This window comes from Serratia sp. CY31944, assembly GCF_052169175.1.
In the GTDB taxonomy this organism is placed as follows: Bacteria; Pseudomonadota; Gammaproteobacteria; order Enterobacterales; family Enterobacteriaceae; genus Serratia; species Serratia sarumanii.
The window spans coordinates 1-115,343 of sequence record NZ_JBJNLG010000014.1 but is presented as its reverse complement, the minus strand read 5'-3'; the positions used below and the strand labels follow the sequence as shown (position 1 = coordinate 115,343).

The following is a 115,343-nucleotide window of genomic DNA, read 5'->3' as shown; positions in this document are numbered from 1 at the left end:
CGATCCCCAGATCGCTGAACAGCAGCTGGAAACCGTCCTGATTGTCTTTGCCCAGGAAGCCGCCGACGGTGACGTCGATGCCCAAATCCTTCAACACCTTGGCGACGTTGATGCCCTTACCGGCGGCGTGCAGGCCGGCGGTTTTTACCCGGTTGACTTCCCCGCGTTCGAGCTGCGGGCAAAACCCCACCAGATCGTACGCCGGGTTCAGGGTGATCGTTGCTACTCTTCTGCTCATGCTGCGCCCTCGCCCAGTCCTTCATTAATCGCTTCGCCGATCGCCTTCAGCGCGGCTTCAGCATCTTCTCCATTGGCGGTAAAGCGCAGGTGATGCCCTTTTTTCACGCCCAGCGCCACCACCTTCATCAGGCTGCGCCCGTTGGCCGGCTTGCCGCTGCCGTCCAGGTTGGTAACGGTGATGTCACTGTTGAAACTTTTGATCACGTTGACCAGCGCCGTGCCCGGCCGTGCGTGCAGGCCGTGCTCGTTGCGGATCACGAACTCGGCGCTCAGTACGCTGCTCTCCTCGGCCACTTCGCTGGTCAGCAGCGCCAGCACCCCGGCGGCATCCGCCTTCAGCAGGCGTTCAGCTTTGTTGGCCAGCAGCAGGTCGCTGAGGTAGTTGAGCACCGCCAGCGGCTGCGCGTCGGCGACCGACACCGTCAGCAGCAGCGCCACCGGCTCGCCGTCTTCCACGAAAGCCTGCGCCGGGCGGCTGACGGTGGCCGCGCTGGCCAGGTTGCCTTCAACGCTGTCGCTCAGCCAGATGCCCTGCCCCAGGTTCAGCGGCTTGCGGGTAATGGCATCGCTGACGAATTGCGCGTTGACCGCGCCGGCCTTTTGCAGCCGGCCGGCGTTCAGCGCCTGCAGCGTCATCAGGCTGTCGGCCGCGACGTCGAGCGCAATCAGCGAAACGTCGAACTGGAATTCGGCGCTCTGCTGCTCGCCCATCAGCAGGCCGCGCAGCTCTTCCGCGGAGGTGGTTTTCGCCAGCCGCTCCGCCACGCCGTCATCGCTCAGCACGTGAGTAAGCTGGCGCAGCAGCGCCAAATGCTCGTCGGAACGGGCGGCGATGCCGATCGCCACATAGGCGGTCTGGCCTTCGCCCCAGGCGATGCCCTGCGGGAACTGGAACACCTGCACGCCGGTTTTCAGCACCAGATCGCGGGTATCGGTGGTGCCGTGCGGAATGGCGATGCCGTTGCCCAGATAGGTGGACGTCTGCAGTTCGCGCTGCAGCATGCCGTCCACGTAACCGGCGCTGACGCAGCCGGCTTCGGTCAGGGCGGCGGCCACCTGGCGGATGGCCTCCTGCTTATCGGCGGCAGCGGCGCCCAGATGAATGTCTTGCGGTGACAACTGGAACATGATTCTCCTCTCCTGCTGAATTGAATCGTTTCAGCTTCATTGAGAAAAAGGAGCGTTACCCGCTCGCCACAAGCGGCCGGATAACGCTGAAACGTTTCAAGGAGTGTGTGAGCAGCGCAAGGCGAAAGCAAGCTTTCTCCCTTTTGCCATTGCAGATTTTTGAGCTTACGCACACTTTCGCCGGCGCATTGGTCAGCGCCGGGGCAAAATGACATACTGTGCTGAAACTTTGCTGACGGAGAAAAGCATGAACGTAGTGACCGGCGTCGGGGTGATCATCGTCAACCCGCAGGGCGAGATTTTGTTGGGCAAGCGCTGCGGTTCCCACGCGCCCTTTTGGTCGATCCCCGGCGGGCATCTGGAGGCCGGTGAAACCTTCGAGCAGTGCGCCCGGCGCGAAATCGCCGAAGAGACCGGGCTGCTCATCGATCCGCCGCGCTTCGTGGGCGTCAGCAACAATCTGCAAACCTGGCGCGCCGAAGGCAAACACACGGTGTCTGTTTGCCTGCAGGTGGATCACCCCGGCGGCAGCGCCGAGTTGAAAGAACCCGAAAAGTGCGCCGAGTGGCGCTGGTGCGCGCCCGACGCCCTGCCGGAACCGCATTTCGAAGCCAGCCGCACCGCCATCCGGCTATGGCTGAGCGGCCAGCCCTATTTGCCCACGGCCTGAGCCATCGCGAACGCGTCCTGCGTTCGCTTCCCCTGCCGCTCGACCCCATCGCTATATACACCAGAATATAACGCTATTTTTTGCGATATATGCCCTTTTTTTGACTACGGATAACCCTATGGGGTTAACCCTCTTCTATATTACCCCTGCAATCGACGTGGCATTCTGACCTCCGGTCGGCGGCCTTTTGGCAAGATTTTATTTTAAATTCATAATTATAAGCGGGTTTACCATGAGCAAAAAACTGACTGGCTTTGAAAAAAAGCGCCGGTGGGGATGGCTATGGCTTTTGCTGCTGGGGATTATCCTCGGCGCGGCGCTGTTGGCCGGGACCGCCACCGTATTCCATAAAACCAGCGATACCGCCTTCTGCGTTTCCTGCCACACCATGCAACAGCCGCTGGCCGAATATCAGGGCAGCGTTCACTTCCAGAACACCAAGGGCATCCGCGCCGAGTGCGCCGACTGCCACGTGCCGCACCAGCCGATCGATTACCTGTGGACCAAAATCCGCGCGGTGAAAGACATTTACGGCGAAATGGTCGGCACCATCGATACGCCGGAAAAATACGAAGCGCACAAGCTGGCGATGGCGCAGTCGGTCTGGAAAACGCTGAAAGAGAACGACTCAGCCACCTGCCGCTCCTGCCACAGCTACGACGCCATGGACATCACCGCCCAGCGCCCCGAGGCGCGCCTGCAGCACCCGGTGGCGATCAAACAGGGCGAGACCTGCATCGATTGCCATAAGGGCGTGGCCCACATCCTGCCGGACATGAGCGGCGAAACCCAGGCCGGCGCCGCCGAGCTGGCGAAGGCCGCGGCGCTGACCGCGCCGGACGCCACCACCCTCTACACCATCGCCACCGAACCGTTCTTCCTCAGCGCGGACGACAGCCATAACGCCGGCAACCTGATGCCTTCCACCGAAGTGCAGGTGGTGAAACAGGATGGCGACAAGGTGCTGGCCACCGTGAGCGGCTGGCAGCAGGACGGCGTCAGCGAAGTGTTCTACGCCGCGCAGGGCAAACGCATCCTCAGCGTACTGCTGGGTGAAGACGCACGCCAACAGCTGAAGACCGCCTCCACCCAGACCGATGCGGAAACCGGCCTGGTCTGGCATCAGGTCTCTTTGCAGGTGTGGCTGCCGCGTAAACAGTTGATTGACGATCAGCAAAAAATCTGGCGCTACGCCGCGGACATGATGTCGGCCAACTGCACCGGCTGCCACGGGCTGACCGCGCTCGATCGCTTCAACGCCAACCAATGGATTGGCGTCATCAAAGGCATGGCGCCGCGCACCTCGCTGACGCAGGAACAGCTGCGCGTGCTGACGCAATACGTACAAAAACACGCCAGCGACATGCCACCTGCCGCACCGGCCAAGCTTTAAGGGAGAAGCGCAATGAGCAACCAACAACCGTTAACCATGAGCCGCCGCCGCTTCCTGACCGGGGCCGCCGCGCTGGCCGCCGCCCCGCTGCTGGCGGGCCTATGGCCCAAAGCGGCGCTGGCGCAGGCCATCAGCGAAGCGCTGCCGCAGTTCATCGCCTTGCGCCAGGCGCAGAAAGGCATTCTGACCGGCGCCCACTGGGGCGCGTTCGAGGCCATCGTGCAGGACGGCAAGATGGTGGGCGTGCAGCCGGTGCAGGACGATCCGTATCCGAATGAGCTGATCGCCATGGCGCCTTATCAGGTGCACGCCGAGAACCGCATCAAATACCCGATGGTGCGTAAAAGCTGGCTGGAGGGCGGCCCCGGCAGCCGCACCGAGCTGCGCGGCCGCGACGAGTGGGTGCGCGTCAGCTGGGACAAAGCGACCGAGCTGGTGTGCAATGAGATCACTCGCCTGCAAAAAGATCACGGGCCGCAGTCGATCTACGCCGGTTCCTACGGCTGGAAAAGCGTCGGCATGCTGCACAACAGCCGCACGCTGCTGCAACGCTTGATGAACCTGACCGGCGGTTTCCTCGGCTACGCCGGCGACTACTCCACCGGCGCGGCGCAGGTGATCATGTCGCACGTGGTCGGTTCGATGGAGGTCTACGAACAGCAGACCGCCTGGCCGAACGTAATTGAGAACAGCGAGCTGGTGATCCTGTGGGGCTGCAACCCGATGGTCACGCTGAAAAACAGCTGGAACGTGCCGGATCACGTCGGCCAGACCGGCTTCGAGGCGCTGAAGAAGAAAGGCACCCGGGTGATCAGCATCGATCCGGTGCACAGCGACAGCGCCAAGTTCGTCAATGCGCAGTGGATCGCCCCGCGCCCTTATACCGACGGCGCCATGCTGATCGGCATCGCCCACACGCTGCTGACCGAGAAGCTGCATAACCCGGACTTCCTGAAAACCTACACCGTCGGCTTCGACAAGTTCCAGGCCTACCTGCTGGGCGAGAGCGACGGCGTAGCGAAAACCGCCGAATGGGCGGCCGACATCAGCGGCGTCGATGCCGACACGCTGCGCCAACTGGCGCGCGAGATGGCGAAACACCGCACCATGATCATGGGCGGCTGGGGCATTCAGCGCCAGCACCACGGCGAACAGCAGCACTGGCTGCTGGTGACGGTGGCGGCGATGCTCGGCCAGATCGGCCTGCCGGGCGGCGGCTTCGGCTTCAGCTACCACTATTCCTCCGGCGGCAGCCCGACCGCCAAGGGCGGCATCATCGCCGGCATCTCCGCCGGCAACGCGCCGAAGAACTCGCCGGCGCCGATCCCGGTGGCGCGCATCGCCGAATGCCTGAGCAACCCGGGCAAAACCATCGACTTCAACGGCGCCAAGGTCACCTACCCCGAGGTGAAAATGGTATATGTGGCGGGCGGTAACACCTTCCACCAGCATCAGGACACCAATAACTTGGTCAAAGCCTGGCAGCGGCCGGACACCATCGTGGTCAACGAGCCTTACTGGACCGCCACCGCCAAGCATGCCGACATCGTGCTGCCGGCCACCACCAGCTACGAGCGCAACGATCTGGAAATGGGCGGCGACTATTCGCAGCTCTACGTGTTCCCGATGCACCAATGCGTGCCGCCGCAGCACGAGTCGCGCAGCGACTTCGACATCTTCTCGGCGATGGCGGCCAGGCTGGGCGTGCAGGAAGCCTTTACCGAGGGCAAGGATGAAACCCAGTGGCTGAAAGGCATGTACGACGACATGAAAAACCAGGCGCGCGCCGCCCGGGTGGCGCTGCCGCCGTTCGACATGTTCTGGCAATCCAACAACTACGTGCGCTTCCCGGTGCCGGAGGCCAATAAGCAGTGGGTGCGCTTCGCCGATTATCGCGACAACCCGCTGCTGAACCCGCTGGGCACGCCGTCGGGCAAGATCGAGATCTACTCCGACGCCATCGCCAAAATGCATTACGAGGATTGCCCCGGCATCCCGACCTGGATGCCGCCGCACGAGTGGTATCGCGGGCCGGAAGCGGCCAAGTATCCGCTGTCGCTCAATACCGCGCACCCGACCAACCGGCTGCACTCTCAGCTCGACAACACGCCGCTGCGCGAGAAATACGCGGTAGCGGATCGTGAAGCGATCCTGATCCACCCGCAGGACGCGCAGCCGCGCGGCATCAGCGGCGGCGATCTGGTGCGGGCGTTCAACGATCGCGGCCAGATCCTGGTGGGGGCGGTGGTCAGCGAAGACGTGCGGCCGGGCGTGGTGCGCATCAGCGAAGGCGCCTGGTTCGATCCGGCCGATCCGGCGCAGCCCGGCTCGCTGTGCAAGAACGGCAACGTCAACTGCCTGACCTTCGACATCGGCTCTTCCAGCCTGGCGCAGGGCAACTGCGGGCAGATGGCGCAGCTGCAGATCGAGAAGTATCGGGGGCCGGTATTGAAAAATACCGCGCACGCGGTGCCGCAAGGCGCCTGATCCCGCGATAAACGGGGGCGCGCAACGCGCCCCTTTTTTCCTCGTCGCCGCGCGACATATCCGCTTACCCTTCGTCGCAAGGGAGCGGTTTGCGTTTCATTTCAACGGGCGTATGATGCGCGCGACCTCCCTTTTTCGACGAATTATCAACCGCCATGCCGACTTCATCCGCAGTAACGCGACGCGCGCCCGATCTCACTTCGCTGGCCTTTTTGGCGGTGGCGTTTCTGACCGGCATCGCCGGCGCGTTGCAAACCCCGACGCTGAGCCTGTTTCTGGAAACCGAGGTCAAGGTACGGCCGGCGCTGGTCGGGTTGTTCTTTACCGGCAGCGCGGTGATCGGCATTCTGGTCAGCCAGTTTCTCGCCGGCCGTTCGGATAAACAAGGCGACCGCAAATCACTGATCTTCCTCTGCTGCATGCTGGGTGCGCTGGGGTTCACGCTGTTCGCCTGGAGCCGCAACTATTACCTGCTGCTGCTCGTCGGCGTGCTGCTCACCAGCTTCGGCTCCACCGCCAATCCGCAGATGTTTGCGCTGGCGCGCGAGCATGCCGATCGCACCGGACGCGAGGCGGTGATGTTCACCTCCATCATGCGCGCCCAGGTTTCCCTTGCCTGGGTCATTGGCCCGCCGATCGCCTTCGCGCTGGCGCTGGGCTTCGGCTTTAAGGTCATGTATCTGGCGGGCGCGGCGGCCTTTGTGCTGTGCGGCCTGCTGGTGTGGAAGCGGCTGCCTTCGATGCCGAAAACCGCGGCGACGAACGCGCCCCTGGCCGCACCGCGGCAGCATCGCCGCGATTCGCTGCTGCTGTTCGTCGCCTGCACCCTGATGTGGACCGCCAACAGCATGTACCTGATCAACATGCCGCTGTATGTGGTGCACGAGCTGCGGCTGCCGGAGCGGCTGGCCGGGATATTGATGGGTGCCGCCGCCGGGCTGGAGATCCCAATCATGCTGCTCGCCGGCATGGTGGCGAAACGCTGCGGCAAGCGTTGTTTGATGCGCGGGGCGGTGGTCGCCGGCGTGCTGTTCTATTGCGGCCTGCTGTTTATCACCGGCAGTTGGCCGCTGATTGCCCTGCAGCTGCTGAATGCGGCGTTTATCGGCGTGCTGGCGGGCATCGGCATGCTCTACTTTCAGGATTTGATGCCCGGTCAGGCCGGCACGGCCACCACGCTGTTCACCAACACCATTCGGGTAGGCTGGGTCATCGCCGGCGCCATCGCCGGTGCGGTGGCGGAAATCTGGAATTACCATGCGGTGTTTTACGCCGCGCTGGCGATGGCGGCAGGCGCGACGCTGTGTCTGTGGCGGTTGAGGGAAGCTTAAGGCGCGGTGTCCGCTTCCAGCCTGGCGAGATAAATCAGCGCCTGATCGCGGTGATCGTGGCACATGTCGCGGCTCGGCTGCAGGCTGCCGCACACCTTCGGCCGCAGCGGCGAATGAAACAGGCCACAGCGCAGCCGTTCATCCAGATGAATGCAGCGGGTATTGGCGGGCTTGCCGTTCGGCATGCCGGGGATCGGGCTGGATATTGACGGCGCGATACAGCAGGCGCCGCAGTCGCTGCGACAGTCCATCAGCGCTACTCCTGGTGGGCTGGGGAAAAGAAGCGCGACAATAGCAGCCGCGCGCGGCGGCCGCCAGCAGAATCCCTGCGTCCCGGCGATCTTTACACTCATCGCCCTGCGCCGGCCGGCTGCATCCTATGGCGAAAAAACGCCCAACAAACCTTAATTTAAAGACAAAAACGCGTGAAACGTGCAATTACCACGCTTTACATGCGCCATGCGCCCATGTACCATTGAGCTAGTACAAAAGAACCCATCCCTCAGGAGCACGCATGTCTACGGACACCATCCAGAAGCTGGCCCGCCCTTCCATCCTCGGCGGCGCGATGATCATTGCCGGAACCGCCGTTGGCGCCGGCATGTTTTCCATTCCGATCGTCACTTCCGGTGTCTGGTTCAGCGGCTCCGTCGCGCTGCTGGTGTATACCTGGGCCTGCATGTTGCTTTCCGGCCTGATGATCCTCGAAGCCACGCTGCACTACCCGAGCGGCGCCAGCTTCAACACCATGGTCAAGGATCTGCTGGGCAAAGGCTGGAACGCCGTGAACGGCCTGTCGGTGGCATTCGTGCTGTATATCCTGACCTACGCCTATATCTCCGCCGGCGGCTCGATCATCGCCCACACGCTGGAGGGCATCGTCGGCGTCAGCCAGACCACCGCCGGCCTGGTGTTCGCGCTGGTCGTGGCGTTTATCGTCTGGCTCTCCACCCGCGCGGTCGACCGCCTGAGCACCATTTTGATCGGCGGTATGGTGATCACCTTCGTGATGTCGGTGGGCGACATGTTCACCCACGTGCAGCCCGCGGTGCTGTTCAACACCGGCGATGACCAGGCCAGCTATCTGCCTTACGCCCTGGCGGCGCTGCCTTACCTGCTGACCTCATTCGGCTACCACGGCAACATTCCCGGGCTGGTGAAGTATTACCATAAGGACAGCGGCTCCGTGGTGCGCAGCCTGGTGTACGGCACCCTGCTGGCATTGGCTATCTACATCCTGTGGCAGTACGTGATCCAGGGCAATATCGCGCGCGACGCCTTTAAGCAAGTGATCGCCGAGGGCGGCAACATCGGCAGCCTGCTCAAGCAAATGGGCAACGTCTCCAGCAGCCAGACCGTCAGCCAACTGCTGAACGCCTTCTCCTATATGGCGCTGGCCAGCTCGTTCCTCGGCGTGTCGCTGGGCCTGTTCGACTACCTGGCAGACTTCTGCAAGTTCAAGGACGACGCCGTCGGACGCAGCAAGACCGCGCTGGTGACCTTTGTGCCGCCGACCCTGGCCGCGCTGCTGTTCCCGAACGGTTTCCTGTACGCCATCGGTTTCGCCGGGCTGGCGGCCACCGTCTGGGCGGTGATCGTGCCGGCGCTGATGGCGCGCGCCAGCCGCCGCCGCCACCCGCAGGCCGGTTACCGAGCACCGGGCGGCAACGGCGTGATCCTGTTCGTTATCCTGTTCGGCCTGATCAACGCCGCCGCGCATATTCTTTCGCTGTTCGGCCTGCTGCCGGTCTTCCGCTAATCCCCGACGGGAGGGCGATCGCCCTCCCTTTCCCGCACTGTTTTTACGCCGGGCTATTGCCTGAAATCGGCGGCGCGAGTACCTTGTCGCAACTTCTCTAATACTCTTCATTGCGGATGAATTGAAATGGCAAGAGCTAACGAAATTAAGCGCGGCATGGCGATCAGCTACAACGGCAAGCTGCTGCTGGTAAAAGATATCGACGTGCAGAGCCCAAGCGCCCGCGGCGCCAGCACCCTGTACAAAATGCGCTTCTCCGACGTGCGCACCGGCCTGAAAGTGGAAGAACGCTTCAAGGGCGACGATATCCTGGACACCATTTCCCTGTCGCGCCGCAAGGTGAACTTCTCGTATATCGACGGCGAAGAATACGTGTTCATGGATGACGAAGACTACACCCCGTACATCTTCAAGAAAGACCAGATCGAAGACGAGCTGCTGTTCATTCCGGAAGGCGGCCTGCCGGGCATGCAGGTGCTGACGCTGGACGGCCAGGTGCTGGCGCTGGAGCTGCCGCAGACCGTGGATATGGAAATCGTCGAGACCGCGCCGGGCATCAAAGGCGCTTCCGCCAGCGCCCGCAACAAACCGGCCACCATGGCGACCGGCCTGGTGATCCACGTGCCGGAATACCTCAGCGCCGGCGACAAAATTCGCATTCATATCGCCGAACGCCGCTACATGAGCCGCGCCGACTAGTCGCGCCAGCGGGGCCGGAACGCGGCCCCGTTTCATTTTCCGCTACGGCAACTCCGGGAAAAAACGCCGCTTGAGCGCCAGCTCGACGCCGCGCAGCTCCGCCAGCCCTTTCAACCGCCCGATGGCCGAATAGCCCGGATTGGTTTTCTTTTTCAAGTCGTCCAGCATCTGATGCCCATGATCGGGGCGCATCGGGATCGGCCGCCGATCGCCCGCCCGCTGCCGACGCAACTCTTCGGTCAGGATCGCTTCGATCACCGCCACCATGTCCACATCGCCCTGCAGGTGCGCCCCTTCATGGAAACTTTTCGGGTTCTCCTCGCGGCAGGTGGCGCGCAGGTGGGTAAAGTGAATGCGATCGCCAAAGGTTTCAATCATCCGCACCAGATCGTTGTCGGCGCGCACGCCGTAGGAACCGGTGCATAGGGTGAAGCCGTTATAGATGCTGTCGACGGTCTGCTTCAGCCATTGCATGTCTTCAATCGTGGAGACGATGCGCGGCAGGCCGAGGATCGGCCGCGGCGGATCGTCGGGGTGCACCGCCAGCCGGATGCCGACCTCTTCCGCCACCGGCACGATGGCGCGCAGAAAGACCGCCATGTTCTCGCGCAGCCGCGCCTTGTCGATGCCGTCGTACTCCGCCAACCGGCGGCGGAACTGTTCCAGCGTGTAGCCCTCTTCCGCCCCCGGCAGCCCGGCGATGATGTTGCCGGTCAGCCGGTTTTTTTCCTCCTCGCTCATGGCGGCGAAATAGGCCGCCGCCTGACTGCGCTCTTGCGGCGTATAATCGGCCTCCGCGCCGGCGCGCTGCAGGATATGCAGCTCGAACGCGGCGAAGGCGATCTGATCGAAGCGCAGCGCTTTGGAACCGTCCGGCAGCGGATAGGCCAGATCGGTGCGCGTCCAGTCGAGGATCGGCATGAAGTTGTAGCAGACGGTGTCGATGCCGCAGGCCGCCAGGTTGCGCAGCGACTGTTGATAATTGGCGATGTACCGCCGCCAGTCGCCGCTGTGGGTTTTGATCTCCTCATGCACCGGCACGCTCTCCACCACCGACCACACCAGCCCCTTTTCCGCCAACAGCGCCTGTCGCGCGCGGATCTCATCGATCGGCCAGACGTCGCCGTTCGCGATATGATGCAGCGCCGTCACCACCCCGGTCGCCCCGGCCTGACGCACGTCGTCCAAAGAGACCGGATCGTTCGGGCCATACCAACGCCATGTTTGTTCCATGTTTTGTCCTTATGCCTGTCTCGCACTGCGATGCTGTTATACCAGTTTAATTTAGATGTCAGTTACCTTTAACTTACTCTTTCGCCCTGCGCTGTCAAAACCGAACCCCTCATTGGTTGATCCACTTCACGATTCTGGCTTATTTTGGACTGACCAATTCCTTTAGCTGGCCGACATCCTTACACTGGTCGCAGTTTTTTATCGCCGGCGCCCCCCTGCCGATGTGGCAGAAAACTGGTCTGCTAACTTGGCGCAACTGGCCCGCCAGCTGTCTTACACGCTTTGGAGATGAGATGAAAACGATCGCCAACACCCCATTGCCGGGCGCCGTCCGGCAGCCGGGCTATGACCGCCGGGCTCTGCGCAGCCGCATCGTGCACCTTGGCTTCGGCGCGTTCCACCGCGCGCATCAGGCGCTGCTGACCGATCGGGTGCTGAACGCCCACGGCGGCGACTGGGGCATCTGCGAGATCAGCCTGTCCGGCGGCGTGCCGCTGTTTGAGGCGCTGCGGCAACAGGATCATCTGTACAGCGTGCTGGAGAAAGGCGCGGACGGCCATCAGGCCATCGTGATCGGCGCGGTGCATGAGAGCCTGCACCGCAAGCTGGAGGGCATCGCCGCGGTGCTGGAGAAACTGGCCGAGCCGCAGGTGGCGATCGTCTCGATGACCATCACCGAAAAAGGCTACTGTATCGAGCCCGGCAGCGGGCGATTGGATCGGCAGCATCCGGGGATCGTCGCCGATCTGGCGTGGCCGCATCAGCCGCAGACCGTGCCCGGCATTTTGGTGGAGGCGCTGCGGCTGCGGCGCGAACGCGGCCTGCCCGCCTTCTCCCTGCTCTCCTGCGACAATATTCCGGAGAACGGCCACGTGCTGCGCCGGGCGGTGCTCGATCTGGCGCAGGCGCGGGATCCGTCGCTCGCCGATTGGATCGCCACCGCCGCCACCTTCCCCTGCACCATGGTGGATCGCATCGTGCCGGCCGCCACGCCGGCCACGCTGGATGAGATTGCCGCCGCGCTGGGCGGCGTGCGCGACGACTGCGCCATCGCCTGCGAGCCCTTTATTCAATGGGTGGTGGAAGACAACTTCGCCGCCGGACGCCCGGCGTGGGAGCTGGCCGGCGCCCAGCTGGTCAGCGATGTGCTGCCGTTTGAGCACATGAAACTGCGCATGCTGAACGGCAGCCACTCGTTCCTGGCTTACCTCGGCTACCTGGGCGGCTACCGCTATATCAACGAGTGCATGGCGGATGAACACTACCGTCGCGCCGCCCTGCGGTTGATGCTGGACGAACAGGCGCCCACCCTGAGCGTTACCGGCATCAGTCTGACCGACTACGCCGCACAGCTTATCGCGCGCTTCAGCAACCCGGCGCTGCAACACCTCACCTGGCAGATCGCCATGGACGGTTCGCAGAAGCTGCCGCAGCGCCTGCTGGACGCGGTGCGCTGGCATCTGCGGCACGGCGGTGACTATAGCGGGCTGGCGCTGGGCGTGGCGGGCTGGATGCGTTACGTCGGCGGCGTCGATGACGCCGGTCAACCGATCGACATTCGCGATCCGCTGGCAGACGCGCTGCAACAGACTATTGCCGCTACGCCGGACGATCGGCGGCGCGTAACGGCGCTGCTGGCGCTGAAATCGGTGTTCGGCGAATCGCTGGCAACGCATGCGGCGTTTGCCGACGCGGTGACGCAAGCCTATTTGTCGCTGCGCGATCGCGGTGCGCGTGAAACGGTGAAGGAGTGGGTGCTGCGGTGAGAAGCCTGCAGGGCCGAGAATAACCATGCCGGCGTAACGTTACGCCGGCATGGCGGAACGACTTAACGATAAACGACCGTCATAACAGCGAGTTTCTTCTGTTGGTCTACCCACTTCATTTCGGTTGTGCCTAGATTTAGCGGAAGTTCTTTGCGTGTAGTATCAAAACCTGACAACGCTTGCTGGGCCTGATAACGCTGGCCGTTGCGGTAACATTGCGTATTCGCCTTAGAATCTGCAATATTGACCGTGCAAGGACTTTCAACGATAGAACCGACGAAGCGAATTACCCCGCCGGCCACTCCTGCATGACTCACTGCCGTCCATGAAAACAACATTCCTACGATCAAAAATAACCGAAAGGTATTCATGGCAACCTCATTTTTAGTTAAGCCAATTTAACCATAGAGGATCTTGTTAGGAATAATCGCAAGGAAAGGGACGAGATTTGATCGTTAATCGCGTCATTAACAATGTAAAAACAAGCTACTAACAAAAGTTAACCGCATCTAATACAGGGTTTTATCTAAGAATTTTCTTGTTATGAACGGTGGATTTTGTCGGTTGAAAAGCGCATGGTGACGTGCAAAATTTGCGAGATAGGGCACAAATTAAATCGCGGCGGTTTCACCGATAAGGCTGCGTAACTCATTTATTAAGCAGGTTAATTTTTGCTCCAGGAATTATTAATGACCAAAACCAATTTGATTACCGGTTTCCTCGGCAGCGGTAAAACCACCACTATCCGCCATTTGCTGGCTCATAAGCCCGAACATGAGCGCTGGGCGGTATTGGTCAATGAATTCGGCGAGATCGGCATCGACGGCGCGCTGCTGGCAGACAGCGGCGCGGTGCTCAAAGAGATCCCCGGTGGCTGCATGTGCTGCGTCAACGGCCTGCCGATGCAGGTGGGCTTGAATATGCTGTTACAGCAGGCCAAACCGGATCGGCTGCTGATCGAGCCGACCGGGCTCGGGCATCCGAAACAAATTCTATCGCTGCTGACCCAGGAGAGCTATGCCGGCTGGATCGATCTGCAGGCCACCCTGTGCCTGCTGGATGCCCGCCAGCTCAGCCAACCCCGCTACCGCGACAACGAAAACTTCCGCGATCAGCTGGCCGCGGCCGACGTTATTTTGGCCAGCAAAAGCGATACCTATCAGCCGGAAGACAGGCGGGCGCTGGAAGCCTGGAGGGCGCAAGATCCGCTGCGGCGGCCCTGTTATGCCATCGCGCAAGGCGAAGCGGATGTCGCGCTGTTGTCACTTCCGCGCACGAATCGTACAGAATTGCCGGACGCGCAGCATCATCATGGTCAGGCGAAAACGCAGGGGCTGGCGGCGCTGCGGCTGCCGGAGCATGCCCGCTGGCGGCGAGCGTTGAACGAGGGGCAAGGCTTCACCAGCTGCGGCTGGATTTTTGACGGCGACACCCAATTCGACACCGTCGGCTTTATGGAATGGGTGCGACTCGCGCCGGTAGAACGCGCCAAAGGCGCGGTGCGCATCCCCGAAGGCACATTGCTGATCAATCGTCAGGGACAGGATCTCAACATCGAAACCCGCCCGGTCGCGCCGCTCGACAGCCGAATTGAGCTTATCCACAGCGAAAATGCCGATTGGAACGCCCTGCAATCCGCCTTGTTTAAGATTCGTTTAAGTTAGACCCCGTACCGTTGCCCCCCGGTTGCCGCAGGGCGGCCGGGTTTTATTTCGTTTTCATTTTGCCAACAGGTTATGTCATGACACGCCGCAATTTACCCCTCATTATCCTCTTCAACTTACTGGGCGTTGCGCTGTTCCTGTCCTGGTTCCTGCCGGCCAATCACGGCGGCTGGTATACCCTGGACTCGGCGATCTTTTTCTTCTTTAACCGCCATCTGGCCACCGACCCGGCGTTTTTGCACCTGGTCGCCATCACCAACAACCGCGCGTTTGACGTGATTTCGCTGCTCGCCATGGGCCTGCTGTATTTGTACTTCTACCTGAAGCAGGACGCCGCCGGCCGCCGACGCCTGGTGATCACCGGCGTGGTGATGCTGCTGACCGCCGTGGTGCTGAACCAGCTTGGCCACCTGCTGCCGGTGAAGCATCCGAGCCCCACCCTGACCTTCGACAATATCTATCGCGTCAGCGAGCTGACCGGCATCCCCACCAAGGACGCTTCCAGCGACAGCTTCCCCGGCGACCACGGCATGATGCTGATTATTTTTTCCTGCTTTATGCTGCGCTATTTCGGCCGCCGCGCCTTCGCCGTCGCCCTGCTGATTACGCTGCTCTTCTCATTGCCACGCGTGATGATTGGCGCCCACTGGTTTACCGATATCGCCGTCGGCTCGCTTTCAGTGGTGCTGGTTGGCGCCAGCTGGGTGCTGATGACGCCCTGCAGCGACTGGATCGTCGATCGGTTGAATCGCCTATTGCCCGGCAAGCATCGCCCCGGCCAACCATAACTTGCGTCTATGACTCATGCCGGGAGGCGCCCGCCTCCCGGCCTTAATCCCTTCGCTGAGCGCAAAATATCGTCACCGCCCGTTAACGCTTTTGCAACCTGATTTCACGCCAGATTCATACATCGGACAATTGGCGTTTTTTATATGAAGATTTACATTATGTTACATCACAAATTCATATAAAAAAGACGGGAAAAAGGCTCGCAATCCCCTATTTGTTCCGGTAATCTCAGATGCGTTTGTGCCTGGTTTAAGTCGAATCAGTATGGAATCCGATAAAAATGTGCGTTCTCGCACGTTTTCAACGGTAACTGGTTGTCGATGCAACAGGTGCGGACTAGGCTCGTTTCGTTTGGCATTTTTCAGGTAGCGACTTTCGTCGTTAAGGACTTCAAGGGAAAACAACAACAATGGTCAAATCTCAACCGTTTCTGAGATATTTTTTGCGGGTAGTCCCTGCAATTGCCGCTGCGGTTATGCTCTCCGCATGCAGCTCGACTCACACTTCGAACTTGAATAACGCACAAACTGAGATGCGTGCAGTTAATGACAAAGACGGTCTTTTACTGCAAGCCTCTCAGGATGAATTCGAAGCGATGGTCCGCAACGTTGACGTCAAGTCAAAGATTATGGATCAGTACGCGGACTGGAAAGGCGTTCGCTACCGTTTAGGCGGTGACAGCAAGCGCGGCATCGATTGCTCGGCGTTTGTTCAACGCACCTTCCGCGAACAGTTCGGCATGGATTTACCGCGTTCTACCTATGAACAGGAAGATCTCGGCAAGAAAATCCAGCGCACCAAGCTGCGCGTCGGCGATTTGGTGCTGTTCCGCGCCGGTTCTACCGGGCGCCATGTCGGCATCTATTTAGGCAACGATCAGTTCGTTCACGCCTCCACCAGCAGTGGGGTCATGATTTCCAAGCTGACCGATAACTATTGGAATAAACGTTATCGAGAAGCGCGCCGGGTGTTGACCAACGGTTAACGGCGCAATGCCTTGAAGATCCTGAATACCAAACGAGCGATAAGCGCCGCCTACGGGCGGCGTTTTTTTTGGTTGTCTAACAGATATCATCAAGATTGCTCCCTGCCTTATCGCCATCTTTCTCCGCTTAACGCTGCCGCACGCCATTATTTTGATAAACTGTTGGCAGGAAATCGCGCCATCGAGGAAAAACTCGCCTATTATCGTCAGATGACGGCAACGGCGCCCCGGCGTTATTTAAAACGTTTCCGCTTAAAATAAGCGCATTATATTTCTGTCGGCGACGCCGCATATTTAAACAACGCCGCCGGTTGGTACGGGATAAAAAGGCAAAAATGAAAAAAAAGCCGTTGGCACAATCCATTAAATGGCTGCGCGACACCCCTGACGCCCTGTTGCAGAGGACTCGGTTATGGGCTTGAAAAGAGCTTTTGCCCGCAGCGTGTCTCACCGACAGCGCAGCCTGGCTAAAAGCGGCGTCGCCGCCCTGGTATTTTTTACGCTCTTCACCGCGGTCACGCTTTCTTTGATTAACCACCAGCGCACGCAATATCAACATAAGGTCGAAGCGCGCACGCAAAAGTTCACGCTGGGTTATATCTCGCACCTGAAGACGGTGATGCAGCAAATGATGCCGCTGCTGGCCAAGCCTTGCCTCTCAAGCCAGTCGGACATTACCTACCAGGCGGCCTTTACCAGCGGCGTGCGCACCTTCCTGTTGGTGAAAGACGGCTACGCCTATTGCTCTTCCGCCACCGGCGACATGATGTTGCCGATGAAAAATCTCTACCAGGAAATCGACTGGAATCTGCCCCTGGATCTCAAGCTGCAGCAGGGCACGCCGATCGTGCCGAACAAACCGGCGGTTGCGGTTTGGCTGCGGCATCCCGACGAAAAGGCCACCGGCATCCTCGCTACGCTGGACATCGATCTGATGCCTTATCTGCTGTTCACCTCGCACGACGAACAGGCGCCGGGCATCGCCATCGTGATGGGCAACCGCGCGCTGACCACCTTCAGCCCGAACCTGATGCCGGTCGATCAGTTGCCGAAGGGCAAGGCGGATAAACTGACGCTGCCCAATCTGCCGCTGACCATTCTGTTCTACAACGAGAAACTGACCCCCAACGACATTCGCCTGACGCTGCTGGGCAGCCTGGTGCTGTCATTGATGATCGGCGTACTCTGCTATTACATGCTGCTGCTGCGGCAAAGCCCGGAACGCGCACTGCTGCGCGGCATCAAGCGCAACGAGTTCTTTATCGAATACCAGCCGGTGTTCCACACCGACAGCAACAGCATCGGCGGGCTGGAAGCGCTGATCCGCTGGCAGCATCCGATCGAAGGCCGCATCCCGCCCGACGTCTTTATCCCCTACGCCGAAAGCAACGGGCTGATCGTGCCGCTCACCCGCCACCTGTTCAGGCTGATCGCCGAAGATGCGCCGCAGCTCGCCAAAGCGCTGCCGCGGGGAGGCAAGGTCGGGCTCAACATCTCCCCCGCCCACCTGAGCGCGCCGTCGTTCCACCAGGACGTGTATGAACTGTTGACGCAGCTGCCGGGCGATTACTTTACGCTGGTGTTTGAAATCACCGAGCGCGGCATGGTGGAAGAAGAGAGTGCGCTGGCGGAGTTTGACTGGCTGCACAAACAGGGCATCGAGATCGCGGTGGACGATTTTGGCACCGGGCACAGCGCGTTGATCTATCTTGAGCGCTTCACCATGGATTACCTGAAGATCGATCGTGGCTTCGTCAACACCATCGGCCAGGACACGGTCACCGCGCCGGTGCTGGATGCGGTGATCTCGTTGGCGAAAAAGCTGAAAATGCTGACGGTGGCCGAGGGCGTGGAAACCGCCGAGCAGATGCAGTTCCTGCAAGAACACGGCGTTAACTTCATGCAGGGCTACTACTTCAGCAAGCCGCTGAGCATCGACAATTTCGTCGCTTACTGCAATGCTCATCAGGTCTTTGATTATCAGGCAAATAAATAGTTAGTCTTTAAGCATCTTTACCCTGCGCCCGCCCGAAGAATGTTATGCTGGGCGCAGGTTGTACTTTATTCCACAGCAGGAGCTTACCGTCTGATGTCCGTGCGCATTTTCGCTGCTCTGGTGCTCTCGGCACTGAGTTTCGGTCTGCGGGCCGAAGCCCTCAACGAAAGCTACGCTTTCGCCCTTCTCGGTGAACCGAAATACGCCACCGACTTCAGCCATTTCGACTACGTCAACCCGGCGGCACCCAAAGGCGGCGACGTGCGGCTGGCGGCCATCGGCACCTACGACAACTTCAACCGCTTCGCTACCCGCGGCGTGCCCGGCGAACGTACGATGGAGCTGTACGATACGCTGTTCACCAACTCCGACGACGAACCCGGCAGCTATTATCCGCTGATTGCCGAATCGGCCCGTTTCCCGGCCGACATGCGCTGGATGGAGTTGGATATCAACGCCCGCGCCCGCTTCCAGGACGGCAGCCCGATCACCGCCGCCGACGTGGCCTTCACCTTCAATAAATTCATGACCGAAGGCGTACCGCAGTTTCGTTCCTATTACAAAGGCGTCACGGTCAAGGCCATTTCCCGGCTGACGGTGCGCATCGAGCTGCCTAAAGCCAACCGTGAGCAAATCCTCAGCCTGCTCAGCCTGCGCGTATTGCCGGAAAGCTTCTGGAAAAACCATAAGCTCAACGAACCGCTCAGCACCCCGCCGCTCGCCAGCGGCCCGTATAAAATCGCCGATTACCGCCTCGGCCAGTACATCACCTACCAGCGAGTGCGCGACTACTGGGCCGCCAACCTGCCGGTGAACCGCGGCCGCTACAACTTCGACAGCATTCGCTACGATTATTACCTGGACGATAAAGTATCGCTGGAAGCCTTCAAGGCCGGCGCTTACGATTTCCGCATCGAGCCGTCGCCCAAAAGCTGGGCCACCCAGTATCAGGGCGGCAACTTCGCGCGCAACTACATCATCAAGCAGGATGAGACCAATCAGGCGGCGCAGAATACCCGCTGGCTGGCGTTCAACCTGCAAAAACCGCTGTTCGCCGATCGTCGGGTACGGGAAGCGATCGGCCTGGCTTTCGACTTCAACTGGATGAACAAGGCGCTGTATTACAACGCCTATCAGCGCGCCGACAGCTATTTCCAAAACACCGCCTACGCCGCCCGCGGCTACCCGGACGCCGCCGAACTGGCCTTGCTGGCGCCGCTCAAAGGCCAGATACCGCCGGAGGTGTTTACCAGCATCTACCAGCCGCCCTCCTCCGACGGCAGCGGCAACGATCGGCAAAACCTGCTGAAGGCGACCCAATTGCTGAAAGAAGCCGGTTGGGTGGTCAAAAATCAAAAGCTGGTCAACGCCAAAACCGGCCAGCCGTTCACCTTCGAACTGATGCTGCTGAGCGGCAGCAACTTCCAGTACGTATTACCCTTCCGCCACAACCTGCAGCGGCTGGGCATCGAGATGCAAATTCGCGAAATTGACGCCTCGCAGTACACCCGTCGCATGCGTGAACGCGATTTCGACATGATGTCGACCGTATATATGGCGATGCCGTTCCCCAGCGCCGATCTGCAAATCCTGTGGGATTCGCAGTACATCGATTCCAGCTACAACACGGCCGGCGTCAAAGATCCGGCGGTCGACAGCCTGGTGAGGCAAATCGCCGCCCATCAGGGCGACGAAAAGGCCCTGTTGCCGCTCGGCCGCGCGCTGGATCGGGTGCTGACCTGGAACAACTACATGCTGCCGATGTGGTACTCCAACCACGATCGCTACGCCTATTGGGACAAGTTCTCCACGCCGTCGATCCGCCCGGCCTATGCGATCGGCTTCGATAACTGGTGGTACGACGTCAACAAGGCGGCGCGTTTACCGGCTCAACGGCAATAAGGAGTCGGAATGGCGGCCTATCTGATACGCAGACTGTTACTGGTGATCCCCACGCTGTGGGCGATCATCACCATCAACTTTTTTATCGTGCAAATTGCCCCCGGCGGCCCGGTCGATCAGGCCATTGCCGCCATTGAGCTGGGGCACGGCAGCGGTTTTGGCAGCGGCGGCGCAGGTGAAGGCCTGGGCCATGCCCGGGCAGGCATCGCGGCAGGAGACGGCCAATATCGCGGTTCGCGCGGCCTGGATCCCGAGGTGATCGCCGAGATCACAAAACGCTACGGCTTCGATAAACCGCTGCACGAGCGCTACTTCACCATGCTGTGGAACTATATGCGCTTCGACTTCGGCGACAGCCTGTTTCGCGGCGCTTCGGTGATGCAGCTGATCGGCCAGAGCCTGCCGGTCTCCATCACGCTGGGCCTTTGGAGCACGCTGATCATCTACCTGGTGTCGATCCCGCTCGGCATCCGCAAGGCCGTCCACAACGGCAGCGCGTTCGATACCTGGAGCAGCACGCTGATCATCATCGGCTACGCCATTCCGGCTTTCCTGTTCGCCATCCTGATGATTGTGCTGTTCGCCGGCGGCAGCTACCTGGACTGGTTCCCGCTGCGCGGCCTGGTCTCCAGCAACTTCGACACCCTCTCGTGGCCGGCGAAGATCGCCGACTACCTGTGGCACATCACGTTGCCGGTGCTGGCGACGGTGATCGGCGGCTTCGCCACCCTGACCATGCTGACCAAAAACTCGTTCCTCGACGAGATCCGCAAGCAGTACGTCACCACCGCCCGCGCCAAGGGGCTGGATGAGAAAAAGATCCTGTACCGCCACGTGTTCCGCAACGCCATGCTGCTGGTGATCGCCGGTTTTCCGGCCACCTTTATCAGCATGTTCTTCACCGGCTCGCTGCTGATTGAGGTGATGTTCTCGCTCAACGGCCTGGGGCTGCTGGGCTACGACGCCACGCTGCAGCGCGACTACCCGGTGATGTTCGGCACGCTGTATATCTTCACCCTGATCGGCCTGCTGTTGAATATCCTCAGCGATATCACCTACACCCTGGTCGATCCGCGCATTGACTTCGAGGCCCGCCAATGAGCCGCCTTAGCCCGATCAACCAGGCGCGCTGGGCGCGCTTTCGCCGCAACCGCCGCGGCTACTGGTCGCTGTGGATCTTTTTGGTGCTGTTCACCCTGAGTCTGGCCGCCGATCTGATCGCCAATGACAAACCGCTGTTGGTGCGTTATGAAGGCCGGCTGTACCTGCCGTTTATGATTAGCTACAGCGAAACCGCCTTCGGCGGCGAACTGAATACCGAAGCCGACTATCAGGATCCGTTCGTGCAGCGGCAGATCGAACGGCACGGCTGGGCGGTGTGGGCGCCGATCCGCTTCAGCTACGACACCATCAACTTCGCCACCGAAGTGCCCTTCCCCTCGCCACCTTCCCGCCACAACCTGCTGGGCACCGACAGCAACGGCGGCGACGTGCTGGCCCGGGTGCTGTACGGTTTTCGCATCTCGATGCTGTTCGGCCTGGCGCTGACGCTGTTTTCCAGCCTGATCGGCGTGTGCGTCGGCGCGACGCAAGGGTATTACGGCGGGCGTTTCGATCTGTGGGGGCAACGCTTTATCGAAGTGTGGTCGGGCATGCCGACGCTGTTTCTGATCATTCTGCTGTCGAGCATCGTCCAGCCCAATTTCTGGTGGCTGCTCGGCATCACCATCCTGTTCGGCTGGATGAGCCTGGTGGGTGTGGTGCGCGCCGAATTCCTGCGCACCCGCAATTTTGACTACATCCGCGCCGCGCGCGCCATGGGCGTGCCGGATCGCGTTATCATGTCCCGCCATATGCTGCCCAACGCCATGGTGGCGACGCTGACCTTCCTGCCGTTTATCCTGTGCGGCTCGATCACCACCCTGACGTCGCTCGATTTCCTCGGTTTCGGTCTGCCGATCGGTTCGCCGTCGCTCGGTGAGTTGCTGCTGCAAGGCAAAAACAATCTGCAGGCGCCGTGGCTCGGCATCACCGCCTTCCTGGTCTTGGCGGTGCTGCTGTCGTTATTAATCTTTATCGGCGAAGCGGTGCGCGACGCCTTTGACCCCAGCAAGGCGCATTGATATGGCCACTCCTTTGCTCGCTATTCAGGATCTCAGCATCGCCTTCCGCCAGGGCGACACCGTCACGCCGGTGGTCAACGAACTCTCGCTGCAAATCGCGCCGGCGGAAACGCTGGCGCTGGTAGGGGAATCCGGCTCCGGCAAAAGCGTCACCGCCCTGTCGATACTGCGCCTGCTGCCCGCGCCGCCGGTGGTTTACCCTGCCGGCGACATTCTGTTCAACGGCGATTCGTTGCTGCATGCGCCGGAAGCGGCGCTGCGCAAGGTGCGCGGCAATCAGATCGCGATGATCTTTCAGGAACCGATGGTGTCGCTTAACCCGCTGCACACCATCGAGAAACAGCTGGCGGAAGTGTTGATGCTGCACCGCGGCCTGCGGCGCGATGCCGCGCGCGCGGAGATCGTCGAGTGCCTGGAGCGCGTCGGCATCCGCCAGGCCAAAAGCCGGCTGCAGGATTACCCGCATCAGCTGTCCGGCGGTGAACGCCAGCGGGTGATGATCGCCATGGCGGTGTTGACCCGCCCGAAACTGCTGATCGCCGACGAACCCACCACCGCGCTCGACGTCACTATCCAGGCGCAGATCCTGACGCTGCTGCAAGAATTGAAACGAGAGATGGACATGGGGCTGCTGTTCATCACCCATAACCTGAATATCGTGCGCCGCCTGGCGGACAACGTGGCGGTGATGCGCCAGGGGCGCTGCGTGGAGCAAAACGCCCGCGCGCGGCTGTTCAGCCGGCCGCAGCATCCTTACACGCAGCAGCTGCTGGCCGCCGAAGACGTCGGTGAACCGCTGCCGTTGCCTGCCGCGGCCAACGGGCGCCCCGGCGACGAGCGGCCGCTGCTCAAGGTGGAGAATCTGCAGGTGCGTTTCCCCATTCGCCGCGGCCTGCTGCGCCGCACGGTGGATTATCACTATGCATTGAAATCATTGAGTTTCGAGCTGCGGGCCGGGGAAAGCGTGGGGCTGGTGGGAGAATCCGGCTCGGGCAAAAGCACCACCGGGCTGGCGCTGCTGCGCCTGTTGGCCTCGCAGGGCGCCATCTGGTTCGACGGCGAACCGCTGCACCCGCTCACGATGAAGCAGATGCTGCCCTACCGCAGCCGGATGCAAATCGTCTTCCAGGATCCCTATTCCGCCCTGAACCCGCGCCTGAACGTGCAGCAGATCATCGCCGAGGGGCTGGAAGTGCACCAGCAGCTTAGCGCCGAGCAGCGGGAACAGCGCGTGATCGAGGTGTTGCAGGAAGTCGGCCTGGATCCGCAGCTGCGCCACCGCTATCCCACCGAGTTTTCCGGCGGGCAGCGCCAGCGTATCGCCATCGCGCGCGCGCTGATCCTGCAGCCGCAGCTGCTGATCCTCGACGAGCCGACCTCTTCGCTGGATAAATCGGTGCAGGCGCAGATCCTGACGCTGCTGAAATCGCTGCAGCAACGCCACCGGCTGGCTTATCTGTTCATCAGCCATGACCTGCAGGTGGTGCGTTCGCTATGCCACCAGGTCATCGTGCTGCGACAGGGAGAAGTGGTTGAACAGGGAGACTGCCGGGCGATTTTCGCGGCGCCCGCCGCCGACTATACCCGTCAACTGCTGCAGTTGGCGGATTAGCGGCGAATTCAGAAGGGGTACTGCGCGCTGAGCGGTTCGGCGATCGCGGCGCCGACGTTTTTCAGGCGGCACATGGTGGCGCTCTCGTCGCTGCGCTGCACGAACAGGCAAGGCTCTCCTTCCCATTCGACAATCGCGCAGTCGACCTGAATCTCCTGCAGCGACAGATTGAGCTGTTGCATTACCTGCCAGGCCTCGGCCCCTTCATGGCTGAGCAACTTCAGCCCAATCAGGTTGTTATCTTCGTCTATTCCGTTAAACGGAATCGGTTCGACCTTCACGCCGGTGAAACCGGATAGCCAACGATAACTTTGCGGCAAGCGATGCACTACCGAAAGTTGGATACTCTCCACATGAAATCCCTAGTTTGAAAAGGTGAAACACTTTTACCTGACAGGGTTACTAAGTTATAGCCGTTGACTCCCGACTCTGCCGCGCACAAATGTTATTTAAATGTAAATTTTGCCGCAAACCATTAACCTGACCCCGTGCTTGCCGATGCCGCGCCATTTTTTGGCGCGCCGTGCGGTGTTATTTCACGGCATTTTGCGACTCAGCTCGCATTTTTGCGTTATATGTAACCCTTTCCCGCAGCGATCTCAACTCTTTTTTCTTGCAATGCGACTACTTTTCCGTCGCCATATTTTTACATTGAAGAAACATTTCACCCGCCACGTTAGCGCAGCCTCTCCTGCTAATGCCTTGATTTACAACAATCCTAATACAAACCACTCGCGCGGCGCAGCCGACAGAACGCCGCGCCTCCCGGGGAATATCGGGCGGCACGATGGCGGAGTTTTTTAACAAAAAGCACACAGATGGGAAAATGACCGATTAATTAGCAGGCATATATTTAGCAACAAATTATTCATTGCCGGTTGCACCCTGAAATGGCAGGGCGCAACCCCATGACGCTGCGGGGCGAAACGCCCCGAGTCGGGAGAACGTCAGGCTGCGCGATCGCGCGGCCGGCTGGCGTAAACGTAGAACAGCACCGCCACGATGCTGCACAGCGCCATCGAGGTGACCATTGGCCAGGCGCTTTTGCCCGGCGCCATCGACAGCACCGCCCCCACCAGCGCGCCGATGCTGAAGCGCAACGTGCCGGCCAGGGAAGACGCGGTGCCCGCCATATGCGGAAAATCATCCAGGATCACCGCCATGGCGTTGGAGGAAATCATCGCGATGCACCCCAGGTAAACCGCTACGCCGATCACCAGCGCCCAGAAGCCCAGGCCGACGGCGCTTACCGCCAGCAGCCACAGCCCCATCGCCAGCTGCACCAGCAGCCCCAGCTTGAACATCTTGACCGCGCCGAACCGCCGCACGTTGCGGCTGTTGATCAGCGTCGTCAGGAACAGGAAGACGATGTTCAGCGCAAAATAGTAGCCGAAGTGCTGCGGCGAAACGTGGTTCAGTTCGATGTAGACGAACGGCCCGGCGCTGAGGAACGAGAACATGCCAGCAAACGAGAAGGCGCTGGCCAACATGTAGCTCAGCACCCGCTTGTGGCGGAACAGCGAACCGAAGTTGCCCAGCGTGGTGCGCAGGTGGAACCGCTGACGCCGCTCTTTCGGCAGCGTCTCCTTGATGAACAAGGCCACCAGCAGTGAACCGATCAGCGCCGCGGCACCCATGGTCCAGAAGATGGCGTGCCAGCTGAACCACAGCAGCAGCGCACCGCCGATCATCGGCGCCAGCAGCGGCGCGATGGTCATCACCAGAATGACGAACGACATCATGCGCGAGAACTCATCCTTGGTGAACATGTCGCGCATCAGGGCGTTAATCACCACGCTGGCGGCGGCGGCGGCCAGACCGTGCAGGAAACGCAGCCCGATCAGCTGATCGATAGACTGCGCCATGGCGCAGGCGCAGCCGGCGATGGCAAAGATCAGCGTTCCCCACAGGATCACCGGCTTGCGGCCGATGCTGTCCGACATCGGCCCATAGAACAGCTGCCCGAAGGCAAAGCCGAGCATATAGGCGCTGAGCGTCATCTGCACGCTGCCGGACTCGACGCCAAACTGGGCGGCGATCACCGGCATACTGGGCAAGTACATGTCGATCGCCAACGGCATCAACATGGACAACAGGCCCAGAATGAAAATCAAACCGAGATGAGAGGTTCGGTTCTGTTGCACGTTCCACGACTCCTTAATCGGCCGCAATCAATGATCGGTTATCAGTCCTGCAGGTGCGGCGCACCCACGCTGGCGATCTCTTCTTCGGTCAGTGGGCGGTATTCACCCGGCGCCAGATCGTCATCCAGCACGATGGCGCCGATGCGCTCACGGTGCAACTCGATCACCCGGTTGCCGACGGCGGCGAACATCCGCTTCACCTGGTGGTAGCGCCCTTCGCTGATGGTCAGGCGCACCACGCGCTCGTCGACCTGCTCCAACGTCGCCGGCCGCGTCAGATCTTTCTCGTTGTGCAGTTGCACCCCTTCGGCGAAACGCTGCGCGGTGTCTTCCGCCAACGGGTGCTCCAGCGTGACCAAATAGGTTTTCTCGCAGTGGTGGCGCGGCGACGTGACGCGGTGCGACCACTGGCCGTCGTCGGTCATCAGCACCAGCCCGGTGGTGTCGATATCCAACCGCCCGGCGGCGTGCAGCTTGTACGCGACCGGCTCATCGAGGAAATACAGCACCGTCGGATGATCGGGATCGTCGGTGGAGCAGACGTAGCCCTGCGGTTTGTTGAGCATGAAATAGCGCGGGCCGTTCTGCTGCTGCAGCGGATTGCCGTCGAACGCCACTTCTTGCTCCGGGGTCAGTTTGATCGCCCCGCTCTTCACTACCTCACCGTCCACGGTGACGCGTTTAGCCCGAAGTTCGCGCGCGACCAGCGCACGGCTGATGCCTAACTGCTGAGATAAAAACTTGTCCAATCGCATGGGATCTGCTTTGCCTGTCGTTGTTATGATCGCATTGATCGTATTGCCAAAATATGACGCCCGCCGTTGCACCGGGTGCAAATGGCAGGTTCAGGGGGGAAATCGCGTGGGGGAACAGCGATTGCTGTCACACGAGTATAGCGGCACAACGCGTTGCCCGACAGGGGTAATTTTCACGCTTCTCGCACCGCGCGCGCGCAGAAGGCATAATAATGGAAATTTTTCGGCCGCCCGGGGCGTAAAATGTCACGCTTTCTGTGGGAACAGAGGTGACAAAACCGCTTCCCGGCGGCCCATTCCAACCTACGGCGTTCATTTATGGCCTTTACCCTACGCCCCTACCAATTGGAAGCGGTCGAAGCCACCATCAATCATTTCCGGCGGCACCCCGAACCGGCGCTGATCGTGCTGCCGACCGGCGCCGGCAAAAGCCTGGTGATCGCCGAACTGGCGAAGCGCGCCCGCGGGCGGGTGCTGGTGCTGGCCCACGTCAAGGAACTGGTGGCGCAAAACCACGCCAAATACTGCGCCTACGGCCTGGAAGCGGACATCTTCGCCGCCGGCCTGCAACAAAAAGAGAGCGCCGGCAAGGTGGTGTTCGGCAGCGTGCAGTCGGTGGCGCGCAACCTGCCTCTGTTCGACGGCGCCTTTTCGCTGCTGATCGTCGATGAATGCCACCGCATCAGCGACGACGACGACAGCCAGTACCAGCAAATCATCCAGCATTTGCAGAAAACCAACCCGCAGCTGCGGCTGCTGGGGCTGACCGCCACGCCCTATCGCCTGGGCAAGGGCTGGATTTACCAGTATCACTACCACGGCTTCACCCGCGGCGACGGCGCCAGCCTGTTTCGCGACTGCATCTACGAGCTGCCGCTGCGCTACATGATTAAGAACGGCTTCCTGGTGCCGCCTGAGCGGCTGGACATGCCGATCGTGCAGTACGATTTCAGCCGGCTGGAGGCCAGAAGCAACGGCCTGTTCAGCGAAGCGGATCTGAACCGTGAGCTGAAGCGGCAAAACCGCGTCACGCCGCATATCATCAGCCAGATTGTAGAGTACGCCCAAGATCGTAAAGGGGTGATGATCTTCGCCGCCACCGTCGAGCACGCCCGCGAGATCCACGGCCTGCTGCCGAACGGCGAGGCCGCGCTGGTCAGCGCCGAAACGCCGCCCGCCGAGCGCGATGCGCTGATCGAGGCGTTCAAACAGCAGCAGCTGCGCTATCTGGTCAACGTAGCGGTATTGACCACCGGCTTCGACGCGCCGCACGTCGATCTGATCGCTATTCTGCGCCCGACCGAGTCCGTCAGCCTGTATCAGCAGATCGTCGGCCGCGGTCTGCGGCTGGCGCCCGGCAAGGAGGATTGCCTGATCCTCGACTACGCCGGCAACCCGCACGATCTGTTCACGCCGGAGGTCGGCGTCAGCAAGCCGCACGGCGACAGCCAGCCGGTGCAGGTGTTCTGCCCGGCCTGCGGCTTCGCCAACCTGTTCTGGGGCAAGTGCACCGAGAATGGCGACATCATCGAGCACTACGGCCGCCGCTGTCAGGGCTGGCTGGAAGACGACGACGGCCACCGCGAACAGTGCGATTACCGCTTCCGGTTCAAGAGCTGCCCGCACTGCGGCGCGGAGAACGACATCGCCGCGCGCCGCTGCCATCAGTGCCAGGAGGTGCTGGTCGATCCCGATGACATGCTGAAGGCGGCGCTGAAGCTGAAAGACGCGCTGGTGCTGCGCTGCGGCGGCATGGAATTGCAGAGCGGCCGCGACGACAAGGGCGAATGGCTGAAGGCCACCTATTACGACGAGGACGGCACCAGCATCAGCGAGCGTTTCCGCCTGCAAACGCCGGCGCAGCGCAAAGCGTTCGAAATGCTGTTCCTGCGCCCGCACCAGCGCGCGCCGGGCGTGCCGTTCGCCTGGCACACCGCCGCCGACGTGCTGGCGCAACAGCAGGCGCTGCGCCATCCGGATTTCGTGGTGGCGCGCAAGCGCGGGCAGTTTTGGCAGGTGCGCGAGAAAGTGTTCGATTATCAAGGCCGTTTCCGCCGCGCCAATCAGTTGGCCTGAGCGAACGGCCCTCAATCTGGGCAGGTTTTCGTTGCCCTGCAGGCGGCTTTCCGTTAAAATGCCGCGCGCTTTACCTGGGCCTGCCCAGCGTTAAAGCGGAATTCCGAACTTGCTACTTGGGTCGCCTGTAGCAGGGTAAATTTTCTTTTAAGAGAAAAAACAATGTTCACTATCAATGCAGAAGTACGTAAAGACCAGGGTAAAGGTGCGAGCCGCCGCCTGCGTGCAGCAAACAAATTCCCAGCTATCGTTTACGGTGGCAAAGAAGCTGCAGTTTCCATCGAATTGGACCATGATTCTGTCAAGAACATGGAAGCTAAACCAGAATTCTACAGCGAAGCAGTAACTCTGGTTATCGACGGTAAAGAAACCAAAGTTAAGGTTCAGGCTGTACAGCGTCACCCGTTCAAGCCAAAACTGGCTCACATCGACTTCGTTCGCGTTTAATCGCTACGTTTTCGAACCTTTCGGGACGCCGAAATAAAGAACGCCGCAATTGCGGCGTTTTTTATTGTCTGCGATTCGGCGCGCTTACTTGCCGCTGCCGGTCCGGCGCTGCAGCTGATCGCGCAGATTCGGCGGCGTGCCTCTGATGGTCAGGGTGTCGGTGGCCGCATCCCAGAAAATGCGCTCGCCCAGCAGCATGGCGTCGAAGTTCAGGCTGATACCGCCGCCGCTGCCGGCGAATTTGGTTAGTTGGCGCAGCGTGCCGCGATCCGCCGGGAAGCTCTCTTCCAGCTCATACCCTTGCTCGCTGGAGAACTGCATGAAGTCTTTCTCGCCGACCGGCGACAGCTCCTGCGACAGCGCCTGCAGCTCAATCTCTTCGCCCGCCTGCAGCTGTTCGTTGCAGTAGCTGTACACCTGCTGGCGCACCGACTGGCGCTCGTTCTTGTCCAGCTGCGCATCGGCGCAGTAGTCGTCCACCGCCTGCAGCAGCCCACGGTTTTGCGCCTTGGCGTCCAACCCTTCGGACGCCGCCAGGAAATCCATGAAGAAGTCGGCGACCTTGCGGCCCACGCGCCCGCGCAGGAAGGTCAGGTAGCGGGTCGATTCCGGGTTGGTTTCCCATTCGGTCAGATCGATGCGCGCGACGATATCGGCGTTGTTGATGTCCAGATAGTGGGTGGTGTTGATATCCAGCTCTTCGTTGACGCGCATGCTGTTACGGCTGTTCAGCACCGCGATCAGCAGATACTCCACCGCCAGATAACGGTATTGGCCAAACAGCACCACGCCGCCTTCGGCGAACGGATACTTCGCCAGTTCGTCGCGCAGGCGGCCAGTCGCCGCGCGGCTGAAGGCCAGAAAGTCCTTATCGTCCTTGCGGCAGGTGCGCAGCGCTTCCGCCAGCTCGCTGCCTTCGTTGAACAGGCCCAAGGCCTTGCTCTTGGCGCTATAGACGCGATGCAGTTCCGTCATCATTTCTTCCACCGCCGCGTTGGTGGGAAGCAAGGAATCGCGCAGCACCACGTCCAGCGTTTGCTCGTCGCGTTTCACCAACTGGTGCAGAGCGATCTGGTCGATATCCAGACTCATGGTAAATCCTCCTGTTCTTTAGGCGCGTATTCAAACACTGAAGGCCCCGCCCTGCAATACTAAAAACCGCGGCAAACCGGAAAGGCGCTGCGAGGGGCAGCCCCGGCGCGGGCGAACAATTTCCCGAATGACAGGAGGTGATAAAAGAGCGGAAAATCACTGCCCTATACGGTAAGATAGGGCACTTTGCAGATTACTAAGCGCAATTTTATGCCACAATCATCCCGTTACAGTGACGAACACGTTGAACAACTGCTCTCAGAGCTGGTCAATGTTCTGGAAAAACACCATACCCCCACCGATCTTTCCCTGATGGTGCTGGGCAATATGGTCACTAATTTGATCAACACCAGCGTTGCCCCCGCGCAGCGGAAAACCCTGGCGAGATCGTTCGCGGAAGCCCTGCAGGCTTCTGTCCGTGAAGATAAAGCACATTAATATTGACTTATGGTGACAAACCGTCAGCGTTATCGTGAAAAAGTCTCCCAGATGATCAGCTGGGGGCACTGGTTCGCCTTATTCAACATTTTGCTCGCCCTTGGGCTGGGCAGCCGTTACCTGTTTGTCACCGACTGGCCCGCATCCCTGCTGGGCCGGGTTTATGCCTTTGTCAGCCTGCTGGGGCATTTCAGCTTTATCGTGTTCGCCGGCTATTTGCTGGTGATCTTCCCGCTCACCTTCGTGGTGATGTCGCAGCGGCTGCTGCGATTTATTTCCGCCGCGCTGGCCACCATCGGGCTCACGCTGTTGCTGGTCGACAGCGAAGTGTTCTCCCATTTCCACCTGCACCTCAATCCGGTGGTGTGGGATCTGGTGGTCAACCCGGACCAAAGCGAACTGTCGCGCGACTGGCAACTGATGTTCATCTGCGTGCCGGCGATCTTCCTGGTGGAGATGCTGTTCGCCACCTGGAGCTGGCAGAAGCTGCGCAGCCTGAACCGCCGCCGCTTCGGCAAACCGCTGGCGGCGCTGTTTATCAGCGCCTTTTTCGCGTCGCACCTGATTTACATCTGGGCCGACGCCAACTTCTATCGCCCGATCACCATGCAGCGAGCCAACCTGCCGCTCTCGTACCCGATGACCGCGCGCAAGTTCCTCGAAAAACACGGCCTGCTCGACCAGCAAGCGTATGAGCGCCGCCTGATGCAACAGGGCAATCCGGAAGCGGTGGCAGTAGAGTATCCGCTCAGCGATCTCAGCTACGGCGATAAAGGCAGCGGCTATAACCTGCTGATGATCGTGGTGGACGGCATTCGCGCCAAAGACGTGGCGCAGGACATGCCGGCGCTGACGCGCTTCGCCCAGGAAAACGTGCGTTTCAGCGATCATTACAGTTCGGGCAACCATGCCGATACCGGGCTGTTCGGCCTGTTCTACGGCATTTCCCCGACCTATCTGGACAGCGTGCTCGCCGGCCGCAAGCCGTCGGCGCTGATCGCTGCGCTCGGCGATCGGGGCTACCAGCTGGGGCTGTTCTCCTCCGATGGCTTCAACGCCAGCCTGTACCGTCAGGCGCTGTTGACCGACTTCTCGCTGCCGACGCCGGCGCCGCAAAGCGACGCGCAAACCACGCAGCAATGGCAGCGTTGGCTGGCCGATCAGGGTAGCAAAGAGCCGTGGTTCTCCTATATCAGCTTCAGCGGCGCCGAGGCTGTCGAAGGCGACAAAACCCCGGCTCCGGCCGACTTTATTCGGCGCTATCGCACCGGCGCGCAAGACGTGGACGCCCAGATAGCCCAGGTGCTGGACACCCTGAAACAGCGCGGCCTGCTGGATAAAACCGTGGTGGTGATCACCGCCGAGCACGGCGTCGAGTTCAACGACAGCGGCAAAGGCCAATGGGGCGCCGGCACCGGCTTCAACCAGGCGCAGCTGCAGGTGCCGTTGGTGATCCACTGGCCGGGCACCCCGGCGCAGACCATCAGCAAGCTGACCGGCCATAACGACGTGATGCGCACCCTGATGCAACGATTGCTGCACGTGAAGACCGCGCCGAAAGACTATTCGCAGGGCGAAGATCTGTTCACCGCCCAGCGCCGCAACGACTGGATCGCTACCGGCGATGGCAATCAGCTGGTGATCATCACGCCGACGCAGACGCTGATGCTGGACAACAGCGGCAACTATCGCGTCTACGATCAGAACGGCGATGAAATAAAAGACGAGAAACCGCAGCTTGCTCTGCTGTTGCAGGTGCTGACCGATGTAAAACGCTTTATCGCCAACTAACTGCTTAAAACTAAAGCAATCAAGAGGCGAGGCGCTTGCATTAACATCGGGAATCGGTAGTATGATTTTTCATAGCGTCGGCATGTAGCGCAGCCTGGTAGCGCACCGTCATGGGGTGTCGGGGGTCGGAGGTTCGAATCCTCTCATGCCGACCAAATTCAAAAAAACCTGCTGTTACAGCAGGTTTTTTTTCGTCTGCAAACTGAGAGGATGAGAATCTCCGAAGGAGGTTTGAGCCGAACGCAGTGAGACCACGTTGCTTTAGCAACGGCCCGCAGGGCAAGCATCGAAGATGCGCATAATCCTCTCATGCCGACCAAATTTAAGAAAACCTGCTGTTACAGCAGGTTTTTTTTCGTCCGTCGTTTACGCGGAAAGCTTGACGATCGCCGCTGGAATCCCCTGGCGCACCGCCGCACCGGTCACCCAGTCCAGCCAGGTGTTCGGCACTTCGCGCGTCGGATCGGCAAACCCCAGATCGTTGAGATTGATGCCGGCGGCAATGCGCTTATCCATCGCCAGCGGCTCGCCGTCCAGGTAGTGCTGGCTGGCGCCCATCTCCCGGTGGCCGTAGCCGTGTTCCACCGCGATCACGCCGGGCATCACACCCGCCAGCAGACTGATCTGCGCCTCCCGGCTGCCGCCCGGGGTGCTGATACTCACCCAATCACCGTGTTGAACGCCGAAACGCGCCCCGTCCGCCGGGTTCAGCGCCACCAGGTTCACCGGCTTCACGTCGTGCAGGCGCCGGATCACCGCGGTGGAGCTGCTCATCACATTGGATTTGAAGGACATCAGCCGCAGCGGCCACTGCCGCTCAGGGTAGAGTTCTTCCACCGCGCGGCCGTCCGACAAACGCGCCGGGTAGCAGGTTGGGCAGCCGCTGAAACGCTCGCCGGTAATCGCATGCCGGTGCTTAGCCACTTCCGCATTCCAGATCTGCAGCGGCTTCTCCCAGCGGTTGCCCACGCTGCCGTCGCGGCGGCCGCTGTCATGACCGGCGAAGCGGCCGCCGCGGCTGTAGATAAACGCCACGCGGCCGATCTCATCGGCGCGCAGCGTCTGCGCAAGCTGCGGCAACAAGCGATCGACGCCGCTCAGCGCCAGTTCTTCCTCCCTCACGGCCGGCACCGGCGCCTTGCCGGCAAACGCCACGTTGGCGGCGGCGCGCAGATAATAATCCTCGGCGCGGTTGAGCGGCAGCAGCCCGCCCCGGCCGTCGCCGATAGCGCGATCGCCGAACCCCGGCAGCGCCAGGCGTTTGGCGACGGCGATGCAAAACGCCTCCATGGAGATCGGCTGCCCTTGCGCCGTTTTCGCGGTCGCCGGCGTCACTATCGGCCAGCGCGCAGTGGTGGCCTTGCTGGCGACGCCGCCCCAGGGGGCGCTGAATCCCCAGCTCTCAAAGTTATGGGTGTCCGGGACGATATAGTCGGCCAATGCCGTCGTTTCGTTGATAAACGCATCGATGGCGATAAACAGCGGCAAACGCGCCGGATCTTTCAGCCGCTCTTCCGCCACGCCGCGCAACCCGGCGATACCGTACAGGGGGTTGGTCATGTTCGAGATCCAGGCTTTCAGCCCGTACGGATATCCCGCCAGCGCCGACGTCAGCAGCTCGGTCAACTGCCCGGCGACGAACGGATACCAGGGCGCCCTGGCCGGCCAGGGCGAAACGCCCGCCGCCACTTTTTCGCGGTATTCGTCGGAGGTTTCATAGGCGGCCTTGCTGCGCGCGATATTCAACCCCTTCGGTTTTACCAGGCCGGGAAACTCGACCAGGTTATAGCGCGGCCCCTCGGCGAAACCGTTGAATTTGCCGCCGCCGACGAACACCCCGCCCGCCAGGCTCAGGTTACCGATCAACACATTGAGCATCATCACCGACCAGGTATTGTAAAACCCGTTCGCCGCCATCATCCCGCCATGGGCGATCACCGCCGCCTTGCGCCCGTGGGCGGTAAAGGCCTCGGCCAGCGCCGCGATGCGCGCCACCGGTACGCCACATTCCCGGCTGTAGGCTTCCGGCGACAGCTTGTCGGCCGCCTCTTTCAGACACTGAAAGCCGCTCTTCACCGCCACCTGCGCGCCGTCGTGCAGCGTCACCGTGCGGGTTACCCACAGCTCGGCGCTGTCGCACGTCTCGGCCGCCACCAGTTCCCCCGCGCCGTTGACCACCAGCGGCGACGCCGACTCCGCGCCGTTCAGATGGGCCAGCGTCAGATGCTGCCCCGCCAACGGGTGCTCGCTCTCGGCGATCACCAGATGCGTGGCGTTGGTCCAGCTCTTCTCGCCGGCGCGTTGCATGGCGGCCTCCGACGGGATGGCGAGATAACCGGCCTGATAACGCCGATTGTCGAGGATCCAACGGATCATCGCCATCGCCAGCGCCGAGTCGGTGCCCGGCAGTATCGGGATCCAATGGCCATGATCGTCCGCCAGCGTGGTGGTCAACGGCAGCGCCGGCGCCACTACCGCGTAGCGGAATTCGCTGCGCAATCTGGCGCTGGCCAACTGCCGGGCCTGACGCTTGAACGGGTTGCCGGACTGCGCCGGCGAGGTGCCCATAAACAGCGCGAATTCGACCTGTTCCCAGTCCGGTTTCACGTGCGGGTTCTTGTCCAGATCGTTCATCAACGCGCCGGAGCCGGCGCGGTAGGCCAGCCCGCAGTAAGCGCCGTGCGCGCCGAAGTTTTTGCTGCCGAAGCTGTTCTGGGCGAAGCGTCGCAGGAAGCTGTCGCGCCCGTCATCACCGGCGTTGGTCACCAGCAGCTGGTTGGCTTTCGGCCCCAGCCCCGGCTGTCGGGCATCGATCGGCGTTTCCAGATCGCGGATCGCCCGCAGGCCGTCCACATGCCCCTCGCCGAACAGATCGCCGCCCTCCACCACTTCGGCGATCAACTGCTCGAAGCTGATGCGCTGCCACTTGCCCTCGCCGCGTTTGCCGACGCGTTTCATCGGCTCCAGCACGCGCAGCGGGCTGTAAAGCCCCTCCAGAAGCGTAGCGCCCCGCGCGCAGGCGGTGGAACGCGCGTCGAGGCCGCTCTCCCCGCCCAGCTGCGCCAACGCGTCCTGCAGCGGCAACGCAGAATCGAGGTGCCGCTCCTGAGACAGCGGATGATACGGGTTGCCGGCGATACGCAGTACCCGGTCGGTCTGCCTGTCCACCCGTATCCGCACGCCGCATTGCGTCCAGCAACCGAAGCACTGGGTCATCGAGATGGCCTGCTGCGGATTGCCTTGCCATTCCGGCATAGCCCGCCCTTCGGGCTGCAGAGAGTTGCCGTTGATGCGATCCAGAGTCACGCGCCCTGAGGTGCCGTGAATCAAGCCGTCGATCGCCCGTTTGGCGACCTCGCGATAGCTCAGGCCGAAAGCGGACAGCCCGCCGAAGGCCAGGCCCACTTTCAACCACTGACGCCGGGTGAGTTTAGCCATGTTGTTTTCTCCGCAGTAAAAACGCCTGTGCTTCACGCACCATGATCATTAACGCCAGCCACAGCCCGAAAGTGCCGACGATCGCCAGCAAGCCATCGGTACCAAGCGGCAGGCTATAGGGGGAATAAGACGCGTTGTATTTCGGGATGGTTTGCACTTCGATCAACAGCGTCCAGCGCATCAGCCAGCTCAGCCCCAGCGCGCCGGCCACCAGCAGCGGCGCGCCGCCGCGCGGCAAACGTCGATAGGCCGCCCAGGCGGCCCACGCCAGCGCCAGCCCCCACAGCGCGATCCAGCCGGCAGCATACTGGCGCGCCGTCGCCTGCGTCTGCAGCCAGTGGCGTACCGCCGCGCCGGATAGCGTATCGCCGCACACCCACAGCAGGATCGCCCCGCCGAGCGGCAGCAGCGTCAGCAGCATCCCGCGCGCCAGCGGCGCCTGCAGGCCGGGCCGTTTGCGCATCGCCAACAGCAACAGAGCCAAGAGCGCCTGCAGCGCGCTGAGGAACATCACGATCGGAAATGCGTAGCTGAACCAGATTGGGCGGGCGCGCACGACGGAAACCTCGCGCCCGGTGTACAACAGCAGGCCGATAGCCACCAGCGCGCAGGCGGGCGCGATCCCACGCAACAGCGCAACCGGTCTGCCCGTCAGCCGTGTAAATTCAATCGCGATAAACCACAGGCCGATCAGCAAGGTAAACAACGGCAAGAACAGCGCGCCCCACGGCATCCACGACCAGGGCGTCGGGTAGGCGTAAAAATGCCAGAAACGGGCGGTTTGATGCAGATCGGCGGTCAACGCCAGCGGCGCGGTGATGGCGCACGTCAGCCCGATAAACAGCGCCGCGCGCTCCAAATGTGCGGCGTTGTCTCCACCGCGCCAGCGCCACACGCAGGCCAGCAGCGCGGCGCAGGCGGCAATGCCGATAAAGAAGAAATATTGCACGGCCCACGGCAGCCAGCTCACCGCCTGCGGCTGGCTCAAAACCTCTGCGATCATCAGTTGGCGGCTCATCGTCCCTCTCCCCATAAGGCGACCTGCGCCCGCCCCGGCAGCGGCGTGACGAAGGCATCATCCAGCCCCAGATAAAACACGTGGGGCGCGGTTTGGTTCTCCGGCTTGAGGACTTTGATCTCGGCCTCGTGACGCCGCAGCAGCTTGCTCAGCGTGCTGTGCGGATCGCGCATATCGCCGATGATCCGCGCCCCGCCCACGCACGACTCCACGCATGCCGGCAGCAATCCCGCCTCCAGCCGGTGTACGCAGAAGGTGCATTTGTCCGCCGTTTGGGTGGCGTGATTGATAAAACGGGCATCGTACGGGCAGGCCTGCACGCAATAGGCGCAACCCACGCAGCGTTTGTTGTCGACCACCACGATCCCGTCCTCGCGCTGGAAGGTGGCCTGCACCGGGCACACCGGTACGCAGGGCGGGTTGTCGCAGTGGTTGCACAGCCTGGGCAGCAGCACGTTGGTCGCCACCGCTTCGCCTTCGAGACTGACCTGGTACTGGTTTACCGTGGTGCGGAACTCGCCGTGCGGCGTCTGGTTTTCAATGGCACAACTGACGGTACAGGCCTGGCACCCAACGCAGCGCCGCAGATCGATCAGCATCGCGTAGCGGCGGCTGGCATCCCCCTCGCGCCGCGTCGGCGCTAACGTCAGCCCGGCCTCCGCCACGGGGATCAGCGAAGCCCCCGCCGTCAACACGCCCAGCCGCTGCAAAAACTGCCGTTTACCGAAATCCATGCGCCTCTCCCATGCCCTGGGCATCATCCCGATCACGCTATTGATGCCCGTTAGATGAATAAACAATGTCGATGATTTACAGTGTAAAAATGACATTGGGCTCAGCTCTATTGTGGTTAACCACATACCGAACCCAACGTTGATCTAAAACAAGTGGCGGCAGGCAAATTGCCCATCAGGAGGGGCCGTGAGGGTCGTGTTATTACTGCTGTTCAGTCTCGGCTGGGGGATGGCGGCACAGGCGGGCGAGTGGTCGGTCGGCGTGCTGGCGATGCGCGGCGATGCGGCGACCGAGCGTGACTGGCAGCCGCTGATCGACAGGCTCAACGGCAGCGTCGGCGGAGAACGCTTCCGCCTGCGGCCGCTCGATCTGGCGCAGATGCGCGAAGCGGTCAATCGGGGCAGCGTGCAGTTCGTGGTCACTAATCCGGCGCAGTTTGTGCAGCTGAACAGCCACTATCATCTGCGCTGGCTGGCGTCGTTGCACGCCGCCAACGGCGATCGGGCAACGGGCAACATCATCGGCAGCGTGATTCTGGTGCGGCGCGACAGCGGCATTACGACGCCGCAGGCGCTGATGGGAAAAACGGTGGGCGCCATCGATCCGCAGGCCTTCGGCGGCTATCTGACCGGCTATAAGGCGCTCAGCGACGCCGGCATACGGCCCGAGCGCGATTTTCACCTGCGCTTTACCGGTTTCCCTGCCGACGCCCTGCTCTATCTGTTGCGCGAGCGCGCCATTCAGGCCGCCATCGTCCCGGTCTGCCTGCTGGAGAAAATGAGCAAGGAAGGCCTGATCAACCCGGCGGATTTTCGCCCGCTGCTGCAACAAGCCACGTCGGCTCCCTGCGTCACCAGCACGCCGCTTTACCCCAACTGGTCGTTCGCCGCCCTGCCCGGCCTGGATAACTCACTGGTGGATGCGGTGGCGAGAGCCTTGCTGACCGCACCGCCCCAGTCTCCCTTCCTGTGGGGCGCACCGGCCTCGACCAGCGAGGTGGAAGCGCTGCTGCGCGCCGTCAATCAGCACCCGGAACAGCGGCGGCTGTGGCTGGATATCAAGAGCTGGCTGATCCAGCATCAGACGGCCGTCGGCCTGTCGCTGGCGCTGCTGGCGCTGTTGATCGTCAACCATATCTGGATCGCGCTGCTGGTGCGCCGACGCGGGCGACAGCTGCTCCGCGCCGACGAGCAACTGCGGCGGCAGGAACGGGCGCTGGAAAACACCAGGCAGCTGAACGTGCTGGGGGAGATGGCCTCCGGCTTCGCGCACGAGCTCAACCAGCCGCTGGCGGCCATTCGCCACTATGCGCAGGGGTGCCTGATCCAACTGCGCAACACGGACGCCGGGCATCCGCTGCTGGGGCCGCTGGAAAATATCGACCGGCAGGCGCAGCGCGGCGGCGAGACGATTCATAACCTGCGCCAGTGGGTGCAGCCCACCGCGGAGGCGATAGACCAAACGCGCTGGCGCCCCACCGCGGTAAGCGAAACCGCCGAGCGGGTGTGGACGCTGCTGCGCCTGACGCAACGCTATCCCGACCTGACGTTGTTCAATAACGTGGCGCCTTCGCTGACGCTAACCCTGCCGCCGGCGCTGCTGGAACAGTTGCTGGCGAACCTGCTGCTGAATGCGGCGCAGGCCGGGGCCAATGCCGTCTGGCTTTCCGCCGCCAAGAGCGAACGGGCGATGGAGTTGCATCTGCAGGACAACGCGGGCGGCATGACAACGGCCGGGCTGGAACAGGCTTTTCGCCCCTTCAACACCACCAAGGCCGGCGGCATGGGGCTGGGGTTAGCCATTTGCCGGCGCCTTGCCCGCTATGGCGGCGGCGAAATCCGCCTGGCTAACCGCCCGGCTCCCGACAGCCGCAACGGGCTGTGCGTAACGCTGCATTTCATATTGGATAACGAGGAAAACCATGTCGCTAATTTATCTGGTGGATGATGACGTCGCCGTCACCGACGCCTGCCATTTTTTGCTGACCAGCCTCGGCCACGGCGTGCAATGCTGGAATGACAGCGCCGATTTTCTGGCGCAGGCGGACCTGTTTCAGACCGGGATCGTCTTGCTGGACATGCGGATGCCGAAGCTCGATGGTCACCAGGTTTACGGGGAGCTGCGCCGCCGCGGCAGCACGCTGGCGGTGGTGTTCCTGTCCGGCCATGGCGACGTGCCGATGGCGGTGGAGCAGATGAAGTACGGCGCGGTGGACTTCCTGCAAAAACCGATCGCCGCTGAACCGCTGATCGCCGCCCTCGAACGGGCGCAGCAGGTCTCCGCCGAGGCCTGGCAACGCCATGAAACTTGCGGCCGCTACCGCACGCTCACGCCGAAAGAACGCGACATTGCGCAGCTGGTGGTGCGGGGCATGATGAACAGGGAAATGGCTGAGCGGTTGAATATCGCCCTGCGCACCGTGGAGGTTCACCGGGCAAAAGTGATGGAGAAAATGCAGGCCGCCAGCCTGGCGGAATTGGTGATTCAGCTGCAGGATTTACCGCACACCGCGCAAGAATGAACGCATCATGCAAAATTCCGCGCCCCCTCTTGCCAACCGGTCTTCCTCAGGCCAGAATACTGTACATTAAATCAGTACTTACAGGTGAGACATGTTTGTAGAATTGGTATACGACAAACGCAACGTCGCTGGGTTACCCAACGCCGCCGAGATTATTCGCAACGAGCTGGAAAAACGCGTGCATGCACTGTTCCCGGAAGCTGACGTGCGCGTGAAGCCGATGCAGGCCAACGGCCTGAACTCCGACGCCAGCAAAAGCGATCGTGAGAAGCTGAACCGAATGTTGGAAGAGATGTTCGAAGAAGCGGATCAGTGGCTGGTCACTGATATTTGAACCCTATCTGATAGCCGGCTCGTCCACCGGCTATATTTCTGCCAGAATAAGCCACATCCCCCCCAATCCCTCAGTGATAAATGCCCTAGGTTCCAAGCTCCGTGCGGCTGATAAAACCCCGGCTATAGGTTAATACCTATACTGTTTGTTCCTGCGGCAAGTGTAAAGCTCATAACAAAAAGCCCCAGCATCGCTGCTGGGGCCTCTGTCATGGTGCCGGCTACCGGAATCGAACTGGTGACCTACTGATTACAAGTCAGTTGCTCTACCTACTGAGCTAAGCCGGCTGAATTTGGCGGAAGGACAGAGATTCGAACTCTGGGAGCTGTTACACTCGACGGTTTTCAAGACCGTTGCCTTAAACCACTCGGCCATCCTTCCAATGGGCGCTGATATTAGCGATACCGTTATGAAATGTCTATCGTTTTGATGCAAAAAAATGGCATGGGCGGCGCAGTTGCCTAAACTTCAGGCCTTAAACGCTTAAAAAATGAAAAGCCCCGCGCAAGCGAGGCTTTTTTGGTCGGCCGAAACGCGATTATTTCGGCTGAGAATCGTAGTCTGAACAGGTTTGATAGCCCTTGTTCATGACATGGCCCGTGTCGTTGTAGCTGACAAAGTACGTCTGCACCTTGCCGTCGCGCGGCGCCACCGCATAGGTGTCGCAGGTGCCCTGCGCATGGATCAGCGTAGCGGACGTCGACGGCGGACCGGCGATAGCCCGCACCTGCTGCTTGGTCATCCCTACTTTGACATCGCTGACCACCGGCTCATTGACATAACTGGCTGCACGATCATAGGTGGTGCAACCGGCAAGAATGGAAAATACCGCCGCGGTGCCGACGGCCAAAACCAACTTCTTCGTCATAGCTTGTCCTCTTGGAGTGCATTTGTTGTTCCCTAAGTCTAGAAGCGGGAAGGCTTTTCTACAAATTCCCCTTTGTCGATCGGTGCGCTTTTGCACCCTAGAGGCCATCGCCGGCGCGCCAGCAGATTCAAAAACCGAAATCGCTCAGCGCTGGAACATCGTCCGGGCGCCGGCCGAGCGGCCAATGAAAACGCCGATCCTGTTCGCGAATCGGCATGTCGTTGATGCAGGCATGGCGGTTGATCATCAGCCCCTCCTGATTGAACTCCCAGTTTTCATTGCCGAAGCTGCGATACCAGTTGCCGGAATCGTCGCGCCATTCATAGGCGAAACGCACCGCGATGCGCGCGCCGTCAAACGCCCACAGCTCCTTAATCAGCCGATACTCCAGTTCTTTCGCCCATTTGCGTTGCAAAAAGCCGACCACCGCCGCGCGACCGTCGACAAACTCCGCGCGGTTACGCCAGTGGGTATCGAAGGAATACACCTGCGATACGCGTTCGGGATCGCGACTGTTCCAGGCATCCTCCGCAAGTCGCACCTTCTCGATGGCGGATTCGCGGGTAAAAGGCGGCAATGGGGGTTTAATGCTCATGTTCATCTCCTGAGTGAAGGCATGTAGACAACTCTGTCTACACCTTTACGCTAGCGCAAGTAGACAGAGTTGTCTACAATCACTCGAAAATAGCCCCGGAGAAAATGATGACCGCCGATCTCAACGCCTTGCCCGCCCGCCAGCGCATCCTGCTGACGGCGCACGATCTGTTTTATCAAGAAGGGATCCGCGCCACCGGTATCGATCGCATCATCAAAGAATCGGGCGTGACCAAAGTGACCTTCTACCGCCACTTTCCCAGCAAGAACGATTTGATTACGGCGTTTTTGACCTATCGCCATCAGCAGTGGCTCAGCTGGTTCAGCACATCACTGGCCCGCCATGTGGCGCAGACCGGCGGGTTGCTGCCGGCGCTGGTACCCTGCCTGGCGGAATGGTTCGACGATCCGCGCTTTCGCGGCTGCGCGTTTATCAATACTGCGGTGGAGATAGCCGATCTGCTGCCGGAAAGCCTGCACATCGCCGGCCGGCATAAACGGCAGATGGCGGATGAACTGGCGCGCCACCTGCCCGCCGGGCCGCAGCAGGAACAGCGGGCGGCAATGCTGGCGATGCTGATCGACGGCGCCATCGTCAGAGTGCAGATAGAGCGGCAACCGCAGGCCGCGCTGCAGGTGCTGAATGCCGCGTTGGACATGTTGGCGCAAGGCGGGTTCGATCAGTAATTGGCCCAGATGCCCGGCGTCACCAGTTCCAGCAGGTGGGTGTCGGGATCGCGAAAATAAATGCTCTCCCCGCCGTGTTCCCAGCGCATTCGCCCCTCAATCTCCACACCGTTGGCCACCAGATGCCGTTCCCAGTGCGGCAGTTGCTCTTTCGCCACCGCCAGCCCGATATGCGCCGGCCCCACGCCATCGTGCGCGGGAATAAACCCGGTCGGATACTGCGCCCCGCGCAGCGAATCGCCCTCGATAAACAGCAACAGTACGCTCCGATCGCCGACGTTATAGGCGCGAAACCGTTCATTGGCGACCATTGCCGGCAGCTTCAGCACCTGCCGGTAAAAAGCGTCCGCGCGTTCAATGTCGCTGACGTACAGCACCGTTTCGATCACCTTATCGATCTTGAGTTCCATATCACCTCCGTTCTGTTTGCTGTACTGACAGCGTAGGCCGAACGGAGGCGATCCGAAGCGCTTCCCATGCCGACAACGGATCAATCCGTGCTTTTTACCGGCAAAAAAAACGCGGCCCGAAGGCCGCGCTGTGTCATTCACACGCTGGTGCTTAGAACTGGTAAACCAGGCCCACGGCAACCACGTTGTCGGTGTTGATGCCGGCAGCGTCGGTGAAATCGTTGTTGTCCACCAGGTTGATTTTGTAATCAACATAGGTAGACATGTTTTTGTTGAAGAAGTAGGTCGCACCCAGGTCGACGAATTTGACCAGATCTTGATCGCCGTAGTCCTTGCCGTTGCCGGCGCGGCCCAGGTTTTTACCTTTGGTCTGGTTATAGCCCACGAACGGACGCAGACCGAAGTCGAACTGGTAGTGCGCGTAGGCTTCGAAGCTCTGCGCCTTGTTGGCGTAGCCATAAACGCTGCTGTCGGAACTGCCGAAACGCGCCGCGTTGTAGGACTGGGTGAACATCACCGCCAGGTAAACGTCGTTGGCGTCATATTTCAGACCGCCGGAGTAACCTTCCGCCTTGTCGCCGCGGCCCATAATATTGCGGTACGCGCCGGCGCCGTTCTGCTCGCTGGTGCGGCGAGAGTTGAAGAAGGCGCCCGCGGCGCTGATGCCGTAGCCCATGTCATAGCTCATGGACATGCCGTAGCCTTCGCCGTTTTGGCCCAGGACGTCACGACCGTTGTTGGTCTCTTCGCCGTTGCCGTTTTTACCCTGGTACTGCAGGGCGAAGTTCAGGCCGTCAACCAGACCGAAGAAGTCGTTGTTACGGTAGGTCGCCAGGCCGCTGGAACGCTGGAACATGAACTGGTCGGCGCCGTAGGTCATACCGTCGAACTCAGGCTGCAAGTCGGTATACGCCGCGACGTCGTACAGCACGCCGGTGTTACGGCCGTAGTCGAAGGAGCCGTAGTCGCCGAATTTCAGACCGGCGAAGCCGTAACGGGTGAAGTTCTTGTTGTCCTGGTTTTCAGCGTGGTTCAGGTTCGCCTGATATTCCCACTGGCCGTACCCGGTCAGCTGATCGCTGATTTGCGTTTCGCCGCGCAGGCCAAAACGCATATAAGACTGATCGCCGTCCACGCCGTTGTTGCTGGAGAAATAGTGAAGACCGTCGACTTTACCGTACAAATCCAGTTTATTACCGTCTTTGTTGTAGATTTCCGCCGCGCCTGCTGTGCCTGCAACCAGCAGTGCGGGTACCATCAGAGAGAGTACTCGAAGTTTCATCGTTATTATCCTCGTTAATTATGTCGAGCTACGGCCACTGCCCTTTTCGAGCATTATTAGCACGACTGTGCATTACCATTCTGGTAACAAGGGTTATATTAATCCAGAAAGAAAATGATACCAAGTATCCGATAGTGTTTCAGTGTAATTAATAAAGGTTTCGAAATGTAAATACACGCGAACTTTCACAAAACCTTACAGACAAACAAAATAAAGCACTTAAAGACAAAGAATAGATTAATTGATAAAAAATCATGTAGTTATACATATCTTTAAGAAAAAAAAGCCAACCATACAATTGAGACGGGCAATAAGCACATTGTGCCAAAACGCGCCCCACACGCAGCCGCTATAATCACTTCGCTATCATCATTATTTTCATTATTACCTTCATTATCGGAAGATAATTTCTGCATTCCTTTTAACCGGCTTCTGGCCGGTTTTTTATTTCCCTCCATACTCCCCTCACAATTTCGACTCGCACAAATAGCAAGCAAATAAATAACCCAATGATATAGTTTCACTAATTTACCGCCGCACTAATTGCTAATCTTTTTCCTTATTTTAGCCTACAAATTGAGCTTGCTTTTCATTTCGTGCTTTATCTTGCCGATTATTTCCCGCCGCAGGCACAATTAGCCGCAGAGTTTCAGTTCTGGTAATCTGAAAAAAGCGCACTTTCAGCGAGTAAAATTCATGATGCCCTTTCAACCCGACGTGCTGTGGCGGCGGCTGCAAAGTTCCCCCTTCCGCGCTCGCTTCCGTTTAAATGCCAAAGACCAGGCTTATCTCGAGGGCAAGGGATTACCCCTTATCCTCAGCCATGCCCGCGATTTTATCGATCGCCGCCTGGCCGCCGCCCACCCTAAAAACGACGGCAAGCAAACGCCGATGCGTGGCCACCCGGTATTCGTCGCCCAGCACGCCACCGCCACCTGCTGCCGCGGCTGCCTGGAAAAGTGGCACGGCATACCGCAGGGCGTCGCACTGGACGAGCGGCAAAAGGACTATATTATCCAGGCTATCGCGCTGTGGCTGGTGCGCAGAGGCGGCGCCAGGGATATATCAGGCACGAATATTTTCGACCCGGATCGCGGATTGTGATAAAAACTGTCAGTAACTTTCACCATTCTTTTGACCCAAGATCCTGACGCTTACATGACAGCCACCTTGTGCAATGAACAGCAAACGCCCGGCGTTCCTCAACAGATCGCCACCCGTCTGGCCTTTTTCGTCGCCGGTCTCGGCATGGCCGCCTGGGCGCCGCTGGTCCCCTTCGCCAAAGCGCGCATCGGCATCGACGACGGCTCGCTCGGCCTGTTGCTGCTCTGTATCGGTGCCGGCTCCATGCTGGCGATGCCGCTGACCGGTTTCCTGACCGGCAAATTGGGCTGCCGCTCGGTGATTTTGATGGCGGGGCTGGGATTGTGCATCGATCTGCCGCTGCTGGCGCTGATGGACTCTCTCGGCGGCATGGCCGTGGCGCTGCTGCTGTTCGGTGCGGCGATCGGCATGATCGACGTAGCGATGAACGTTCAGGCGGTGATCGTCGAACGCGCCAGCGGCAAGGCGATGATGTCCGGCTTTCACGGTTTCTTCAGCATCGGCGGCATTGCCGGTGCCGGCGGCGTCAGCGCGCTGTTGTGGCTGGGGCTGACGCCGCTGCAATCCACCCTGCTGACCGTATTGGCGGTGATAGTGCTGCTGGCGCTCGCCAGCCGCCATCTGCTGCGTGAGAGCGGCGCCGACGACGGCGGGCCAATGTTCGTCTTGCCGCGCGGCTGGGTGATGTTCATCGGCATTCTTTGCTTCATTATGTTCCTGGCGGAAGGATCGATGCTCGACTGGAGCGCGCTGTTCCTCACCACATTGCGCGGCGTCGAACACAGCCAGGCCGGTCTGGGCTATGCGCTGTTTTCCATCACCATGACGCTCGGTCGCCTCAATGGCGATCGGGTAGTGAACTCACTGGGCCGCTACCGGGTGTTGCTGCTGGGCAGCCTGTGCGCCGCTCTCGGCCTGAGTCTGGCCATCGCCTTCAATCACGCCACCGTGTCGCTGGTCGGTTTCATGCTGGTCGGCCTGGGCGCCTCGAACGTGGTGCCGATCCTGTTCAGCGCTGCAGGCAACCAGCGCGACATGCCGGCCAATTTGGCGATCGCCTCCGTCACCACCGTCGGCTATGCCGGTATTCTGGCCGGCCCGGCGCTGATCGGCTTCATCGCTCAGTTTTCCAGCCTGACGGTGGCCTTCGCCTGCGTAGCCGCTCTGCTGTTGGCGGTGACCGCCAGCGCCAGGGCCGTCACTCGCTGATTCAGGAATGCGCAGTCACTATGCAAAATAAACAATTGACCATCAGCTCCAGCAACATTACCCGCTGCTTCCTGCTGTTTATCGTGCTGCTGACGATCGGCATCGGCCTGTATGGCTACAACTACACCAACGCCTGGCTGGCGGAAAAAAAGTACGCGCTGAACAGCATTGCCGGTTCGCTGCAAAAGCGCATCGATACCTACCGCTATATGACCTATCAGGTCTATGACAAATTTGGCAATGCGCCGGCGCAGAATGTCGATCCCGGTTTGCAGGAAACCCGCCTGCGGCCCGACGTCTATTATATCGAGAAACCGCACAAGAAAACCGACGCGGTGATCTTCGGCAGCCATGACGAGAGCACGCTGGCGATGATCGCCAACATCTCGGATTACCTGGACACCCGCTGGGGCGCCAAGACCGAAAACTACGCCATGTATTACCTCAATGGTCAGGACAACAGCCTCAGCCTGATCACCACTCAGCCGCTCAAAGAGCTGGCTTCGCGCTTTCGGGAAAGCTACCTGACCACCTCGGCGGACGAACGCCGCGCCGAGATGCTGCAGCAGGCCAATATGCTCGACGAGCGCGAGAGCTTTTCCGATCTGCGCAAGCAGCGCTTCCAGAACGCCTATTCGTTCTCGATTCGCACCACTTTCAATCAGCCAGGGCATCTGGCGACGGTGATCGCCTTCGACTTGCCGATCAACGACATCATTCCGGCCAATCTGGCCCGCGCCAATTTCCTGCTGCAGCCGGACGATGTCGATCTCGACGACAGCACCATCCCGGCGGAAACCGTCCTCGGCACCCATGCGACGATGAGCGGCGGCTGGGTGGAGTTCAGCGCCGCCCTGCCCAATGCGCCGCTGAAGGTGGTGTATCGCGTTTCGGCCATCAATCTGGCCATCGACCTGCTGCGCAACAACATCTGGCTGATCGCGGTCAACTTGCTGCTGCTGGCGCTGTCGATGCTGAGCATCTACTTTATCCGCCGCCAGTACATTCGCCCGAGCGAAAACATGGCGGTGGAACTGGAGGCCGAGCGCGCGCTGAATCAGGAAATCGTCTCCAGCCTGCCTTCCGGCCTGCTGGTCTACAGCTTCGCCAACAATGCGGTGATCGCCAGCAATAAAATCGCAGAGCACCTGTTGCCGCACCTCAGTCTGCAAAAGATCGCCCATATGGCCGAACAGCATCACGGGGTGATCCAGGCGACGGTCAACAACGAGGTGTATGAAATCCGCATCTTCCGCAGCCAGTTATCGCCGGACACCTACCTGTTCCTGATGCACGATCAGGATAAAGAGGTGATGGTGAACAAGCGGCTGCAGCAGGCACGGCGCGAATACGACAAAAACGTTCAGGCGCGCAAGCTGATGCTGCACAACCTGGGCATTGAGCTGAATCAGCCGGTACGCCAGATGCACGATCTGGTCGATCGTCTGCACGGCAGGCCGGATGAGGAACAGCAGCAGGCGCTGCTGGGCCAGCTGACGGCGGCGTCGGCTTCGGTGCTGGAATTGATCGATAACATCACCCTGCTGACCCGGCTGGAAACCCAGGACTGGCAACCCTCGCGCGAGCCGTTTAGCCCGACGGCGATGATCGACGAGTTGCTGTTGGAGGCCCTGCCCGCCCTTAATCAGAAGGGGCTGGCGCTGTTCAAGCATTTCCAGCTGGACGTCGAGCAGAACTATATCGGCGACGCCAACGCGCTGCGCAAGGTGATCTCGCTGCTGGTGCATTACGCCATTATCACTACCGCCTGCGGCAAGGTTACACTGGTTATCGACCATGAGCCCGAGCACCCTGACCGCCTGATTTTCCAAATCAACGACACCGGCTCCGGCATCTCCAACGAAGAGATCAGCAACCTCAACTATCCGTTCCTCAGCCAGACGCTGGTGGATCGCTTCAACCACGGTTCCGGCCTCACCTTCTTCCTGTGCAATCAGCTGTGCAAGAAGCTTAACGGCCAGTTGGACATTCGCAGCAAGGTGGATATCGGCACTCGCTACACCATTCGCGTCGCCATGGAGATGGAGAAAAAAGAGCCGCAGGAGCAGGAAAAACTGCTCGACGGCGTCACCGCCCTGCTGGACGTCACGTCGGATGAAGTGCGCGGCATCGTGACCCGTCTGCTGCAGGCCTACGGCGCCGACTGCCTCGTCGCCGACGATCGCGCGGTCAATCGTGATTATGACGTGCTGCTGACCGATAACCCGCAGAGAGCCGATGATTACACCCTGCTGCTGGCGACCGATGAGCCGGGTTGGCAAGCGCTGGATAAACGCTACATTCGGGTGAACTACAACCTGAACGGCGCATTAATCGACGCCGTGCTGATACTGATCGAACAGCAAATGGCCGCGCTGGAACAGGAAGAAAGCCCGCTTTCATTGAGTTCAGAAGATATCCAACTCTATGAAAAACAATTGAAATCAAGTGATTACTATGGGCTGTTTGTCGATACAGTACCCGACGATGTCAAAAAACTGTATACTGAGGCGGGCAGCAGTGATTTCAATGCGCTGTCACAAACCGCACATCGCCTGAAAGGCGTGTTTGCCATGTTAAATCTGCTTCCCGGCAAGCAGCTGTGCGAATCGTTAGAACAGCGCATCGCAGAAGGTGATGCGCCCGAGATCGAGAATAACATCAGTCAGATTGATTTTTTCGTCAGCAGACTGCTGAAGCAAGGTAGCCAACAACATGAATAACCTGAACGTAATTATTGCTGATGACCATCCTATCGTACTGTTTGGCATCCGGAAGTCACTTGAGCAAATTGAATGGGTGAATGTCGTTGGGGAGTTCGAAGACTCAACCGCACTGATCAACAATCTGTCCAAGCTGGACGCCAACGTGCTGATCACCGATCTGTCGATGCCGGGTGACAAGTATGGCGACGGCATCACGCTGATTAAGTACATCAAGCGTCACTATCCGCAGTTGTCGATCATCGTGCTGACCATGAACAACAACCCGGCGATCCTGAGCGCGGTATTGGATCTGGATATCGAAGGCATCGTGCTGAAACAAGGCGCGCCTACCGATCTGCCGAAGGCGCTGGCCGCCCTGCAGAAAGGCAAGAAGTTCACGCCGGAAAGCGTCTCTAAACTGCTGGAGAAGATCAGCGCCAGTGGCTATGGCGACAAACGCCTGTCGCCGAAAGAGAGCGAAGTGCTGCGCCTGTTCGCCGAAGGTTTCCTGGTGACCGAGATCGCCAAGAAGCTCAACCGCAGCATCAAAACCATCAGCAGCCAGAAGAAATCGGCGATGATGAAGCTGGGCGTCGAGAACGACATCGCCCTGCTCAACTACCTCTCTTCCGTCAGCATGACGCCGTTGGACAAAGACTAAAGCCTGACTCACGGCAGGTTAACGCCAAACAGGCACGGCATTCGCCGTGCCTGTTTGCTTTTCAAGCCTCGCTGCGGCTGTAGCGCACCTGCTGGCTGTAGTAAGCCAACGTCTGTTCCAGCGTCTCCAGCGTGACCGGTTTCGACAGGCAATTATCCATACCCGCCTCGAGGCAACGCTGCTTCTCTTCCGCCAGCGCGTTCGCCGTCACGCCGATCACCGGCGCGCTGAACTGCATCTGCCGTAGCGCCTGCGTCAGACGATAACCGTCCATATTCGGCATATTGACGTCGGTCAGCACAATATCGACGCGATGCTGTTTCAGCACGCCGAGCGCGTCGACGCCGTCGTTGGCGGTCACCACCTGATATCCCAGCGATCCCAGCTGATCGGACAACAGGCGACGGTTGATCGGATGATCGTCGACCACCAGCAGATGAATATCGCCGTTGTCCGCCGCGCTAGCCTTGGCGGGCACCGGCAGCTGCACCAGCGCCTCAGCCGCGCCGCTGCCGACGCCGAACAACCGGTTAAGCAAGGTCAGCGTTTCACGCGGCGTGGAGGTGCTGTGCATCCAATAGCCCGGCCGGGTTTCCTGTGATGGGCCAATATGCTCGGTGGAGAATTGGATCTGAGCCAGCAGCGGCGCATCCAGCATCAGCGGATGATCGCTGAGCAGCACCTCTCCCGCGGCGGTCTCCTGCCCGTCATAGCGCTGGATATCGGCGCCGTAGCCGCCCAGGATCGCCATCAGGTAGCTTTCCAGCCGCTGATTGCGGATATCCAGCCACAGCCGACGCCCCTGCCAGGTATCGCTGGCCTGCGGGATCGGAAACTGGGCGTTAAACAATGGAATGCGAATGCTGAACAAGCTGCCCAGGCCCGGCTCGGACTCGACGGAGACGTCGCCGTCCATCAGGTTGACCAATTTCTCGCAGATCGCCAATCCCAGGCCGGTACCCTGGAAATGACGCTGCACGCCGGTCCCCACCTGGAAGAACGGATCGAACAGGCGCGAAATCTCCTTCTCCGGGATGCCGACGCCGGTATCGCGCACGCTGAACTCCAGGTAGCTGCCGCGGGTGCAGACCTGCAGCACGATACAGCCGGTATCGGTGAACTTGATGGCGTTGTTCACCAGGTTGGAGAGCACCTGCTGCAGCCGCACCGGATCGCCGAAGATGCGCTCCGGCACGTTCTGTTCGATAAAGCAGTACAGCCCCAGACGCTTCTTGACCACCAGCGGCAAATAGTTGCCGGCGATATGGGTGATCACCTCCAGGCAGGAGAACTCGCGCGGTTCAATCTTCAACTGCTCGGACTCGATTTTGGAGAAATCGAGGATGTCGCTGATGATTTTCAGCAGCAGGCCGGAAGAGTTGTTCATCGCATTGACCAGCCGATCGACCCCTTGCGGCAACGCCTTGGTTTGCAGCAGATCAAGGTTGCCGATGATGCCGTACAGCGGCGTGCGCAGCTCATGGCTGACGGTGGCCAGGAACATCGATTTCGACTGGCTGGCCTGCTCCGCCGCCGCCGCCATCTCCTGCAGCGACTCTTCCATCTTCACGCGCGCGCTGACGTCCACCAACACGCAAATCGCCACCTCTTCGTTACGGTAGCGCGAATGGACAAAGCTGATCTGCAGGTTATTGTTGTTGCTGGTCATTACATCGACGAAATTCGCCTGCTGTTCGCAAATGATGCGCGTTATGCGATCGCGGTCTTCGTGGGTCAACAGGTTGATGTAGTTGTGCGCCAGTTCGTTACTCAGGATATTGGTGCCGTCGCTGATGCGCAGGATACAGATGCCCACCGGCGCCGAAGCGACGATCTTGCGGTTGAACTGCTCGTGCTCCTCCAGGCGAAACGCGTTGTCCTCCGCCGGCAGGAACATTTTACGCTCAAACAGCCACGCCAGCGTGAACAACACGATGGCCGACAACAGGTTCAGCAACAGCGCGTTGAGGATCAGCATTTTGAAGCGTTCCACCACGCTTTTCACCGGCAGCGCATAGACGATGCTCAGCGAAGAAGGCGGCAGCGCTTTCTTCAGGATCAGGTCGCGGTAATTGTCGACATAACCGAAGTAGGCATGCTCTTCGGGGTAGCTGTTGAGCGCAGCGGCATAGCGTTCGCCATCCGCCAGGCGCAGCACCGGCTCGTTGTTCTCATCCAGCAGCGTGACGCCGATCGGCAGGTTGCCGGCGGTAACGAAATCTTCCAGCCGAACGGTTTGCTCGATGCCCAGCAACGCTTCCAGCTTGTTGCCGATATAGAGAGGCGTCAGCACGTACAGATAACCGACGTCCGGCCGCTGCGCGCTGGGGCTGATCCAATACAGGTTGTTGTCTTTGTCGAGATTCTTGGCGTTGCGGTATTTCAGAATGCGCTCGTGCAGCAACTTCAGCATGTTTTCCCGATTGGCGCTCGCGTTGCCGCCGCCGAACTCCGCCATACACAGGCTGTCGCCGCCGATGAAGAACACCCGGTTGAGATCGTAGGCCGCCACGAAGTTCTCTTTCCAATACTGGATCAGGCCGCTCAGCGAATCGAGCGAACTGCGATAGGTGGTGCTCAGCGCGCAGTTGGACTCCGGGTACAGCGGAAAGAATTGCGGCGGGCTGCCCTTGCCGGGGATCACGCCGCTGAACATGTCCAGGCCGCTGACCGAACCGTTGAGGCGGTTTTCCGCCATATACTTGATGTCGCGAATGATGTCAGCGGAGTGACGGATGTAGCCCTGCGCCTGGTCGAAGTTGAGGTTGTACTCCTGCCGGATGTCCGATTCTTTCTGATGCAGGATATTCAGAATATAAAAGGTGGTGAGCAGCGCACCCAACGACCACAGCAAAATCGCCAGTACCCGGAACAGATAGCGGGATATCTTCAGCGTAGTTCGAAAAGAGGCTAAGTATTTCAATCGGATACCATACGAAAGTCAGTGGCGGCGCACGCTGTCGCCGGCGCAGCGGCCGGCGGCTCGGTGCGCCAATTAAACCATATAACTGAAAAAGGGCCTAGCATCGCTGCCAGACCCTTTTGTCGCAGTGCATCATGGTGCCGGCATGCCGACGCCCTTTGCTTTAAACGTTGTCGTCGTCCATCGGCTCAGCCGCGTCGTCGCCATCGTCCAGCGGCGTGGTGTCTTCTTCCACCGCTTCCGCGCCCGGCTCCAGGCTGTCCAGCTCTTCGTCTTCCACCGGCTCGGCCACGCGCTGCAGACCGACGACGTTTTCGTCTTCCGCCGTGCGGATTAGCGTCACGCCCTGGGTGTTACGGCCCACCACGCTGACTTCCGAAACGCGGGTACGCACCAGCGTGCCGGCATCGGTGATCATCATGATCTGGTCGCTGGTTTCCACCTGCACGGCGCCGACCACCTGGCCGTTACGCTCGCTCACCTTGATGGAGATAACCCCCTGGGTGGCGCGCGACTTGGTCGGGTACTCGGTCACGGCGGTACGTTTACCGAAGCCGTTTTGCGTGACGGTCAGGATGTCGCCTTCGCCGCGCGGCACGATCAGCGAGATCACGCTGTCGCCTTCGCCGAGGTTGATGCCGCGCACGCCGGTCGCGGTACGGCCCATCGAACGCACCTGCGTTTCCGGGAAGCGCACCACTTTACCGTTGGCGGAGAACAGCATCACTTCGTTGCTGCCGTCGGTCAGATCGACACCGATCAGCTCGTCACCCTCGTTGAGGTTGACGGCGATGATGCCGGCGCTGCGTGGGCGGCTGAACTCGGTCAGCGCGGTTTTCTTCACGGTACCGCTGGCGGTGGCCATGAACACGTGGCGCCCTTCTTCATACTCGCGCACCGGCAGAATGGCGGTGATACGCTCATCGGCTTCCAGCGGCAGCAGGTTGACGATTGGGCGACCGCGCGCGCCGCGGCTGGCTTCAGGCAGTTGGTACACCTTCATCCAGTACAGGCGGCCACGGCTGGAGAAGCACAGGATCGTATCGTGGGTGTTGGCCACCAGCAGACGATCGATAAAGTCTTCTTCTTTGATACGCGCCGCAGACTTGCCTTTGCCGCCGCGGCGCTGCGCTTCATAGTCGGACAGCGGCTGATACTTCACGTAGCCCTGGTGAGACAGGGTCACCACCACGTCTTCCTGATTGATCAGGTCTTCGATGTTGATGTCGGAAGTATTGGCGGTGATCTCGGTGCGGCGGCCGTCGTTGTACAGCTCTTTGACTGCCACCAGCTCTTCGCGGATCACTTCCATCAGGCGCTCTGGGCTTTCCAGGATAAAGATCAGCTCGGCGATAAAGTTGAGCAGCTCTTTATATTCGTCCAGCAGCTTCTCGTGCTCCAGGCCGGTCAGTTTCTGCAGGCGCAGATCCAGAATCGCCTGAGCCTGCTGCTCGGTCAGGTAGTACTTGCCGTCGCGGATGCCGAACTCCGGCTCCAGCCACTCAGGGCGGGCGGCGTCGTCACCGGCGCGTTCCAGCATGGCGCTGACGTTGCCCAAATCCCACGGCTGCGCCACCAGCGCGACTTTCGCTTCGGCCGGGGTCGGCGCACGGCGAATCAGCTCGATGATCGGATCGATGTTGGCCAGCGCGATAGCCAGCGCTTCCAGGATATGGGCGCGGTCGCGGGCCTTGCGCAGTTCGAAGATGGTGCGGCGGGTAACCACTTCGCGGCGGTGACGCACGAAGGCTTCGAGGATGTCTTTCAGGTTCAGCAGCTTAGGCTGGCCCTGATGCAGCGCGACCATGTTGATGCCGAAGGTGACCTGCAGTTGCGTCAGCGCATACAGGTTGTTCAGCACCACTTCGCCGACCGCGTCGCGTTTGACTTCGATCACGATGCGCATGCCGTCTTTATCGGACTCGTCGCGCAGCGCGCTGATGCCTTCCACACGCTTTTCTTTCACCAGTTCGGCGATCTTCTCGATCAGACGCGCCTTGTTCACCTGATACGGGATCTCGTGAACGATGATGGTTTCGCGCCCGGTCTTGGCGTCGGCTTCCACTTCCGCACGCGCGCGCAGGTAGACTTTGCCGCGCCCGGTGCGGTAGGCCTCTTCAATGCCGCGACGGCCGTTGATGATCGCCGCCGTCGGGAAGTCCGGCCCCGGGATGTGTTCCATCAGCCCTTCGATGCTGATGTTTTCATCGTCGATATAGGCCAGGCAGCCGTTGACGACTTCCGCCAGGTTGTGCGGCGGGATATTGGTGGCCATGCCCACGGCGATGCCCGACGAGCCGTTGACCAGCAGGTTCGGGATCTTGGTCGGCATGACGGCCGGGATCTGCTCAGTGCCATCATAGTTAGGCACGAAGTCGACGGTTTCTTTTTCCAGATCCGCCAACAGTTCGTGAGCAATCTTGGACATGCGCACTTCGGTATAACGCATCGCCGCGGCGGAGTCGCCGTCGACGGAGCCGAAGTTACCCTGACCGTCCACCAGCATGTAGCGCAGTGAAAACGGCTGAGCCATACGCACGATAGTGTCGTAAACCGCGCTGTCACCGTGCGGGTGATATTTACCGATCACGTCCCCGACGACACGGGCCGATTTCTTGTATGGTTTATTCCAGTCGTTACCCAATACGCTCATCGCGTACAGAACGCGGCGGTGAACCGGCTTCAGTCCATCACGAACATCTGGCAGCGCACGTCCGACAATAACGGACATCGCATAGTCCAGATACGAGTTTTTCAACTCGTCTTCGATGTTTACCGGTGTGATTTCTCTGGCAAGGTCGCTCATGGAGCTGCTATCCCTCTACTAATGATTCATCTGCCCGCTGCCATAGTGGCAAAGGTGTAAAACTATATCACAAAGCACGCTTTACGGGAAAATAACCGCCGCTGTTTCACGGAAATTGTGCAGATAAGTGCGCTAAAAACGCATCGGCACAGACGATGCCGCGCCGGAACATGTATAATCCGCGCAACGAGAACAAGGAGCCAGACAAGCCCATGAACGCAGAATCATCCAGCCGAGTGCAAAACGTTGACCACCAGGAAATCGCCAAGTTCGAGGCCGTCGCCTCCCGCTGGTGGGATCTGGAAGGCGAGTTCAAACCGCTGCACCGCATCAACCCGCTGCGCCTGAACTACATCATGCAACGCGCCGGCGGCATTTTTGACAAGCAGGTGCTCGACGTGGGCTGCGGCGGCGGCATTCTGGCGGAAAGCATGGCGCGCGAAGGCGCCAAGGTGACCGGGCTGGACATGGGCGCGGAGCCGCTGCAGGTCGCGCGGCTGCACGCGCTGGAAAGCGGCATGGACGTCACCTATGTGCAGGAGACGGTGGAAAGCCACGCTCAGGCCAACCCGCAACGCTACGACGTGGTCACCTGCATGGAGATGCTGGAGCACGTGCCGGATCCGGCCTCGGTGGTGCGCGCCTGCGCCCAGCTGGTGAAACCGGGCGGCCACGTGTTCTTCTCCACCATCAACCGCAACACCAAAGCCTGGCTGATGGCGGTGATCGGCGCGGAGTACGTGCTGAAGATGGTGCCGCAGGGCACCCACGATCATAAGAAGTTCATTCGCCCTTCCGAACTGATCGGCTGGGTCGACGGCACGCCGCTGCGCGAAAAGCACATGATCGGCCTGCATTACAACCCGATCACCGATCATTTCAAGCTTGGGCGCAACGTTGACGTGAACTACATGGTGCACACCCAGCACGAAGGTTAAGCGCTGTAAACCGCGCCGGCCCTGCATTACCGGGGGGCGGCGCCGTTGGCGTATTCGGAAAAATACCTAATTTCCGCGATTTCGCTCAAAATACCCGTTGTAAACAGTTTTTTAGAATATTAAAACAGATCAATATGCCGTTTTTTTCTAACGTTTAATAAAGCGCCAAACGATCGATTTTTTCAGTTTTTCAGTAAAATCTGATCGCGCTTATTGACAAGCTTGTCGCGCCAGTCACGGCGCGCACTGCGAACGGCAAGTTACATTTCACCCCCAAGTTATCCACAAATTAGGCCGGTTTTGTTCACTTGCAAACGCCGTTTTTTCTCACTATCTTGTTACCTCACCGACATACAACCCCTATATATAGTGTTTACATACTGAGCAGAGCGACTACACTTCTGCTTAGGGGCACCATACGGACAGGTAAAACACCACATGAACCAAAGTCTGCTTGTAACTAAACGCGATGGCCGTAAAGAGCGCATCAATCTCGACAAAATCCACCGGGTCATCGATTGGGCCGCAGAGGGATTACACAACGTCTCGGTTTCTCAAGTAGAGTTGCGTTCACACATTCAGTTTTATGACGGCATCAAAACCGCCGACATTCACGAAACCATCATCAAAGCCGCAGCCGATCTGATCTCCCGCGATGCGCCGGACTATCAGTACCTGGCCGCTCGCCTGGCGATCTTCCACCTGCGTAAAAAGGCTTATGGCCAGTTCGAGCCGCCGAAGCTGCACGCTCACGTGACGCGCATGGTCGAGATGGGCAAATACGATAAGCATCTGCTGGAAGACTACAGCGCTGAAGAGTTCGAGCAGATGGATTCCTTTATCGATCACTGGCGCGACATGAACTTCTCTTATGCCGCCGTCAAGCAGCTGGAAGGCAAGTATCTGGTGCAGAACCGCGTCAGCGGCGAGATCTACGAAAGCGCCCAGTTCCTGTACATGCTGGTGTCCGCCTGCCTGTTCTCCAACTACCCGCGTGAAACCCGTCTGGACTACGTCAAACGTTTCTACGACGCGATTTCCACCTTCAAGATTTCGCTGCCTACGCCGATCATGTCCGGCGTGCGCACCCCAACCCGCCAGTTCAGCTCCTGCGTGCTGATCGAGTGCGGCGACAGCCTGGATTCCATCAACGCCACCTCCAGCGCCATTGTGAAATACGTTTCGCAGCGCGCCGGCATCGGCATCAACGCCGGCCGCATCCGCGCGCTGGGCAGCCCGATCCGCGGCGGTGAAGCCTTCCATACCGGCTGTATTCCGTTCTACAAACACTTCCAGACCGCCGTCAAATCCTGCTCGCAGGGCGGCGTGCGCGGTGGCGCAGCAACGCTGTTCTACCCGATGTGGCACCTGGAAGTGGAAAGCCTGCTGGTGTTGAAAAACAACCGTGGCGTTGAAGGCAACCGCGTGCGTCACATGGACTACGGCGTGCAGCTGAACCGCCTGATGTACCAGCGTCTGATCAAGGGCGAAGACATCACCCTGTTCAGCCCGTCCGACGTGCCGGGGCTGTACGACGCGTTCTTCGCCGATCAGGACGAATTCGAACGCCTGTACACCCAGTACGAGAAAGACGACAGCATTCGCCAGAAGCGCGTGAAAGCGGTTGAGCTGTTCTCGCTGATGATGCAAGAGCGCGCCTCTACCGGCCGCATCTACATCCAGAACGTCGACCACTGCAACACCCACAGCCCGTTCGATCCGCAGATCGCGCCGGTGCGTCAGTCCAACCTGTGCCTGGAAATCGCCCTGCCGACCAAGCCGCTGGAAGACGTCAACGACGAAAACGGCGAGATCGCGCTGTGCACCCTGTCGGCCTTCAACCTGGGCGCGATCGACAGCCTGGACGATCTGGAAGAGCTGGCGACCCTGGCGGTGCGCTCACTCGACGCCCTGCTGGATTACCAGGATTATCCGATCAAGGCCGCGCACCGTGGCGCGATGGGCCGCCGCACCCTGGGCATCGGCGTCATCAACTTCGCCTATTACCTGGCGAAGAACGGCGTGCGCTACTCCGACGGCAGCGCCAACAACCTGACGCACAAAACGTTCGAAGCCATTCAGTACTACCTGCTGAAAGCCTCCAACCGCCTGGCTCAGGAACAAGGCGCTTGCCCGTGGTTCAAAGAGACTACCTATTCGCAGGGCATCCTGCCGATCGACACTTACAAGAAAGACCTGGATGCGGTCTGCAGCGAGCCGCTGCACTACGACTGGGAAACCCTGCGTAAAGAGATCCAGGAAACCGGCCTGCGCAACTCGACCCTGTCTGCGCTGATGCCATCGGAAACCTCTTCGCAGATTTCCAACGCCACCAACGGCATCGAGCCGCCGCGCGGCCACATCAGCATCAAGGCGTCGAAAGACGGCATCCTGCGCCAGGTGGTGCCGGAGTATGAGCGTCTGAAAGACAACTACGAGCTGCTGTGGGAAATGCCGAGCAACGACGGCTATCTGCAGCTGGTGGGGCTGATGCAGAAATTCATCGACCAGTCGATTTCGGCCAACACCAACTACGATCCGACCCGCTTCCCGGGCGGCAAGGTGCCGATGAAGCAGCTGTTGAAAGACCTGCTCACCACCTACAAGTTCGGCGTGAAAACGCTGTACTACCAAAATACCCGCGATGGTGCGGAAGACGCCCAGGAAGATTTGCAGCCTGCCAAGGCCGGCGATGACGACTGCGAAAGCGGCGCCTGCAAGATCTAAAGTTTGACCTAGCGGGCCGGAATTTTCCGGCCCCTTCATTTAGCCACGTTACGATGGATTCAGGCTTATGGCTTACACCACTTTTTCTCAGACCAAAAACGACCAGCTGCAAGAGCCAATGTTCTTCGGCCAGTCGGTAAACGTTGCGCGTTTCGACCAGCAAAAGCATGAAATCTTCGAAAAGCTGATCGAAAAACAGCTCTCCTTCTTCTGGCGCCCGGAAGAAGTTGACGTCTCCCGCGATCGCATCGATTACCAGGCGCTGCCGGAGCACGAGAAGCATATCTTCATCAGCAACCTGAAGTATCAGACGCTGCTGGATTCCATCCAGGGCCGCAGCCCGAACGTCGCTCTGCTGCCGCTGATCTCGATCCCTGAGCTGGAAACCTGGGTGGAAACCTGGTCATTCTCCGAGACCATCCACTCCCGTTCTTACACCCACATCATCCGCAATATCGTCAACGATCCGGCGCTGGTGTTCGACGACATCGTCACCAACGAAGAGATCAAAAAGCGCGCGAAAGACATCTCCGGCTACTACGACGATCTGATCGAGATGACCAGCTACTATCACCTGCTGGGTGAAGGCTCCCACCAGGTGAACGGTAAAACCGTCACCGTCAATCTGCGCGCGCTGAAGAAACAGCTGTACCTGTGCCTGATGAGCGTGAACGCGCTGGAAGCGATCCGCTTCTACGTCAGCTTCGCCTGCTCCTTCGCGTTCGCCGAGCGCGAACTGATGGAAGGCAACGCCAAAATCATCAAGCTGATCGCCCGCGACGAAGCGCTGCACCTGACCGGCACCCAGCACATGCTGAACCTGATGCGTTCCGGCGCCGACGATCCGGAAATGGCGGAGATCGCCGAGGAATGCCAACAGCAGTGCTACGATCTGTTCGTGCTGGCTGCCCAGCAGGAAAAAGAGTGGGCGGAATACCTGTTCCGCGACGGCTCGATGATTGGCCTGAACAAAGACATCCTGTGCCAGTATGTGGAGTACATCACCAATATCCGCATGCAGGCGGTCGGCCTCGGTCTGCCGTTCGAAACCCGCTCCAACCCGATCCCGTGGATCAACGCCTGGCTGGTGTCCGACAACGTGCAGGTGGCGCCGCAGGAAGTGGAAGTGAGCTCCTACCTGGTTGGCCAGATCGACTCGGAGATCAACGCCGACGACCTGAGCGACTTCGAACTGTAAGCGATGGCGACGCCAATCGTAACGCTGCGCTCCGCCGGCACGCAGCTCTCCTGCCCCAACAGTGAAAGCTGCCTGCTCGACGTGCTGGAGTTGCACGACGTGCAGGTGGAGTACCAATGCCGCTCCGGCTATTGCGGCGCCTGCCGCCTGAAGCTGGTGAAAGGCGAAGTGGCCTACCGCCAACAGCCGCTGGCGTTTATCAACGCCGGCGAGATCCTGCCCTGCTGCTGTATGCCGCTGACGGATATCGAGCTGGAAATGTAAAGTCGGGTGCCGGAAACCGCGCCTGGAGACCAGAAGGCGGGGTTGCCCCCGCCCTATGATTACCGCTTCACCTCACACGCCAACCTGATCAGGATAGTGATATTTTCCTGGTAGATTTTCAGCTCGCACAACGAGTCTCTTATCATCCAGATAAATAACAAAACCGTAATACATACAACGGTTAGCGAATGAAGCACATGCCTTAAGCGCATGCTTGCCTCCTTGCTGTGAAGGGGCTACCATAACGGTGTCTAGGCGTTAGGGCAGCCCCATTCTGATTGAGAGTCAGTTTGGGGCTTTCATCTATCCGCCTTGTCACACAATGCCCAAGACGAACAGTCTCAAGCACCCGCCAAAAGAGTAACAGCATTCCCTCGCCGCGAATATCCCCTATAAGATTATGATTAATCAGGGATATATAACTATCCTCAAAGTATTTCGCTTAACGCCCCTTTCCTGCCGACGCGGAAAAATAACACGCCGGGGGATCGCCAAAGGCTTTGCGAAACATGGAGATAAAATTACTCGGCGAGGCATATCCCAGCGTTTCCGCGATCTGCAGTACGGTTTCGCCGCGCAGGCGCTCAAGGACTATGGTGCAAGATCCGCAAACGCGGGGCGCGGCGGCGATACACCTTTCACGTCTGGCGTCCGAACGGCTGCAGCAAATCCGTGACGCCGGCAACTCGGCGCCATGACCGTCACTCGATAATTTCCACCACCTCCAGCCAGGCGTTTTTACCGCACGCCTGGCCCCCATTCAGCCAGCGGCGCAGCATATCCAGCGCCAGCATCGCCACCGACTCCTGCCGCAGCCGCAGGCCGTGGCGCGACGCACGATAACGCACCGTCTGGCCAATCCCGCCGCGCGGCGTATGCAGCGCAATGCTCACCTGATCGTCGCACATGGCGCTGACCGCCAACGCCAACGGCGCGCCGGTCAATTCCGCCAGCGAGCGGGCGCGCGCCAGCGTGGTTTCCAGCGTTTCGATGCAGTGCGCCGGCAGCAGTTCTCCCCCCGCCAGCGGCGCTCCTTCGCTCTGCAACTGCAGATTGATCAACCCGGCGCTGAACTGCTCGCTCAACGCCAGCTTCAGCCCTTGCTGATTCAGGCGATGTGTCAGCGTCGCCGGCAACCCGATAGTGCCTTCAAAGATGCAGTTGTCCCCCGCCACCTCGCGCACGCGCCGCCAGGCCAGTTCCATTTCCGCACGCCGGCTTTCCGGCCCGGTCAGCTTCAGCTCGATGATCGGGCTGGAGGAACGGTAACCCAGCACCACATCCGGCGGCAGCGGCATACCGTCCAGCTCGGCGGCCAGATCGCTCTCTGAGGTGCCGAAGGTGGTCAGGCGCAGGCAGAGTGGCGGCGTCGGCAAGGTGAAGCGTTGGCGTAGACGCGGCACGATCTGCTGTTCGACCATCACTTTGAATTCCGACGGCACGCCGGGGGTGAAGAACATCTGACATCGGTTCAGCTGCAGCGCGAACCCGCAGGCGGTGCCCACCGGGTTATCCAGCATTTCCGCGTTGGCCGGGATCTGCGCCTGCTTGCGGTTGGAAGGGGCCATCGGCCGCCCGCGCTCGGCGAAATAGGCTTCCATGCGCGCCAGCCAGTCGGCCCGTTCGACCAGCTCTACGCCACAGGCTTTGGCGGCGGCCAGCGCGCTGAGATCGTCGCTGGTCGGCCCCAGGCCGCCGTTGACGATCAGCACATCGGCGATATGGCTTCGTTCCTGCAGGATCTCGATCAACGCAGAGAGGCTGTCCCCGACCGTTTCCCGCCCGCTCATCGGCACTCCCTGCCGGAACAGGTAGTCCGCCAGCCAGGCGGCGTTGGTATCAATAATTTGCCCGTGCAGCACCTCATCGCCGGTGCTGAGCATCTCCACCCTTAACATTGATCTCTCCCACATTTTTTGGTCATTCCACTATAGAAGCCCGTAAATAACTTTTCACTAGCCGCCTGCGGATAATTTCAGCCATGGGCCCGTTCCTCATGTGCCATGCAGCTCGCCGCAATGTAAACATTACTGTACATCATGCGTAACGTCGGTTTGACACAAATTAGGGCTTCCACTATCCTGCCATCCTCATAAATCGTTACCTATAATTTTCAAAATCTTTCGGCTGGTAGAGAAAAAACGTGAAGAATCGCACTCTTGGCAGTGTTTTTATCGTGGCGGGCACCACCATTGGCGCCGGGATGCTGGCGATGCCGCTGGCGGCGGCCGGCGTCGGCTTCGGCGTCACGCTGGCCTTACTGGTCGGGCTGTGGCTGTTGATGTGTTACACCGCGCTGCTGCTGGTAGAGGTTTACCAGCATGAGCAAGCGGATACCGGTCTGGGCACCCTCGCCAAACGTTATCTCGGCGGCGGCGGCCAGTGGCTGACCAGCTTTAGCATGATGTTCCTGATGTACGCCCTCACCGCCGCCTATATCAGCGGCGCCGGCGAACTGCTCGCCACCAGCATCAGCCAGTGGACATCGCAGGACTTCCCAGTGTCGCTCGGCGTTCTGCTGTTCACCCTGGTGGCCGGCGGCGTGGTGTGCATCGGCACCCACTCGGTCGATTTGTTCAACCGCATCCTGTTCAGCGCCAAAGTGGTATTTCTGGTGGTGATGCTAGGCCTGATGCTGCCGAATATCCACCAAACCAACCTGATGACGCTGCCGCTGGAGCAAGGCCTGGCGCTGTCGGCCATTCCGGTGATCTTCACCTCTTTCGGCTTCCACGGCAGCGTGCCGAGCATCGTCAACTATATGGGCGGCAACATTCGCAAACTGCGCTGGGTGTTTATCATCGGCAGCGCTATCCCGCTGATGGCCTACATCTTCTGGCAGCTGGCAACGCTGGGCAGCATCAGCTCCGACACCTTCGTCGGCATTCTGGCGCAGCAGGCCGGGCTGAACGGTCTGTTGCAGGCGGTGCGCGACGCGGTGGCTTCGCCGCACGTTGAACTGGCGGTGCACCTGTTCGCCGATCTGGCGCTGGCGACCTCGTTCCTCGGCGTCGCGCTTGGGCTGTTCGATTTCCTGGCCGACCTGTTCAAACGGCAAGACAACGTGCGTGGTCGCCTGCAAACCGGCGCCATCACCTTCTTGCCGCCGCTGGCCTTTGCGCTGTTCTATCCACGCGGCTTCGTGCTGGCGTTGGGATTCGCCGCCATCGCTCTGTCGGTGCTGGCCCTGCTGTTGCCTTCACTGCTGGTGTGGAAAACGCGCCAAAAACATCAGGCACAGTATCGCGTCTGGGGCGGTACGCCGGCGCTGGCGTTGGTGTTTGTCTGCGGGGTGACGGTGATCGCCATTCAACTGGGCATCGCCAGCGGCATGCTGCCGGCGGTAGGGTAAGCGGAACAGAAAGAACAAAGGGGCCTGAAGGCCCCTTTTTCACAGCGTCAGAAGCTCAGACCCACGCCGACGTAAGGGCCATCGGCCAGCGTATTGTCGCGGCGCCCGTCTTTACCTTCCATCTGCATGTAACGGTAGCCCACGTCCACGCTCAGCGGGCGGAACTTCCAGCGCAGGCCGCCGCTGGCTTCGTTATAGGCCTTCACGCCGCTGGTGAAAGAGTCAGGGGCAAAGTAACCTTCGCCGTGCAGGCTGAAGTAGCGGTTGATCTCCCACTCCAGGCCGCCGCCCAGCGCCACCGCCCCGCCGCTCTTCCCGTCTTTCGGGCTGAGGTACAGCGCTTTGCCACCCACGGTCGCCGTCAACGGCCCCAGCGGCACGCCGAAGTTCAGCCCCACGCTGCCGACGTTACCGTCGTGGTCGCTGCGCGCCCAGTTGCCGGTCAGGCCCAGACCAGAAGAGCCGGTGCTCATGCCAACGCCCAGGTTGGTGTAGTGTTGCCCGGCTTCGCCCGACACGCTGATGGCGTTCGCCGCGCCGGTCACTAACAGCAATCCTGCCGCGCACGCGACCCAAGTCTTTTTCATCATATTTCCCTCTGGTTTGTCATCCGTACCGAATGATCGAATCAACGCATAATAATAACGTCACGAGTCTATACCAAAGCGCAATGAGTATTTAAGGGATAAAAGCGAAAAAATTCTTCAATAATCAAATAAATGTAAATATTTGCAAACAAGATTCTATATTCGTCAAGGCAATGCCAACGATAACCGAGACCTATTTGCCGTCGCTCGGCAATAGGGCTACAACTAGTAGTGGCTTTGACCAAGGTCAGGGGAAGAAGCCCCGCCAAAGGACTATGCTGATGAACGCTTAAACCGCCCGAGTCTTTACTTAACTGCACTACGATAAGGAGCAAGTGATGAGCAAGAAAGGACTGACCACCGCAGCCGGCGCCCCGGTTGTCGATAACAATAACGTGATCACCGCAGGCAAACGCGGCCCGATGCTGTTGCAGGACGTGTGGTTCCTGGAAAAATTGGCCCACTTCGACCGTGAAGTCATCCCCGAGCGCCGCATGCACGCCAAGGGATCCGGCGCTTACGGCACCTTTACCGTCACCCACGACATCACCCGCTACACCCGCGCCAAGATCTTCTCCGAGGTCGGCAAACAGACCGACATGTTCATCCGCTTCTCCACCGTCGCCGGTGAACGCGGCGCCGCCGACGCCGAACGCGACATTCGCGGCTTCGCCATGAAGTTCTATACCGAAGAAGGCAACTGGGATTTGGTGGGTAACGATACGCCGGTGTTCTACCTGCGCGATCCGCTGAAATTCCCCGATCTCAACCACGTGGTGAAACGCGATCCGCATACCAACCTGCGCAACCCGGTGTACAAATGGGACTTCTTCTCCCACCTGCCGGAGTCGCTGCACCAGCTGACCATTGACTTCAGCGATCGCGGCATTCCGAAATCCTATCGCCACATGCACGGCTTCGGCAGCCACACCTTCAGCTTTATCAATGCCGCCAACGAGCGTTTCTGGGTGAAATTCCACTTCCGCTGCCAGCAAGGCATTGAAAACCTGATGGATGAAGAAGCGGAAGCGATCATCGCCAAGGATCGCGAAAGCTCACAGCGCGATCTGTTCGACGCGATCAAACGCGGCGACTTCCCGCGCTGGAAGCTGCAAATTCAGATCATGCCGGAACACGAAGCCTCGCAGACGCCATACAACCCGTTCGATCTGACCAAGGTGTGGCCGCACGGCGACTATCCGCTGATCGACGTCGGCTATTTCGAGCTGAACCGCAACCCCGACAACTACTTCTCCGAGGTTGAGCAGGTGGCGATGAACCCCGCCAACGTGGTGCCGGGCATCAGTTTCTCGCCGGATAAAATGCTGCAGGGCCGTCTGTTCTCCTATGGCGATGCGCACCGCTATCGCCTGGGCGTCAACCACCACCAGATCCCGGTGAACGGCGCCAAATGCCCGTTCCACAACTACCATCGCGACGGCGCGATGCGCGTGGACGGCAACAGCGGCAACGGCGCCACCTACGAACCAAACAGCTTCGGCCTGTTCCAGGAGCAGCCGGACTTCAGCGAGCCGCCGCTGAGCATTGAGGGCGCGGCCGACCACTGGAATCATCGTGAAGACGACGATTACTACAGCCAGCCGCGCGCGCTGTTCAACCTGCTGAGCGCCGAAGAGCACCAGCGCATGTTCACCCGCATCGCCGGCGAACTGTCGCAGGTGCCGGAGCAAATCCAGCGCCGTCAGGTCGAGCTGTTCACCAAGGTGCACCCGGACTACGGCGCCGGCGTCGCCAAGGCGCTGGGGCTGAAATAACCCCCTGCCGTCATCCACTCAGCCGCCCTTTCGGGCGGCTTTTTTATGCCTGAGAGAGGCGCTGCGCCACCCATTGCTGCAACTGGCGGCGCGAAATCTTGATGCCGCCGTTTTTCAGCTCGTCAGGCAGCGGGAGCAGCGCCGCCGGGCGTTGGAAATTGGCCAGCTTGTCCTGCGACCAGGCGAGCAACGCCGCCAGCGACAGCGACGGATCGCCGTCGATTACCGCCACCGGCCGCTGGCCGAACTCGGCGTCCGCCGCCGGCACCACAAACGCCTGCGAGATCTGCGGGTGCGCCGCCAACACGCGTTCGATATCCTCCGGCTGCACCCCTTCGCCGCCGCTGAAAAACAGGTTGTCCAGCCGGCCCAAAATGCGCAGTTCCCCCTCGGCCATCGCGCCGCGATCGCGGGTCGCGAACCAACCCTGTTCATCCGCCAGCGGCTGCAGCTGGCCATGACGCCAGTAGCCGAGCGCCAGGCTGTCGGCGCGGATCCAGACCTCTTCGTCCACCAGTTTTACCTCGCGGCCGCTGAGCGGCAGGCCGACGCCCGGCCGCGCATCGGCGCGCTTGGCGCACACCGTGGAAGCCAGTTCAGTCAGCCCATAGCCGCACCAGCAGCGGATCCCCGCCGCTTCCGCCCGTTCGGTCAGCGCCACCGGGATCATGGCGCCACCGAGCAGCACCTCTTTCAGCGTCATGCCCGTCAGCGGTTGCGCCAGCAGCCGCCAGAGCTGTGTCGGCACCAGCGAGGCGTGCGTGCATCCCGCCAACGCCTCGGCCAGCGGATGCATCTCGCGCACCGCCAGCCGCGCCCCCGCCGCCAGCCAGCGCCAGACGATGCCCTGGCCGGAGACGTGAAACAGCGGCAGTGACAGCAGCCAGCAATCCTCGCGCTGAAAATCCATCAGCCGCAACACCCCGGCGGCGCTGGCCAGATGATTGGCGTAGCTGTGCGCCGCCGCTTTCGGCAGGCCGCTGGAGCCCGAGGTCAGCGTCAGCGTCGCCAGACGTTGCGCATCCCACATCGGCAGGTTCGGCCAGCGCGGCTCGGTCGAGGGCGGCGTCAATCGAATCACCTCTTCCGGCAGCGCCGGCAACGGATCCGGGCCGAAGGCAAAGATGATGTCCAATTCGGGTAACAGCTGTGCCAGCAGCGGCGTCGGCAAGGCAGGATTGAGCGGCAACAGGCGTGCGCCGCATTGCAGCAGCGCCAGATAGGCCAACAGCAGCGGGTAGCTGTTTTTACCGCACAGCGCCACGCCGCAGCCCGGCTCCACGCCCTGGTGCTGGAAGTCCGCCGCCAGCTCATCCACCTGGCCTTGCAACGCCAGCCAACTCAGCGGCCGCGCGCCAAGCAGCAGCGCCGTCGCCTGCGGTTGAAGGCGCGCCCAGTGCCGCCATGGCCAATCGCTTAACGGCGCCATAGGCACTCCAGCGCCGAGGCATCCAGCAGCGGCAATGCGCTACCCGGCCAAGGCCGCAGCACCTGCGCCTGCATCAACCCCAGCGTGTCCAGCCCCGGCACGGTGTCCGGCGTCAGCCAGCGGGCGATGCGCGCCAGCTGGGTTAATCCCAGGCTGGACTCGATGCTGGAACTGATCACCGCCGTCAGCCCCGCCGCATGTGCCTGCGCCACCAGCGCCTGGCAGCGCGCCAGGCTGCCGACCAGCGTCGGCTTGATCACGATGGCCGCCACGCCCGGCTCTGCCTGCACCACAAAGTCCGCCTCGCGCACGCTCTCATCCCAGGCGATGGCGATGCCGGTCGCCCGGGCGAAATCGCGCGATTCATCACGGGTCTTGCAGGGCTCTTCCAAAAAGGCGATGCGATCGCGCCACGCCGGGTTGACGTATTTGGCGAAGCCGTCGGCTTTGGCGCGGGTCCAGCTGCGGTTGGCGTCCAGCCGCAGCCGCAGATCCGGCAGCGCCTCCAGCAGCACGTTGACGATCATGCCGTCGCGCACGGCCTCATACAGCCCCACCTTCACCTTGGCAACTTTCTCGCCCGGCAAGGCGTTCAATGTCTCGAACAGCTCATCCGGATCGCCGGTACACAGCGGCGCCTTGCGGAAATCCGCCTGCGTTGGCAAGCGCTGCTCCAGCTCGGCCTGCGCGCAGCTGAGCCCAAAGGCCACCGAAGGCAGCGCGCTGTCATCCGGTTCGTTGCCCGCCAACCAGGCCTGCAGCCAGTCCAACGCGGCCTGTTCGGCCTGCGCCAGCGTTTCCCGGCTGAATTCCGGCAGCGGCGCGATCTCGCCCCAGCCTTCACGCTCGCCCTGACGCAGCTGCACCACCCATCCGTCACGCGTTTTCAACCGCTGATTGCGCAGCACCACGCCCGCCTCCATCGGCAGGCTGTAACGGTAAAGCGCCGCGCTGCGGTTTACCCCGTTCATTACGGGTTACGCTTGAATTTGCTGAAGTCCGGCTGACGCTTCTCGTTGAACGCGTTGCGCCCTTCCTGCCCTTCGTCGGTCATGTAGAACAGCATGGTGGCGTTGCCCGCCAGCTCCTGCAAACCGGCCTGGCCGTCGCAGTCGGCGTTCAGCGCCGCCTTCAGGCAGCGCAGCGCCATCGGGCTGTTCTGCAGCATTTCGCGGCACCAGCGCACCGTCTCTTTTTCCAAATCGGCCAGCGGCACCACGGTATTGACCAGCCCCATGTCCAGCGCGGCGGCGGCATCGTACTGGCGGCACAGGAACCAGATTTCGCGCGCCTTCTTCTGGCCGACGATGCGCGCCATGTAAGACGCGCCCCAGCCGCCGTCGAACGAGCCCACTTTCGGGCCGGTCTGGCCGAAGATGGCGTTATCCGCCGCGATGGTCAGATCGCACATCATGTGCAGCACGTGGCCGCCGCCGATCGAATAGCCGGCCACCATCGCCACCACCGGTTTCGGGCAGGTGCGGATCTGGCGCTGGAAGTCCAGCACGTTGAGGTGATGCACGCCGCTGTCGTCGCGATAGCCGCCGTAATCGCCGCGCACTTTCTGATCGCCGCCGGAGCAGAAGGCCTTATCGCCGGCGCCGGTCAGAATAATGACGCCGATGCCGTCGTCGTAACGGGCGTTGGCCAGCGCGTCGATCATCTCTTTAACCGTTTGCGGGCGAAACGCGTTGCGCACCTGCGGCCGGTTAATGGTGATTTTGGCGATGCCGTCGGCGGACTTGTGATACAGAATGTCTTCGAAATCGCCGGTGCAATCCTGCCAGGCGATGGCGGCATACAGCTGTTCTTCATTCGGATAAAGCATGTTCGGTTCCTTTAACCAGGGTTAACGAGAAAGGTCTGCAGCTCGGCGACGAAATCCTGCGGATTGGCCAGATGCGCGTTGTGCCCGGCCTGCGGCACGATGCGCAACGGCAACCCGGCGTCGCGCGCCAGCCGTTGAAATTTGGGGTCGTTCTCACCGCACAGCACCTGCAGCGGCACGGTCAGTTGGCGCAGCTGCGGCGCCAGATAGGGCTGCCGCCCGAGCGACGTGGCTTCGAGCATGTCGGCGATCGCCGGGCCGCTGTTGACCGAGCGCGCGGCGATCAGCGCCTGGCGGTGCACATGGCTAAGCTCTTTGAACACCGGCTGCTGATACCAGTCCGCCAGGACCTCGGCGATCGGCTCACTGCGAAAACGCGCCGCCCACAGCGCATCCTGTTCGCAGCGCCGGCGGCGCTGCTCTTCGTCCCCCAGCCCCGGGTTGCCGCCCTCGACGATCACCCCCTGCAGGCCGGCATGGCGGCCGTGGCAGGCGTGATACATGGCGATGCGCCCGCCGAGCGAGTAGCCCACCAGCCAATAGCGTTCGATATTGCGCAGCTGCAGCGTGGCGGCAATCTGCGCGCTGATGTCGTCGAAGCCGCGGCAGCTCACCGCCACGGAATCGCCGTGGCCGGGCAGATCGATGGCCAGCGACGGCCATTCCGGGCAGCGTGCGGCGATCACCCGCCATTCATTGTTGTTGCCGAGCAGGCCATGCAGCCACACCAGCCACGGGCGGTCCGCTTCGCCCTGTTGCAAAATTCGCGTCGCCAGCATCATTGCACCGCCATCTGTTGCACCAGGTATTGCAGGCTTTCGGCCCCCGCGCTCGGCGGCACCTGCAGTTCGATAAGCGTGGCGCCGCCGCGCCGCCAGCCTTGTTCAACCGCCTGTTGCAGCTGGCTCCAGTTCTCCGGCCGCGCGTAACCCAGCTGGAACATCGCCGCCGCGTGGCTGAACTCGACGTTCTGCGGCATGCAGTAAAAGCGCTGACGATCCTCTTCCGGCGTCGGCAGCAGCGAGAAAATTTGGCCGCCGTTGTTGTTGACGACGATCAGCACCGTCGGCGCCGAGCTCTGGCGCAGCAGCGCCAGCGCATTGAGGTCATACAGTGCGGAAAGGTCGCCCACCACCGCCAACGTCGGTCTGGCTGTGGCGCGCTGCACGCCGGCGGCGGTGGAGATCAGGCCGTCGATGCCGCTGGCGCCGCGATTGCTGAATACCGGGTAGGCGACGGGCAATGGCGTTAGCGCATCGATGAGCCGCACCACCAGGCTGTTGCCGAGAAACAGCTGGCCGTTCTCCGGCAGCAGCTCCGGCAGGCGGTGCGCCAGCTGCGCTTCGCCAAAGTTATCGTGCAGATGCGTGGATGCCGCCGTCAGCGCTTTATCCGCCAGCACGGCCAGCCCGGCGGCCCAAGGCTGGCGCGGCGGCGCCGGGTGCTGCGCCAACCACTGAGCCACGCCGGCGCGCAGGCGCCGCCCCCGGTGCTGGGCCGGATCGAGCCGCCCCGGCAGCTCGTCGATGACCCAATACTCTTCCGGCCGGCACTGAGCCTGCCACTGCAGCAGGCGTTTGCCGGTCAGGCTGCCGCCGAACTGCACCACCAGCTGCGCATCTTGCAGTACGCGCTGCGCCTGCGGATGAGCGAGCCACAAATCGGCGCAGGGCAGCGGTTGCCCGGTCTGCGACAGCACGTCGCCGATCAGCGGCCAGCCCAGCGTTGCGGCCCATTCGGCCACCTGCGCGCCCTCTTGCGCGCTCATGCGCCCGGCCAACACCACGCCGCGTTTCTGCCGCCAGAAGAACCAGTCCGGCTGCGGCAATGGCGCCGCATGCGTCTCGCTCTCCTGCAGCCACGGACGATCGCTCTGCCACCAGTCGCCCAGCGCGGCGGACCAATCGGCATAGTGACGTTCGTCGCCGCCGTACAGCGGCTCGGCGAACGGGCAGTTGATGTGCAAAGCGCCGTGCTGCAGGCGCGCCATCGCGCTGTCGACGCTGGAGGCCAGCCACGCGGCCGGAATATCCGGCGTAGGACGCGGCAGATCGATCGCCAGCGTCGGGTGGCTGCTGTAGAGGCCGTTTTGACGGATAGCCTGATTGGCGCCGCAGTCGATCAACTCCGGCGGCCGATCGGCGGTGAGAAACACCAGCCGCTCACCGGTCAGGCCGGCTTCGATCAACGCGGGATAAAGGTTGGCCGCCGCGGTGCCGGACGTGACGATCACCGCCACCGGCTCACGCGCCGCCTTCGCCAGCCCAAGCGCCAGATGGCCGAGCCCGCGCTCGTCAAAATGGGTATGACAGATAAACGATCGGTTAGCCGCGGCGGCCAGCGTCAGCGGCGTGGAGCGCGATCCCGGAGCGATACAAACATGCCGCACCCCATGGCGGGCCAGCGCCTCGAGCAGCACAGCCGCCCACCGGCGATTAAAAACACTTGTCGACATAGTTCGCTCACAAGTCAGTTAGCAGAGATCGTCTCCGGCGCAGCCGACGGACGCCGCGCCTGTAGTTACGCTCTGTATTATATGAGGTGTTATTTTCACGGCTTTTGCGCCAGCGCAAGAACGCCGTATATCCCTGGGTGTTTACACCAGATAATTATTTGATTTAGAACAAAAAACAAACAATAAACACACAAACACTTTACACTTGCGGCGGCGCCGGCTCAATCCGTCCATACAAAAACAAGGGAAATAGAGACGCTCCGACGGCGGCTAGCGGGAAGTATAGGCGGGATAAGGGAAAGCCAGCGGGGAAACGGCGAGATGAACAACACAGCCTGCAGAAAAGCACGAGGCGGCCTGCGCCGCCCCGATGCCGTGATTTATTTACGGGCCAGCAGCAGCCCCAGCACCAGCCCGACGGTGGCGCCGATGCCTACGCTGTGCCAGGGTTTATCCCGCACGTAGTCGTCGGTGCGGTGCACCGCTTCTTTGGCGCGCGCGTAGTAGGATTCGCCGGTGTTCGCCCAGCGCGCCTTAACCTCACTCAGCGCCTGCTCGGCGTGCGACTTGATGTCGATGTAGGCCTGATCCGCGCGATCGCCGGTGTATTGCAGCACTTCTTCCAGCGTCTCGGTCAGCATTCTCAGATCGTCATCCAGCGTAGTTTGCTCAGCATCCGTATGTCTTGCCATAGTGAGATCTCCGTGGTTGAAAAATTAAGCGTTCCTACACTATAGACAAGGATCGCAGCCTGCGGCCATCGGACTTTTACCCTAAAACACCAATTGCACCTTGGCGGCCTGGCGCTTATCGCCGGCAAACTCCAGCGCCTGCGCCAGTTGCCCGCTGGCGAACTCCGCCGACAGCAACGGCAGCGGATCGACCACGTCGTCGGCCAGCCACGCCACCGCCAGCGCAAACTCCGCCACGAAGCGGAAGGATCCGAGCAGGTTCAACTCCTTGGCGATCAACAACATCAGCGGAAAATCGGGGAAGCTGGCGCCCATGCCCACCTGCACCACGGTGCCTTTGGCGCGGGTGATCTCCAGGCAGCGCTGCAGCGACTGCGGATGCCCCGCCACTTCGAAGGCGACGTCGAAATATCCTTTGTCCTGCTGATAACCGCTAACATCGTCGTCCGCGGCATGCAGGCACCGATCGGCCCCCATTTGCCTGGCGATCGCCAGGCAGCGCGGGCTGAGATCGGCACAGACAATTTCGGCGGCGCCCAGCGCTTTCAGCGCCGCCACCAGCAGGCAGCCGATCGGACCGACGCCGGACACGAAGATCTTTTTCCCCGTCACGTCGCCGGGCTGCTTCGCCGCGTGGATCGCCACCGCCAGCGGTTCGGCGAACACCATCACCCTGTCGTCGCGATCGGCGCCGTAAGGAATGCACTGCGCGCTGTCCACCACTTTGTATTGGGTAAAGGCCCCGTCGACGTGCGGAAAATACATCGCGCTACCGAAAAAGCGCATCTCGACGCATTGATTGCTTTGCTGCGCCAGACAGTATTTGCACTGCCCACAGGGTTTGCTGGGATTGAGCGCCACCTTCTGCCCGACCGGCAGCTGCGGCGAATCGCTGGCGACCACTTCGCCGATCACCTCATGGCCCAGCACCATCGGCTGGCGCACCTGAAAATTGCCGACCCTGCCTTCCTGAAAGTAATGCAGATCCGAGCCGCAGATGCCGCCGCGGTTGATTTTCACCAGCGTTCCCTGCCCCCGGTAATCCACTTCTTGCGCAATCACCGCCACGTCGCGTTTGCCATTGACCACGCAGGACTGGGTTTGAATTTTCATCTCAACACTCCACGAAAAAAGGTTACACCGCCGCCGACATGCCGCCATCGACAAACAGCAGTTGCCCGTTGACGAAGGCGGAGGCGTCGGCGGCCAGGAACACCGCCGCGCCGATCAGCTCCTGCGGATCGCCCCAGCGTGCGGCGGGCGTGCGTTGGGTCAGCCAGGCGGTGAAGGCCGGATCGTCGGCCAGCGCCTGTGTCATCTCGGTTTTGAAGTAGCCGGGGGCGATGCCGTTGACCTGAATGTTGTAGCGCGCCAGCTCCACGCACATGCCGCGCGTCAGCATTTTCACCGCGCCCTTGGAGGCCGCATAAGGGGTAATGGTGTCCCGCCCCAGCTCGCTTTGCATCGAGCCGATGTTGACTATCTTGCCGCGCCGGCGCGGCACCATATAACGCGCCACGGTTTGCGACACGATGAAAACCGCCTTCTGGTTGACGGCGATGATGTCGTCCCAGTCTTGCTCCGGAAACTCGGTGAACGGGTGGCGGCGCTGGATGCCGGCGTTGTTGATCAAGACATCTATCGCGCCGATATCCGCTTCGATACGATCGATGGCAGCATGCACCGCCTGGGAATCGGTGACGTCGAACGCCGCCGCATCGGCGCGCAAGCCCTCTTCGCGCAGGCGATCGGCGGCGTGTCGGGCATGTTCGTCGGTGGTGGCGTTGACCAGAATATGCGCGCCTTGCTGCGCCAGGCCGCGCGCCAGCAGAAAACCGATGCCGCGCGAGGCGCCGGTGATCAAGACAATTTTGTTATCCAGTGAAAACAGGTTATTCATGGTGATTCCCGGCCATCAGGCCTCCAATCGGACAGGCCTCTATCTCAGCCGATTGTTACCGGTAAAAACGTGACGGAAATCACTGAACATCATGTTACGAAACCCTGTTACCCTTAACGTGATCACACGCAGGCGGCAAGCGGGCAAAAATCAGTTATCCAATTGAAAAATAGATATTTTCAATAGGAACGCATTCATTGTTATCGCCAAATCGATTTGTTAACATACCGCTATCCGCCCTTGCCGCGCCGCCCGTGAAGGCCACCGAATGAAACACCCCCGCGTTACGCTACAGGACATCGCGCAATTGGCCGGCGTGACCAAAATGACCGTCAGCCGCTTCCTGCGCACGCCGGAAAAAGTGGCGGCCAACACCGCCGAACGCATTGCGCAGGTCATGCGGGAGCTGAACGTCACAGATACCGATACCTCACAGGCCGGCAGAAAACCGCGCATCGGCGTGCTGATCCCCTCCTTCAACAACCAGATCTTCGCCGATCTGCTGGCCGGCATCGAATCCGTTACCCAAGCGCGGGGTTACCAAACGCTGGTGGTGAACTACGATTACAGCCCGCAGCGGGAAGAAGAGCAGATCGCACAGCTGTTGAGCTACCCGATCGCCGGGCTGATCCTCACCGACTCTGCGCATACCTTGCGCGCAGAGACCTACCTCGGCGCCGCCAAAATCCCCCTCGCGCAGGTGATGGATCTCGACGCGCCGCCGGGGCGGATTGCGGTGGGGTTTGATAATGAACAGGCGGGGTATGACATGACCGAAGCGCTGCTCGCCAGCGGCAAACGGCATATCGTTTACTTTGGCGCCATGTCGGACGCCCGCGACAATAAACGCTATCGGGGGTACTGCCGCGCCATGGCGGCTCAGGGGCAAACGCCGCGCCAGATCACGCCGCATCGGGTCTCTTCGGTTTCGATCGGCGCCGACATGCTGGCGATGGCGCGCGAACGCTACCCGCAGTTGGACGGTATCCTGTGCACCAACGACGATCTGGCGGTGGGCGTGTTGCAGGCCTGCCTGCGTCTCGGCGTGCGCGTGCCGCAGGAGATTGCGCTATCGGGTTTTCACGGCCTGGATATTGGCCAGGCGACCACGCCGGGCATCGCCAGCGTGATCACGCCGCGCTTTGACATGGGGAAAACCGCCGCTGAAATGCTGCTGCTGCGGATCGCGGGCGAACCCTGCGCCGAGCGCCACGATCTGCACTACCGCCTCTCACTCGGCGGCACCGTTTGAGCCGGCATTCGGGCTGACCGGCTGTGCGGCACGGGCTTTTTCGCTGCGCGCCGCCCACCACAGACCGCTGTTTTTCATCGCATAGCCAAACAGCAAGCCCACCAACAGAGAAAGCGTCACCAGCGGCCAATCTCCGCCGCCGGCGAAGGTCGCACAGGCGCCGATAAAGGTGCCGGGCACAAACCCCAGCCACTGCTGCTTGGCCTGAATGCACATCAGGAACGCAACGACGCCGGTCAGCAGATACCCCAGCAGCTCCCACTGCGGCGCCAGTTCGCTGCCGTGGATGATCGCCATTGCCCAGAAGACGCCGCTGCAGCAGGTCAACGCGCCGATCAACAGCCCTTTCAGCCCGCCCTGCGGGCAGGCGAAATACGCCGTGCAGCCGAGAAAACCGGCCCAACCGATCAGCCCCAGGCTGACGGCAACCCAGCCCCACACGCCGGAGAGGATCCCGGTAGTAACGGCAATGGCGAAAAGAACGTTCATAAAGTGACCCGCGACAAAAAGAAAGCGCGCAGTTTACCCGAAAGCCGGTCATTTCATGTGATTAAAATCACAATATAAATGCAATTAAAGAATGGTTAATTAAATAAAAGAGACTTAAATCACAAAATTATTAACGTGGGAACCCTACACGTACCGTCATCCATGCCAACAACAGGCATACCGTGGTGCTGCTCAGGAACAGCAGATGGGTTGCCTGCTGCAGATCGACACGGTCGACCACGATCCCCAGCAAGATCGGCACCCAGTTGGCGATATAAGCGATAACGTAAAACAGTGAAAGCAAACGCGCATGGCTGGCCGGCGGCGAAATCAGGTTTACCAGGGTCGCGCTGCCGACGAAAATGGCGCCGTAAGCATAGCCGGCCACCACCAGGCCCGCAGCCGCCAGCCACAGTGAATGCCATTGGATCGCCGCAGCGAATACCACCGCCGCCAGCACCTGCGCCAGGCAACCGAACAACAGCGAATGACGGGCGTTAAGGCGGCGGCTCAGGATCTGGCTAATACCGGCGATCAACAGATACACCGCAATCGCATAGCCAAAGACGCCCCGCTGGTGCATGCCTAACAGCGTTTCCGCCACGCTGGGGCCAATAGCCAAAATGCTGGCGGCCAGAGCCCAACAGATAAACAGCGCCCCGGCACAGACAAAGAATTTACCGCCGGTGATACGCAGGCCATCGAGCAGCGTGCTTTTTTCTGTCGCCGTCGGCGCAGCGCGGGTCGGTGCCGTAACCACGCCACGCGGCCACGAGAACATCACGCCCAACGCCGCCACGGCGGCAATGATCATGATGAAAATGAACGGCAGCGTCGTGGGATGAAAACCGGTCTGCAAAGCGATGCCGCTGAAGATCGGGCCCAGCGCCAACCCTGTGGTAAAGGACAACGTGGCGATCAGCGCGGCGTTTTTACCGCCGTCCTGTGGCCCAAAACGCACCAGGGCGATGTTTGCCGCCCCGGTCAATGCCCCGGTGCCCACCCCGGCCAGCAGTCGCGCCATGAGCATCATGACAAAGGTATCCGCCAGCGCAAACAGCAGCGCACCGCTCAACACCACCAGCAATGCCGGCACGATCACGCTGCGTAAATCCTTCACTTTGCCGGCCAGATTGCCGACGCCGAACAAAGAGATCAGTACGCCGGCAGCGTAGGCACCGTAAACGACGGTCAGGCTGACGGAACTCAGCGCAAACTGCTGCTGATACAGCGGATAAAGCGGCGTCGGCGCACTGCTGTTCAGCAATGCCGACATCAAAGCCAGCGCCAGGAACAATAAAATGGTCCTGCGCGACGCCTGAGCATTTTGCGGCGCCGCGATCTGGCTGGCGGTATTTTCTGACATGTTTCAACTCCCAAAGTCGGCAGACGGTGGCCTGCCATCGACATCTTTCTCACCCGGCGGGCCGGGAACGGGGCTTATCATAGCGTTACGGCGGCGGGCGAAGTATCGTCAAGAATGAATCACCCTGATGCATTCTTGCATCACCGGAGAAATAACCGCCGATGTGCAGGCCGCTAGCCGTCTTTCTCTCCCCCAGGGCAGAGCAACGCTTTATGATATAACCCGTTATCATTCGTCCGGCCCGGCCTGTTTCCTACGGCGCCGACAAATCTGCAGAGAGGAAATGGCATGATAAATTGGGACGACGCGCGCTTCTTTTTGGCCGTCGCGCGCTGCGGCACGCTACGCAAAGCCGCCAGCCAGCTGCATGTCGATCAGGCGACCGTCGGTCGACGGCTGTCCGCTTTCGAGGACGCGCTCGGTTCCAAGCTGTTTATCCGCACGCCGAAATCCTTCGCCCTCAGCCCGTTGGGGGAAGAAATGCTGGCGGACGTGATGAAGATGGAAAATGCGGTGCAGGCGATCAACCGCAAAGCCGCCAGCGGTGACGAAAGCCTGAGCGGCAACGTGCGCATCGCCACCACCGATACCCTGGCCGAAGCCTTCGTGATGCCGGCGCTGCAAGATCTGCGGGAACGCTACCCCGCCATCACCGTCACGCTGTTAACGGCGCTGAACATCGCCGATATCTCTTACCACGGCGCAGATTTGGCGATCCGTGGCGCCCGCCCCGATGACGATGAGCTGATCATCAAACGGTTAGCCACCATCGAAATGGGTCTGTACGCCAGCCCACACTACCTGGCACGGCGCGGCATGCCGCTCAGGGGCGAGCAGCTGCGCGGCCACGATCTGCTGATGTTCCCGCGCGAGCTGGTGCCGCGCCACTGGAACAATTTCTGCGGCGAGGCCCTGCACGAGCCCAACGTGGTGCTGCAATGCAATTCGCAGCTACTGCTGCGTTCCGCCACCCGCAGCGGGCTGGGCATCGGCCTGCTCTCCGCGTTTTTGGCGGACAAAGACCCGGAGCTGGTGCGCCTGTTGCCGGAGAACAAAGACTGGGTGGATATCTGGCTGGTGTTGCATCCCGATTTGCAACGCGCCGCCCGCGTGCGCGCGGTAGTGCAGGCGCTGGAAACCTCGTTTAGCGCCCATTACGGCTGAGTGCCGTTTCCCCATAAAAAAAGGCCGCCGAAGCGACCTTTTTATCGTTTGAAGCGTTATCAGAACGTCGGCTGCGCCATCTGCACCAGCGAAATCAGCGGCTGCGGATAGACGCCCAGCAGCAGCACCAGCGCGGCGGAGATCAGCACCACGACGCCACCGGCGGTCAACGCCCAGTTGTTCGGGGTATCGCGCTGCAGCGATTCCGGCGCGCTGAGGAACAGGCTGACGGTCACGCGCAGGTAGTAGTACAGGCCGATGGCGCTGCCTACCACAACCGCGCCGGTCAGCCACCACAGGTGTGCGCTGACGCCCATCGCGATCACGAAGAACTTGCCGATAAAGCCCAGCGTCATCGGGATACCGGCCAGCGACAGCATCATCACCGTCATCACCGCGGACAAGATTGGCTTATGCCAGAACAGACCGCGATAAGAGAACAGTGAATCCGCATCCGGGCCGCGGTACGGGCTGGACATCAGGCTGACCACGCCGAAGGCGCCCAGGCTGCTGAACAGGTAACCGGCCAGGTAAACGCCGGCGGTTTCCAGCGACAGCTGATGGGTTTGCACCGCAATCAGCGCCACCAGCAGGTAGCCCAGGTGAGCGATCGACGAGTAGCCCAGCAGACGCTTGATGTTGGTCTGGCTGATGGCCATCAGGTTACCGAACAAGATAGAGCAGAACGCGATGATCGACAGCACCATGCGCAGCGCTTCGTTGTCGGCAGCCGGGGCATACAGGAACAGACGCATCACGACCGCGAAGATCGCGATCTTGCTGGCGGTCGCCAGGAAGGTCGAGACCGGCGCAGGCGCGCCCTGATACACGTCCGGCGTCCACAGTTGGAACGGCACCAGCGACAGCTTGAAGCCCAGACCGACGATCATCATGCCCATACCGGCCAGGATCAGCGGCTGGTGCATCATGTTTTCCTGCAGGCTCTTGCCGAGGCCGGCCAGCGACAGATCGCCGGATTCGGCATACAGCAGCGCCATGCCGAACAGCAGGAACGACGACGCGGCGGCGGACAGCAGCATGTACTTGATGGCGGCTTCCAGCGGGCGCTTCTGGCGGTAGGCGTAGCCCACCAGGCCGAACAGCGGCAGCGAGATCAGCTCGATACCGATGAACAGCGAAGCCAGATGGTTGGCGCTCGCCAGCAGTATGCCGCCCATGGCGGCGATCAGCACCAGCAGGTAGAACTCTTCACGGTTATCCGGATAGCCGACCAGCCACGGATAGGCGAAGGTGCAGGTCGCCAGACTCGCCAGCAGCACCAGCCCGGTGTAGAACATCGAGTAACCGTCAACCCGCAGCAGCGGGGTGACGTCCATTGGGCCTGCCTGGCCGACAAAGTACAGCGAAAGCAGCGCCAGGTTGAGACCGATCACGGTCAGGGTGGCGTTGATAAAGTGGTCGCGTCGCCACGCAATGCCTAGCATCACAACCACCACCGTCAATCCGACGATCAACAGCGGCAGCAGTGCGATCAGTTGTTGAGGAGTTATTGTCATGGCGAATTACGGCCTTGTTGTTGAAATTGCTGAAACTGACGAACCAAACCAGTGTTGCACGTTGCTCATCGCCGCGTTGGAAGTATCCAGAATCGGCTGCGGGTAAACCCCCAGCAGAACCAGCAACACCACCAGCAGCAGAATGATGAACAGTTCGCGCGCGGTCATGCCCTGCAGCGGCTGGTCGGATTTAGGCGCACCGTAGTAAGCGCGCTGCATCATGATCAGCGAGTAAACCGAAGCGAACACCAGACCGAAGGTAGAAATCACGGTGATCACCGGCACCACCTGGTAGCTGCCGAACAGAATCATGAATTCGCCGACGAAGTTACCGGTACCCGGCATCCCCAGCGTAGCCACGGCGAAGAACAGCGACAGCGCAGGGATGAACTTGATACGCCCCCACAGGCCACCCATCTGACGCATGTCGCGGGTATGCAGGCGCTCATACAGCTGGCCGCAGATGATAAACATACCGGCGGCGGACAGGCCGTGCGCGATCATCTGGATCACCGCGCCCTGATAAGCCAACTGGCTGCCGGTGTAGATGGCGATCAGCACGAAGCCCATGTGCGAGACCGAGGTGTAGGCGATCAGACGCTTGATGTCGGTCTGCGCGAACGCCATCCAGGCGCCGTAGAAGATGCCGATCACGCCCAGCCACATGGCGATTGGCGCAAACTCGTGCGAAGCCTCAGGGAACAGCGGCAGGCTGAAACGCAGCAGGCCGTAGGCCGCGGTTTTCAGCAAGATGCCCGCCAGGTCGACGGAACCTGCGGTCGGCGCCTGGCTGTGCGCGTCCGGCAACCAGCCGTGCAGCGGCACCACCGGCATTTTCACCGCGAAGGCGATGAAGAAGCCCAGCATCAACAGATATTGCACGTTGTGGGACATCGGCGTTTGCAGCAGGTCTTCGTAATCGAAGGTCCACACGCCGGTGGCGTTGTAGTGCACGAACACCAGGCCCAGGATCGCAATCAGCATCACCAGACCGCTGGCCTGGGTGTAGATGAAGAACTTGGTCGCCGCGGTGATGCGGGTTTTACCGTCCGACGCCTTGTGGCCCCACAGCGCGATCAGGAAGTACATCGGCACCAACATCATTTCCCAGAAGAAGAAGAACAGGAACATGTCGATGGCGAGGAACACGCCGATAACGCCGCCCAGGATCCACAGCAGGTTGAGGTGGAAGAAGCCCTGATACTTCTGGATTTCACGCCAGGAACAGAGGATCGCCAGCACGCCCAGCAGACCGGTCAACACCACCATCAGCAGCGACAGGCCGTCCAGCGCCAGGTGGATGGAGATGCCGAAGCGCGGGATCCACGGCAGCAGGAATTCGCTCTGCCACTGCGGAATGCCTTTCGGCGTGGTCAAGGTATAGCCGCCCTGCATCCACAGCTGCAGAGAGAGCGCCAACGTCAGCCCCATTGCGATCAGCGCTATCCAGCGCGGCACCTTAGTACCGAAGCGCTCAAGCTGCCAGCACAGCAGACCGCCGATAAAGGGGATAAGAATTAGCCAAGGTAATAGCATGGCGTTTTGTGTCCCTTATACGAATAATTTCAAACTTTGTACGTAGCGCCTGCCCGGCGCTACGCCCGAAAAATGCGTCTGTTTAAATTATTCAATTAAACCAAAATCAACAGAGCCAATACGACCACTGCACCCACACCCATAGACGCTATATACCAACGCACCTGACCATTCTCGCTCACCGTCAGACCGCGGTTCCCCCAGCGGGAGAAGACGGCCGGCAGGTTCATCAGCGAGTTCAGCGGATCGCGCTGCAGCAGCTTCGCAATGCCCAGGTACGGCTTGACGAACACTTTGTCATACAGCCAGTCGAAGCCCCAGGCATGGAACCACCAGGTCGAGAAGAAACGCCCCGGCGCGCTGTTGGCGATGCTGTTGACCAGGCTGCGTTTGCCCAGCCACAGCGCGGCCGCCAGCAGAATGCCGACGATAGCCACCACGCCGGAGGTGATTTCCAGCGTCAGCACACTGCCGTGCGCCAGCTCGGTCGTCTCCGGCAGCACGCCCTGCAACGGCGGCACGATCATCGCACCAACGAAGGTGGACAGCACCAGCAGAACCAGCAGCGGCAGGTGGTGAGTGATGCCTTTACCGGCATGCGCTTTGATTTTCTCTTCGCCGTGGAACACGATGAAAATCATACGGAAGGTGTACAGCGAGGTCATGAATGCGCCGACCAGGCCGGCCACCATCAGGTTGATGTGGCCGTTGGCCATCGCGCCCGCCAGGATCTCGTCCTTACTGAAGAAGCCGGCCGTGACCAGCGGCAACGCAGACAGCGCCGCGCCACCCACCAGGAAGCAGACGTACACCAGCGGGATGCTCTTGCGCAGGCCGCCCATCTTGAAGATGTTTTGCTCGTGGTGGCAAGCCAGGATCACCGAACCGGACGACAGGAACAGCAGCGCCTTGAAGAACGCGTGGGTCATCAGGTGGAAGATCGCCGCGTCCCATGCCTGCACGCCCAGCGCCAGGAACATGTAACCGATCTGGCTCATGGTGGAGTAAGCAAGCACGCGCTTGATGTCGGTCTGCACCAGCGCGGCGAAGCCGGCCAGCAGCAGGGTGACCGCACCGACGATGCCCACCAGGTGCAGCACTTCCGGCGCCATCAGGAACAGGCCGTGCGTACGGGCGATCAGATAGACGCCCGCGGTCACCATGGTCGCCGCGTGGATCAGTGCGGAAACCGGGGTTGGGCCCGCCATCGCGTCCGCCAACCAGGTTTGCAACGGCAGCTGCGCCGATTTACCGACCGCGCCGCCCAGCAGCATCAGGGTTGCCCAGGTGATGGCCGTATCGCCCACCGCCAGTTTCTGCGGCGCCAGGATCATCAGCTCGCGGATGTTCAGCGTGCCCAGCTCGTTGTAGAGGATGAACAGCGCGAACGCCAGGAACACGTCGCCCACGCGGGTCACGATGAAGGCTTTCATCGCCGCCGCGCCGTTGGCCGGATCTTTGTAGTAGAAGCCGATCAACAGGTAGCTGCACAGGCCCACGCCTTCCCAACCCAGATACATCAGCAGCAGGTTGTCCGCCAGCACCAAGACCACCATGCTGGCGATAAACAGGTTGGTGTAAGCGAAGAAGCGCGAATAGCCCTCTTCACCACGCATGTACCAGGAGGCGAACATGTGGATGAAGAAGCCGACGCCGGTGACCACCGACAGCATGGTCAGCGACAGGCCGTCCAGCACCAGGGTCACGCCGATATTGAAGTTGCCGACGGCCATCCAGGTCCACAGGCTTTGCTCGAACAGCTGCACGCCGGCGGCTTTCTGGGCGAAGAAATCCATCGCCACATACACCGTGACCAGCGCAGCCAGGCCGATAGAGCCCACGCCGACGGTGGCCGCCGTGTTCTCAGACCAACGACCGCGGGAAAATGCCAACAGCAGGAACCCGATCAGCGGTAGCAGAATTGTTAAATATAATAGGTTCATCCGCGCATCTCACTGACAGTATCAATATTCAGGGTATGACGACGACGGTAGAGCTGCAGCAGCAGCGCCAGGCCGATACTGGCCTCGGCTGCCGCCAGACTGATCGCCAGGATGTACATCACCTGCCCGTCCGCCTGGCCCCAGTAGCTTCCCGCCACGATAAACGCCAACGCCGCAGCGTTGATCATCACTTCCAGGCTGATCAGCATAAACAGCAGGTTGCGGCGCACCAGCAGCCCGGTCAGCCCGAGCACAAACAGGATAGCCGCCAGGATCAGGCCGTGTTGAAGAGGGATCATGCTTGCTCCTCCGATTTTCTTCTCGCCATTTCGCCACTCGCCGGCGCGTTGCTCAGCACCTCGCCAGGCTTGTGCTCGCGGCCGATATGGAAGGCGACAACCAGACCCGCCAACAGCAGCATTGAAGCCAGCTCAACCGCCAATACGTAAGGCCCGAACAGGCTGATGCCCACCGCCTTCGCATCGACCATCTCGCCGCTGATACCCTGGTCGGATACGCTGCGGATCGCGACGATCAATACCACCAGCAGCGCCAGCGACAGCAGGCCAGGCCCGATCCACACCGTCGGCTTCATCCAGTCGCGCTCTTGCTGCTGCACGTTGCCGAGGTTCAGCATCATCACCACGAACACGAACAGCACCATGATGGCGCCCGCATAGACGATGATTTCCAACGCGGCGGCAAAGTAGGCGCCGAGCGAGAAGAAGACTGCCGAGATCGCCAATAACGAGACGATCAGATACAGCAGCGCATGCACAGGGTTGGTATGGGTGATCACGCGAATCGTCGCGGCCACCGCAATCAAACCTGCCAGGTAAAATGCAATTTCCATGCTTGCTGGCTCCTTAGGGCAACAGACCTTTGACGTCGATCGGTTTGGCTTCGTTTTCGGCTTCGCCTTTGGCTTTGCCGTCAATCGCCATACCGGCCATCCGGTAGAAGTTATATTCCGGATATTTACCCGGCCCCGAGATCAACAGATCTTCTTTTTCGTACACCAGATCCTGACGCTTGTACTCGCCCAGTTCGAAATCCGGCGTCAGCTGGATAGCGGTAGTCGGGCAAGCCTCTTCGCACAGGCCGCAGAAAATGCAGCGCGAGAAGTTGATGCGGAAGAACTCCGGATACCAACGGCCGTCTTTCTGCTCCGCTTTTTGCAGCGAGATACAGCCGACCGGGCAGGCCACCGCACACAGGTTACAGGCGACGCAGCGCTCTTCGCCGTCCGGATCGCGCGTCAGCACGATGCGGCCACGGTAGCGCGGCGGCAGGTAAACCGGTTCTTCCGGATACATCTGGGTTTCGCGCTTGGCGAAGGCATGCATGCCAATCATCCAAATGCTGCGCACCTGGGTGCCGAAACCAACCACTAACTCTTTCAATGTCATGGTTTATTCACCCCTTATTGAGCGTTGTACAAAATGACCGCGGCGGTTGCCAGCAGGTTCAGCAGCGTCAGCGGCAGGCACACTTTCCAGCCGAAGGACATCACCTGGTCATAACGCGGACGCGGCAGCGCGGCACGGATCAGGATGAACATCATCATGAAGAAGGCCGTTTTCAACGCGAACCAGATGAATGGCGGCAGGAACGGACCCTGCCAGCCGCCGAAGAACAACGTCACAATCAGGGCGGACACGGTGACGATACCGATGTATTCCCCCACGAAGAACAGACCGAACTTCATGCCGGAATATTCGATGTGGTAACCGTCGGCCAGTTCCTGCTCGGCTTCCGGCTGGTCAAACGGGTGACGGTGACACACCGCCACGCCGGCGATCGCGAAGGTCACGAAGCCGAAGAACTGCGGAATGACGTTCCAGACGTGCGCCTGGGATTCAACGATAGCCTGCATGTTGAACGAATCCGCCTGCATCACCACGCCCATCAGCGACAGACCGATGAACACTTCGTAGCTCAGGGTTTGCGCGGAGGCGCGCATCGCGCCCAACAGCGAGTATTTGTTGTTGCTCGACCATCCGGCGAACAGCACGGCGTACACCGCCAGGCCGGCCATCATCAGGAAGAACAGAATACCGATGTTGAGATCGGACACCGCCCAGGTCGGGCTGACCGGCACGATGGCAAATGCCAGCAACAGGGAAGTAAAGGCGATCATCGGCGCCAGGGTGAAGATCACCCGGTCGGAGAATCTCGGCACCCAGTCTTCCTTGAAGAACATTTTGATCATGTCGGCGACCAGCTGCAGCGAGCCGCCCCAGCCTACGCGGTTCGGTCCGTAGCGGTTCTGGAACAGGCCGAGCAGGCGGCGTTCGCCGAAGCTCATGAATGCCCCGCACGCCACGACCACCAACAGGATCACGACCGCTTTAAGAATGGCGATCAGAATGTCGATCACCTCAGGGGTAAACCAGCTCATCGTGCCGCCTCCCGCAGATTGTCTACCTTAGCACCCACCAAGATCGGCGGGATCCCTGGCAAGCCGAGCGGCAAACCAACCTGGCCCTGGGTCAGGGTTTCACTCAGACGCACCGGCAGACGCAGGGTCTGGCCCGCACAGCTGAACTCCACCAGGCTGCCCGCGTTGACGCCAAGCGTCGCCGCGTCGGCCGGGTTGACCATCACGTAGGCTTCCGGCATGCGCTGCTGGATCACGTGAGAGCGCTGCGACATTTCGTCGCTGCCGAACAGGTGGTAGTACGGCGCGACACGCCAGCCGTCGTTCGGATTGAACGCGGCAGGCACGCGGTCGAAGTAACCGAGGCTGCCCTCCCCCGCTTCGATCAGGCGCACGCCCGGATCGCCGTGGCGCAGTTTGCCGCCCACTTCGGCCTGGAACTTGTTCCATGCCTGCGGTGAGTTCCAGCCTGGCGCCCAGGCGAACGGGATCTGCTGACGATCGGCCAGCGGACTGTTGTTCCCTTCCATCGAGAAGGCGAACATGGTGTCTTTATCCTGCGGCTGACGCGGCTCGTGCACGCTGATGTTGGCGCGCATGGCGGTACGGCCGCTGGAGCGGTGCGGCGAACGCGCCAACTTCTGACCGCGAATGCGGAAAGTCGCGTCCGGCGCGGCGTCGACGATGCCCTGCAGCTGCGGCAACGCGGCGACGCAAGCGGCGATCACGTCATCGAGCTGGGTCCAGTCCACGTGGCGGCTGGTGTAGGTGGAGTGCAGCGAGTGCATCCAGCGCCAGCTTTCCAGCATCACGGTGAACTGATTTTTCTTGGCGTCGTCGTAGTAAGCCGGATCGTATACCTGGAAGAAGCGCTGCGCGCGGCCTTCCTGGTTGATCAGCGTACCGTCGCTCTCGGCAAAGCTGGCCGAGGAGAGGATCAGGTTGGCTTTGTCCATGATCGCGGTGCGCTGGTGGTCGGCGACGATCAGGTTGTTGACCTTGGCCAGCGCCGCGTCCACCTGCGCCGCCGGCGCATGACGATAGAGATCGTTTTCCATCACGATGGCGGTATCGGCTGCGCCGCTCGCCAGCTGTTCCAGCGCCTGATCGAGCGAACCGCCGCCGATCATCGCCAGGCCCATGCTGTTGGCTGCGCCCGCCACGAAGGTGATGCCGACGTCGGAACCGCGGCCCTTCAACGCTTTGGCAATGTTGGCCGCCGCTTCGATGATGGCTTCGCTGCCGGCGTTGCTGCCGGTAATAATCAGCGGTTTGCGTGCGCCGGTCAGCGCCTGCACGATGATATCGACTTTCTTGTTCAGGCCTTCAGCCAGATCGTTCACCGCCGGCGCCGCGCTGTCCAGCGCGTGAGCGATGGCGAAGCCGAAGCGCGCCTGCTCGTCCACCGGCGCGCGGTAGTTCCAGGCGGCGATGTCGTCCAGGCGGGTGTTGTCGACGTTGGTGGTGAACAGCGGGTACTTGGCGTGCTGGCCGATGTTCTGCACCGCCGCGATCTGCCAGTCGGCCACGCGTTGCGCCGCCGCCATCGCGCGGGCTTTGCCCTTGACGGCCTGACGCACGGACAGCGCGATACGCGCGCCGGTTTGCGTCAGGTCTTCGCCCAGCACCAGCACCGCGTCGTAATCTTCGATCTCACGCAGCGCCGGCGTATGGACGCCGCCGTTTTTCAGCACGTTCAGCATCAGCGCCAGGCGTGATTGCTCCGCCTGAGCGATACCGGTGTAGTAGTTCTCGGCGCCGACCAGCTCGCGCAGTGCGAAGTTGCTTTCCAGGCTGGCGCGCGGAGAGCCGATGCCGATGGTTTTCTTCGCCTGACGCAGGATGTCCGCCGCGCCCTGCATCGCCTGCTCGGCGTTCAGGGTGATCCAGTCATCGCCGCGCAGCTGCTGCGGTTGACGCGGACGATCTTTCTGGTTGACGTAGCCGTAACCGAAGCGGCCGCGGTCGCACAGGAAGTAGTGGTTCACGCTGCCGTTGTAACGGTTTTCGATACGGCGCAGCTCGCCATAGCGCTCGCCCGGGCTGGTGTTACAGCCGATGCTGCACTGCTGGCAAATGCTCGGCGCGAACTGCATGTCCCATTTACGGTTGTAGCGCTCGGAGTGCGTTTTGTCGGTGAATACGCCGGTCGGGCACACTTCCACCAGGTTGCCGGAGAACTCGCTTTCCAGCGTGCCGCTTTCCGGGCGACCGAAGTAGACGTTATCGTGCGCGCCGTACACGCCGAAGTCGGTGCCGTCCGCATAGTCTTTGTAGTAACGCACGCAGCGGTAGCAGGCGATGCAGCGGTTCATCTCATGCGAGATAAACGGCCCCAGCTCCTGGTTGTTGTGGGTGCGCTTGGTGAAGCGGTAGCGGCGGAAGCTGTGGCCGGTCATTACCGTCATATCCTGCAGGTGACAGTTACCGCCTTCCTCACAGACCGGGCAATCGTGCGGGTGGTTGGTCATCAACCACTCGACCACGCTTTCACGGAACTGCTTCGCTTCGCCGTCATCGATGGAGATGAAGGTGCCGTCGGATGCCGGGGTCATACAGGACATCACCAAACGGCCGCGCGTATCTTCCGCGTTTTGGTATTGCTTTACCGCACATTGGCGGCAAGCGCCGACGCTTCCCAGCGCCGGATGCCAGCAAAAGTAAGGAATATCAAGGCCGAGGGAGAGACAAGCCTGCAGCAGGTTGTCCGCTCCGTCTACCTCATACTCTTTGCCGTCTACATGAATCGTAGCCATAGTCAGCATGCTTCCAAGTGGCCTGCCTTGCGGCAGGCGTTAATCAAAAATTCTGGCCGTGTTCGGGCGAGTCGGCTTACCAGCGCTGCTTCAGCAGATTGTTCGGCTGAATGCCGCCAATCGCATGGGCGTTGCCGAAGTGCTGCACGGCGATGCCCGCCTCGAACTCTTCACGGAAATATTTAATCGCGCTTTGCAGTGGCTCTACGGCACCTGGCGCGTGGGCGCAGAAGGTTTTGCCCGGGCCGAGGGAACGGCACAGCTGTTCGAGGGTTTCGATATCCCCCGGCTGCCCTTCGCCGTTTTCCAACGCACGCAGGATCTTCACGCTCCACGGCAGGCCGTCGCGGCATGGTGTACACCAGCCGCAGGACTCGCGGGCGAAGAACTCTTCCAGGTTACGCACCAGCGGCACCATGCCGATCTCGTGGTCTACCGCCATCGCCAGCGCGGTGCCGAGACGGCTGCCGGCTTTGCCGATCGCGCCGTATTCCATCGGCAGATCGAGGTGATCGGCGGTCAGGAAGTCGGTCCCCGCGCCGCCCGGCTGCCAGGCTTTGAAGCGCAGACCGTCGCGCATGCCGCCGGCGTAGTCTTCCAGGATCTCGCGCGCGGTGGTGCCGAACGGCAGCTCCCAAACGCCCGGATTTTTCACCCGGCCGGAGAAGCCCATCAGCTTGGTGCCTTTGTCCTCACTGCCGGAGATGCCGGTGTACCACTCCACGCCGTTCGCCAAAATGGCCGGCACGTTGCACAGCGTTTCGACGTTGTTGACGCAGGTCGGCTTGCCCCACACGCCGGCGCTGGCCGGGAATGGCGGCTTGGAGCGCGGGTTGGCGCGGCGGCCTTCCAGCGAGTTGATCAGCGCGGTTTCTTCGCCGCAGATGTAACGGCCGGCGCCGGTGTGCACGATCAGCTCGAAATCAAATCCGGTGCCGAGAATGTTTTTGCCCAGATAGCCGGCTTCGGTGGCTTCCGCGATGGCGCGACGCAGGTGCGCCGCCGCTTCAATGTACTCGCCGCGCAGGAAGATATAGCCGCGGTAGGCTTTCAGCGCGAAGGCGGAGATCAGCATGCCTTCCACCAGCAGGTGCGGCAGCTGCTCCATCAGCAGGCGGTCTTTATAGGTGCCCGGCTCCATTTCATCGGCGTTACACAGCAGGTAACGGATGTTCATGGATTCGTCCTTCGGCATCAGGCTCCACTTCAAACCGGTGGAGAAGCCCGCGCCGCCGCGGCCCTTCAGCCCGGAGTCTTTCACCAGGCCGACGATCTCGTCCGGGGCCAAGCCTTTGAGGGCCTTTTCCGCGCCGGCATAGCCGTTTTTGCTGCGGTATTCGTCCAGCCACAGCGGCTGCTTGTCATCACGCAGCCGCCAGGTCAGCGGATGCGTTTCGGGAGTGCGTACAATGTGCTTGGTCATTGATACTGCTCCAGTAGCGTCTCGATATCTTCAGGCTTCAGCTGACTGTGAGTGTCGTCATCAATCATCATGGTCGGCCCTTTATCGCAGTTGCCCAGACAGCAGGTCGGCAGCAGCGTGAAGCGGCCATCAAAGGTGGTTTGACCCGGCTTGATGTTCAGCTTCTTCTCGATAGCGGCCTGAATGCCCTGGTAACCGGTGATGTGACAAACAACGCTGTCACAATAACGGATCACGTGACGTCCTACCGGCTGACGGAAAATCTGGCTGTAGAACGTGGCCACGCCTTCTACGTCGCTGGCGGGGATGCCCAGCACTTCCGCGATGGCGTAAATCGCACCGTCCGGAACCCAGCCGCGCTGCTTCTGCACAATTTTCAGTGCTTCGATGGAAGCGGCACGCGGATCCTCGTAATGATGCTTTTCGTGCTCGATCGCATCACGTTCTTCCGCACTCAGTACAAATGCATCAACGCCGCTCTGAGGAGCGGCTGCGTTGATGGGCTCGAGCGCATCATTGACTGCGTGATTGTCTTTTTGAGAGTGCATAATTAGCGGTCCACATCTGACATAACAAAATCGATACTACCCAGATAGACGATCAGGTCGGAAACCAGGCTGCCACGGATGACCGATGGGATCTGCTGCAGGTGCGCAAAGCTCGGCGTACGTACCCGGGTGCGGTAGCTCATGGTGCTGCCGTCGCTGGTCAGGTAGTAGCTGTTGATCCCTTTGGTGGCTTCAATCATCTGGAATGATTCGTTGGCTGGCATCACCGGGCCCCAGGAAACCTGCAGGAAGTGGGTGATCAGCGTTTCAATGTGCTGCAGCGTGCGCTCTTTCGGCGGCGGCGTGGTCAGCGGGTGATCGGCCTTGAACGGGCCTTCCGGCATGTTGTTCAGGCACTGTTCGAGGATGCGCAGGCTCTGGCGCAGCTCTTCCACCTTCAGCATCACGCGGGTGTAGCAGTCGCTGGTGCCGTCGCCGACCGGCACTTCGAAGTCGAAGTTCTCGTAGCCGGAGTACGGACGCCATTTACGCACGTCGAACTCGACGCCAGTGGCGCGCAGGCCGGCGCCGGTCACGCCCCACTCCAGCGCTTCTTTGGCGTTGTAAGACGCTACGCCGATGGAACGGCCTTTCAGGATGCTGTTCTTCAGCGCCGCTTTCACGTAGGAGTCCAGACGCTTCGGCATCCAGTCGAGGAATTCACGCAGCAGGCGATCCCAGCCGCGCGGCAGATCGTGCGCAACGCCGCCGATGCGGAACCAGGCCGGGTGCATACGGAAACCGGTGATCGCTTCCACCAGATCGTAGATTTTCTGACGATCGGTAAAGGCGAAGAACACCGGGGTCATCGCGCCGACGTCCTGAATGAAGGTGGAGATGTACAGCAGGTGGCTGTTGATGCGGAACAGCTCGGACAGCATCACGCGGATGGTGTCGACGCGCTCCGGCACCTTGATGCCGGCCAGCTTCTCGACCGCCAGCACGTAAGGCATTTCGTTCACGCAGCCGCCGAGGTACTCGATACGGTCGGTGTACGGAATGTAGCTGTGCCAGGATTGGCGCTCGCCCATCTTCTCGGCGCCGCGGTGGTGATAGCCGATATCCGGCACGCAGTCGACGATCTCTTCGCCGTCCAGCTGCAGAATGATGCGGAACGCACCGTGCGCGGACGGGTGGTTCGGGCCGAGGTTGAGGAACATGAAATCTTCGTTCTCGGTGCCGCGCTTCATGCCCCAGTCTTCCGGCTTGAAGGTCAGCGCTTCCATCTCCAGATCTTCTTTCTGCTTGGTCAGCACGAAAGGATCGAATTCGGTGGCGCGCGCCGGGTAGTCCTTGCGCAGCGGGTGCCCTTCCCAGGTCTGCGGCATCATGATGCGCGACAGGTGCGGGTGGCCGTCGAAGGTGATGCCGAACATTTCCCAGGTTTCGCGCTCGTACCAGTTGGCGTTCGGGAACACCTTGGTCGCCGTCGGCACGTGCAGGTCTTTTTCAGACAGCGCCACCTTCAGCATGATGTCGCGGTTGCGTTCGATGGAAATCAGATGGTAGAAAACGGAGAAATCCGCAGCGGGCAGGCCATCGCGGTGGGTGCGAAGACGTTCGTCCACGCCATGCAGATCGAACAGCATGACATACGGCTTCGGCTGTTTTCTCAGGAACGTCATTACTTCCAGCAACTGGTCAGGTTTAACCCATACCACGGGCATGCCGGTACGGGTGGCCTGAACAGTAAAGGCTTCCGGCCCAAAACGGTTGCGCAGTTCGCCGATCACCGGGTCGTCAAGGTGATCTCGGGTCTGCCAGGCAGGCAAGGCGTCGTGCGTCGTCAAATCTGTCATAATTTTTTTTCACCACACTAAAGGGTTATTCGCCGCAAGTTTCACTTTTCGCTGTGTTAACCAATAGCGCACTAAGATGGACGTTAAATGAACGTCTTAAATCTCGTCAGGCGTCCGGAGGTTGGTCACCGCGATGCGCTCGCCGTGTTTACGCTCTCTTTCAGACTGCATATTGGCGCGGTAAACGCCCTGATCGCCGACAACCCACGACAGCGGGCGACGTTCTTTGCCGATGGATTCCTGCAGCAGCATCAGCGCTTGCATGTAGGCTTCCGGACGCGGCGGGCAGCCGGGAATGTACACGTCGACCGGCAGGAACTTGTCCACGCCCTGCACCACGGAATAGATGTCGTACATGCCGCCGGAGTTGGCGCAGGCGCCCATCGAGATCACCCACTTAGGTTCCAGCATCTGCTCGTACAGGCGTTGGATGACCGGGGCCATCTTGGTGAAACAGGTACCGGCCACCACCATCAGGTCAGCCTGACGCGGGGAGGCGCGCAGTACTTCCGCACCGAAACGCGCCACGTCGTGAACGGCGGTAAACGACGTCACCATCTCCACGTAACAGCACGAAAGGCCGAAGTTATACGGCCAAATAGAGTTTTTACGCCCCCAGTTCACCATGTCATGCAGCGCATGTTCGAGTTTACCCATGTAAACCGTGCGGTGGACCTGTTGTTCCAGGGGATCGGCGACGATCTCCTGTTTTTGCAGGGGATAACGGTCGTTCTCACCGTTCGGGTCTATGCGGGTGAGCGTATAGTCCATCTTAATGCCTCGCTGTTACTGCGGATGACTGTTGGTGTTAGTGATCGTGCTCGGTTTGCTGCGGCGTTGGGAACGCGCCGGAGTCCAATCCAACGCGCCGATGCGCACCAGATAAACCAGACCGGCCAATAGCACCAAAATGAAAATGGCGGCTTCGATAAAGCCTACCCAGCCGCTCTCGCGAACCGAGACCGACCAGGCGTACAGGTATAAGGCTTCAACGTCGAAAATAACGAAGAACATGGCCACCAGGTAGAACTTGGCGGACAAGCGCATGCGCGCCGTACCGACCGAGTCGATGCCTGATTCAAACGGGGTGTGTTTGGCGCGCGCCCGGGCTCTCCCGCCCAAGAAGAACGCACCCAGCAGCATTAAGCCGCAGAGCCCGATAGCCACGACGAGAAATACGGCGAGCGCCCAGTGATGAGCGATAACTTCAGTGGTTGTTGACATACTCTATGCTTACTCATCAAAAGTGGCGTCGATCGCGCTGCTCTTGTCACCGGCAGTTAGTGCGCCACATCGATTTAAGGGAAGGATAAATAACCACACAAACAAACTGCTTTTACAGCGAGTTAGGCAGCGTTTTTCTGTGGGCTTTTTACTCCTTTCTATAACCTTTTGTCAACTTTGACAAAAGTATCTACACACTAGTTTACATACGTATCATTTGATTAACATTTGATGCGCCAGGGGCTGGCTAAATCGTGTCAGTTAATTTTTGTGTAGAAACAGATAGATATAAACCAACGTGCACATTTCAGTTTTACTATACCATTGTCTCAGGAATTCCCTGTTCTTCCACTCACTACCTAGGGGTATTTTTTTGATCCAGGACACGTTTTCAGCATAAATCCTCAAAAAAAGTGTGGCCCTTTAACAATTTTCCTCAAATTAAGCCGCAAAAACGGCCGCTATAAGCTAACAAAATAACCCTTCTATTACCATGCCTTTAACCCATTCAATCTTATTGCTCAAAAAACACACTCAACGTCTTAAACCCGGCCAAACTCTCTTTTCAGTAACGCTTAAAAGTCAATAAAATAGCCAACTCATAACAAAATCGTTATCAAACCCCTATAACAGTAAAAATAGCCATAAAAAGGCAAAAAAAAACCTCCGCCGAAGCAGAGGTTTTCATCAGATATCACGCCGCGGCGTTATTCTTCCTCGTCCACCAGGCTGGCGTCATCCTGATCGCCCTGGAGACCGGCTTCCGCGCCGTTGAAGCCATAGCCGTCATTGCCGCCCTGCATGGCGCTGAAGATGGCCATCGCCAATTCGTTGCTGCACTGCGTGTTTTTGCACAGCGCATACTGGGTATCCGGCAGCGGCGGCAAACCTTCCACCGCTCCCAGCACCCGCAGGTCGGGGCTCATCATCTCGATCGGCCGCGCAGTCACGCCCAGGCCGGCCTTACAGGCCGCCCGCACCGCGGACAGCGTCGAGGCAACGTAGGCGATGCGCCACGGGATACCGGCTTCGTCCAGCTGCTTGATCGCCAGCGCGCGGAACGGGCTTGGCTCATCCATCACCACCAGCGGGATCGGTTCGCCGGCCTGATAGTGGTAATCGGCGGCGCAGTACCACAGCGTCGGCGATGTGCGCAGCACGATGTGCGGGTGCCCGGCCGGATCGGCCGTGGTCACCGCCAGATCGATTTCGCCCTCTTCCAGCAGATCGACCATCGTCGTGCTGCGCTTTACGCGCACGTCAATGGACAGCTTCGGATAGATGGCGGTCACGCGGTTCAGCAGGAAAGGCAGAATGGTATCGGCGGTGTCGTCGGAAGCGCCGATGGTCAGAACACCTTTAATATTGTTGTACATCAGCGAGGTACAGGCTTCGTCGTTAAAGCGCAGGATCTTCCTGGCATAACCGAGAAGCTGAATACCATGCTCAGTCAGGAGTTTGTTGCGCCCATGGCGGGCAAACAGTTCTTTGCCGACCAGTTGCTCTAATCGCTGCATTTGTTGACTGACGGCTGATTGAGTACGGCATACGGCGACGGCCGCCGCCGCGAAGGTATTCAAATCAGCAACCGCAACAAAGGTTCTTAGCAGATCGAGGTCGAGATTAAGTATCGGACGATTTGCAGTTGTCATAGTGTATTCTTCACTTTTTTAAATTCTAATTTACGAACTACTACCCTGGTGTGTTTCTCAGACGCCGTTGAAAAGGACGGAGCCTGTTATGACAGTACCCCACTCATAAGTGGAGGGCAAAAAAATTACTTATGATTCGTTACCTCTATCGCTTTTTAAAATGCGATCTATCGATGGTGCTTATAGAACGCGGGGGCTGAATATCGGTGGAAAGGGAAAACCCCCACCGAACCTGAGATTTTACTCATTCATACTGCCTAATTTCCACTCCATTCGTGCTACTGAGAACCCTTATCAACCGGCGGCCACACTGCATTACAGAGCAAAAAAGATAAATAATTAACGGTATCGACTTCGTGTTACTACTCAATGAATTTAATAAATTCAATCAGTAAGATTTTTACTTTAAATAATAGTCCTATAACCACATAAACAATGCTTAAGCTAAAATATAAAGTAAAGCTAATGTAAATATGCCATTTTCTTAGTGTGGTGCGCTAACCGACAACCCGCTATCAGACAACTCCGGTATTATCGTTCCTTTACAGTTTATTGAAGCCCATTCTCCCTTTCGGCTTATCAGTTCACTGCTGCCGGCCGCGATCGCTGGCATGTCGCGTTTATCGATGCGGGATTTTACAGAACAAAACCCTAATAAAATTATAGTTCATGAAATTATGAACCACAAAATAACTTTACCTTTGCTTATCATAACTAAAATCCCCCGTTACGCCATGCATTTGCACCAAAGGCGTGCAAAACCCTTCAAAAGCAACTACGCCAGGAGTACATTGGGCGGGTTGCGGCGTCCCACGGTAGGAGCGCCCCTATCCCAGCAAAAGGCTCAACTTTTTATGTCCCCCATTGAGAAATCCAGCAAACTGGACAACGTCTGCTATGACATTCGCGGCCCGGTGCTTAAAGAAGCTAAACGTCTTGAAGAAGAAGGCAACAAAGTCCTGAAACTGAACATCGGCAACCCTGCCCCGTTCGGTTTCGACGCCCCTGACGAAATCCTGGTCGACGTGATCCGCAATCTGCCCACGGCGCAAGGCTATTCCGACTCCAAGGGCCTCTTCTCGGCGCGTAAAGCGATCATGCAGCACTATCAGGCGCGCAACATGCGTGACGTGACCGTTGAGGATATCTACATTGGCAACGGCGTCTCGGAACTGATCGTCCAATCCATGCAGGCGCTGCTCAACAGCGGCGACGAAATGCTGGTGCCGGCGCCGGACTACCCGCTGTGGACCGCCGCGGTATCGCTGTCCGGCGGCAAGGCCGTGCACTACCTGTGCGATGAGCAGGCCGGCTGGTTCCCGGATCTGGACGACATCATCAGCAAGATCACCCCGCGCACCCGCGGCATCGTGATCATCAACCCGAACAACCCGACCGGCGCGGTTTACAGCAAAGCGCTGCTGGAACAGATCGTCGAGATCGCCCGTCAACACAACCTGATCATCTTCGCCGACGAGATCTACGACAAGATCCTGTATGACGAAGCCGAGCACCATTCGATCGCCGCGCTGGCGCCGGATTTGCTGACCGTCACCTTCAACGGCCTGTCGAAAACCTACCGCGTGGCGGGCTTCCGCCAGGGCTGGATGGTGCTGAACGGGCCGAAGAAGCACGCCAAAGGCTATATCGAAGGGCTGGAGATGCTGGCTTCGATGCGCCTGTGCGCCAACGTGCCGATGCAGCACGCCATTCAGACCGCGCTGGGCGGTTATCAGAGCATCAGCGAGTTCATTCAGCCCGGCGGCCGCCTGTACGAACAGCGCAACCGCACCTGGGAGCTGCTCAACGACATCCCGGGCGTCTCTTGCGTGAAGCCGCAGGGCGCGCTGTACATGTTCCCGCGCATCGACGCCAAGCGCTTCAACATCCACGACGACCAGAAACTGGTGCTGGATCTGCTGCTGCAGGAAAAAGTGCTGCTGGTGCAGGGCACCGCGTTCAACTGGCCTTATCCGGATCACGTGCGCATCGTCACCCTGCCGCGCGTAGACGAGCTGGAAATGGCGGTCGGCAAGCTGGGCCGCTTCCTGGAAGGCTACCACCAGTAATCGCCTGGGGCGCAGCGCCTTGTTGCGCCCTTCTCTCACTGCCCGGTTGCAAAATTCGCCGTCACTGCTTCACAATGGGGCCCTCACTTGCCGTTAAAGAGAGCACCATGAGCCAGAGCCATTTCTTCGCCCATCTGTCCCGCCTGAAACTGATCAACCGCTGGCCGCTGATGCGCAACGTGCGTACCGAGAACGTTTCCGAACACAGTCTGCAGGTGGCTTTTGTCGCCCACGCGTTGGCGGTGATCAAAAACCGCAAATTCAACGGCAACCTCAACGCCGACCGCGTTGCGCTGCTGGCGATGTACCACGACGCCAGCGAAGTGATCACTGGCGACATGCCGACGCCGATCAAGTACTACAATCCGCAGATCGCCCACGAATACAAGAAGATCGAAAAGATCGCCCAGCAAAAGCTGCTGGACATGATCCCGGCGGAGCTGCGCAACGATTTCCGCACCATTCTCGATGAGCACTACTACAGCGAAGATGAAAAGCAGGTGGTGAAGCAGGCGGACGCGCTGTGCGCCTACCTGAAATGCCTAGAGGAACTCTCTGCCGGCAACAACGAATTCACCCTGGCCAAGGCGCGGCTGGATAAAACCCTGGAACAGCGCCGCAGCCCGGAAATGGACTACTTCATGGACGTGTTCATCCCCAGCTTCAGCCTGTCATTGGACGAAATCAGCCTCGACAGCTCGCTGTAACCCCGCCGGCGCAGCCTCGCTGCGCCGTTAAAAGCCGTAGAGCCACGGCACCACAATCACGCTGACCGCCATCACCAGCAGGGTGAACGGCACGCCGAGACGCACGAAATCGCCGAACTTGTAATTGCCCGGCCCCAGCACCAGCGTGTTGACCGGTGAAGAAACCGGCGTCATAAAGGCGGCGGACGCGGCGATGGCGATAATCATCGCGAACGGGTATGGCGAAACGCCCATTTCGCGCGCGGCGGCGATGGCGATCGGCGCCATCAGCACCGCCGTCGCGGTGTTGGAAATAAACAGGCCGATGGTGGCACACAAGACGAACAGGCACAGCAGCATCACGCGCGGCCCCGCACCGCCGGCGACGTCCATCAGCCCGCTGACGATCAGATCCACCCCGCCGGTCTTTTGCAGCGCCTGCGCAAACGGCATCATCCCGACGATCAAAATGATGCTCGGCCAATGGATCGATTTATAGGCGCTTTCCATATCGATACAGCGGAACTTGCCCATCAGCAGACAGGCGATCAGCGCCGCGATCGGGTTGGGGATTTCGTCGGTCAGCATCATCGCCACCATCAGCGCCAGACAAAACAGCGCGTGCGGCGCCTGGGTGATCGCCGGCGCCACTTCGTCCACTTCGGCCGGCAGATTGAGCACGATAAAGTCGTGGGTTTTGGCCTGCAGCTGACGGATCGCCTTCCAGTCGCCGATCACCAGCAAGATGTCGCCCAGCTCCAGCGGCTCGTCCACCAGCTTGCCGCCCAGCGTCTCGCCGTGGCGGCGGATGCCCACCACGTTCAGATCGTAGCGGCTGCGGAACGCCGCTTCGCGCAGGCTTTTGCCCAGCAGCGCCGAGTCCGGGATCAGCGACACCTCTGCCATGCCGACGTTGCGCGACTGTTCAGAGAAGTAATCGCCGCGCAGCACCATCGGCTCCAGCCGCTGCTCGCCGCAGAATTCGCGCAGATCGACCTGGCTGTCCGACATGTCGATTAAAAGAACGTCGCCCTCGCGCAGCTCGGTGCTGCCGGAGGCGCTGACCATCACCCGCCGGAAGCGTTTCCAGCGCTCAATGCCCACCACGTTGGCGCCATAGCGCGCGCGCAGGTGCAGCTCATCCAGCGAACGCCCAATCAGCGGCGAAGCGCTGCGGACAGCCAGCCGCCGCGCGCGGCCGGTCAGCTTGTAGTCGCGGATCAAATCGCGGAAGGTTCGGCGCTGCCAGTCATCGCCGGCTTTGCCCGTGTCACCGCTGCCCAGCCAACGCCGAGCGATCAGCATGTAACCGACGCCCAGCGCCAACACCGCCAGACCGATGGGCGTCACGCTGAAGAAGCCGAAACCATGGATGCCTTCACGCACCAGTTCGCTGTTGACCACCATGTTGGGCGGCGTGGCCACCAGCGTCATCATGCCGCTGATCAGCCCGGCGAAGCTGAGCGGCATCATCAGCCGCCCCGGCGCAATCTTCATTCTGGCCGTCACGCTGAGCACCACCGGGATAAAGATCGCCACCACGCCGGTCGAGCTCATGAACGCCCCCAGCCCGGCGACCGTCACCATCAGCAGCATCAACATTTTGGTTTCGCTGCTGCCGGCCACTTTCACCAGCCAGTCCCCCACCTGATAGGCCACGCCGGTGCGCACCAGCCCTTCGCCGATCACGAACAGCGCGGCGATCAAAATCACGTTGGGATCGCTGAAACCGACCGTCGCCTCCTGCAGGCTGAGCGTGCCGCTCAGCACGAAGGCGATGATCACCAACAGCGCCACCACGTCCATACGCAGCTTGTTGGTGGTAAACAGCACGATGGCAATCAGCAGTAAACTCAGCACCCACAGTAATTCGCTGTTCAAAACGGCCTCATCCGGCAAATGTCCAAGGGCCTAAAAAATAGCATAAAAAAACCCCGCCGAAGCGGGGTCTAATCAATTAGGGTGAAGATAATGCCGCTCAGGCCAGCCGGAGAACGATCGCGCCCTGCGCCGTTTTATCGACGGCGATCTGCGCCAGCGAATCCAGCCGCAGGTCGACCTGCTCCAACTTCGGCGTATCCGCCGGCGCGTTGACCGCGATCACCTGGCAGCCCGCGGCCAGGCCGGAGAGAATGCCGGCCGGCGCGTCTTCAACCACCACGCACTCGTGCGGCGCCAGCCCCAAGCGCTCGGCGCCCAGCAGATAGGCGTCGGGCTGTGGCTTGCCGTGTTTAACCTGCTCGGCGGTGATGAACACCTCCGGCTGCGGCAAACCGCCGGCCTGGCGGCGAGCGCCGGCCACCGGCACCGAACCGGAGGTGACGATCGCCCAAGGGATGCCGAGCGCGTTCAGGCGCTCCAGCAGCGCAATCGCGCCCGGCAGCGCGCGAACGCCGTCGGTATCCTGCGCTTCCACCTGCTCCAGCAACTCGAACTCGCGCTGAATTTCCGCTTCGCTTTCGCCCGGCATAAAGTGGCGCAGAGAAGTAATGGCCTGTTTACCGTGAATGAAGTCCAGCACCGCTTGCGGGTTGACGCCGCGGCGTTCGGCCCAGTGCGTCCAGGCGCGCTCTACCGCCGGCAGCGAATCCACCAGGGTGCCATCAAGATCGAACAGAAAACCCTTACACTCCACAGAAAACCTCTTCTTAATCAAGCATTGATGATTTGCGCTATCTCAACGGCGCTCAAGTGATACTGGCGCGGACAGGCCAGCCAGATCGCCAGCATGCGCTGGTATTTTTCCCACATTTTGGTCTGGGCGTTGAAACCGTGGCTGCCGGAATCGAAGTGAGTATAGCGCCCCTCGGTGCTGACCAGGAAACGCACGTAGCTCAGGTAGCGCGCCTCGGTGGCGGCGTCGAAGCCGAGAAACGCCAGGCGGCGCTCGTCCAGATCCTGCTTCTCTTTCAGGTTGCCCCAGGAAACCTGCAGCGCATGGTGCATCTCCATCACGTTGATGATGGTGCGGCACACCTCTTCGCTCAGTTCGCCGAAGTCGCGATCCAGTTCGCGCATTTGCAAACCGAAGCCGCGTTCGACGATGGTTTGCAACCGGCGATAACGGTCGCCATTGTCCGGATCGAGCAGGGTCATCATCTTGTACTGGTTCGACAGGATCAGCCGCTGGGCGTTGGTCATTTCCATCAGGATTTCCTCATTTCTGTGTGATGGCGGGAGCATCGCACAGCGCAAGAACGCAGGAAATCACAACTCGACCGTTCTTTGATTTAAACCGGGGTTATTGGCGCTTTGACGAGAAAGGCCGCACAACGCGGCCTTTTTCATTTACAGATCGTCGAGGAAAGTTTTGTCCAGCTGCTTGAAAGCGCGCTTGAGCAGATCGGCCAACGTCTGATAGGTCGGCGTGCCTTCGAGCGGCGCCACCGCCTGCCCGGCTTCCGTCAGCTTGTTGCGCACCTCATGGAACCATTGCAGCAGCGTCGGCGGCAGCGGCGTGACCGAACGGCGCCCCAGCCACCACAGCCCCTGCATCGGCAGGCTGCAGGCGAACAGCGCGGTGGCGATCGCCGGGCCGAGCTGGCCGCCGAGAGCGATCTGCCAGGTCAGCGTGAAAATCGCCAACGGCGGCATGAAACGGATAGCGAAACGGGTGGCACGCGCAACGCGGTTCTCCGGAAAGACCGGTGCCAGACGTTTGTCCGACGGCCAGGTTTTCATATAATGCTGCCCGCGCTGGAAGACCTGAAACCAGCTTACGGAACCGGACGGTTTGCTCGTCATTGCGTACCTCAACGTCACGTAAAGAAACTAAAAGCGTGCTGCCAGAGACCATACTAAAAAATTTGAAGCTTTAAATTTATTTTGTGTTTACACCGGGCTATCGGTATCCTAAGCCGGCCTTGTGGCCGGTAGAAGATGACGCAAACTTTGTCAACTTTTAGCCCTATAAAAATCAAGATTATTTAAACCGCAGAGAAATCATCGGTTTTTCCATCATCCTGTGATTTGTGCACGTCACATGATGTTAATCATAAATGTCATCGGCACTATGCGCTACGCTTGTTGTCTGATTGACGATTAATTCACCACGTGTTTTCGATTTTCTTTTAACAACACGACTATTTAAGTAGGTACTTCCATGTCGAGTAAGCTAGTACTGGTTCTTAACTGCGGCAGTTCTTCTCTGAAATTCGCCATCATCGATGCCGTTAACGGCGACGAATTCCTCTCCGGTTTGGCCGAGTGTTTCCACCTGCCTGAAGCTCGCATCAAGTGGAAAATGGACGGCGCCAAACACGAAGCTGCCCTGGGGGCCGGCGCTGCACACAGCGAAGCGCTGAACTTCATTGTTAATACTATTTTGGCACAAAAACCAGAGCTTTCCGCGCAGCTGACCGCCATCGGCCACCGCATCGTGCACGGCGGCGAGAAGTTCACCGCTTCCGCCGTGATCAACGACGAAGTTCTGCAGGGTATCAAAGATTCCGTGCCGTTTGCACCACTGCACAACCCGGCTCACCTGATCGGCATCGCGGAAGCGCTGAAATCCTTCCCTAACCTGGCCGACAAGAACGTTGCCGTGTTCGACACCGCGTTCCACCAGACCATGCCGGAAGAATCTTACCTGTACGCCCTGCCGTACAGCCTGTATCGCGACCACGGCGTTCGCCGCTACGGCGCGCACGGCACCAGCCACTTCTACGTGACTCAGGAAGCCGCGAAGATGCTGAACAAGCCGGTAGAAGAAGTGAACGTGATCACTTGCCACCTGGGCAACGGCGGTTCCGTTACCGCAGTGCGCAACGGCCAGTGCGTTGACACCTCCATGGGCCTGACCCCGCTGGAAGGCCTGGTGATGGGCACCCGCAGCGGTGACATCGATCCGGCTATCATCTTCCACCTGCACGATTCTCTGGGCATGAGCGTTGACCAGATCAACAAGATGCTGACCAAAGAATCCGGCCTGCTGGGCCTGACCGAAGTCACCAGCGACTGCCGTTACGTTGAAGACAACTACGACAGCAAAGCCGACGCCAAACGCGCCATGGACGTGTTCTGCCACCGTCTGGCCAAATACGTCGGCGCATACAGCGCGCTGATGGAAGGCCGTCTGGACGCGGTGATCTTCACCGGCGGCATCGGCGAGAACGCCGGCATGGTGCGTGAGCTGACCCTGAACAAACTGGGCCTGCTGGGCTTCGAAATCGACCACGACCGCAACATGGCCGCTCGCTTCGGCAAATCCGGCGCCATCACCAAAGACGGCAGCCGCCTGGCGCTGGTGATCCCGACCAACGAAGAGTTGGTCATCGCGCAGGACGCATCCCGCCTGACCGCGTAATGCTCTCAAAACACCGTCAGCCCAGGCTGACGGTGTTGTTTTAGCCTCATGTTAATCGTGAAGAGGACTATTCTGTGTCACGTACTATTATGTTGATCCCCACCGGCACCAGCGTCGGCCTGACCAGCGTCAGCCTGGGTGTCATCCGCTCCATGGAGCAAAAAGGCGTTCGTCTGAGCGTGTTCAAGCCTATCGCTCAACCGCGCACCGGCGACAACGCGCTCGACCAGACCACCACCATCATCCGCAGCAACTCCACCATTCCGGCGGCCGAACCGCTGCGCATGGACTACGTTGAGGGCCTGCTGAGCTCCAACCAGCAAGACGTGCTGATGGAAGAGATCGTGGCGCGTTACCACGAGAACACCAAAGACGCGGAAGTGGTGCTGATCGAAGGCCTGGTGCCGACCCGCAAGCATCAGTTCGCCAACGCGCTGAACTACGAGATCGCCAAAACCCTGAACGCCGAGATCGTCTTCGTGCTGGCGCTGGGCAACGACTCCCCGGCGCAGCTGAAAGAGCGCATCGAACTGGCGCGCACCAGCTTCGGCGGCAGCAAGAACAAAAACATCACCGGCGTGATCATCAACAAGCTGAACGCACCGGTCGACGATCAGGGCCGCACCCGTCCTGACCTGTCCGAAATCTTCGACGACTCCACCAAAGCCAGCATCGCCCACGTCGATCCTGCGCAGCTGTTCGCCAACAGCCCGCTGCCAGTTCTGGGCTGCGTGCCGTGGAGCTTCGATCTGATCGCCACCCGCGCCATCGACATGGCTCGCCACCTGAAGGCCCGCGTGGTCAACGAAGGCGACATCATGACCCGCCGCGTGAAGTCCGTGACCTTCTGTGCGCGCAGCATCCCGCACATGCTGGAACACTTCCGCCCAGGCTCTCTGCTGGTGACCTCCGCAGACCGTCCTGACGTGCTGGTCTCCGCCTGCCTGGCGGCGATGAACGGCGTGGAAATCGGCGCCATCCTGCTGACCGGCGGCTACGCCATCGACGAGCCGATCAAAAAGCTGTGCGAACGCGCCTTCCAGACCGGCCTGCCGGTGTTCATGGTCGACACCAACACCTGGCAGACCTCGCTGAGCCTGCAGAGCTTCAACCTCGAAGTGCCGGCGGACGACCACCAGCGCATCGAGAAAGTGCAGAACTACGTGGCCAGCCACATCAACACCGAATGGATCGACTCGCTGACCGCCACCTCCGAGCGTTCACGCCGTCTGTCTCCACCGGCGTTCCGTTACGAGCTGACCGAGCTGGCGCGTAAAGCCGGCAAGCGCATCGTGCTGCCGGAAGGCGACGAGCCGCGCACCGTGAAAGCGGCGGCCATCTGCGCCGAACGCGGCATCGCGGAATGCGTGCTGCTCGGCAACCCGGAAGAGATCCAGCGCGTCGCGGCAGCGCAAGGCGTTGAGCTGGGCAAAGGCATCGAAATCGTCGATCCGGTCGCCGTGCGTGAAAACTACGTGCCGCGTCTGGTTGAGCTGCGCAAGAGCAAGGGCATGACCGAAGTGGTCGCGCGCGAGCAGCTGGAAGACAACGTGGTGCTCGGCACCCTGATGCTGGAACAAGGCGAAGTCGACGGTCTGGTCTCCGGCGCGGTTCACACCACCGCCAACACCATCCGTCCGCCGTTGCAGCTGATCAAAACCGCGCCGGGCAGCTCGCTGGTGTCCTCCGTGTTCTTCATGCTGCTGCCTGACCAGGTACTGGTCTACGGCGACTGCGCGATCAACCCGGATCCGACCGCCGAGCAGCTGTCTGAAATCGCCATCCAGTCTGCGGATTCCGCCGCGGCCTTCGGCATCGAGCCGCGCGTGGCGATGATCTCCTACTCCACCGGCAACTCCGGCGCGGGCAGCGACGTCGAGAAAGTGCGCGAAGCAACCCGTCTGGCGCAGGAAAAACGCCCGGATCTGATCATCGACGGCCCGCTGCAGTACGACGCCGCCATCATGGCCGACGTTGCCAAGTCCAAGGCGCCGAACTCACCGGTGGCCGGCCAGGCGACCGTGTTCATCTTCCCGGATCTGAACACCGGCAACACCACCTACAAAGCGGTACAGCGTTCCGCTGACCTGGTCTCCATCGGGCCGATGCTGCAAGGCATGCGCAAGCCGGTGAACGACCTGTCGCGCGGCGCACTGGTTGACGATATCGTCTACACCGTCGCGCTGACGGCGATCCAGTCTTCCCAGGCTGACGCTGCCGCCGCCAAGGCGTAATAAACCGTTAAAAAAAGCCAGTCAGGTAATCCTGACTGGCTTTTTTATGCCTGATATTCTTGGTGATTATGCTGTTTTAGACAATATCCGCCAAATCCGCTGCACCCACCATCATCGCCAGGCGCTGACGCCCCGTGCAGAAAAATCAATGGTGGGCATGATGGGTGTTTGGCTGTTCGTGGCATAGAAAAATGCCGAATTCGTAAAGGAATACACCTTGCCGGAAAAATTGATGGTGATGCGGTTTCCCTCACCACGGATAGTTGCATCAGCCCGATCCGCCGTCAAGATTGGCGCACTTTGCCCCAGCACTTTGATAGGGTCCCCATCCAGGCTTCGGTTCAAATAGTAACGATACACATCCGTGTCGGTAGCCCCCGCATTCTGGTACTCGGTGATGTAGAGCCAAATATCGTCGGTCAACTGCTTTTTGCTATAGAGCTTATCGTCATAAGTATCGCGGGTGGTATACCAGTATCCCGCCAATCCGACGACAATAACCAACAAAATTGCCGTCAGCAGCCGATGAGCCCATCTAGTAACCATGCCGATTTGCATAATCAATTCCTTGCTTGATCCAATATTGATCCTGAGGGTCATCACCATACGGCGGGCGTTGATACCAATGACTCCATTCTGACCGAGATGTTCCTGCCCGTGACTGAGCAAATCCGGCGCCCATCAACAAAATTTCTGCGGGAATTCCAGCCGCAGTACCGGTTGCCCCATAATTGAAATTACCAAAGTTAGCCAATGCGCGATTTTGCTGTTTGTAATCCCAAGGGCCCCGATTTTTTACCTGCTGGTAGAACCAATAATAAGTACCTGGCAGCGCCATGTTGCGAGGTTGCCCCTGCCTGCGCGCCTCGCGCAAATTTCTGGCAAGAACAGTAAAACCGCCTGGCGGCAGTAATGGAACCACGGCCATAATCTCCTCCTTGAGAGCCGAATGCAATTCAATCATAGGGTTAATGGAAAAATTACCCCCTCCCTTATTCACTCCATGTATGAATAAGAGAGGGTGATGTATATTATTCACAAAATGAATATAACCAATTGTTTTTATTGACTTATTTACAAATAATAAATTTTTATTCCTGCATTGGCCAGTTATTATCAATAAAAAAAGAAAAAGTCCCCTAGGGGACTTTACAATGGGTAGCATGTTGATAAACGTCTCTGGGCAGAACAACACGCGGGGAATAACCGATTTGATTACCGAAGAGAATGCCGGTAATTCCTATTCTGCTTTACAATAGCTGCCCGGCGGCCTCCAGAATATGCTCGGCGGTCAGGCCATACTCCTGTTGCAAGAACGCTTGGGTGCCCACCTGGCCGTAACGCTCCTTCACCCCCACGCGCCGCATCGGCGTCGGGCACTCTTCCGCCAGCACCTCCGCCACCGCCGATCCCAGCCCGTTATGAATGCTGTGGTTTTCACAGGTGACGATGCGCCCGGTCTTGGCCGCGTAGGTTTTGATCAGTTCACGATCGATAGGCTTGAGGGTGAACATATCGATCACCGCCGCGCTGACGCCCTGCTGCGCCAGCCTCTGCGCCGCCTTCAGCGCCTCCGCCACCATGATGCCGTTGGCGATCAGCGTAATGTCGTCGCCGTCGCGCAGCAGGTTGCCCTTGCCGATGGTAAAGCGCGAGCCCTCCTGATAGATGCGCGTCGCCTGCTTGCGAATGGTGCGCACCCAGTAGAAGCCACGCAGATCCATCAGCTGGCGCAGAATGTCGGCGAACATGGTGGCGTCGGTCACTTCCAGCACCACCGAATGCGCCAGCCCGCGCACGATGCCCATGTCCTCGAACGACATGTGGGTGCCGCCGTTGTGGCAGGCGCTCACCCCGGCGTCGGAGGCGATCACCTTGACGTTGTTGCGCTGATAATCCAGCGACATGAACAGCTGATCGAAACAGCGGCGGCTGGCGAAGGCGGTAAAGGTATGCACGAACGGCACCCGGCCGGTGAGCGACAGCCCGGCGGCGACGCCGATCACATTGGCCTCCATGATGCCGCAGTTGATCACGTGCTGCGGGTGATCCTTGTGTACGCCGTCCATCGCCATCGAGCTCATCAGATCCGCCTCCAGCGCGATGATCGGCGCGCCCGCCTCAATCTGCCGCCGCACCGCGCCGGCGTAGACTTTGCGCATTTCGACGGCGTCGTTTTCCAACTGCGTCACTACGTTAAACATGGGCGGCCTCCAGTTCGGCGATGGCTTTTTCGATTTCCTGCTGCACGTCCGGCGTCAGGCGCAGGTGGTGAGAGTTCGACAGGTTTTCCAGATAGGCCACGCCCTGCCCTTTGATGCTGTCGAGCACGATCGCCAGCGGCCGCTGTTCGCCGCCGCGCGCCGGCGCTACCGCCGCCAGCAGCGCCGCGATGTCGTCGCCCTTGATGGTCTGCACCTCAAAGCCGAAGGCGCGGAACTTGGCGGCCAGATCGAACGGTTGGATCACCTCGTCCAGCGCGCCGTCCAGCTGTTGCTTGTTGTAATCGATGAACAGCGTCAGGTTGTTCAGATTGTGGTGGGCGATAAACTGGAACGCCTCCCAGCACTGCCCTTCGTTCAGTTCCCCGTCACCGAGGATGCTGAACACCCGATTGCGGCGCCCCGCCAGCCGATGGGACAACGCCATGCCGGCGGCGATCGACACGCCCTGCCCCAGCGAGCCGGTGGTGGCGTCCACGCCGCGCGTGCGCAGCCGGTCCGGATGGCTCGGCAGACGCGTGCCGTTCTGGTTGAGGGTCTTCAGCTCCGCCAGCGGGAAGTAGCCCTTGATCGCCAGCGTGCTGTACAGCGCCGGGCCGGCGTGTCCTTTCGACAGCACAAAGTCATCGCGCTCCGGCCAGTCCGGATCCGCCGGATCGATGCGCATCACGCTGCCATACAGCACCGCCAGCGTCTCCACCACCGACATGCAGCCGCCGTAGTGGCCGAAGCCCAGCCCGGTCAGCGCTTTCAGCGTTTCCAGGCGGATCGCCCGCGCCAAGGCATGCAGTTCTTCAATTTCCGTTTCGCTCGTTGTGTAGTTCATCAGTCTGCCCTCGTTATTTCTCGACGCGGTCAGCGGCCGGCGCGCCTTTGCGTTTGCCCAGGAAGTTATGCGCCACCAGCAGCGCGAACACGGCGACGATCGCCAGCATGATCATCTCTTTCGACATAAAGCGCGCCATATTGCCCAGCAGGATGCCGATCGCGCCGAAGTCGGCGTCGGAGAAGGTGGTGTTGGCAAAGCCCAACGCCCCCAGCACCGGCAGCAGCAATACCGGCAGGAAGGTGATCAGCAGCCCGTTGGCGAAGGCGCCCAGCATCGCGCCGCGCCGCCCGCCGGTGGCGTTGCCGAACACCCCGGCGGTAGCGCCGGTGAAGAAGTGCGGCACCACGCCGGGCAGGATCAGCACCATCTTCAGCTGCCCCAGCAGGAACAGCCCGGCCAATCCGCCAAGGAAGCTGAACAAGAAGCCGATCAGCACCGCGTTGGGGGCATAGGGATAGACCACCGGGCAATCCAGCGCCGGCCGCGCGTTAGGCACCAGTTTTTCCGAGAAGCCGGTGAACGCCGGCACGATTTCCGCCAGAATCAGGCGCACGCCCTGCAGGATGATGAACACCCCGGCGGCGAAGGTGATGGCCTGAATGATCGAATACACCAGGTAGTTCTGGCCGCCGCTGAGCTCGCTTTCCACATAGGCCCGCCCGGCGCAGATCGCCAGGATCAGGTAGATGACGATCATGGTCATCGAGATCGAAATGGAGCTGTCGCGCAGGAAGCTGAGGTTTTTCGGCAGGTTCATCTCCTCGGTCGAGCGCGAGTTTTTACCCACCTTCGAGCCGATCCAGCCGGACAGCACGTAGCCCAGGGTGCCGAAGTGGCCGAAGGCAATATCGTCGTTGCCGGTGATGCGGCGCATATAGCGCTGGGCGATCGCCGGGAAGAACGCCATCACCAGCCCCAGGGTCAGCGCGCCGGTAAACACCAGCTGCACGCCCTCGAAGCCCGCCACCGTCAGGATGATGCCGATCATGCAGGCCATGTAGAAAGTGTGGTGGCCGGTCAGGAAGATGTATTTCAGCCGGGTGAAGCGTGCCACCACGATATTCGCCACCATGCCGAACGCCATGATCAGCGCAGTGGAGGCGCCGTATTTCTCCAGCGCGATGGAGACAATGGCTTCGTTATTCGGAATGATGCCCTGAATATTGAACGCATGTTCGAACATGCCGCCCAGCGGATTGAGCGACCCGACCAATACCGTGGCGCCGCCGCCTAAAACGATAAAGCCGAGAATGGTTTTTACCGTGCCTTTCACCACGTCGGAAAACGATTTCTTTTGCGCCAGCAAACCGATCAGCGCAATAAGCCCGACCAGAACCGAAGGCACCTTTAATATATCCACCACAAACTTAAGCGTTTCCTGGATAAACATATCCACCTCGCCAATCGTTTTATTCAGATGATTGAGTGGGCTTCGAAGTAAGCGCGCAGCTTGGCTTCCAGCTCATTAATGTCGATGATGTTGCTGATCACCACCAGCTGCTCGGCCGGTACGCTGGCGCTGTCGGCGATGTCTTTCGCCATCACGAACACGTCGGCGGCGCCGGGGGTGGCGGACGACAGATCGGAGTGTTCGACCTCAGCCTCCACGCCCATCTTTTTCAGCACCTTTTTAATGTTCATTTCCACCATAAAACTGCTGCCGAGACCGGAACCGCAAATCGCCATGATTTTCATAATATCCACCTGTTGAATTTAGCGTGTAGGGTAGCGCCGCCGGTCATATTCCCGGCGTTGTTAGCATTAATAGTGTTCCTGGTGATTAAGCGTTAATAGCGGGCGATAATATCCTCGATTTGCCGTTTATCTTTGGCGTGAAATAACGCCGCCATGGCCTGATTGTCTGAAAATAATTCCGCCAGTTGCGAAATCAATTCGATGTGGCTGTCGCCGTCGGGCGCCGAAAGCATCACCACCACCTGAACCGGATCGTTATCTGCGGAATGAAAGTTCACCCCCTGATGGATCTTCAACAGCGATAATCCCAACGCGTTGGCGCCCTCTTCGGGCCGGGCGTGCGGCATGGCGATGCCCGGTGCCAGGACGAAGTAGGGGCCGAGCTTCTCCTGCTGATGAAAGATGGCCGTCAGGTAATTCGGCGTGATCACGCCGTCTTGCAGCAGCGGCTGCGCGCTCAGCGTGACCGCCTGGCGCCAGTCCTCCACCCGTTCGCACAGCTGTATATGATCGGCGGTCAGCCACTCTTTCAGCACGTTACCCTCCTAAAGGTTGATGGTTTCGGCCGGTGATTAATTCACCGACGACGGTAAAACTTTAATCAACCCCTCCCGGCCACACAGTGATGGATATCACAAAGATAGCGCTACCAAAGCGCTATCATGCAGATCTGTGATAGCGCTATCAAAACGCCGCGCCGCGGCATGGCGTTAACCACAATTTTTTCTCGCTCTTTCGGGTAACGGGGTAGAATGTGCCGCATACGGGGATCGTCGAAGCCGCGCCGTCGGCTTCCCGCCCTCACCATTTTTATGCGCCGCGCGCGCATTTCAGTCGGGATTAGGCATGTCGATCGGTAAAAAACGACGCAGCACGGGCAGGGTGACGTTGGCTGACGTAGCGCAGCTGGCGGGCGTCGGCACCATGACGGTGTCGCGCGCGCTGCGCACGCCGGAGCAGGTTTCAGACAAACTGCGCGAGAAGATTGAAGCCGCGGTAAGCGAACTGGGGTATCTGCCCAACCTGGCCGCCAGCTCGCTGGCGTCGGCCTCGTCCTACACCATCGCCATGGTGGTGCCCAGCCTGTCCGAATCCGGCTGCGCCGAGATGTTCGCCGGCCTGCAGAAAGTGCTGCAGCCGGCCGGTTATCACATCATGCTGGCGGAATCGCAGCACCATCTGGAGCGCGAAGAGAAGCTGCTGGAGACCCTGCTTTCCTACAACCTGGCGGCGGCGGTGCTGCTCAGCGTCGAGCATTCGCAAAACGCCCGCAACGCGCTGATCGCCGCCAACATTCCGGTGGTGGAGATCGGCGCCGTACGCGCCGATCCGATCGACATGAGCATCGGCATCGACTACGTGGCGGCGATGTATCAGCTGACGCAAACGGTGATCGCCAGCGGCTATCAGAACATCGGGCTGCTGTGCGCCAACCAGGAACAGTGGATCTTCCAGCAGCACCTGCAGGGCTGGCACAAGGCGCTGCTGCGCAACCATATGTCGCCGCATCGGGTGATCAACGCCGCGCAGCCCGCCAGCTTCAGCACCGGCGCGCAGCAGCTGCCGGAATTCTTGCTGGCCTGGCCGGAGCTGGACGCGCTGGTGTGCGCCTCGGACGAACTGGCCGGCGGCGCGCTGTATGAATGCCAGCGGCGGCGCATCAAGGTGCCGGACAATCTGGCGGTGGTGGGGTTCGGCAACAGCGAGTTCAGCCGGGTGTGCCAGCCGCCGCTGACCACCATGACCATTCCGCATCGCGACATCGGCATTCAAGCCGGCCAGGCGCTGCTGGCGCGGCTGAACGAGCAGCCCTGGCAGCCGGCAGGCTCCCTGCCCGCCACGCTGTGCCGCCGCGACAGCTGCTGAATCCGCACCATAAAAAAAAGCCGGTCGATGACCGGCTTTCTTACGCGTTGGCGTCTCAGTGGTTGTCGAGCGGCTTGCCGTAATCCTGTTCGTTGTTGCGCGTCAGCCACAGCGACAGCGCCTTCAGCGAATCCGGAGTAAACTCGTCGCAGCGCGCGGTGATCTCTTCCGGCGTCAGCCAGCACACCTCGGCCACTTCTTCTTCCTGCAGCGCGAACGGGCCGTGCGATACGCAGCTGAACAGCGCGCCCCACACCCGGCACTGCTCTTCTTCGAAGTAGAACAGACCGTGTTCGGCGAAAGGCACGCCGGCGATGCCCAGCTCTTCTTCCGCCTCGCGGCGCGCCGAGTCCAGCACGTTTTCACCGCTTTGCACCACGCCGCCCGCCGTCGCGTCCAGCCAGCCCGGGTAGAAGTCTTTGATCTCGGTGCGACGCTGCACCAGAATTTTTCCCATCCCATCATGCACCACAATATAGGTAGCACGATGACGCAGCCGCTCCGCCCGCATCTGTTGACGACTGGATTGCGCAATCACCTCGTTTTGCTCGTCGACGATATCAACCCATTCGGTATCTGCAGCCTGACCCTGTTCCGCCATCCTCTAAAACCTTCTATTTTGGCGCGATGCATCCCGCGCGCTGGTTAATCAATGAGTGCTTTTCAAAGATTTTTATTGTGTGTGTATAAATTAGTGCGTTTAGCGTGTTAACGCCACTTCCGCGACGACCTTGCCGTCGTCGAGCGTCAGCACGCGCAAAGTGCCCCGATCCAACATGCCGTAGCTGGCCGGAAAGCCCCCTTTGGGGATGCTGACCGAGCCCGGATTGAAGCAATAGATCTCACCCTGCCGCTCCGCCTGCGGCAGATGCGTATGGCCGTAGGCCAGGACGTCACCGCGGGATAACGGCGGCAGTGCCGAGGGATGATAAAGGTGACCGTGGGTCAAAAACAATCGTCTTTTTTGCAGTAAAACCTGTTGCCAGGGCGCCTCGATGGGAAACGTCAGCAGCATCTGATCGACCTCGCTGTCGCAATTGCCGCGAACGGCGATGATCTTGTCGCTATAGCGATTCAATCGTTCGGCAACCTGAGCAGGCTGATACCCGGCCGGCAGCGCGTTGCGCGGGCCGTGATTCAGCAAATCACCCAGAAGAATCAGCCAGTCGGCGCCGTTTTGTTCAAACAATTCCAGCACGCGTTCGGTGGCCGGCAGCGAGCCGTGGATATCCGAGGCGAACATCAGCTTCATAACCTTGTCCTATAGAGGGAAATAAGCGCCATTTTACCGCGCCGGCGCCGTGCGGCAAACCGCCGCCCGCCCCGATGGAGAATTGTGATCCAGCCGCGCAGATAGCATCGGACGAATCCCACATAGCCTGCTATCCTTAGCTGCTATTGTTGGATCTCTGATATACCTTTGTGCGCGGCGAAGACCGCAGCAACGTGTAATGAATTACAGATCACCTTACCGCAGGAGGCAACATGATTGACCTATCAATTACAACTTTTTCCTCCCGAGTGCGGACTCAATAAAAAGGAGCCGATTTGGCTCCTTTTCAGTCACTTAGTATCTTTAGGTGGATATGGGTCGTGTCCATGTGAATCAGAGTTAGAAATCTTTCCGTCCCGATTATGGATCACTAACTCACTCTCTTGATTACGTGCAATTACTCGGGCAGCATCAATTGCTTCTTTCTTAGTGTTAGTAACAACCGTTGCACGGCTGTTACCCTCCCCTTTAACTTGCCATCCATCAGCATGGGGCGTCACGTGTTGATCTTTACCTTTTGCCATGTGTAAGTCCTCTTGATGGGATATCGAGTTCAGATTACACATCTTGAAACAAAATGTACAATTTGCAATCAGAAGGATTGTCACCCCCCTATCCTTACCCTAAGATAACTGTGGTTACTTTACCTACTGGGAATGATGAAAATGACAGAAGAACAATTCGAAGAAAAATACCCGAAAGAGAAATACGAGTACGTTCGGACAAAACGCCGCGTCCGTGGTCATCTCGGTCAGACCGAAATCGATTACTATGACATTATCGAACGTGATACCGGAAACGTAGCACTACAAGCCACTAGAGAAGAACACACAAACGTTAACGGCCTAGATACTACAGTACGCTGGGATTGCTGAAACGTGAATGAAAAAGCACAGGTTTTCCTGTGCTATATGTTAGAACCCACCCGAAAGCAGCAACGCGATCACTTTGAAGATCTCACCGATTGGCATCTGAAAAAGTACTATCCCGAAGTAGTCCAGTACTGGCACGACAACATACGAATACAATATAATGCCAGCACATACATACCCTAGTACTGTACGATAGCTTAATCCGCCCTTCCATTTTTCCTGATCTTCCCAGGCGTGCGGATACCCGACGCCGGGCTTGCTTTCCACGTTATTGAACCAGGCG

At 60.1% G+C, this 115,343-nt stretch carries 103 protein-coding genes, 3 tRNA genes and 1 other RNA gene (1 of these 107 running past the window's edge); 44 read left to right on the top strand and 63 right to left on the bottom strand.

Annotation, left to right across the window (positions count from 1 at the left end; genetic code table 11):
• Positions 1-238, bottom strand: partial view of a 1-phosphofructokinase gene (gene fruK, locus ACJ8IN_RS15670; protein WP_308325910.1) — the 5' end (the start) only. The gene continues 704 nt to the left of window position 1, outside the view; 238 of the gene's 942 nt are visible here — the first part of the coding sequence; the start codon lies at positions 236-238; the stop codon falls past the left edge of the window.
• Positions 235-1,368, bottom strand: coding sequence for a fused PTS fructose transporter subunit IIA/HPr protein (gene fruB / locus ACJ8IN_RS15665; RefSeq protein WP_033635264.1), 1,134 nt, complete (start codon positions 1,366-1,368; stop codon positions 235-237). Before fruB ends, fruK begins: the two co-directional genes overlap by 4 nt.
• Before the next feature lie 247 nt (positions 1,369-1,615).
• On the opposite strand from fruB, the gene ACJ8IN_RS15660 reads away from it, so the two are divergent.
• From ACJ8IN_RS15660 to ACJ8IN_RS15645, 4 genes are all read left to right on the top strand, one after another.
• Positions 1,616-2,038: a nucleotide triphosphate diphosphatase NUDT15 gene (locus ACJ8IN_RS15660; RefSeq protein ID WP_033635266.1), complete on the top strand. Its 423-nt coding sequence runs from the start codon at positions 1,616-1,618 to the stop codon at positions 2,036-2,038.
• Between the two features lie 232 nt (positions 2,039-2,270).
• Positions 2,271-3,431, top strand: coding sequence for a NapC/NirT family cytochrome c (locus tag ACJ8IN_RS15655; RefSeq protein WP_033648001.1), 1,161 nt, complete (start codon positions 2,271-2,273; stop codon positions 3,429-3,431).
• A 12-nt stretch (positions 3,432-3,443) separates the two neighbouring features.
• Entirely contained in the window at positions 3,444-5,918 is a 2,475-nt protein-coding gene (gene torA / locus ACJ8IN_RS15650; RefSeq protein WP_033648002.1) for a trimethylamine-N-oxide reductase TorA, read from the top strand.
• 155 nt (positions 5,919-6,073) lie between these two features.
• Complete coding sequence (locus tag ACJ8IN_RS15645) at positions 6,074-7,249, top strand: sugar efflux transporter (RefSeq protein WP_039565078.1); 1,176 nt, start codon at positions 6,074-6,076, stop codon at positions 7,247-7,249.
• Here the strand turns inward: ACJ8IN_RS15645 and ACJ8IN_RS15640 are convergent.
• Positions 7,246-7,500 carry a YkgJ family cysteine cluster protein gene (locus ACJ8IN_RS15640; RefSeq protein ID WP_015378527.1) on the bottom strand — a complete coding sequence of 85 codons (255 nt, stop codon included), beginning with the start codon at positions 7,498-7,500 and terminating at the stop codon, positions 7,246-7,248. The two genes, ACJ8IN_RS15645 and ACJ8IN_RS15640, sit on opposite strands and share 4 nt — an antisense overlap.
• Before the next feature lie 263 nt (positions 7,501-7,763).
• On the opposite strand from ACJ8IN_RS15640, the gene mtr reads away from it, so the two are divergent.
• Together mtr and yeiP are read left to right on the top strand one after the other, a co-directional pair.
• Positions 7,764-9,008: a tryptophan permease gene (gene mtr / locus ACJ8IN_RS15635; RefSeq protein ID WP_308325911.1), complete on the top strand. Its 1,245-nt coding sequence runs from the start codon at positions 7,764-7,766 to the stop codon at positions 9,006-9,008.
• Between the two features lie 126 nt (positions 9,009-9,134).
• On the top strand, positions 9,135-9,707 hold the full coding sequence (gene yeiP / locus ACJ8IN_RS15630; RefSeq protein WP_004935725.1) for an elongation factor P-like protein YeiP: 573 nt from the start codon (positions 9,135-9,137) through the stop codon (positions 9,705-9,707).
• 42 nt (positions 9,708-9,749) lie between these two features.
• Here the strand turns inward: yeiP and uxuA are convergent, their stop codons facing one another.
• Entirely contained in the window at positions 9,750-10,940 is a 1,191-nt protein-coding gene (uxuA, locus tag ACJ8IN_RS15625) for a mannonate dehydratase (protein WP_033635272.1), read from the bottom strand.
• A gap of 293 nt (positions 10,941-11,233) precedes the next feature.
• Here uxuA and ACJ8IN_RS15620 point away from each other — a divergent pair, with 293 nt between their 5' ends.
• Positions 11,234-12,706 (top strand): mannitol dehydrogenase family protein, encoded by a 1,473-nt coding sequence (locus tag ACJ8IN_RS15620; protein ID WP_048321817.1) that lies wholly within the window; start codon positions 11,234-11,236, stop codon positions 12,704-12,706.
• A gap of 62 nt (positions 12,707-12,768) precedes the next feature.
• Here ACJ8IN_RS15620 and ACJ8IN_RS15615 read toward each other — a convergent pair whose 3' ends face one another.
• Positions 12,769-13,077 carry a type 1 fimbrial protein gene (locus ACJ8IN_RS15615; RefSeq protein ID WP_033635274.1) on the bottom strand — a complete coding sequence of 103 codons (309 nt, stop codon included), beginning with the start codon at positions 13,075-13,077 and terminating at the stop codon, positions 12,769-12,771.
• Between the two features lie 318 nt (positions 13,078-13,395).
• On the opposite strand from ACJ8IN_RS15615, the gene ACJ8IN_RS15610 reads away from it, so the two are divergent.
• The 9 genes from ACJ8IN_RS15610 (at position 13,396) to yejF (ending at position 23,777) form a co-directional block, all read left to right on the top strand.
• Entirely contained in the window at positions 13,396-14,370 is a 975-nt protein-coding gene (locus ACJ8IN_RS15610; protein WP_033648007.1) for a CobW family GTP-binding protein, read from the top strand.
• Positions 14,371-14,447: 77 nt separating this feature from the next.
• Positions 14,448-15,158: a phosphatase PAP2 family protein gene (locus ACJ8IN_RS15605; protein WP_060421889.1), complete on the top strand. Its 711-nt coding sequence runs from the start codon at positions 14,448-14,450 to the stop codon at positions 15,156-15,158.
• A gap of 410 nt (positions 15,159-15,568) precedes the next feature.
• Positions 15,569-16,144 carry a bifunctional murein DD-endopeptidase/murein LD-carboxypeptidase gene (gene mepS, locus ACJ8IN_RS15600; RefSeq protein ID WP_033635277.1) on the top strand — a complete coding sequence of 192 codons (576 nt, stop codon included), beginning with the start codon at positions 15,569-15,571 and terminating at the stop codon, positions 16,142-16,144.
• Between the two features lie 12 nt (positions 16,145-16,156).
• The gene (locus ACJ8IN_RS15595; protein WP_125460721.1) at positions 16,157-16,405 is read left to right on the top strand and encodes a hypothetical protein; all 249 of its coding nucleotides are present in this window, start codon (positions 16,157-16,159) and stop codon (positions 16,403-16,405) included.
• Positions 16,406-16,556: 151 nt separating this feature from the next.
• On the top strand, positions 16,557-18,140 hold the full coding sequence (locus ACJ8IN_RS15590; RefSeq protein ID WP_060422651.1) for a cyclic di-GMP phosphodiesterase: 1,584 nt from the start codon (positions 16,557-16,559) through the stop codon (positions 18,138-18,140).
• 93 nt (positions 18,141-18,233) lie between these two features.
• Complete coding sequence (locus tag ACJ8IN_RS15585; RefSeq protein WP_039565061.1) at positions 18,234-20,042, top strand: extracellular solute-binding protein; 1,809 nt, start codon at positions 18,234-18,236, stop codon at positions 20,040-20,042.
• A 9-nt stretch (positions 20,043-20,051) separates the two neighbouring features.
• Positions 20,052-21,143 carry a microcin C ABC transporter permease YejB gene (locus ACJ8IN_RS15580; protein ID WP_087763381.1) on the top strand — a complete coding sequence of 364 codons (1,092 nt, stop codon included), beginning with the start codon at positions 20,052-20,054 and terminating at the stop codon, positions 21,141-21,143.
• Positions 21,140-22,165, top strand: coding sequence for an ABC transporter permease (locus tag ACJ8IN_RS15575; RefSeq protein WP_015378535.1), 1,026 nt, complete (start codon positions 21,140-21,142; stop codon positions 22,163-22,165). Before ACJ8IN_RS15580 ends, ACJ8IN_RS15575 begins: the two co-directional genes overlap by 4 nt.
• A 1-nt stretch (position 22,166) precedes the next feature.
• Positions 22,167-23,777 (top strand): microcin C ABC transporter ATP-binding protein YejF, encoded by a 1,611-nt coding sequence (gene yejF, locus ACJ8IN_RS15570; RefSeq protein WP_047571257.1) that lies wholly within the window; start codon positions 22,167-22,169, stop codon positions 23,775-23,777.
• 8 nt (positions 23,778-23,785) lie between these two features.
• Here yejF and ACJ8IN_RS15565 read toward each other — a convergent pair whose 3' ends face one another.
• The 3 genes from ACJ8IN_RS15565 to rsuA all read right to left on the bottom strand — a co-directional run bounded on the left by ACJ8IN_RS15565 (position 23,786) and on the right by rsuA (position 26,676).
• A complete protein-coding gene (locus tag ACJ8IN_RS15565; RefSeq protein WP_004935763.1) occupies positions 23,786-24,130 on the bottom strand; it encodes a YejG family protein in 345 nt (114 codons plus the stop codon).
• A 594-nt stretch (positions 24,131-24,724) separates the two neighbouring features.
• A complete protein-coding gene (locus ACJ8IN_RS15560; RefSeq protein WP_025303559.1) occupies positions 24,725-25,921 on the bottom strand; it encodes a Bcr/CflA family multidrug efflux MFS transporter in 1,197 nt (398 codons plus the stop codon).
• A gap of 41 nt (positions 25,922-25,962) precedes the next feature.
• A complete protein-coding gene (gene rsuA, locus ACJ8IN_RS15555; RefSeq protein WP_033648013.1) occupies positions 25,963-26,676 on the bottom strand; it encodes a 16S rRNA pseudouridine(516) synthase RsuA in 714 nt (237 codons plus the stop codon).
• A gap of 318 nt (positions 26,677-26,994) precedes the next feature.
• Here rsuA and ACJ8IN_RS15550 point away from each other — a divergent pair, with 318 nt between their 5' ends.
• Together ACJ8IN_RS15550 and rplY are read left to right on the top strand one after the other, a co-directional pair.
• Positions 26,995-28,752, top strand: coding sequence for a DEAD/DEAH box helicase (locus ACJ8IN_RS15550; RefSeq protein WP_308325913.1), 1,758 nt, complete (start codon positions 26,995-26,997; stop codon positions 28,750-28,752).
• 162 nt (positions 28,753-28,914) lie between these two features.
• Positions 28,915-29,199: a 50S ribosomal protein L25 gene (gene rplY / locus ACJ8IN_RS15545; protein WP_004935776.1), complete on the top strand. Its 285-nt coding sequence runs from the start codon at positions 28,915-28,917 to the stop codon at positions 29,197-29,199.
• Between the two features lie 84 nt (positions 29,200-29,283).
• On the opposite strand, the gene yejK is transcribed toward rplY, so the two are convergent.
• Positions 29,284-30,291, bottom strand: coding sequence for a nucleoid-associated protein YejK (gene yejK / locus ACJ8IN_RS15540; protein WP_033635284.1), 1,008 nt, complete (start codon positions 30,289-30,291; stop codon positions 29,284-29,286).
• A gap of 210 nt (positions 30,292-30,501) precedes the next feature.
• On the opposite strand from yejK, the gene ACJ8IN_RS15535 reads away from it, so the two are divergent.
• From ACJ8IN_RS15535 to ACJ8IN_RS15520, 4 genes are all read left to right on the top strand, one after another.
• A complete protein-coding gene (locus ACJ8IN_RS15535) occupies positions 30,502-30,729 on the top strand; it encodes a YejL family protein (RefSeq protein ID WP_004935782.1) in 228 nt (75 codons plus the stop codon).
• Positions 30,730-30,738: 9 nt separating this feature from the next.
• Positions 30,739-32,520, top strand: a complete 1,782-nt coding sequence (gene yejM, locus ACJ8IN_RS15530; RefSeq protein WP_047571252.1) for an LPS biosynthesis-modulating metalloenzyme YejM — start codon at positions 30,739-30,741, stop codon at positions 32,518-32,520.
• A gap of 78 nt (positions 32,521-32,598) precedes the next feature.
• Positions 32,599-32,675 (top strand) — tRNA-Pro (locus tag ACJ8IN_RS15525).
• Positions 32,676-32,709: 34 nt separating this feature from the next.
• Positions 32,710-32,839, top strand: a non-coding RNA gene (locus ACJ8IN_RS15520) — RtT sRNA.
• A gap of 47 nt (positions 32,840-32,886) precedes the next feature.
• Here ACJ8IN_RS15520 and ttrA read toward each other — a convergent pair.
• The 3 genes from ttrA to ttrB are packed head-to-tail and all read right to left on the bottom strand — an operon-like array spanning position 32,887 to position 37,710.
• The gene (gene ttrA / locus ACJ8IN_RS15515) at positions 32,887-35,958 is read right to left on the bottom strand and encodes a tetrathionate reductase subunit TtrA (RefSeq protein WP_308325915.1); all 3,072 of its coding nucleotides are present in this window, start codon (positions 35,956-35,958) and stop codon (positions 32,887-32,889) included.
• Positions 35,951-36,976: a tetrathionate reductase subunit TtrC gene (gene ttrC, locus ACJ8IN_RS15510; RefSeq protein WP_033653789.1), complete on the bottom strand. Its 1,026-nt coding sequence runs from the start codon at positions 36,974-36,976 to the stop codon at positions 35,951-35,953. The genes ttrA and ttrC overlap by 8 nt, the downstream gene beginning before the upstream one ends.
• Entirely contained in the window at positions 36,973-37,710 is a 738-nt protein-coding gene (gene ttrB, locus ACJ8IN_RS15505; protein WP_033635289.1) for a tetrathionate reductase subunit TtrB, read from the bottom strand. Before ttrB ends, ttrC begins: the two co-directional genes overlap by 4 nt.
• A 229-nt stretch (positions 37,711-37,939) precedes the next feature.
• On the opposite strand from ttrB, the gene ttrS reads away from it, so the two are divergent.
• From ttrS to ACJ8IN_RS15490, 3 genes are all read left to right on the top strand, one after another.
• On the top strand, positions 37,940-39,658 hold the full coding sequence (ttrS, locus tag ACJ8IN_RS15500; protein WP_308326153.1) for a tetrathionate respiration histidine kinase TtrS: 1,719 nt from the start codon (positions 37,940-37,942) through the stop codon (positions 39,656-39,658).
• Positions 39,633-40,232, top strand: a complete 600-nt coding sequence (ttrR, locus tag ACJ8IN_RS15495) for a tetrathionate respiration response regulator TtrR (RefSeq protein WP_103772897.1) — start codon at positions 39,633-39,635, stop codon at positions 40,230-40,232. The genes ttrS and ttrR overlap by 26 nt, the downstream gene beginning before the upstream one ends.
• Before the next feature lie 91 nt (positions 40,233-40,323).
• Positions 40,324-40,566, top strand: a complete 243-nt coding sequence (locus ACJ8IN_RS15490; protein WP_004935803.1) for a DinI family protein — start codon at positions 40,324-40,326, stop codon at positions 40,564-40,566.
• Positions 40,567-40,777: 211 nt separating this feature from the next.
• Here the strand turns inward: ACJ8IN_RS15490 and ACJ8IN_RS15485 are convergent.
• The 4 genes from ACJ8IN_RS15485 to ACJ8IN_RS15470 all read right to left on the bottom strand — a co-directional run bounded on the left by ACJ8IN_RS15485 (position 40,778) and on the right by ACJ8IN_RS15470 (position 42,029).
• Positions 40,778-40,853: transfer RNA gene (locus tag ACJ8IN_RS15485), tRNA-Thr, on the bottom strand.
• A gap of 6 nt (positions 40,854-40,859) precedes the next feature.
• A tRNA-Ser gene (locus ACJ8IN_RS15480) sits at positions 40,860-40,947 on the bottom strand.
• Between the two features lie 157 nt (positions 40,948-41,104).
• Positions 41,105-41,434 carry an osmotically-inducible lipoprotein OsmE gene (gene osmE / locus ACJ8IN_RS15475; protein WP_033635291.1) on the bottom strand — a complete coding sequence of 110 codons (330 nt, stop codon included), beginning with the start codon at positions 41,432-41,434 and terminating at the stop codon, positions 41,105-41,107.
• A 127-nt stretch (positions 41,435-41,561) separates the two neighbouring features.
• Complete coding sequence (locus ACJ8IN_RS15470) at positions 41,562-42,029, bottom strand: nuclear transport factor 2 family protein (protein WP_308325916.1); 468 nt, start codon at positions 42,027-42,029, stop codon at positions 41,562-41,564.
• A 107-nt stretch (positions 42,030-42,136) separates the two neighbouring features.
• Here ACJ8IN_RS15470 and ACJ8IN_RS15465 point away from each other — a divergent pair, with 107 nt between their 5' ends.
• Positions 42,137-42,715, top strand: a complete 579-nt coding sequence (locus tag ACJ8IN_RS15465) for a TetR/AcrR family transcriptional regulator (protein WP_060427546.1) — start codon at positions 42,137-42,139, stop codon at positions 42,713-42,715.
• On the opposite strand, the gene ACJ8IN_RS15460 is transcribed toward ACJ8IN_RS15465, so the two are convergent.
• From ACJ8IN_RS15460 to ACJ8IN_RS15450, 3 genes are all read right to left on the bottom strand, one after another.
• A complete protein-coding gene (locus ACJ8IN_RS15460; RefSeq protein WP_308325917.1) occupies positions 42,709-43,125 on the bottom strand; it encodes a VOC family protein in 417 nt (138 codons plus the stop codon). The genes ACJ8IN_RS15465 and ACJ8IN_RS15460 overlap by 7 nt on opposite strands.
• 151 nt (positions 43,126-43,276) lie before the next feature.
• A complete protein-coding gene (gene ompC, locus ACJ8IN_RS15455) occupies positions 43,277-44,407 on the bottom strand; it encodes a porin OmpC (RefSeq protein ID WP_308325918.1) in 1,131 nt (376 codons plus the stop codon).
• A 272-nt stretch (positions 44,408-44,679) separates the two neighbouring features.
• Positions 44,680-44,865 (bottom strand): hypothetical protein, encoded by a 186-nt coding sequence (locus ACJ8IN_RS15450; RefSeq protein WP_125460720.1) that lies wholly within the window; start codon positions 44,863-44,865, stop codon positions 44,680-44,682.
• A gap of 238 nt (positions 44,866-45,103) precedes the next feature.
• Between ACJ8IN_RS15450 and ACJ8IN_RS15445 the strand changes: the two genes are divergently transcribed.
• Genes ACJ8IN_RS15445 through rcsB form a run of 4 tightly spaced genes read left to right on the top strand, consistent with a single transcriptional unit; the run spans position 45,104 to position 50,086 of the window.
• A complete protein-coding gene (locus ACJ8IN_RS15445; protein ID WP_094859988.1) occupies positions 45,104-45,511 on the top strand; it encodes a DUF4186 domain-containing protein in 408 nt (135 codons plus the stop codon).
• A 54-nt stretch (positions 45,512-45,565) separates the two neighbouring features.
• Positions 45,566-46,720, top strand: coding sequence for an MFS transporter (locus tag ACJ8IN_RS15440; protein WP_033648025.1), 1,155 nt, complete (start codon positions 45,566-45,568; stop codon positions 46,718-46,720).
• A 20-nt stretch (positions 46,721-46,740) separates the two neighbouring features.
• Positions 46,741-49,443, top strand: coding sequence for a phosphotransferase RcsD (gene rcsD, locus ACJ8IN_RS15435; protein ID WP_308331945.1), 2,703 nt, complete (start codon positions 46,741-46,743; stop codon positions 49,441-49,443).
• Positions 49,436-50,086 (top strand): response regulator transcription factor RcsB, encoded by a 651-nt coding sequence (gene rcsB / locus ACJ8IN_RS15430; protein WP_004935900.1) that lies wholly within the window; start codon positions 49,436-49,438, stop codon positions 50,084-50,086. Before rcsD ends, rcsB begins: the two co-directional genes overlap by 8 nt.
• A 61-nt stretch (positions 50,087-50,147) precedes the next feature.
• Here rcsB and rcsC read toward each other — a convergent pair whose 3' ends face one another.
• Complete coding sequence (gene rcsC / locus ACJ8IN_RS15425) at positions 50,148-53,009, bottom strand: two-component system sensor histidine kinase RcsC (protein ID WP_039565028.1); 2,862 nt, start codon at positions 53,007-53,009, stop codon at positions 50,148-50,150.
• A gap of 163 nt (positions 53,010-53,172) precedes the next feature.
• Positions 53,173-55,815 (bottom strand): DNA topoisomerase (ATP-hydrolyzing) subunit A, encoded by a 2,643-nt coding sequence (gene gyrA / locus ACJ8IN_RS15420; RefSeq protein WP_004935906.1) that lies wholly within the window; start codon positions 55,813-55,815, stop codon positions 53,173-53,175.
• Between the two features lie 212 nt (positions 55,816-56,027).
• Here gyrA and ubiG point away from each other — a divergent pair, with 212 nt between their 5' ends.
• The 4 genes from ubiG to yfaE all read left to right on the top strand — a co-directional run bounded on the left by ubiG (position 56,028) and on the right by yfaE (position 60,942).
• Entirely contained in the window at positions 56,028-56,753 is a 726-nt protein-coding gene (ubiG, locus tag ACJ8IN_RS15415; RefSeq protein WP_004935909.1) for a bifunctional 2-polyprenyl-6-hydroxyphenol methylase/3-demethylubiquinol 3-O-methyltransferase UbiG, read from the top strand.
• 438 nt (positions 56,754-57,191) lie between these two features.
• Positions 57,192-59,480, top strand: a complete 2,289-nt coding sequence (gene nrdA, locus ACJ8IN_RS15410) for a class 1a ribonucleoside-diphosphate reductase subunit alpha (RefSeq protein WP_033635301.1) — start codon at positions 57,192-57,194, stop codon at positions 59,478-59,480.
• Positions 59,481-59,547: 67 nt separating this feature from the next.
• Positions 59,548-60,678: a class Ia ribonucleoside-diphosphate reductase subunit beta gene (nrdB, locus tag ACJ8IN_RS15405; RefSeq protein ID WP_047571232.1), complete on the top strand. Its 1,131-nt coding sequence runs from the start codon at positions 59,548-59,550 to the stop codon at positions 60,676-60,678.
• A gap of 3 nt (positions 60,679-60,681) precedes the next feature.
• A complete protein-coding gene (gene yfaE, locus ACJ8IN_RS15400) occupies positions 60,682-60,942 on the top strand; it encodes a class I ribonucleotide reductase maintenance protein YfaE (RefSeq protein ID WP_047571230.1) in 261 nt (86 codons plus the stop codon).
• 59 nt (positions 60,943-61,001) lie between these two features.
• On the opposite strand, the gene ACJ8IN_RS15395 is transcribed toward yfaE, so the two are convergent.
• Complete coding sequence (locus tag ACJ8IN_RS15395) at positions 61,002-61,154, bottom strand: Hok/Gef family protein (protein WP_033648029.1); 153 nt, start codon at positions 61,152-61,154, stop codon at positions 61,002-61,004.
• Between the two features lie 489 nt (positions 61,155-61,643).
• Entirely contained in the window at positions 61,644-62,840 is a 1,197-nt protein-coding gene (locus ACJ8IN_RS15390; protein ID WP_308325920.1) for a nicotinamide mononucleotide deamidase-related protein YfaY, read from the bottom strand.
• A gap of 245 nt (positions 62,841-63,085) precedes the next feature.
• Here ACJ8IN_RS15390 and tyrP point away from each other — a divergent pair, with 245 nt between their 5' ends.
• Positions 63,086-64,294 carry a tyrosine transporter TyrP gene (gene tyrP, locus ACJ8IN_RS15385; RefSeq protein ID WP_015378562.1) on the top strand — a complete coding sequence of 403 codons (1,209 nt, stop codon included), beginning with the start codon at positions 63,086-63,088 and terminating at the stop codon, positions 64,292-64,294.
• A 47-nt stretch (positions 64,295-64,341) separates the two neighbouring features.
• On the opposite strand, the gene ACJ8IN_RS15380 is transcribed toward tyrP, so the two are convergent.
• The gene (locus tag ACJ8IN_RS15380; RefSeq protein WP_060427555.1) at positions 64,342-64,881 is read right to left on the bottom strand and encodes a YfaZ family outer membrane protein; all 540 of its coding nucleotides are present in this window, start codon (positions 64,879-64,881) and stop codon (positions 64,342-64,344) included.
• 338 nt (positions 64,882-65,219) lie between these two features.
• Between ACJ8IN_RS15380 and katA the strand changes: the two genes are divergently transcribed.
• Entirely contained in the window at positions 65,220-66,656 is a 1,437-nt protein-coding gene (gene katA, locus ACJ8IN_RS15375; RefSeq protein ID WP_033648032.1) for a catalase KatA, read from the top strand.
• 43 nt (positions 66,657-66,699) lie between these two features.
• Here the strand turns inward: katA and menE are convergent, their stop codons facing one another.
• The 8 genes from menE to idnO form a co-directional block, all read right to left on the bottom strand.
• On the bottom strand, positions 66,700-68,085 hold the full coding sequence (gene menE, locus ACJ8IN_RS15370; RefSeq protein ID WP_308325921.1) for an o-succinylbenzoate--CoA ligase: 1,386 nt from the start codon (positions 68,083-68,085) through the stop codon (positions 66,700-66,702).
• Complete coding sequence (gene menC / locus ACJ8IN_RS15365; RefSeq protein WP_161764473.1) at positions 68,073-69,056, bottom strand: o-succinylbenzoate synthase; 984 nt, start codon at positions 69,054-69,056, stop codon at positions 68,073-68,075. Before menC ends, menE begins: the two co-directional genes overlap by 13 nt.
• The gene (gene menB / locus ACJ8IN_RS15360; protein WP_033635308.1) at positions 69,056-69,913 is read right to left on the bottom strand and encodes a 1,4-dihydroxy-2-naphthoyl-CoA synthase; all 858 of its coding nucleotides are present in this window, start codon (positions 69,911-69,913) and stop codon (positions 69,056-69,058) included. Before menB ends, menC begins: the two co-directional genes overlap by 1 nt.
• Positions 69,914-69,924: 11 nt before the next feature.
• A complete protein-coding gene (gene menH, locus ACJ8IN_RS15355) occupies positions 69,925-70,695 on the bottom strand; it encodes a 2-succinyl-6-hydroxy-2,4-cyclohexadiene-1-carboxylate synthase (protein ID WP_047571223.1) in 771 nt (256 codons plus the stop codon).
• Positions 70,692-72,368 (bottom strand): 2-succinyl-5-enolpyruvyl-6-hydroxy-3-cyclohexene-1-carboxylic-acid synthase, encoded by a 1,677-nt coding sequence (gene menD / locus ACJ8IN_RS15350; RefSeq protein WP_060427560.1) that lies wholly within the window; start codon positions 72,366-72,368, stop codon positions 70,692-70,694. The genes menH and menD overlap by 4 nt, the downstream gene beginning before the upstream one ends.
• 380 nt (positions 72,369-72,748) lie before the next feature.
• Positions 72,749-73,060: a stress response protein ElaB gene (elaB, locus tag ACJ8IN_RS15345; RefSeq protein WP_025303653.1), complete on the bottom strand. Its 312-nt coding sequence runs from the start codon at positions 73,058-73,060 to the stop codon at positions 72,749-72,751.
• An 81-nt stretch (positions 73,061-73,141) separates the two neighbouring features.
• Positions 73,142-74,173 (bottom strand): L-idonate 5-dehydrogenase, encoded by a 1,032-nt coding sequence (idnD, locus tag ACJ8IN_RS15340; RefSeq protein ID WP_039565013.1) that lies wholly within the window; start codon positions 74,171-74,173, stop codon positions 73,142-73,144.
• A gap of 22 nt (positions 74,174-74,195) precedes the next feature.
• Positions 74,196-74,960: a gluconate 5-dehydrogenase gene (gene idnO, locus ACJ8IN_RS15335; RefSeq protein WP_033648038.1), complete on the bottom strand. Its 765-nt coding sequence runs from the start codon at positions 74,958-74,960 to the stop codon at positions 74,196-74,198.
• Between the two features lie 268 nt (positions 74,961-75,228).
• On the opposite strand from idnO, the gene ACJ8IN_RS15330 reads away from it, so the two are divergent.
• The gene (locus tag ACJ8IN_RS15330) at positions 75,229-76,212 is read left to right on the top strand and encodes a LacI family DNA-binding transcriptional regulator (RefSeq protein ID WP_308325922.1); all 984 of its coding nucleotides are present in this window, start codon (positions 75,229-75,231) and stop codon (positions 76,210-76,212) included.
• On the opposite strand, the gene ACJ8IN_RS15325 is transcribed toward ACJ8IN_RS15330, so the two are convergent.
• Positions 76,192-76,701, bottom strand: coding sequence for a DUF1097 domain-containing protein (locus ACJ8IN_RS15325; RefSeq protein ID WP_033648040.1), 510 nt, complete (start codon positions 76,699-76,701; stop codon positions 76,192-76,194). The genes ACJ8IN_RS15330 and ACJ8IN_RS15325 overlap by 21 nt on opposite strands.
• Before the next feature lie 130 nt (positions 76,702-76,831).
• The gene (locus ACJ8IN_RS15320) at positions 76,832-78,067 is read right to left on the bottom strand and encodes an MFS transporter (RefSeq protein ID WP_101427175.1); all 1,236 of its coding nucleotides are present in this window, start codon (positions 78,065-78,067) and stop codon (positions 76,832-76,834) included.
• 288 nt (positions 78,068-78,355) lie between these two features.
• Between ACJ8IN_RS15320 and ACJ8IN_RS15315 the strand changes: the two genes are divergently transcribed.
• Positions 78,356-79,231, top strand: a complete 876-nt coding sequence (locus ACJ8IN_RS15315) for a LysR family transcriptional regulator (protein WP_308325923.1) — start codon at positions 78,356-78,358, stop codon at positions 79,229-79,231.
• A gap of 59 nt (positions 79,232-79,290) precedes the next feature.
• On the opposite strand, the gene nuoN is transcribed toward ACJ8IN_RS15315, so the two are convergent.
• The 14 genes from nuoN to lrhA all read right to left on the bottom strand — a co-directional run bounded on the left by nuoN (position 79,291) and on the right by lrhA (position 96,009).
• Positions 79,291-80,748 (bottom strand): NADH-quinone oxidoreductase subunit NuoN, encoded by a 1,458-nt coding sequence (gene nuoN / locus ACJ8IN_RS15310; RefSeq protein WP_033635324.1) that lies wholly within the window; start codon positions 80,746-80,748, stop codon positions 79,291-79,293.
• Between the two features lie 6 nt (positions 80,749-80,754).
• On the bottom strand, positions 80,755-82,284 hold the full coding sequence (gene nuoM / locus ACJ8IN_RS15305) for an NADH-quinone oxidoreductase subunit M (protein ID WP_025303660.1): 1,530 nt from the start codon (positions 82,282-82,284) through the stop codon (positions 80,755-80,757).
• A gap of 95 nt (positions 82,285-82,379) precedes the next feature.
• Entirely contained in the window at positions 82,380-84,227 is a 1,848-nt protein-coding gene (gene nuoL, locus ACJ8IN_RS15300) for an NADH-quinone oxidoreductase subunit L (protein ID WP_015378577.1), read from the bottom strand.
• Positions 84,224-84,526, bottom strand: a complete 303-nt coding sequence (nuoK, locus tag ACJ8IN_RS15295; RefSeq protein WP_004936014.1) for an NADH-quinone oxidoreductase subunit NuoK — start codon at positions 84,524-84,526, stop codon at positions 84,224-84,226. The genes nuoL and nuoK overlap by 4 nt, the downstream gene beginning before the upstream one ends.
• Positions 84,523-85,080, bottom strand: coding sequence for an NADH-quinone oxidoreductase subunit J (nuoJ, locus tag ACJ8IN_RS15290; protein WP_019453717.1), 558 nt, complete (start codon positions 85,078-85,080; stop codon positions 84,523-84,525). Before nuoJ ends, nuoK begins: the two co-directional genes overlap by 4 nt.
• 13 nt (positions 85,081-85,093) lie before the next feature.
• Positions 85,094-85,636, bottom strand: a complete 543-nt coding sequence (gene nuoI / locus ACJ8IN_RS15285) for an NADH-quinone oxidoreductase subunit NuoI (protein WP_025160170.1) — start codon at positions 85,634-85,636, stop codon at positions 85,094-85,096.
• Positions 85,637-85,650: 14 nt separating this feature from the next.
• Positions 85,651-86,628 carry an NADH-quinone oxidoreductase subunit NuoH gene (nuoH, locus tag ACJ8IN_RS15280; protein ID WP_004936022.1) on the bottom strand — a complete coding sequence of 326 codons (978 nt, stop codon included), beginning with the start codon at positions 86,626-86,628 and terminating at the stop codon, positions 85,651-85,653.
• Positions 86,625-89,363 carry an NADH-quinone oxidoreductase subunit NuoG gene (gene nuoG / locus ACJ8IN_RS15275; protein WP_049234003.1) on the bottom strand — a complete coding sequence of 913 codons (2,739 nt, stop codon included), beginning with the start codon at positions 89,361-89,363 and terminating at the stop codon, positions 86,625-86,627. Before nuoG ends, nuoH begins: the two co-directional genes overlap by 4 nt.
• Positions 89,364-89,439: 76 nt before the next feature.
• Positions 89,440-90,786, bottom strand: coding sequence for an NADH-quinone oxidoreductase subunit NuoF (nuoF, locus tag ACJ8IN_RS15270; RefSeq protein ID WP_015378579.1), 1,347 nt, complete (start codon positions 90,784-90,786; stop codon positions 89,440-89,442).
• Positions 90,783-91,334, bottom strand: a complete 552-nt coding sequence (nuoE, locus tag ACJ8IN_RS15265; protein ID WP_033635327.1) for an NADH-quinone oxidoreductase subunit NuoE — start codon at positions 91,332-91,334, stop codon at positions 90,783-90,785. The genes nuoF and nuoE overlap by 4 nt, the downstream gene beginning before the upstream one ends.
• Positions 91,335-91,336: 2 nt before the next feature.
• Positions 91,337-93,133, bottom strand: a complete 1,797-nt coding sequence (gene nuoC / locus ACJ8IN_RS15260; protein ID WP_004936036.1) for an NADH-quinone oxidoreductase subunit C/D — start codon at positions 93,131-93,133, stop codon at positions 91,337-91,339.
• Positions 93,134-93,229: 96 nt separating this feature from the next.
• Positions 93,230-93,904, bottom strand: coding sequence for a NuoB/complex I 20 kDa subunit family protein (locus ACJ8IN_RS15255; protein WP_004936039.1), 675 nt, complete (start codon positions 93,902-93,904; stop codon positions 93,230-93,232).
• 15 nt (positions 93,905-93,919) lie between these two features.
• Positions 93,920-94,357, bottom strand: coding sequence for an NADH-quinone oxidoreductase subunit NuoA (gene nuoA / locus ACJ8IN_RS15250; RefSeq protein WP_025303663.1), 438 nt, complete (start codon positions 94,355-94,357; stop codon positions 93,920-93,922).
• Positions 94,358-95,064: 707 nt separating this feature from the next.
• On the bottom strand, positions 95,065-96,009 hold the full coding sequence (lrhA, locus tag ACJ8IN_RS15245; protein ID WP_060422697.1) for a transcriptional regulator LrhA: 945 nt from the start codon (positions 96,007-96,009) through the stop codon (positions 95,065-95,067).
• 854 nt (positions 96,010-96,863) lie between these two features.
• Here lrhA and ACJ8IN_RS15240 point away from each other — a divergent pair.
• Both ACJ8IN_RS15240 and yfbR read left to right on the top strand, forming a co-directional pair.
• Complete coding sequence (locus tag ACJ8IN_RS15240) at positions 96,864-98,078, top strand: pyridoxal phosphate-dependent aminotransferase (protein WP_004936047.1); 1,215 nt, start codon at positions 96,864-96,866, stop codon at positions 98,076-98,078.
• Positions 98,079-98,185: 107 nt separating this feature from the next.
• Positions 98,186-98,785 (top strand): 5'-deoxynucleotidase, encoded by a 600-nt coding sequence (gene yfbR / locus ACJ8IN_RS15235; protein ID WP_025303666.1) that lies wholly within the window; start codon positions 98,186-98,188, stop codon positions 98,783-98,785.
• A gap of 27 nt (positions 98,786-98,812) precedes the next feature.
• On the opposite strand, the gene ACJ8IN_RS15230 is transcribed toward yfbR, so the two are convergent.
• The 4 genes from ACJ8IN_RS15230 to yfbV all read right to left on the bottom strand — a co-directional run bounded on the left by ACJ8IN_RS15230 (position 98,813) and on the right by yfbV (position 102,508).
• Positions 98,813-100,663, bottom strand: coding sequence for an SLC13 family permease (locus ACJ8IN_RS15230; protein WP_071883829.1), 1,851 nt, complete (start codon positions 100,661-100,663; stop codon positions 98,813-98,815).
• 79 nt (positions 100,664-100,742) lie between these two features.
• Positions 100,743-101,399 carry a sugar phosphatase gene (locus ACJ8IN_RS15225; RefSeq protein ID WP_308325925.1) on the bottom strand — a complete coding sequence of 219 codons (657 nt, stop codon included), beginning with the start codon at positions 101,397-101,399 and terminating at the stop codon, positions 100,743-100,745.
• Between the two features lie 17 nt (positions 101,400-101,416).
• Positions 101,417-101,911: a YfbU family protein gene (locus ACJ8IN_RS15220; RefSeq protein WP_016926898.1), complete on the bottom strand. Its 495-nt coding sequence runs from the start codon at positions 101,909-101,911 to the stop codon at positions 101,417-101,419.
• 141 nt (positions 101,912-102,052) lie between these two features.
• The gene (gene yfbV, locus ACJ8IN_RS15215; RefSeq protein WP_004936061.1) at positions 102,053-102,508 is read right to left on the bottom strand and encodes a terminus macrodomain insulation protein YfbV; all 456 of its coding nucleotides are present in this window, start codon (positions 102,506-102,508) and stop codon (positions 102,053-102,055) included.
• Between the two features lie 358 nt (positions 102,509-102,866).
• On the opposite strand from yfbV, the gene ackA reads away from it, so the two are divergent.
• Together ackA and pta are read left to right on the top strand one after the other, a co-directional pair.
• The gene (ackA, locus tag ACJ8IN_RS15210) at positions 102,867-104,069 is read left to right on the top strand and encodes an acetate kinase (RefSeq protein WP_025303669.1); all 1,203 of its coding nucleotides are present in this window, start codon (positions 102,867-102,869) and stop codon (positions 104,067-104,069) included.
• Between the two features lie 74 nt (positions 104,070-104,143).
• Complete coding sequence (gene pta / locus ACJ8IN_RS15205) at positions 104,144-106,303, top strand: phosphate acetyltransferase (RefSeq protein WP_033653759.1); 2,160 nt, start codon at positions 104,144-104,146, stop codon at positions 106,301-106,303.
• Between the two features lie 111 nt (positions 106,304-106,414).
• On the opposite strand, the gene ACJ8IN_RS15200 is transcribed toward pta, so the two are convergent.
• The 7 genes from ACJ8IN_RS15200 to ACJ8IN_RS15170 form a co-directional block, all read right to left on the bottom strand.
• Entirely contained in the window at positions 106,415-106,861 is a 447-nt protein-coding gene (locus ACJ8IN_RS15200) for a hypothetical protein (protein ID WP_033653823.1), read from the bottom strand.
• The gene (locus ACJ8IN_RS15195) at positions 106,839-107,231 is read right to left on the bottom strand and encodes a polymorphic toxin type 44 domain-containing protein (RefSeq protein ID WP_072008404.1); all 393 of its coding nucleotides are present in this window, start codon (positions 107,229-107,231) and stop codon (positions 106,839-106,841) included. The genes ACJ8IN_RS15200 and ACJ8IN_RS15195 overlap by 23 nt, the downstream gene beginning before the upstream one ends.
• Before the next feature lie 322 nt (positions 107,232-107,553).
• Complete coding sequence (locus tag ACJ8IN_RS15190; protein WP_048321834.1) at positions 107,554-108,507, bottom strand: transketolase family protein; 954 nt, start codon at positions 108,505-108,507, stop codon at positions 107,554-107,556.
• Positions 108,500-109,351: a transketolase gene (locus ACJ8IN_RS15185; protein WP_033635336.1), complete on the bottom strand. Its 852-nt coding sequence runs from the start codon at positions 109,349-109,351 to the stop codon at positions 108,500-108,502. The genes ACJ8IN_RS15190 and ACJ8IN_RS15185 overlap by 8 nt, the downstream gene beginning before the upstream one ends.
• A 13-nt stretch (positions 109,352-109,364) precedes the next feature.
• Positions 109,365-110,744, bottom strand: a complete 1,380-nt coding sequence (locus tag ACJ8IN_RS15180; protein ID WP_004936074.1) for a PTS ascorbate transporter subunit IIC — start codon at positions 110,742-110,744, stop codon at positions 109,365-109,367.
• Positions 110,745-110,767: 23 nt separating this feature from the next.
• A complete protein-coding gene (locus ACJ8IN_RS15175) occupies positions 110,768-111,049 on the bottom strand; it encodes a PTS sugar transporter subunit IIB (RefSeq protein WP_025303676.1) in 282 nt (93 codons plus the stop codon).
• 92 nt (positions 111,050-111,141) lie between these two features.
• The gene (locus ACJ8IN_RS15170; RefSeq protein ID WP_033653756.1) at positions 111,142-111,585 is read right to left on the bottom strand and encodes a PTS sugar transporter subunit IIA; all 444 of its coding nucleotides are present in this window, start codon (positions 111,583-111,585) and stop codon (positions 111,142-111,144) included.
• Positions 111,586-111,895: 310 nt separating this feature from the next.
• Between ACJ8IN_RS15170 and ACJ8IN_RS15165 the strand changes: the two genes are divergently transcribed.
• The gene (locus ACJ8IN_RS15165) at positions 111,896-112,915 is read left to right on the top strand and encodes a LacI family DNA-binding transcriptional regulator (protein WP_004936083.1); all 1,020 of its coding nucleotides are present in this window, start codon (positions 111,896-111,898) and stop codon (positions 112,913-112,915) included.
• A 55-nt stretch (positions 112,916-112,970) separates the two neighbouring features.
• Here ACJ8IN_RS15165 and yfcD read toward each other — a convergent pair whose 3' ends face one another.
• The 3 genes from yfcD to ACJ8IN_RS15150 all read right to left on the bottom strand — a co-directional run bounded on the left by yfcD (position 112,971) and on the right by ACJ8IN_RS15150 (position 114,712).
• Complete coding sequence (gene yfcD, locus ACJ8IN_RS15160) at positions 112,971-113,516, bottom strand: NUDIX hydrolase YfcD (RefSeq protein WP_004936086.1); 546 nt, start codon at positions 113,514-113,516, stop codon at positions 112,971-112,973.
• A 99-nt stretch (positions 113,517-113,615) separates the two neighbouring features.
• Complete coding sequence (yfcE, locus tag ACJ8IN_RS15155) at positions 113,616-114,167, bottom strand: phosphodiesterase (RefSeq protein WP_038876428.1); 552 nt, start codon at positions 114,165-114,167, stop codon at positions 113,616-113,618.
• 311 nt (positions 114,168-114,478) lie between these two features.
• Positions 114,479-114,712 (bottom strand): DUF2188 domain-containing protein, encoded by a 234-nt coding sequence (locus ACJ8IN_RS15150; protein WP_071824282.1) that lies wholly within the window; start codon positions 114,710-114,712, stop codon positions 114,479-114,481.
• 141 nt (positions 114,713-114,853) lie between these two features.
• On the opposite strand from ACJ8IN_RS15150, the gene ACJ8IN_RS15145 reads away from it, so the two are divergent.
• Positions 114,854-115,063: a hypothetical protein gene (locus tag ACJ8IN_RS15145; protein ID WP_435967810.1), complete on the top strand. Its 210-nt coding sequence runs from the start codon at positions 114,854-114,856 to the stop codon at positions 115,061-115,063.
• Between the two features lie 39 nt (positions 115,064-115,102).
• Here ACJ8IN_RS15145 and ACJ8IN_RS15140 read toward each other — a convergent pair.
• Positions 115,103-115,343, bottom strand: a 241-nt coding sequence (locus ACJ8IN_RS15140) for a hypothetical protein (RefSeq protein WP_442519506.1), incomplete at its 5' end; no start/stop codon positions are given.

Coding starts and splice junctions, on each gene's coding strand:
- fruB (WP_033635264.1), bottom strand. CDS start 1,368: ATGTTCCAGTTGTCACCGCAAGACATTCATCTGGGCGCCGCTGCCGCC.
- ACJ8IN_RS15660 (WP_033635266.1), top strand. CDS start 1,616: ATGAACGTAGTGACCGGCGTCGGGGTGATCATCGTCAACCCGCAGGGC.
- ACJ8IN_RS15655 (WP_033648001.1), top strand. CDS start 2,271: ATGAGCAAAAAACTGACTGGCTTTGAAAAAAAGCGCCGGTGGGGATGG.
- torA (WP_033648002.1), top strand. CDS start 3,444: ATGAGCAACCAACAACCGTTAACCATGAGCCGCCGCCGCTTCCTGACC.
- ACJ8IN_RS15645 (WP_039565078.1), top strand. CDS start 6,074: ATGCCGACTTCATCCGCAGTAACGCGACGCGCGCCCGATCTCACTTCG.
- ACJ8IN_RS15640 (WP_015378527.1), bottom strand. CDS start 7,500: ATGGACTGTCGCAGCGACTGCGGCGCCTGCTGTATCGCGCCGTCAATA.
- mtr (WP_308325911.1), top strand. CDS start 7,764: ATGTCTACGGACACCATCCAGAAGCTGGCCCGCCCTTCCATCCTCGGC.
- yeiP (WP_004935725.1), top strand. CDS start 9,135: ATGGCAAGAGCTAACGAAATTAAGCGCGGCATGGCGATCAGCTACAAC.
- uxuA (WP_033635272.1), bottom strand. CDS start 10,940: ATGGAACAAACATGGCGTTGGTATGGCCCGAACGATCCGGTCTCTTTG.
- ACJ8IN_RS15620 (WP_048321817.1), top strand. CDS start 11,234: ATGAAAACGATCGCCAACACCCCATTGCCGGGCGCCGTCCGGCAGCCG.
- ACJ8IN_RS15615 (WP_033635274.1), bottom strand. CDS start 13,077: ATGAATACCTTTCGGTTATTTTTGATCGTAGGAATGTTGTTTTCATGG.
- ACJ8IN_RS15610 (WP_033648007.1), top strand. CDS start 13,396: ATGACCAAAACCAATTTGATTACCGGTTTCCTCGGCAGCGGTAAAACC.
- ACJ8IN_RS15605 (WP_060421889.1), top strand. CDS start 14,448: ATGACACGCCGCAATTTACCCCTCATTATCCTCTTCAACTTACTGGGC.
- mepS (WP_033635277.1), top strand. CDS start 15,569: ATGGTCAAATCTCAACCGTTTCTGAGATATTTTTTGCGGGTAGTCCCT.
- ACJ8IN_RS15590 (WP_060422651.1), top strand. CDS start 16,557: ATGGGCTTGAAAAGAGCTTTTGCCCGCAGCGTGTCTCACCGACAGCGC.
- ACJ8IN_RS15585 (WP_039565061.1), top strand. CDS start 18,234: ATGTCCGTGCGCATTTTCGCTGCTCTGGTGCTCTCGGCACTGAGTTTC.
- ACJ8IN_RS15580 (WP_087763381.1), top strand. CDS start 20,052: ATGGCGGCCTATCTGATACGCAGACTGTTACTGGTGATCCCCACGCTG.
- ACJ8IN_RS15575 (WP_015378535.1), top strand. CDS start 21,140: ATGAGCCGCCTTAGCCCGATCAACCAGGCGCGCTGGGCGCGCTTTCGC.
- yejF (WP_047571257.1), top strand. CDS start 22,167: ATGGCCACTCCTTTGCTCGCTATTCAGGATCTCAGCATCGCCTTCCGC.
- rsuA (WP_033648013.1), bottom strand. CDS start 26,676: ATGCGATTGGACAAGTTTTTATCTCAGCAGTTAGGCATCAGCCGTGCG.
- ACJ8IN_RS15550 (WP_308325913.1), top strand. CDS start 26,995: ATGGCCTTTACCCTACGCCCCTACCAATTGGAAGCGGTCGAAGCCACC.
- rplY (WP_004935776.1), top strand. CDS start 28,915: ATGTTCACTATCAATGCAGAAGTACGTAAAGACCAGGGTAAAGGTGCG.
- yejK (WP_033635284.1), bottom strand. CDS start 30,291: ATGAGTCTGGATATCGACCAGATCGCTCTGCACCAGTTGGTGAAACGC.
- ACJ8IN_RS15535 (WP_004935782.1), top strand. CDS start 30,502: ATGCCACAATCATCCCGTTACAGTGACGAACACGTTGAACAACTGCTC.
- yejM (WP_047571252.1), top strand. CDS start 30,739: ATGGTGACAAACCGTCAGCGTTATCGTGAAAAAGTCTCCCAGATGATC.
- ttrA (WP_308325915.1), bottom strand. CDS start 35,958: ATGGCTAAACTCACCCGGCGTCAGTGGTTGAAAGTGGGCCTGGCCTTC.
- ttrC (WP_033653789.1), bottom strand. CDS start 36,976: ATGAGCCGCCAACTGATGATCGCAGAGGTTTTGAGCCAGCCGCAGGCG.
- ttrB (WP_033635289.1), bottom strand. CDS start 37,710: ATGGATTTCGGTAAACGGCAGTTTTTGCAGCGGCTGGGCGTGTTGACG.
- ttrS (WP_308326153.1), top strand. CDS start 37,940: ATGGCGGCACAGGCGGGCGAGTGGTCGGTCGGCGTGCTGGCGATGCGC.
- ttrR (WP_103772897.1), top strand. CDS start 39,633: ATGTCGCTAATTTATCTGGTGGATGATGACGTCGCCGTCACCGACGCC.
- ACJ8IN_RS15490 (WP_004935803.1), top strand. CDS start 40,324: ATGTTTGTAGAATTGGTATACGACAAACGCAACGTCGCTGGGTTACCC.
- osmE (WP_033635291.1), bottom strand. CDS start 41,434: ATGACGAAGAAGTTGGTTTTGGCCGTCGGCACCGCGGCGGTATTTTCC.
- ACJ8IN_RS15470 (WP_308325916.1), bottom strand. CDS start 42,029: ATGAGCATTAAACCCCCATTGCCGCCTTTTACCCGCGAATCCGCCATC.
- ACJ8IN_RS15465 (WP_060427546.1), top strand. CDS start 42,137: ATGACCGCCGATCTCAACGCCTTGCCCGCCCGCCAGCGCATCCTGCTG.
- ACJ8IN_RS15460 (WP_308325917.1), bottom strand. CDS start 43,125: ATGGAACTCAAGATCGATAAGGTGATCGAAACGGTGCTGTACGTCAGC.
- ompC (WP_308325918.1), bottom strand. CDS start 44,407: ATGAAACTTCGAGTACTCTCTCTGATGGTACCCGCACTGCTGGTTGCA.
- ACJ8IN_RS15450 (WP_125460720.1), bottom strand. CDS start 44,865: ATGGAGGGAAATAAAAAACCGGCCAGAAGCCGGTTAAAAGGAATGCAG.
- ACJ8IN_RS15445 (WP_094859988.1), top strand. CDS start 45,104: ATGATGCCCTTTCAACCCGACGTGCTGTGGCGGCGGCTGCAAAGTTCC.
- ACJ8IN_RS15440 (WP_033648025.1), top strand. CDS start 45,566: ATGACAGCCACCTTGTGCAATGAACAGCAAACGCCCGGCGTTCCTCAA.
- rcsD (WP_308331945.1), top strand. CDS start 46,741: ATGCAAAATAAACAATTGACCATCAGCTCCAGCAACATTACCCGCTGC.
- rcsB (WP_004935900.1), top strand. CDS start 49,436: ATGAATAACCTGAACGTAATTATTGCTGATGACCATCCTATCGTACTG.
- gyrA (WP_004935906.1), bottom strand. CDS start 55,815: ATGAGCGACCTTGCCAGAGAAATCACACCGGTAAACATCGAAGACGAG.
- ubiG (WP_004935909.1), top strand. CDS start 56,028: ATGAACGCAGAATCATCCAGCCGAGTGCAAAACGTTGACCACCAGGAA.
- nrdA (WP_033635301.1), top strand. CDS start 57,192: ATGAACCAAAGTCTGCTTGTAACTAAACGCGATGGCCGTAAAGAGCGC.
- nrdB (WP_047571232.1), top strand. CDS start 59,548: ATGGCTTACACCACTTTTTCTCAGACCAAAAACGACCAGCTGCAAGAG.
- yfaE (WP_047571230.1), top strand. CDS start 60,682: ATGGCGACGCCAATCGTAACGCTGCGCTCCGCCGGCACGCAGCTCTCC.
- ACJ8IN_RS15395 (WP_033648029.1), bottom strand. CDS start 61,154: ATGCGCTTAAGGCATGTGCTTCATTCGCTAACCGTTGTATGTATTACG.
- ACJ8IN_RS15390 (WP_308325920.1), bottom strand. CDS start 62,840: ATGTTAAGGGTGGAGATGCTCAGCACCGGCGATGAGGTGCTGCACGGG.
- ACJ8IN_RS15380 (WP_060427555.1), bottom strand. CDS start 64,881: ATGAAAAAGACTTGGGTCGCGTGCGCGGCAGGATTGCTGTTAGTGACC.
- katA (WP_033648032.1), top strand. CDS start 65,220: ATGAGCAAGAAAGGACTGACCACCGCAGCCGGCGCCCCGGTTGTCGAT.
- menE (WP_308325921.1), bottom strand. CDS start 68,085: ATGGCGCCGTTAAGCGATTGGCCATGGCGGCACTGGGCGCGCCTTCAA.
- menC (WP_161764473.1), bottom strand. CDS start 69,056: ATGAACGGGGTAAACCGCAGCGCGGCGCTTTACCGTTACAGCCTGCCG.
- menB (WP_033635308.1), bottom strand. CDS start 69,913: ATGCTTTATCCGAATGAAGAACAGCTGTATGCCGCCATCGCCTGGCAG.
- menH (WP_047571223.1), bottom strand. CDS start 70,695: ATGATGCTGGCGACGCGAATTTTGCAACAGGGCGAAGCGGACCGCCCG.
- menD (WP_060427560.1), bottom strand. CDS start 72,368: ATGTCGACAAGTGTTTTTAATCGCCGGTGGGCGGCTGTGCTGCTCGAG.
- elaB (WP_025303653.1), bottom strand. CDS start 73,060: ATGGCAAGACATACGGATGCTGAGCAAACTACGCTGGATGACGATCTG.
- idnD (WP_039565013.1), bottom strand. CDS start 74,173: ATGAAAATTCAAACCCAGTCCTGCGTGGTCAATGGCAAACGCGACGTG.
- idnO (WP_033648038.1), bottom strand. CDS start 74,960: ATGAATAACCTGTTTTCACTGGATAACAAAATTGTCTTGATCACCGGC.
- ACJ8IN_RS15330 (WP_308325922.1), top strand. CDS start 75,229: ATGAAACACCCCCGCGTTACGCTACAGGACATCGCGCAATTGGCCGGC.
- ACJ8IN_RS15325 (WP_033648040.1), bottom strand. CDS start 76,701: ATGAACGTTCTTTTCGCCATTGCCGTTACTACCGGGATCCTCTCCGGC.
- ACJ8IN_RS15320 (WP_101427175.1), bottom strand. CDS start 78,067: ATGTCAGAAAATACCGCCAGCCAGATCGCGGCGCCGCAAAATGCTCAG.
- ACJ8IN_RS15315 (WP_308325923.1), top strand. CDS start 78,356: ATGATAAATTGGGACGACGCGCGCTTCTTTTTGGCCGTCGCGCGCTGC.
- nuoN (WP_033635324.1), bottom strand. CDS start 80,748: ATGACAATAACTCCTCAACAACTGATCGCACTGCTGCCGCTGTTGATC.
- nuoM (WP_025303660.1), bottom strand. CDS start 82,284: ATGCTATTACCTTGGCTAATTCTTATCCCCTTTATCGGCGGTCTGCTG.
- nuoL (WP_015378577.1), bottom strand. CDS start 84,227: ATGAACCTATTATATTTAACAATTCTGCTACCGCTGATCGGGTTCCTG.
- nuoK (WP_004936014.1), bottom strand. CDS start 84,526: ATGATCCCTCTTCAACACGGCCTGATCCTGGCGGCTATCCTGTTTGTG.
- nuoJ (WP_019453717.1), bottom strand. CDS start 85,080: ATGGAAATTGCATTTTACCTGGCAGGTTTGATTGCGGTGGCCGCGACG.
- nuoI (WP_025160170.1), bottom strand. CDS start 85,636: ATGACATTGAAAGAGTTAGTGGTTGGTTTCGGCACCCAGGTGCGCAGC.
- nuoH (WP_004936022.1), bottom strand. CDS start 86,628: ATGAGCTGGTTTACCCCTGAGGTGATCGACATTCTGATCGCCATTCTT.
- nuoG (WP_049234003.1), bottom strand. CDS start 89,363: ATGGCTACGATTCATGTAGACGGCAAAGAGTATGAGGTAGACGGAGCG.
- nuoF (WP_015378579.1), bottom strand. CDS start 90,786: ATGACCAAGCACATTGTACGCACTCCCGAAACGCATCCGCTGACCTGG.
- nuoE (WP_033635327.1), bottom strand. CDS start 91,334: ATGCACTCTCAAAAAGACAATCACGCAGTCAATGATGCGCTCGAGCCC.
- nuoC (WP_004936036.1), bottom strand. CDS start 93,133: ATGACAGATTTGACGACGCACGACGCCTTGCCTGCCTGGCAGACCCGA.
- ACJ8IN_RS15255 (WP_004936039.1), bottom strand. CDS start 93,904: ATGGACTATACGCTCACCCGCATAGACCCGAACGGTGAGAACGACCGT.
- nuoA (WP_025303663.1), bottom strand. CDS start 94,357: ATGTCAACAACCACTGAAGTTATCGCTCATCACTGGGCGCTCGCCGTA.
- lrhA (WP_060422697.1), bottom strand. CDS start 96,009: ATGACAACTGCAAATCGTCCGATACTTAATCTCGACCTCGATCTGCTA.
- ACJ8IN_RS15240 (WP_004936047.1), top strand. CDS start 96,864: ATGTCCCCCATTGAGAAATCCAGCAAACTGGACAACGTCTGCTATGAC.
- yfbR (WP_025303666.1), top strand. CDS start 98,186: ATGAGCCAGAGCCATTTCTTCGCCCATCTGTCCCGCCTGAAACTGATC.
- ACJ8IN_RS15220 (WP_016926898.1), bottom strand. CDS start 101,911: ATGGAAATGACCAACGCCCAGCGGCTGATCCTGTCGAACCAGTACAAG.
- yfbV (WP_004936061.1), bottom strand. CDS start 102,508: ATGACGAGCAAACCGTCCGGTTCCGTAAGCTGGTTTCAGGTCTTCCAG.
- ackA (WP_025303669.1), top strand. CDS start 102,867: ATGTCGAGTAAGCTAGTACTGGTTCTTAACTGCGGCAGTTCTTCTCTG.
- ACJ8IN_RS15200 (WP_033653823.1), bottom strand. CDS start 106,861: ATGCAAATCGGCATGGTTACTAGATGGGCTCATCGGCTGCTGACGGCA.
- ACJ8IN_RS15195 (WP_072008404.1), bottom strand. CDS start 107,231: ATGGCCGTGGTTCCATTACTGCCGCCAGGCGGTTTTACTGTTCTTGCC.
- ACJ8IN_RS15190 (WP_048321834.1), bottom strand. CDS start 108,507: ATGTTTAACGTAGTGACGCAGTTGGAAAACGACGCCGTCGAAATGCGC.
- ACJ8IN_RS15185 (WP_033635336.1), bottom strand. CDS start 109,351: ATGAACTACACAACGAGCGAAACGGAAATTGAAGAACTGCATGCCTTG.
- ACJ8IN_RS15180 (WP_004936074.1), bottom strand. CDS start 110,744: ATGTTTATCCAGGAAACGCTTAAGTTTGTGGTGGATATATTAAAGGTG.
- ACJ8IN_RS15175 (WP_025303676.1), bottom strand. CDS start 111,049: ATGAAAATCATGGCGATTTGCGGTTCCGGTCTCGGCAGCAGTTTTATG.
- ACJ8IN_RS15165 (WP_004936083.1), top strand. CDS start 111,896: ATGTCGATCGGTAAAAAACGACGCAGCACGGGCAGGGTGACGTTGGCT.
- yfcD (WP_004936086.1), bottom strand. CDS start 113,516: ATGGCGGAACAGGGTCAGGCTGCAGATACCGAATGGGTTGATATCGTC.
- yfcE (WP_038876428.1), bottom strand. CDS start 114,167: ATGAAGCTGATGTTCGCCTCGGATATCCACGGCTCGCTGCCGGCCACC.
- ACJ8IN_RS15150 (WP_071824282.1), bottom strand. CDS start 114,712: ATGGCAAAAGGTAAAGATCAACACGTGACGCCCCATGCTGATGGATGG.
- ACJ8IN_RS15145 (WP_435967810.1), top strand. CDS start 114,854: ATGACAGAAGAACAATTCGAAGAAAAATACCCGAAAGAGAAATACGAG.